The organism is Shinella sp. 20P9.1.1 (genome assembly GCF_057798995.1).
Genome location: NZ_JBYOLC010000005.1, coordinates 282570 through 393745 on the forward strand (window position 1 = coordinate 282570; position 111176 = coordinate 393745).

The 111176-nt window shown below is 63.2% G+C and carries 112 protein-coding genes and 1 tRNA gene (1 of these 113 only partly in view); 57 read left to right on the plus strand and 56 right to left on the minus strand.

The features are described 5' to 3' along the window. Together fabG and fabD are read right to left on the minus strand one after the other, a co-directional pair. Window positions 1–256: the beginning of a 3-oxoacyl-[acyl-carrier-protein] reductase gene (gene fabG, locus AC27VQ_RS11385; protein ID WP_488716331.1), read on the minus strand. Its footprint begins 482 nt before the window's first position; the window shows 256 of its 738 coding nt (coding positions 1–256); the start codon lies at window positions 254–256; the stop codon falls past the left edge of the window. Window positions 257–279: 23 nt separating this feature from the next. Beyond that, window positions 280–1224: an ACP S-malonyltransferase gene (gene fabD, locus AC27VQ_RS11390; protein ID WP_488716332.1), complete on the minus strand. Its 945-nt coding sequence runs from the start codon at window positions 1222–1224 to the stop codon at window positions 280–282. Window positions 1225–1415: 191 nt separating this feature from the next. On the opposite strand from fabD, the gene AC27VQ_RS11395 reads away from it, so the two are divergent. After that, window positions 1416–2459 carry an aldo/keto reductase gene (locus tag AC27VQ_RS11395; protein ID WP_488716333.1) on the plus strand — a complete coding sequence of 348 codons (1044 nt, stop codon included), beginning with the start codon at window positions 1416–1418 and terminating at the stop codon, window positions 2457–2459. Between the two features lie 62 nt (window positions 2460–2521). On the opposite strand, the gene AC27VQ_RS11400 is transcribed toward AC27VQ_RS11395, so the two are convergent. Then, a complete protein-coding gene (locus AC27VQ_RS11400; protein WP_313522355.1) occupies window positions 2522–2890 on the minus strand; it encodes a hypothetical protein in 369 nt (122 codons plus the stop codon). Window positions 2891–3250: 360 nt separating this feature from the next. Between AC27VQ_RS11400 and rpsF the strand changes: the two genes are divergently transcribed. The 6 genes from rpsF to AC27VQ_RS11430 all read left to right on the plus strand — a co-directional run bounded on the left by rpsF (window position 3251) and on the right by AC27VQ_RS11430 (window position 8952). After that, window positions 3251–3703, plus strand: a complete 453-nt coding sequence (gene rpsF / locus AC27VQ_RS11405; protein WP_117369405.1) for a 30S ribosomal protein S6 — start codon at window positions 3251–3253, stop codon at window positions 3701–3703. A 24-nt stretch (window positions 3704–3727) separates the two neighbouring features. Then, window positions 3728–3976: a 30S ribosomal protein S18 gene (rpsR, locus tag AC27VQ_RS11410; RefSeq protein WP_023515801.1), complete on the plus strand. Its 249-nt coding sequence runs from the start codon at window positions 3728–3730 to the stop codon at window positions 3974–3976. A gap of 221 nt (window positions 3977–4197) precedes the next feature. Beyond that, window positions 4198–5172: a DUF2232 domain-containing protein gene (locus tag AC27VQ_RS11415; protein WP_313522354.1), complete on the plus strand. Its 975-nt coding sequence runs from the start codon at window positions 4198–4200 to the stop codon at window positions 5170–5172. Between the two features lie 22 nt (window positions 5173–5194). Further along, complete coding sequence (rplI, locus tag AC27VQ_RS11420; protein WP_313522353.1) at window positions 5195–5773, plus strand: 50S ribosomal protein L9; 579 nt, start codon at window positions 5195–5197, stop codon at window positions 5771–5773. Window positions 5774–5978: 205 nt separating this feature from the next. After that, window positions 5979–7265, plus strand: a complete 1287-nt coding sequence (locus tag AC27VQ_RS11425) for a cyclopropane fatty acid synthase (protein WP_488716334.1) — start codon at window positions 5979–5981, stop codon at window positions 7263–7265. A 187-nt stretch (window positions 7266–7452) separates the two neighbouring features. Then, on the plus strand, window positions 7453–8952 hold the full coding sequence (locus AC27VQ_RS11430; RefSeq protein WP_313522351.1) for a replicative DNA helicase: 1500 nt from the start codon (window positions 7453–7455) through the stop codon (window positions 8950–8952). Between the two features lie 220 nt (window positions 8953–9172). Here AC27VQ_RS11430 and AC27VQ_RS11435 read toward each other — a convergent pair whose 3' ends face one another. Then, on the minus strand, window positions 9173–9742 hold the full coding sequence (locus AC27VQ_RS11435; RefSeq protein WP_488716335.1) for a hypothetical protein: 570 nt from the start codon (window positions 9740–9742) through the stop codon (window positions 9173–9175). A 136-nt stretch (window positions 9743–9878) separates the two neighbouring features. On the opposite strand from AC27VQ_RS11435, the gene alr reads away from it, so the two are divergent. The 5 genes from alr to AC27VQ_RS11460 all read left to right on the plus strand — a co-directional run bounded on the left by alr (window position 9879) and on the right by AC27VQ_RS11460 (window position 15733). Further along, window positions 9879–11048 carry an alanine racemase gene (gene alr / locus AC27VQ_RS11440; RefSeq protein WP_488716421.1) on the plus strand — a complete coding sequence of 390 codons (1170 nt, stop codon included), beginning with the start codon at window positions 9879–9881 and terminating at the stop codon, window positions 11046–11048. Between the two features lie 75 nt (window positions 11049–11123). Continuing rightward, entirely contained in the window at window positions 11124–12527 is a 1404-nt protein-coding gene (radA, locus tag AC27VQ_RS11445; protein WP_421594729.1) for a DNA repair protein RadA, read from the plus strand. Between the two features lie 129 nt (window positions 12528–12656). Next, complete coding sequence (locus AC27VQ_RS11450; protein WP_313532075.1) at window positions 12657–13295, plus strand: CvpA family protein; 639 nt, start codon at window positions 12657–12659, stop codon at window positions 13293–13295. Window positions 13296–13487: 192 nt separating this feature from the next. After that, window positions 13488–14981, plus strand: a complete 1494-nt coding sequence (gene purF, locus AC27VQ_RS11455; RefSeq protein ID WP_313532077.1) for an amidophosphoribosyltransferase — start codon at window positions 13488–13490, stop codon at window positions 14979–14981. 11 nt (window positions 14982–14992) lie between these two features. Then, complete coding sequence (locus AC27VQ_RS11460) at window positions 14993–15733, plus strand: SDR family NAD(P)-dependent oxidoreductase (protein ID WP_421594727.1); 741 nt, start codon at window positions 14993–14995, stop codon at window positions 15731–15733. Between the two features lie 213 nt (window positions 15734–15946). On the opposite strand, the gene AC27VQ_RS11465 is transcribed toward AC27VQ_RS11460, so the two are convergent. The 6 genes from AC27VQ_RS11465 to AC27VQ_RS11490 form a co-directional block, all read right to left on the minus strand. Beyond that, entirely contained in the window at window positions 15947–16984 is a 1038-nt protein-coding gene (locus AC27VQ_RS11465) for an HlyD family secretion protein (RefSeq protein WP_313532080.1), read from the minus strand. 4 nt (window positions 16985–16988) lie between these two features. Further along, window positions 16989–18563 carry an MFS transporter gene (locus AC27VQ_RS11470; RefSeq protein ID WP_488716422.1) on the minus strand — a complete coding sequence of 525 codons (1575 nt, stop codon included), beginning with the start codon at window positions 18561–18563 and terminating at the stop codon, window positions 16989–16991. Window positions 18564–18655: 92 nt separating this feature from the next. Continuing rightward, window positions 18656–19111 (minus strand): MarR family winged helix-turn-helix transcriptional regulator, encoded by a 456-nt coding sequence (locus AC27VQ_RS11475; protein WP_313532082.1) that lies wholly within the window; start codon window positions 19109–19111, stop codon window positions 18656–18658. Window positions 19112–19246: 135 nt separating this feature from the next. Further along, entirely contained in the window at window positions 19247–20098 is an 852-nt protein-coding gene (gene pssA, locus AC27VQ_RS11480; RefSeq protein ID WP_488716336.1) for a CDP-diacylglycerol--serine O-phosphatidyltransferase, read from the minus strand. A 78-nt stretch (window positions 20099–20176) separates the two neighbouring features. Beyond that, window positions 20177–20875, minus strand: a complete 699-nt coding sequence (locus tag AC27VQ_RS11485) for a phosphatidylserine decarboxylase (RefSeq protein ID WP_313532085.1) — start codon at window positions 20873–20875, stop codon at window positions 20177–20179. A gap of 104 nt (window positions 20876–20979) precedes the next feature. After that, on the minus strand, window positions 20980–21489 hold the full coding sequence (locus AC27VQ_RS11490; protein WP_488716337.1) for a hypothetical protein: 510 nt from the start codon (window positions 21487–21489) through the stop codon (window positions 20980–20982). 143 nt (window positions 21490–21632) lie between these two features. Here AC27VQ_RS11490 and AC27VQ_RS11495 point away from each other — a divergent pair, with 143 nt between their 5' ends. Then, window positions 21633–22283 carry a VOC family protein gene (locus AC27VQ_RS11495; RefSeq protein ID WP_488716338.1) on the plus strand — a complete coding sequence of 217 codons (651 nt, stop codon included), beginning with the start codon at window positions 21633–21635 and terminating at the stop codon, window positions 22281–22283. Here the strand turns inward: AC27VQ_RS11495 and AC27VQ_RS11500 are convergent, their stop codons facing one another. Next, a complete protein-coding gene (locus AC27VQ_RS11500) occupies window positions 22284–24179 on the minus strand; it encodes an ABCB family ABC transporter ATP-binding protein/permease (protein WP_488716339.1) in 1896 nt (631 codons plus the stop codon). 184 nt (window positions 24180–24363) lie between these two features. Next, a complete protein-coding gene (locus tag AC27VQ_RS11505) occupies window positions 24364–26748 on the minus strand; it encodes a LysM peptidoglycan-binding domain-containing protein (protein ID WP_488716340.1) in 2385 nt (794 codons plus the stop codon). A 160-nt stretch (window positions 26749–26908) separates the two neighbouring features. On the opposite strand from AC27VQ_RS11505, the gene AC27VQ_RS11510 reads away from it, so the two are divergent. The 3 genes from AC27VQ_RS11510 (at window position 26909) to AC27VQ_RS11520 (ending at window position 29863) form a co-directional block, all read left to right on the plus strand. Next, the gene (locus AC27VQ_RS11510; protein WP_313531840.1) at window positions 26909–27529 is read left to right on the plus strand and encodes an LOG family protein; all 621 of its coding nucleotides are present in this window, start codon (window positions 26909–26911) and stop codon (window positions 27527–27529) included. A 196-nt stretch (window positions 27530–27725) separates the two neighbouring features. Beyond that, entirely contained in the window at window positions 27726–28808 is a 1083-nt protein-coding gene (locus tag AC27VQ_RS11515) for a cache domain-containing protein (RefSeq protein WP_488716341.1), read from the plus strand. Further along, window positions 28805–29863, plus strand: a complete 1059-nt coding sequence (locus AC27VQ_RS11520; RefSeq protein ID WP_421594720.1) for a ligand-gated ion channel — start codon at window positions 28805–28807, stop codon at window positions 29861–29863. Before AC27VQ_RS11515 ends, AC27VQ_RS11520 begins: the two co-directional genes overlap by 4 nt. 3 nt (window positions 29864–29866) lie before the next feature. On the opposite strand, the gene rarD is transcribed toward AC27VQ_RS11520, so the two are convergent. From rarD to cysS, 9 genes are all read right to left on the minus strand, one after another. Then, window positions 29867–30811, minus strand: coding sequence for an EamA family transporter RarD (gene rarD / locus AC27VQ_RS11525; RefSeq protein ID WP_488716342.1), 945 nt, complete (start codon window positions 30809–30811; stop codon window positions 29867–29869). A 110-nt stretch (window positions 30812–30921) separates the two neighbouring features. Then, window positions 30922–32538, minus strand: coding sequence for a citramalate synthase (cimA, locus tag AC27VQ_RS11530; RefSeq protein ID WP_488716343.1), 1617 nt, complete (start codon window positions 32536–32538; stop codon window positions 30922–30924). Window positions 32539–32564: 26 nt separating this feature from the next. Further along, window positions 32565–33524: a prolyl aminopeptidase gene (pip, locus tag AC27VQ_RS11535; RefSeq protein ID WP_488716344.1), complete on the minus strand. Its 960-nt coding sequence runs from the start codon at window positions 33522–33524 to the stop codon at window positions 32565–32567. Then, complete coding sequence (locus AC27VQ_RS11540) at window positions 33521–33994, minus strand: GFA family protein (protein ID WP_313531850.1); 474 nt, start codon at window positions 33992–33994, stop codon at window positions 33521–33523. The genes pip and AC27VQ_RS11540 overlap by 4 nt, the downstream gene beginning before the upstream one ends. A 17-nt stretch (window positions 33995–34011) precedes the next feature. Continuing rightward, window positions 34012–34503, minus strand: a complete 492-nt coding sequence (locus AC27VQ_RS11545; protein ID WP_313531852.1) for a GFA family protein — start codon at window positions 34501–34503, stop codon at window positions 34012–34014. Beyond that, window positions 34500–34982: a GFA family protein gene (locus AC27VQ_RS11550; protein WP_488716345.1), complete on the minus strand. Its 483-nt coding sequence runs from the start codon at window positions 34980–34982 to the stop codon at window positions 34500–34502. The genes AC27VQ_RS11545 and AC27VQ_RS11550 overlap by 4 nt, the downstream gene beginning before the upstream one ends. Further along, window positions 34979–35377, minus strand: coding sequence for a type II toxin-antitoxin system VapC family toxin (locus AC27VQ_RS11555; RefSeq protein WP_488716423.1), 399 nt, complete (start codon window positions 35375–35377; stop codon window positions 34979–34981). The genes AC27VQ_RS11550 and AC27VQ_RS11555 overlap by 4 nt, the downstream gene beginning before the upstream one ends. Window positions 35378–35391: 14 nt before the next feature. Next, a complete protein-coding gene (locus tag AC27VQ_RS11560; protein ID WP_421594713.1) occupies window positions 35392–35664 on the minus strand; it encodes an antitoxin in 273 nt (90 codons plus the stop codon). A gap of 62 nt (window positions 35665–35726) precedes the next feature. Beyond that, window positions 35727–37160, minus strand: a complete 1434-nt coding sequence (cysS, locus tag AC27VQ_RS11565; RefSeq protein ID WP_488716346.1) for a cysteine--tRNA ligase — start codon at window positions 37158–37160, stop codon at window positions 35727–35729. 304 nt (window positions 37161–37464) lie between these two features. Between cysS and AC27VQ_RS11570 the strand changes: the two genes are divergently transcribed. Together AC27VQ_RS11570 and AC27VQ_RS11575 are read left to right on the plus strand one after the other, a co-directional pair. After that, a complete protein-coding gene (locus AC27VQ_RS11570; protein ID WP_488716347.1) occupies window positions 37465–37608 on the plus strand; it encodes a hypothetical protein in 144 nt (47 codons plus the stop codon). 176 nt (window positions 37609–37784) lie between these two features. Then, window positions 37785–37973 carry a hypothetical protein gene (locus tag AC27VQ_RS11575; RefSeq protein WP_488716348.1) on the plus strand — a complete coding sequence of 63 codons (189 nt, stop codon included), beginning with the start codon at window positions 37785–37787 and terminating at the stop codon, window positions 37971–37973. Between the two features lie 5 nt (window positions 37974–37978). Here the strand turns inward: AC27VQ_RS11575 and AC27VQ_RS11580 are convergent, their stop codons facing one another. Then, on the minus strand, window positions 37979–38752 hold the full coding sequence (locus AC27VQ_RS11580) for an SOS response-associated peptidase (RefSeq protein WP_488716349.1): 774 nt from the start codon (window positions 38750–38752) through the stop codon (window positions 37979–37981). A 59-nt stretch (window positions 38753–38811) separates the two neighbouring features. Here AC27VQ_RS11580 and AC27VQ_RS11585 point away from each other — a divergent pair, with 59 nt between their 5' ends. The 10 genes from AC27VQ_RS11585 (at window position 38812) to AC27VQ_RS11630 (ending at window position 45239) form a co-directional block, all read left to right on the plus strand. After that, entirely contained in the window at window positions 38812–39246 is a 435-nt protein-coding gene (locus AC27VQ_RS11585) for an NUDIX domain-containing protein (protein ID WP_488716350.1), read from the plus strand. Beyond that, the gene (locus tag AC27VQ_RS11590; protein ID WP_488716351.1) at window positions 39243–39668 is read left to right on the plus strand and encodes a TIGR02301 family protein; all 426 of its coding nucleotides are present in this window, start codon (window positions 39243–39245) and stop codon (window positions 39666–39668) included. Before AC27VQ_RS11585 ends, AC27VQ_RS11590 begins: the two co-directional genes overlap by 4 nt. 92 nt (window positions 39669–39760) lie before the next feature. Beyond that, window positions 39761–40030 (plus strand): hypothetical protein, encoded by a 270-nt coding sequence (locus AC27VQ_RS11595; RefSeq protein WP_313531864.1) that lies wholly within the window; start codon window positions 39761–39763, stop codon window positions 40028–40030. Window positions 40031–40107: 77 nt separating this feature from the next. Beyond that, window positions 40108–40890 carry a hypothetical protein gene (locus AC27VQ_RS11600; RefSeq protein WP_488716352.1) on the plus strand — a complete coding sequence of 261 codons (783 nt, stop codon included), beginning with the start codon at window positions 40108–40110 and terminating at the stop codon, window positions 40888–40890. Window positions 40891–40922: 32 nt separating this feature from the next. Next, window positions 40923–41240 (plus strand): hypothetical protein, encoded by a 318-nt coding sequence (locus AC27VQ_RS11605; RefSeq protein ID WP_488716353.1) that lies wholly within the window; start codon window positions 40923–40925, stop codon window positions 41238–41240. A gap of 135 nt (window positions 41241–41375) precedes the next feature. Beyond that, the gene (ygfZ, locus tag AC27VQ_RS11610; protein WP_488716354.1) at window positions 41376–42221 is read left to right on the plus strand and encodes a CAF17-like 4Fe-4S cluster assembly/insertion protein YgfZ; all 846 of its coding nucleotides are present in this window, start codon (window positions 41376–41378) and stop codon (window positions 42219–42221) included. Continuing rightward, entirely contained in the window at window positions 42218–42847 is a 630-nt protein-coding gene (locus AC27VQ_RS11615) for a YfbR-like 5'-deoxynucleotidase (RefSeq protein WP_488716355.1), read from the plus strand. The genes ygfZ and AC27VQ_RS11615 overlap by 4 nt, the downstream gene beginning before the upstream one ends. 2 nt (window positions 42848–42849) lie before the next feature. After that, window positions 42850–43377 (plus strand): tyrosine phosphatase family protein, encoded by a 528-nt coding sequence (locus AC27VQ_RS11620; protein ID WP_488716356.1) that lies wholly within the window; start codon window positions 42850–42852, stop codon window positions 43375–43377. Continuing rightward, the gene (locus tag AC27VQ_RS11625) at window positions 43374–44348 is read left to right on the plus strand and encodes an NUDIX hydrolase (protein ID WP_488716357.1); all 975 of its coding nucleotides are present in this window, start codon (window positions 43374–43376) and stop codon (window positions 44346–44348) included. Before AC27VQ_RS11620 ends, AC27VQ_RS11625 begins: the two co-directional genes overlap by 4 nt. 60 nt (window positions 44349–44408) lie before the next feature. Then, window positions 44409–45239: a mechanosensitive ion channel family protein gene (locus AC27VQ_RS11630; RefSeq protein WP_488716358.1), complete on the plus strand. Its 831-nt coding sequence runs from the start codon at window positions 44409–44411 to the stop codon at window positions 45237–45239. A gap of 3 nt (window positions 45240–45242) precedes the next feature. Here the strand turns inward: AC27VQ_RS11630 and AC27VQ_RS11635 are convergent, their stop codons facing one another. The 5 genes from AC27VQ_RS11635 to AC27VQ_RS11655 form a co-directional block, all read right to left on the minus strand. Beyond that, complete coding sequence (locus tag AC27VQ_RS11635; RefSeq protein WP_488716359.1) at window positions 45243–45764, minus strand: superoxide dismutase family protein; 522 nt, start codon at window positions 45762–45764, stop codon at window positions 45243–45245. 61 nt (window positions 45765–45825) lie between these two features. Continuing rightward, window positions 45826–46731 (minus strand): carboxylating nicotinate-nucleotide diphosphorylase, encoded by a 906-nt coding sequence (gene nadC, locus AC27VQ_RS11640; RefSeq protein WP_488716360.1) that lies wholly within the window; start codon window positions 46729–46731, stop codon window positions 45826–45828. A 39-nt stretch (window positions 46732–46770) separates the two neighbouring features. Next, complete coding sequence (locus AC27VQ_RS11645) at window positions 46771–48369, minus strand: L-aspartate oxidase (protein WP_488716361.1); 1599 nt, start codon at window positions 48367–48369, stop codon at window positions 46771–46773. A gap of 90 nt (window positions 48370–48459) precedes the next feature. Next, window positions 48460–49539, minus strand: a complete 1080-nt coding sequence (gene nadA / locus AC27VQ_RS11650) for a quinolinate synthase NadA (protein WP_313522646.1) — start codon at window positions 49537–49539, stop codon at window positions 48460–48462. Between the two features lie 167 nt (window positions 49540–49706). Next, window positions 49707–50942 (minus strand): MFS transporter, encoded by a 1236-nt coding sequence (locus AC27VQ_RS11655; RefSeq protein WP_488716362.1) that lies wholly within the window; start codon window positions 50940–50942, stop codon window positions 49707–49709. Window positions 50943–51241: 299 nt separating this feature from the next. On the opposite strand from AC27VQ_RS11655, the gene corA reads away from it, so the two are divergent. After that, window positions 51242–52234: a magnesium/cobalt transporter CorA gene (gene corA / locus AC27VQ_RS11660; RefSeq protein WP_488716363.1), complete on the plus strand. Its 993-nt coding sequence runs from the start codon at window positions 51242–51244 to the stop codon at window positions 52232–52234. On the opposite strand, the gene AC27VQ_RS11665 is transcribed toward corA, so the two are convergent. The 5 genes from AC27VQ_RS11665 to recO all read right to left on the minus strand — a co-directional run bounded on the left by AC27VQ_RS11665 (window position 52231) and on the right by recO (window position 58135). Continuing rightward, entirely contained in the window at window positions 52231–53076 is an 846-nt protein-coding gene (locus tag AC27VQ_RS11665; protein ID WP_488716364.1) for an MOSC domain-containing protein, read from the minus strand. The two genes, corA and AC27VQ_RS11665, sit on opposite strands and share 4 nt — an antisense overlap. A 79-nt stretch (window positions 53077–53155) precedes the next feature. Continuing rightward, the gene (locus tag AC27VQ_RS11670; RefSeq protein WP_488716365.1) at window positions 53156–53809 is read right to left on the minus strand and encodes an HD domain-containing protein; all 654 of its coding nucleotides are present in this window, start codon (window positions 53807–53809) and stop codon (window positions 53156–53158) included. Window positions 53810–53845: 36 nt separating this feature from the next. Then, complete coding sequence (locus AC27VQ_RS11675) at window positions 53846–56704, minus strand: DUF2339 domain-containing protein (RefSeq protein WP_488716366.1); 2859 nt, start codon at window positions 56702–56704, stop codon at window positions 53846–53848. A gap of 160 nt (window positions 56705–56864) precedes the next feature. Continuing rightward, entirely contained in the window at window positions 56865–57374 is a 510-nt protein-coding gene (locus tag AC27VQ_RS11680; protein ID WP_488716367.1) for a PaaI family thioesterase, read from the minus strand. Next, complete coding sequence (gene recO / locus AC27VQ_RS11685) at window positions 57371–58135, minus strand: DNA repair protein RecO (protein WP_117369295.1); 765 nt, start codon at window positions 58133–58135, stop codon at window positions 57371–57373. The genes AC27VQ_RS11680 and recO overlap by 4 nt, the downstream gene beginning before the upstream one ends. A 209-nt stretch (window positions 58136–58344) precedes the next feature. Between recO and AC27VQ_RS11690 the strand changes: the two genes are divergently transcribed. Beyond that, entirely contained in the window at window positions 58345–59055 is a 711-nt protein-coding gene (locus tag AC27VQ_RS11690) for a L,D-transpeptidase (RefSeq protein WP_488716368.1), read from the plus strand. Between the two features lie 3 nt (window positions 59056–59058). Here the strand turns inward: AC27VQ_RS11690 and AC27VQ_RS11695 are convergent, their stop codons facing one another. Further along, on the minus strand, window positions 59059–59421 hold the full coding sequence (locus AC27VQ_RS11695) for a hypothetical protein (RefSeq protein ID WP_488716369.1): 363 nt from the start codon (window positions 59419–59421) through the stop codon (window positions 59059–59061). A 10-nt stretch (window positions 59422–59431) separates the two neighbouring features. Next, a complete protein-coding gene (locus AC27VQ_RS11700) occupies window positions 59432–59920 on the minus strand; it encodes an SRPBCC domain-containing protein (RefSeq protein ID WP_488716370.1) in 489 nt (162 codons plus the stop codon). 70 nt (window positions 59921–59990) lie between these two features. Here AC27VQ_RS11700 and AC27VQ_RS11705 point away from each other — a divergent pair, with 70 nt between their 5' ends. Further along, window positions 59991–60314, plus strand: coding sequence for an ArsR/SmtB family transcription factor (locus tag AC27VQ_RS11705; RefSeq protein ID WP_488716371.1), 324 nt, complete (start codon window positions 59991–59993; stop codon window positions 60312–60314). Window positions 60315–60347: 33 nt separating this feature from the next. Here the strand turns inward: AC27VQ_RS11705 and bla are convergent, their stop codons facing one another. Further along, window positions 60348–61241, minus strand: a complete 894-nt coding sequence (bla, locus tag AC27VQ_RS11710; RefSeq protein WP_488716372.1) for a BKC/GPC family carbapenem-hydrolyzing class A beta-lactamase — start codon at window positions 61239–61241, stop codon at window positions 60348–60350. A 138-nt stretch (window positions 61242–61379) separates the two neighbouring features. Beyond that, complete coding sequence (locus AC27VQ_RS11715) at window positions 61380–63689, minus strand: Tex family protein (protein ID WP_488716373.1); 2310 nt, start codon at window positions 63687–63689, stop codon at window positions 61380–61382. A 230-nt stretch (window positions 63690–63919) separates the two neighbouring features. Here AC27VQ_RS11715 and AC27VQ_RS11720 point away from each other — a divergent pair, with 230 nt between their 5' ends. Together AC27VQ_RS11720 and AC27VQ_RS11725 are read left to right on the plus strand one after the other, a co-directional pair. Further along, window positions 63920–64969, plus strand: a complete 1050-nt coding sequence (locus AC27VQ_RS11720; RefSeq protein WP_488716374.1) for a polyamine ABC transporter substrate-binding protein — start codon at window positions 63920–63922, stop codon at window positions 64967–64969. Beyond that, window positions 64956–67319, plus strand: coding sequence for a putative bifunctional diguanylate cyclase/phosphodiesterase (locus AC27VQ_RS11725; RefSeq protein WP_488716375.1), 2364 nt, complete (start codon window positions 64956–64958; stop codon window positions 67317–67319). The genes AC27VQ_RS11720 and AC27VQ_RS11725 overlap by 14 nt, the downstream gene beginning before the upstream one ends. Before the next feature lie 36 nt (window positions 67320–67355). On the opposite strand, the gene era is transcribed toward AC27VQ_RS11725, so the two are convergent. The 8 genes from era to rpoZ all read right to left on the minus strand — a co-directional run bounded on the left by era (window position 67356) and on the right by rpoZ (window position 74044). After that, window positions 67356–68300, minus strand: coding sequence for a GTPase Era (era, locus tag AC27VQ_RS11730; RefSeq protein WP_488716376.1), 945 nt, complete (start codon window positions 68298–68300; stop codon window positions 67356–67358). Between the two features lie 9 nt (window positions 68301–68309). Continuing rightward, window positions 68310–69029: a ribonuclease III gene (gene rnc / locus AC27VQ_RS11735; protein WP_488716377.1), complete on the minus strand. Its 720-nt coding sequence runs from the start codon at window positions 69027–69029 to the stop codon at window positions 68310–68312. Next, a complete protein-coding gene (gene lepB / locus AC27VQ_RS11740) occupies window positions 69026–69796 on the minus strand; it encodes a signal peptidase I (protein WP_313522680.1) in 771 nt (256 codons plus the stop codon). Before lepB ends, rnc begins: the two co-directional genes overlap by 4 nt. 67 nt (window positions 69797–69863) lie before the next feature. Then, window positions 69864–70274 carry a holo-ACP synthase gene (gene acpS / locus AC27VQ_RS11745; protein WP_313522682.1) on the minus strand — a complete coding sequence of 137 codons (411 nt, stop codon included), beginning with the start codon at window positions 70272–70274 and terminating at the stop codon, window positions 69864–69866. Next, window positions 70271–70867, minus strand: coding sequence for a DUF2062 domain-containing protein (locus AC27VQ_RS11750; RefSeq protein WP_488716378.1), 597 nt, complete (start codon window positions 70865–70867; stop codon window positions 70271–70273). Before AC27VQ_RS11750 ends, acpS begins: the two co-directional genes overlap by 4 nt. 111 nt (window positions 70868–70978) lie before the next feature. Beyond that, window positions 70979–71131 carry a DUF3563 family protein gene (locus tag AC27VQ_RS11755; RefSeq protein WP_313522686.1) on the minus strand — a complete coding sequence of 51 codons (153 nt, stop codon included), beginning with the start codon at window positions 71129–71131 and terminating at the stop codon, window positions 70979–70981. Window positions 71132–71299: 168 nt separating this feature from the next. Next, window positions 71300–73531: a RelA/SpoT family protein gene (locus AC27VQ_RS11760; protein WP_488716379.1), complete on the minus strand. Its 2232-nt coding sequence runs from the start codon at window positions 73529–73531 to the stop codon at window positions 71300–71302. Between the two features lie 108 nt (window positions 73532–73639). Next, a complete protein-coding gene (rpoZ, locus tag AC27VQ_RS11765; RefSeq protein WP_298095590.1) occupies window positions 73640–74044 on the minus strand; it encodes a DNA-directed RNA polymerase subunit omega in 405 nt (134 codons plus the stop codon). A 409-nt stretch (window positions 74045–74453) separates the two neighbouring features. Between rpoZ and AC27VQ_RS11770 the strand changes: the two genes are divergently transcribed. Together AC27VQ_RS11770 and AC27VQ_RS11775 are read left to right on the plus strand one after the other, a co-directional pair. Next, entirely contained in the window at window positions 74454–75032 is a 579-nt protein-coding gene (locus tag AC27VQ_RS11770; RefSeq protein WP_117369265.1) for a LabA-like NYN domain-containing protein, read from the plus strand. A gap of 233 nt (window positions 75033–75265) precedes the next feature. Next, window positions 75266–75742: a hypothetical protein gene (locus AC27VQ_RS11775; protein WP_488716380.1), complete on the plus strand. Its 477-nt coding sequence runs from the start codon at window positions 75266–75268 to the stop codon at window positions 75740–75742. A gap of 58 nt (window positions 75743–75800) precedes the next feature. On the opposite strand, the gene smpB is transcribed toward AC27VQ_RS11775, so the two are convergent. Then, a complete protein-coding gene (smpB, locus tag AC27VQ_RS11780; protein WP_117369261.1) occupies window positions 75801–76280 on the minus strand; it encodes an SsrA-binding protein SmpB in 480 nt (159 codons plus the stop codon). Window position 76281: 1 nt separating this feature from the next. Then, window positions 76282–77166 carry a 4-hydroxy-tetrahydrodipicolinate synthase gene (gene dapA, locus AC27VQ_RS11785; protein WP_488716381.1) on the minus strand — a complete coding sequence of 295 codons (885 nt, stop codon included), beginning with the start codon at window positions 77164–77166 and terminating at the stop codon, window positions 76282–76284. A 323-nt stretch (window positions 77167–77489) separates the two neighbouring features. On the opposite strand from dapA, the gene AC27VQ_RS11790 reads away from it, so the two are divergent. Continuing rightward, a complete protein-coding gene (locus AC27VQ_RS11790; RefSeq protein WP_488716382.1) occupies window positions 77490–79553 on the plus strand; it encodes a lytic transglycosylase domain-containing protein in 2064 nt (687 codons plus the stop codon). A gap of 70 nt (window positions 79554–79623) precedes the next feature. Beyond that, window positions 79624–80520 carry an alpha/beta fold hydrolase gene (locus AC27VQ_RS11795; RefSeq protein ID WP_488716383.1) on the plus strand — a complete coding sequence of 299 codons (897 nt, stop codon included), beginning with the start codon at window positions 79624–79626 and terminating at the stop codon, window positions 80518–80520. A 215-nt stretch (window positions 80521–80735) separates the two neighbouring features. Here the strand turns inward: AC27VQ_RS11795 and AC27VQ_RS11800 are convergent, their stop codons facing one another. After that, window positions 80736–81785, minus strand: a complete 1050-nt coding sequence (locus tag AC27VQ_RS11800) for a porin (protein ID WP_488716384.1) — start codon at window positions 81783–81785, stop codon at window positions 80736–80738. Window positions 81786–82759: 974 nt separating this feature from the next. Beyond that, window positions 82760–82849: transfer RNA gene (locus AC27VQ_RS11805), tRNA-Ser, on the minus strand. Window positions 82850–83267: 418 nt separating this feature from the next. On the opposite strand from AC27VQ_RS11805, the gene AC27VQ_RS11810 reads away from it, so the two are divergent. Further along, window positions 83268–84380: a calcium-binding protein gene (locus AC27VQ_RS11810; RefSeq protein ID WP_488716385.1), complete on the plus strand. Its 1113-nt coding sequence runs from the start codon at window positions 83268–83270 to the stop codon at window positions 84378–84380. Window positions 84381–84441: 61 nt separating this feature from the next. Here AC27VQ_RS11810 and AC27VQ_RS11815 read toward each other — a convergent pair whose 3' ends face one another. Beyond that, window positions 84442–84906 (minus strand): MarR family winged helix-turn-helix transcriptional regulator, encoded by a 465-nt coding sequence (locus tag AC27VQ_RS11815; RefSeq protein WP_488716386.1) that lies wholly within the window; start codon window positions 84904–84906, stop codon window positions 84442–84444. An 80-nt stretch (window positions 84907–84986) separates the two neighbouring features. Between AC27VQ_RS11815 and AC27VQ_RS11820 the strand changes: the two genes are divergently transcribed. Together AC27VQ_RS11820 and AC27VQ_RS11825 are read left to right on the plus strand one after the other, a co-directional pair. Beyond that, window positions 84987–85409 carry a DoxX family protein gene (locus tag AC27VQ_RS11820; RefSeq protein ID WP_488716387.1) on the plus strand — a complete coding sequence of 141 codons (423 nt, stop codon included), beginning with the start codon at window positions 84987–84989 and terminating at the stop codon, window positions 85407–85409. Window positions 85410–85433: 24 nt separating this feature from the next. Then, complete coding sequence (locus tag AC27VQ_RS11825; protein WP_488716388.1) at window positions 85434–86114, plus strand: glutathione S-transferase family protein; 681 nt, start codon at window positions 85434–85436, stop codon at window positions 86112–86114. Between the two features lie 74 nt (window positions 86115–86188). On the opposite strand, the gene AC27VQ_RS11830 is transcribed toward AC27VQ_RS11825, so the two are convergent. Then, on the minus strand, window positions 86189–89539 hold the full coding sequence (locus AC27VQ_RS11830) for a caspase family protein (RefSeq protein ID WP_488716389.1): 3351 nt from the start codon (window positions 89537–89539) through the stop codon (window positions 86189–86191). Window positions 89540–89637: 98 nt separating this feature from the next. Further along, window positions 89638–90759: a Gfo/Idh/MocA family protein gene (locus tag AC27VQ_RS11835; RefSeq protein ID WP_488716390.1), complete on the minus strand. Its 1122-nt coding sequence runs from the start codon at window positions 90757–90759 to the stop codon at window positions 89638–89640. A 176-nt stretch (window positions 90760–90935) separates the two neighbouring features. Between AC27VQ_RS11835 and AC27VQ_RS11840 the strand changes: the two genes are divergently transcribed. The 5 genes from AC27VQ_RS11840 to iolB all read left to right on the plus strand — a co-directional run bounded on the left by AC27VQ_RS11840 (window position 90936) and on the right by iolB (window position 97634). Further along, window positions 90936–91793: a MurR/RpiR family transcriptional regulator gene (locus AC27VQ_RS11840; RefSeq protein WP_488716391.1), complete on the plus strand. Its 858-nt coding sequence runs from the start codon at window positions 90936–90938 to the stop codon at window positions 91791–91793. A 120-nt stretch (window positions 91794–91913) separates the two neighbouring features. Further along, window positions 91914–93836, plus strand: a complete 1923-nt coding sequence (locus AC27VQ_RS11845; RefSeq protein ID WP_488716392.1) for a bifunctional 5-dehydro-2-deoxygluconokinase/5-dehydro-2-deoxyphosphogluconate aldolase — start codon at window positions 91914–91916, stop codon at window positions 93834–93836. A 23-nt stretch (window positions 93837–93859) separates the two neighbouring features. After that, complete coding sequence (gene iolD, locus AC27VQ_RS11850) at window positions 93860–95710, plus strand: 3D-(3,5/4)-trihydroxycyclohexane-1,2-dione acylhydrolase (decyclizing) (RefSeq protein WP_488716393.1); 1851 nt, start codon at window positions 93860–93862, stop codon at window positions 95708–95710. Between the two features lie 175 nt (window positions 95711–95885). Next, entirely contained in the window at window positions 95886–96803 is a 918-nt protein-coding gene (gene iolE, locus AC27VQ_RS11855; RefSeq protein WP_488716394.1) for a myo-inosose-2 dehydratase, read from the plus strand. A 36-nt stretch (window positions 96804–96839) separates the two neighbouring features. Next, window positions 96840–97634: a 5-deoxy-glucuronate isomerase gene (gene iolB / locus AC27VQ_RS11860; RefSeq protein ID WP_488716395.1), complete on the plus strand. Its 795-nt coding sequence runs from the start codon at window positions 96840–96842 to the stop codon at window positions 97632–97634. A 6-nt stretch (window positions 97635–97640) separates the two neighbouring features. Here iolB and AC27VQ_RS11865 read toward each other — a convergent pair whose 3' ends face one another. Then, window positions 97641–98669, minus strand: a complete 1029-nt coding sequence (locus AC27VQ_RS11865; protein ID WP_488716396.1) for an extracellular catalytic domain type 1 short-chain-length polyhydroxyalkanoate depolymerase — start codon at window positions 98667–98669, stop codon at window positions 97641–97643. A gap of 229 nt (window positions 98670–98898) precedes the next feature. Here AC27VQ_RS11865 and AC27VQ_RS11870 point away from each other — a divergent pair, with 229 nt between their 5' ends. The 4 genes from AC27VQ_RS11870 (at window position 98899) to AC27VQ_RS11885 (ending at window position 102385) form a co-directional block, all read left to right on the plus strand. Then, on the plus strand, window positions 98899–100122 hold the full coding sequence (locus AC27VQ_RS11870; protein ID WP_313522723.1) for an acyl-CoA dehydrogenase: 1224 nt from the start codon (window positions 98899–98901) through the stop codon (window positions 100120–100122). Window positions 100123–100242: 120 nt separating this feature from the next. Beyond that, window positions 100243–100599 (plus strand): hypothetical protein, encoded by a 357-nt coding sequence (locus tag AC27VQ_RS11875; protein WP_313522725.1) that lies wholly within the window; start codon window positions 100243–100245, stop codon window positions 100597–100599. Window positions 100600–100817: 218 nt separating this feature from the next. Then, the gene (locus tag AC27VQ_RS11880; protein ID WP_488716397.1) at window positions 100818–101162 is read left to right on the plus strand and encodes a PilZ domain-containing protein; all 345 of its coding nucleotides are present in this window, start codon (window positions 100818–100820) and stop codon (window positions 101160–101162) included. Window positions 101163–101272: 110 nt separating this feature from the next. Beyond that, a complete protein-coding gene (locus AC27VQ_RS11885; protein ID WP_488716398.1) occupies window positions 101273–102385 on the plus strand; it encodes a pyridoxal phosphate-dependent aminotransferase in 1113 nt (370 codons plus the stop codon). A 101-nt stretch (window positions 102386–102486) separates the two neighbouring features. On the opposite strand, the gene AC27VQ_RS11890 is transcribed toward AC27VQ_RS11885, so the two are convergent. Continuing rightward, the gene (locus tag AC27VQ_RS11890) at window positions 102487–102756 is read right to left on the minus strand and encodes an SEL1-like repeat protein (protein ID WP_117369222.1); all 270 of its coding nucleotides are present in this window, start codon (window positions 102754–102756) and stop codon (window positions 102487–102489) included. A gap of 468 nt (window positions 102757–103224) precedes the next feature. Between AC27VQ_RS11890 and AC27VQ_RS11895 the strand changes: the two genes are divergently transcribed. The 7 genes from AC27VQ_RS11895 (at window position 103225) to vapC (ending at window position 106754) form a co-directional block, all read left to right on the plus strand. Beyond that, entirely contained in the window at window positions 103225–103563 is a 339-nt protein-coding gene (locus tag AC27VQ_RS11895; protein ID WP_421592058.1) for a DUF2147 domain-containing protein, read from the plus strand. A gap of 190 nt (window positions 103564–103753) precedes the next feature. Beyond that, window positions 103754–103918 carry a hypothetical protein gene (locus AC27VQ_RS11900; RefSeq protein ID WP_158565450.1) on the plus strand — a complete coding sequence of 55 codons (165 nt, stop codon included), beginning with the start codon at window positions 103754–103756 and terminating at the stop codon, window positions 103916–103918. Between the two features lie 28 nt (window positions 103919–103946). After that, window positions 103947–104123: a hypothetical protein gene (locus AC27VQ_RS11905; RefSeq protein ID WP_298100955.1), complete on the plus strand. Its 177-nt coding sequence runs from the start codon at window positions 103947–103949 to the stop codon at window positions 104121–104123. A gap of 65 nt (window positions 104124–104188) precedes the next feature. Then, a complete protein-coding gene (locus tag AC27VQ_RS11910; protein WP_488716399.1) occupies window positions 104189–104509 on the plus strand; it encodes a YnfA family protein in 321 nt (106 codons plus the stop codon). Window positions 104510–104569: 60 nt separating this feature from the next. Then, a complete protein-coding gene (locus AC27VQ_RS11915) occupies window positions 104570–106072 on the plus strand; it encodes an AMP nucleosidase (protein WP_488716400.1) in 1503 nt (500 codons plus the stop codon). Between the two features lie 65 nt (window positions 106073–106137). Further along, complete coding sequence (locus AC27VQ_RS11920) at window positions 106138–106368, plus strand: type II toxin-antitoxin system VapB family antitoxin (protein ID WP_313522739.1); 231 nt, start codon at window positions 106138–106140, stop codon at window positions 106366–106368. Beyond that, entirely contained in the window at window positions 106365–106754 is a 390-nt protein-coding gene (vapC, locus tag AC27VQ_RS11925; RefSeq protein WP_488716401.1) for a type II toxin-antitoxin system VapC family toxin, read from the plus strand. The genes AC27VQ_RS11920 and vapC overlap by 4 nt, the downstream gene beginning before the upstream one ends. A gap of 6 nt (window positions 106755–106760) precedes the next feature. Here vapC and AC27VQ_RS11930 read toward each other — a convergent pair whose 3' ends face one another. Beyond that, the gene (locus AC27VQ_RS11930; protein ID WP_488716402.1) at window positions 106761–108134 is read right to left on the minus strand and encodes an aspartate aminotransferase family protein; all 1374 of its coding nucleotides are present in this window, start codon (window positions 108132–108134) and stop codon (window positions 106761–106763) included. A gap of 148 nt (window positions 108135–108282) precedes the next feature. On the opposite strand from AC27VQ_RS11930, the gene AC27VQ_RS11935 reads away from it, so the two are divergent. Continuing rightward, the gene (locus AC27VQ_RS11935; RefSeq protein WP_488716403.1) at window positions 108283–109641 is read left to right on the plus strand and encodes a glutamine synthetase family protein; all 1359 of its coding nucleotides are present in this window, start codon (window positions 108283–108285) and stop codon (window positions 109639–109641) included. Window positions 109642–109680: 39 nt separating this feature from the next. Here AC27VQ_RS11935 and AC27VQ_RS11940 read toward each other — a convergent pair whose 3' ends face one another. Together AC27VQ_RS11940 and AC27VQ_RS11945 are read right to left on the minus strand one after the other, a co-directional pair. After that, on the minus strand, window positions 109681–110046 hold the full coding sequence (locus AC27VQ_RS11940; RefSeq protein ID WP_488716404.1) for an NIPSNAP family protein: 366 nt from the start codon (window positions 110044–110046) through the stop codon (window positions 109681–109683). Further along, the gene (locus AC27VQ_RS11945) at window positions 110046–110984 is read right to left on the minus strand and encodes a diacylglycerol/lipid kinase family protein (RefSeq protein ID WP_488716405.1); all 939 of its coding nucleotides are present in this window, start codon (window positions 110982–110984) and stop codon (window positions 110046–110048) included. Before AC27VQ_RS11945 ends, AC27VQ_RS11940 begins: the two co-directional genes overlap by 1 nt. Window positions 110985–111176: the final 192 nt, after the last annotated feature.

Consider the following 111176-nt stretch of genomic DNA (forward strand, 5'->3'; position numbering starts at 1 on the left):
TGACGAGGATGTCGACGCCGCCGAGTTCGGCCTCAGCCTTCTCGCCGAGCGCCTTGACTTCGGCGCGGTCGGAAAGGTTGGCCGGGAAAATCTGGACGCGTTCGCCGAATTCGTTGGCGAGCGTTTCGAGCTTTTCGACGCGGGTGCCGTGCAGGCCGACGATGGCGCCCTGAGCGTGCAGGATGCGGGCGATCTCCTCGCCGATGCCGCCGGATGCGCCGGTAACCAGTGCCTTGCGGCCGGAAAGATCAAACATGGGTGCGTTCCTTATCAAAGAGATCAGCCGAGGAGCGTTGCAAGCGCGCTGTCGATATCGGTGGGCGTGTTGACGGCGATGCCGGTGACGGACTTGTCGATGCGGCGCGCCAGACCCGTCAGCACCTTGCCGGAGCCGACTTCGTAAAGCGTCGTCACGCCGTTCTTGCCGAACCATTCCACCGTCTCGCGCCAGCGGACCTGGCCGGTGACCTGCTCCACGAGCAGGCGAACGATCTCCTGCGGGTCGCTGACCGGGGCGGCGCGGACATTCGCAATGACGGGCACGACCGGCGCCTTGGCCTCGACGGCGGCAAGCGCTTCGCGCATGGCGTCGGCGGCAGGCGCCATCAGGGCGGAATGGAAGGGGGCGGAGACGGAGAGCATCAGCGCACGCTTGGCGCCCTTCTCCGTCGCAAGCCGGGCTGCGACCTCGACGGCCGGCTTGGAGCCGGAAATGACGAGCTGGCCGCCGCCATTGTCATTGGCGATCTGGCACGAGCCGCCCTTTGAGGCTTCCTGACAGATGGCTTCGACATCCGCCTGCTCCAGCCCGATGATCGCGGCCATGGCACCCTCGCCGACCGGAACGGCCGACTGCATGGCATTGCCGCGGATGCGCAGGAGCCGAGCGGTATCGGCGAGCGAGAAGGTGCCGGCAGCGCAGAGTGCCGAATATTCGCCGAGCGAATGGCCGGCGACGTAGGCGACCTTGTCCTTCAGCGACAGGCCGCGCGCTTCGAGCACGCGCATGACGGCGATGGACACGGCCATCAATGCCGGCTGGGCATTGGCCGTCAGCGTCAGCGTGTCCTCGGGGCCGTCGAACATGATGGCGGAAAGCTTCTGGCCGAGGGCATCGTCGACTTCGGCGAAAACGGCACGCGCTTCCGGGAAGGCGTCGGCGAGTTCCTTGCCCATGCCGACGGCCTGGCTGCCCTGGCCGGGGAAAGTGAATGCTACGCTCATAGGGGTTTCTCCCGTCTTCTGTTTCCTTTTCCATTCACATTCCGGCCCGCCAAGTCAAGGCATTGCGCCGTGAAGCACCCTTCCCGGCCCGTCCTTTCCAAGCCCTTGCACAGGGAATCGCGCCCGCCGTCTTGCACTTCGCGGCAGGCCGCCTACATTCGCGCGGTTCCCACAAAAGGATTTTCCCTCCCATGAAATACAATCCGCTCGGCAGGACCGGCATGAGCGTGTCGGAGATCTGCCTCGGCACCATGACCTGGGGATCGCAGAACAGCGAGCAGGAAGCCCAAGACCAGCTCGACTATGCGTTCTCTGAAGGCGTCAACTTCATCGACACCGCAGAACTTTATCCGACGACGCCGCTCTCGCCGGAAACCTACGGCGATACCGAACGCTTTATCGGCAACTGGATGACGGCGCGCGGCAACCGTGACAAGGTCATCCTCGCCACCAAGGTCGCCGGACCCGGCCGCCCCTATATCCGCGGCGGCGCACCGATGAGCCGCAAGGGCATCCTGGAGGCGATCGACGACAGCCTCCAGCGGCTGAAGACCGACTATGTCGATCTCTACCAGCTGCACTGGCCGAACCGCGGGCATTATCACTTCCGCAACGCCTGGAGCTACGAGCCGGCCAAGCAGGACCGCGAAAAGGTCGCCGCCGAGATCGAGGAAATCCTCGATACCATCGGCGAGATCGTCAAAGCCGGCAAGGTTCGCGCACTAGGCCTCTCCAACGACACCGCCTGGGGCACGATGCGCATGCTGGCGCGCGCGGAGGAAAAGGGCCTGCCGCGCGTCGCGTCCATCCAGAACGAGTACAACCTGCTCTACCGGACCTACGACCTCGACCTTGCGGAACTGTCGCATCACGAGGATATCGGTCTGCTCGCCTATTCGCCGCTCGCCGCCGGCCTTCTCACCGGCAAATATCTCGACGGCGCCAAGCCCGAGGGATCGCGCATGACGAAGAACGGCGATCTCGGCGGGCGTTACCAGCCGCTGCAGGAGCCGGCCGTGAGGGCCTATGTGGAGCTTGCAAAGGAAAACGGCATCGACCCCGCCCAGATGGCGCTGGCCTTCTGCCTGACACGGCCCTTCATGGCATCGGTCATTATCGGCGCGACGTCGATGGAGCAGTTGAAGACCAACATCGCGGCGAAGGACCTGACGCTTTCGCCCGACGTCATGAACGGCATCCGCCGTATCCACCGGCTCTATCCTGCGCCCATTTAACACCTGAATCAAAAGACCCGCCGTTTCCGGCGGGTCTTGTCTTATGTCCCATAAGGGTAATGTTACGGCGTCGTGGTGGTTGCGCCGCCACCTTCGGCCGGCTGCTGGCCGCCGCTCGGCTGGGTATCCAGCGTCTGCGTGCCGGCGGCACCACCCGTCTGGCCACCCGTTGCAGTGCCGCCGGCCGGAGCCGTCTCCTGCGTCGTGATGGCCGAGGTGTTGGCATTCGGATCGACGCCGTCACCCGGTGTGCCGCTGCCGACGAAATAGAAGATGCCCACCGCCACGAGAACGGCGAGAATGACTGCGACGGCCCAGCCGCCGGTACCGCTGCCGCCATTGCTGGCATTGACGACGGTCGGGCCGCGGTCATCGACCGGACGCGTCACCAGATCTTCCGGGGGACGATTGACGAGGTTTGGGTCCTGCATGTCGGTTACTCCATCTGGTTAGCCATTTGGTATGATCGACAGGAAAACGCAGGACATTCCATTTGGTTCCAAGCCGTTCCCGAAACGGAACACCAGGCTTTCTGGCCGCAGGCCTTGCGTTGCAGCGAAAAATCCGTATAAGCGCGCTGTTCAACACACCCGGTCAATCGGCTGGTGGCTGAACGGAGGGCCGGCGATCCGCATAGGATGGCCGTTTGGAGCCAAGGGCTCCAGCCTCCCGTGTCTCCGCTCTCGACCGTCTGGATTAACGCTTTTCTTGCTTTCGGCCTCGCGCCTTTGAGAACTGTCGTTGAGGCTTGGCGCCGGTTTCGGGTGTAAACGCAAGAAAGGCAAAGCCACATGGCTCTTTATGAACACGTATTCCTGGCCCGCCAGGATGTGTCCGCCCAGCAGGTCGACGCTCTCGTCGAACAGTACAAGGGCGTTATCGAATCGTTCGGCGGCAAGGTTGGCCGCGTCGAGAACTGGGGCCTCAAGTCCCTCACCTACCGCATCAAGAAGAACCGCAAGGCTCACTATGCGCTGATGGACATCGACGCTCCGGCCGCTGCCATCCACGAAGTCGAGCGCCAGATGCGCATCAACGAAGACATCCTTCGTTACATGACCATCGCCGTCGAAGCGCACGAAGAAGGCCCGTCGGCCATGATGCAGAAGCGTGACCGCGACGACCGTCCGCGCCGCGAAGGCGACGACCGTGGCCCGCGCCGCGACTTCGGCGACCGTCCGCGCCGCGACTTCGGCGACCGTCCGCCGCGTGGCGACCGTCCGGCCCGCGAAGACCGCGCGTAATAGAAGCAGAAGGAGATTATAGATATGGCTGATGTTTCTTCCGCTCCGGCACGCCGTCCGTTCCACCGCCGCCGCAAGACCTGCCCCTTCTCGGGCGCAAACGCTCCGAAGATCGACTACAAGGACGTCCGTCTTCTGTCGCGCTACATTTCCGAGCGCGGCAAGATCGTTCCGTCCCGCATCACGGCCGTTTCCCAGAAGAAGCAGCGCGAACTCGCCAAGGCGATCAAGCGCGCCCGCTTCCTCGGCCTGCTGCCCTACGTCGTAGCGTAAGCTGCTGACTCTGCGGCCTGACTCGACGTCAGATCGCAGGCATTGACTTGGGGGAAGACGGCTAGCCGCCTTCCCCATTTCCCTTCCGCGTTGGGCGCGGATCGGAACCGCCGGTCTTCTCCCGATCTCGGGCGAAACCAAAACCCCATGTTGGGGAGACCGTCCTGAATCAATCTCTCAGGAACCTCCTCTAACTGTCTGACCAGACAGGACAGCGAACAGTGAAGACCCTGACGCCAACCTCGATTGCGACCGGCCTCGTTGCCGGTGTGACCGCCGCTCTGCTGTCGCTGAGCGCGAATGCGCAGTCGTCGTTCGCCATCGTGCTTTACGCCGCGTCCGCGCTTCCCATCCTGATTGCCGGCCTCGGCTGGGGCAATGCCAGCGCCTTCATCGCCGTCGTCGCCGGCGGCATCACCGCGTCCGCCCTCGTCTCGTCGAATTTCGCCGCGCTGATCGTGCTCATCACGCTGATCCCGGCCGGCTGGCTCTCCAACCTGGCCAATCTTGCCCGCCCGGCCTCCGAACTCGGCGGCCCGGAAAACGCGCTCGCCTGGTATCCGCTGTCGAATATCCTCGCCCATCTCGCCATCATGGTGACGCTCGGCATGATCGCGGTCGGCGCGATCGTCGGCTACAATGACGCAATGGCCGGCAAGCTCGTCGATATCGTCATCGAGACCTTGAAGGCGCAGGAGCCGCTCTACAATCCCGATGCCGCGGCAATCGCCCAGCTGAAGACCGTGTTCTCGCTGGCGCTGCCGCTCGTGCAGGGCGCGCTCTGGGTGTTCCTGCTGTTTGCAGCCTATTACATCGCGACCTTCATCGTGCGCGTGTCCGGCAAGGGCCTTCGCCCGCGCGAGGACATGCCCTCGACGCTGCGCATGCATCGCAATGCGATCTTCTTCTTCCTCGCCGGTCTCGTGTTGTCCTTCATGGGCGGCGTTCCGGCGATCATCGGCGCGCTCGTCTGCGGCACCTTCGGGGCCGGTTTCGTGCTCGCCGGCTTCGCGAGCCTGCATTTCAGGACGCGCGGCAAGCCGTGGCGGCTGATGGCCCTGTGGTTCGCCTACATCTCGGTATTGCTCTTCACGATACCGGTCTTCGTCATCCTCCTCATGGGACTGATGGACACGCGGCGCGCCATCGCGCTGACGCCCGCAGGCCCGGCGGAAAAGAAAAACCAGAACATCTGAGACTCAACGAAAGGAACTCAAAATGGACGTCATTCTCCTCGAACGCATCGCCAAGCTCGGCCAGATGGGCGAAACCGTCAAGGTTCGCGACGGCTTTGCCCGTAACTACCTGCTGCCGCTCGGCAAGGCGCTGCGCGCCAACGAAGCCAACAAGAAGCGTTTCGAAGCCGAGCGTTCGACGCTCGAAGCCCGTAACCTCGAGCGCAAGTCCGAGGCCCAGGCCGTTGCCGAAAAGCTCGACGGCAAGTCCTTCGTCATCGTCCGCTCGGCTGGCGAAACCGGCCAGCTGTACGGCTCGGTCGCTGCCCGCGACGTCATCGAGGCGCTGGCTGCCGAAGGCTTCAACGTCGGCCGCAACCAGGTCGAACTGAACACCCCGATCAAGGCCATCGGCCTGCACAAGGTCGTGCTGCACCTGCATGCCGAAGTCGAAATCTCGGTCGAAGTCAACGTTGCCCGTTCGGCTGAAGAAGCCGAGCGCCAGTCGAAGGGCGAAAGCCTGACCTCGGCCGACGCCATCTATGGCGTTGACGAAGACGCGCTGACGGCTGCCGACTTCTTCGACCCGGAAGCCGATGGCGTCGAAGAAGAAGACGCATAATATCCGCTTTGTCGGATGGTCACGGAACGGGCCGGCTTTTGCCGGCCCGTTTTCGTTTGGAGGGCCAAAAAGCACGGCTTGAAATCCCGCTTTTCGCATCAATATTTATATCTCGTTAGACTGGATTGGCGGTTGGGCCGCATTCAGGCCGGTTTCCGACCAGACCCGTTTCCGCCAGATTTTTAAGCGTGACGGAGTTTAGCGAATGAAATTCATTGTGCAGACACTGGTTTCCCGCCTCGTCGAGACCGGCAACCTGAAGATCACCTATCCTGACGGCAGCAGCCAGACCTTCGGCGACGGCACCGGCAATCCCATCCATATGCGTCTCAACACACGCAAAGCCGTATGGGGCATCGCCATCGACCCCGCTTACTATCTCGGCCATCACTATGGCACCGGCGATATCGACATCGTCGAAGGCGACATGTACGGCCTCTTGAAAACCGTCTTTACCGGCAATCCCGATTTCAAATATTACGACACGCGCTGGAACCGCCTGCTGGAGCGCGTGCGCTACGTCTTCCGCTGGGTGCGGGAAAAGAACAGCGTGGTGCGCTCCCGCCGCAACGTGCAGCACCACTATGACCTGACCGGCGCGCTCTACGATCTGTTCCTCGACCGGGACCGGCAATATTCCTGCGCCTATTTCGAGCATCCTGACCAGACGCTCGATGATGCCCAGCTTGCCAAGAAACGGCACATTGCCGCCAAGCTCAACATCAACAGGCCGGGCCAGAGCGTGCTCGACATCGGCAGCGGCTGGGGCGGCATGGCGCTCTATCTCGCTCGCCAGCTCGGCGCGAAGGTGACGGGCGTCACGCTGTCGGACGAGCAGCATACGCTGTCCGAAAGCCGAGCCCGAGATGCGGGGCTGACAGAGGAGGTGAAATTCCTGCTGCAGGACTATCGCAACGCGCAAGGCCCCTTCGACCGCATCGTTTCCGTCGGCATGTTCGAGCATGTCGGCCGGCCGAACTACCTCACCTTCTTCCGCAAGAGCGCCTCCCTGCTGAAGCACGACGGCGTGATGCTGCTGCACACGATCGGCCGCACGGACCGGCCCTCCGCCAACAACCCCTTCATCGAGAAATACATCTTTCCGGGCGGTTACATCCCGGCCCTTTCGGAAGTGATGCAGGCTGTGGAAAAGAGCGGGCTTGCGGTAACGGATGTGGAAATCCTCAGACTCCACTATGCCGAGACGCTGCGTCACTGGCGGCAGCGCTTCATGGCAAAGCGGGAGGAAGCCAAGGCGCTCTATGACGAGAAATTCTGCCGCATCTGGGAATTCTATCTCGCGGCGTCCGAAAGCGCCTTCCGCTGGCAGAACCTCGTCGTCTTCCAGCTCCAGCTCGCCCATGACCAGGAGGCCACACCGCTGACACGCGGCTATATCGGCCGCGGCGAGGATTGCCTGAAGGCCCATGAGGGCAATCCGAAGGGCGACCGGCGGGGCGCACGCCAGTTCCCGCAGGAGGCGTCGCTTTGAGATTCGGCGCCTGAGTCAACCGAAAGCCGGCGAGCCCTGATGAATCAGGGCTTGCCGTCTTCGCGCCGCCTGTGGAAAAGTCTAACATTGGGTCTAACGGAGGAGCCGGGCCGGAAGCGCTTGACCCTTGGTGACAAAGCAACCAAACCAGCGACCTTCGAAAACAAAGACGGGGAGATTCGGGACGATGAACGATGCCGTGCGCAAGCTCAACCAGGCCGGTCGCGAGAATGCGGAGCTGCACCACCGCGAGGCACCGAACAACGTCGAAGCCGAACAGGCCCTGCTCGGCGCCATCCTGGTCAACAACGACGCCTATTACCGCGTCTCGGACTTCTTGAAGCCGATCCATTTCAACGAGCCGCTGCACCGCAAGATCTATGAACTCGCCGGCGACACGATCCGCATGGGCAAGATCGCCACCACGATCACGCTGAAGACGCATCTGCCGTCGGACAGCAAGGTCGGCGATCTCACGATCCCGCAATATCTCGCGCGCCTTGCCGCCGAAGCCGTGACGATCATCAACGCGGAAGACTATGGCCGCGCCATCTACGATCTCGCGCTGCGCCGCTCGCTGATCAATATCGGCGAGGACATGGTCAACATCGCCTATGACGCGCCGCTCGACATGCCGCCGCAGACCCAGATCGAGGATGCCGAGCGCCGCCTGTTCGAACTGGCCGAAACCGGCCGCTACGACGGCGGCTTCCAGTCGTTCAACGACGCGGTGGCGCTCGCCATCGACATGGCCGGACAGGCCTTCGAGCGCGACGGCTCGTTGTCGGGCATTTCCACCGGCATTCACTCGCTCGACGGCCGCATGGGTGGCCTTCAGCGCTCCGACTTGATCGTGCTTGCGGGACGTCCCGGCATGGGCAAGACCTCGCTTGCCACCAACATCGCCTACAACATCGCCGCCGCCTACGAGCCCGAAATTCAGGCGGACGGCTCGTACAAGGCGAAGAACGGCGGCGTCGTCGGCTTCTACTCGCTCGAAATGTCCTCCGAACAGCTCGCCACCCGTATCATCTCCGAGCAAACGGAAGTGTCGTCGTCAAAAATCCGTCGCGGCGACATTTCCGAGGCCGATTTCGAAAAGCTCGTCGCCTGCTCGCAGATGATGCAGAAGGTGCCGCTCTATATCGACCAGACCGGTGGTATCTCGATTGCCCAGCTTTCCGCCCGTGCCCGCCGTCTCAAGCGTCAGCGCGGTCTCGATTGCCTCGTGGTGGACTATATCCAGCTGATGACCGGCTCGGGCAAATCCAGCGACAACCGCGTGCAGGAAATCACCCAGATCACCACGGGCCTGAAGGCGCTCGGCAAGGAGCTGAACGTGCCGATCATCGCTCTCTCCCAGCTCTCCCGTCAGGTGGAAAGCCGCGAAGACAAGCGCCCGCAACTGTCCGACCTTCGCGAATCGGGCTCGATCGAGCAGGACGCCGACGTGGTGCTTTTCGTGTTCCGCGAGGAATATTACGTGAAGAACCTCGAACCGCGCGACGAGTTCGATCCGAAATACGAAGAATGGAAGATGAAATTCGAGGCCGTGAAGGGCACGGCCGACGTGATCATCGCCAAGCAGCGTCACGGGCCGACCGGCACGGTAAAACTCGCCTTCCAGTCGGAGTTCACCCGCTTCACCGATCTGGCGGATCCGTCGTTCACGCAGTACGAGCATTGAGGGTCGGGGGCGTAGAAACGCCCCTTTTGGCCTCGTTCCGTTGCGGATTTCAGGCGCCTCCTTCCCCTCCTCCGTCATCCTCGGGCTTGACCCGAGGATCCACCCACACGCGTTGAGTTTGCTGCGTGGATCCTCGGGTCAAGCCCGAGGATGACGATGGAGAGAGCAGCACTATAAAAATGCGCGCGCACTTCGCACCGGAGAAGCGCCCGACGCCTTCCTACTTCTTCACAAAAGCCGGCGCCTTGCAAACATCCGCCACGATGGCGAGCGCCTTGCGGCCGCGTGCCTTCTCTTCCGCGTCCACCATCGTCAGATCGAGCCGGTCGGAGCACATGTCGTCCGAGACAGTGTTTTCGCCCGACAGCGACATGCGGCTCGAGCAGTAGAGCCCGCGCCCCGTCAGCACGATCTGCTCCGCATCCGGTGAATCGAACGGGATCGGGTTCATCTCCGCGATCATGTCGTCGACGGTGGCATAGGCGGTGACGGAGGTCACGCGGCTGAGATCGACGAGGCTCATCGTCAGCGTTGCCCATTTCGCGGGAAATTGCAGCGCCGACATGGTGCGGGCGCGGCAGGGCGCGCCGGACACTTCCAGACGCGTCACCAATCGCGGTGCATTGGGATCGTCGACGATCGAATAATAGGTGTCGGCGCTTTCGGCGCGTTCCGGCTCGGCGCCGTCCTGCGAGAGGCCGAGCAGCACGGCATGGGCATCGCGCATCTCGGCATCCGTCGGCGCGTCTTGCGCACCGGCCGAAGCCTGGCACGCCAAAATCAGGGCCAAGCCTGCCAATGTCCCTGTTATGCCCCGTTTCATCGTCTTTTCCTTTTTGGCGGGCACCATAGAGGTGGGCCTTGCCGGCGGCAATGCAGCCGAAGAGCGTATTGCCGCCGCCGTCCACAGGCTGTATTTCAAAGCCATGAGCACGCATCACACTTCCTCCCGCCCCACCCTGCCCGTCGCCGGCGAGGATCATGCCCGCCTGACAATCGATCTTTCGGCGCTGGCCGACAACTGGCGCGCCATGGCGCGGCGCTCGGGTGCGGCGCGCACCGCCGCCGTGTTGAAGGCCGACGCCTATGGCATAGGGCTGGAACCGGCGGCAAAGACCTTCCACCATGCGGGTGCACGCGATTTCTTCGTGGCGACCCCGGCCGAGGGAGCCGCCCTGCGCGGCGTGCTGCCGGATGTGCGCATCTATGTGCTCTCGGGCATGTGGGCCGGCTCCGAACGCCTGTTCTTCGAATTCGACCTCGTGCCCGTGATCGTCTCGGAAGAACAGCTCGTTGTCTTCATGGCGGCGATTGCCGATGGCGGGGACCTGCCCTGCGTGCTGCATGTCGACACCGGCATGAGCCGGCTCGGCCTGCGCGTCGAAGACGCGCTCGCGCTTGCCGACGATAGCTCCCGCCCCGCGAGCTTCTCGCCGCTCATGCTGCTCAGCCATCTTGCCTGCGGCGACGATCCGAGCCATCCGCTGAACCGCCAGCAGCTCCAGCGCTTCCGCAGCGTCGTGACGGCCTTCGACGACATCGATGCGACGCTCGCCAATTCCGCCGGCATTTTCCTCGGCGAGGACTATCACTTTACCCTCACCCGCCCCGGCATCGCGCTCTATGGCGGTGCAGCCGTCAACGACGTGCCGAACCCGATGAAGCCGGTCGTCACCGCCGAGGCGCGCATCCTTCAGGTCCGCGAGGCGAAGGTCGGCGAGAGCGTCAGCTACGGCGCCTCCACCGTGTTCACGCGCGATACGCGCATCGCCGTCGTCGCCCTCGGTTATGCCGACGGCTACATGCGCAGCCTCTCCGGCTCGGGCGTGCCGCTGCGCAAGGCCAACATTCCCGGCGCCAGCGGCGTGCTGCATGGCCGCACCGTGCCGCTGATCGGCCGCGTCACCATGGACCTCACCCATTTCGACGTCACCGACCTGCCGGCCGGCAGCGTGCGGGCGGGCGATTTCATCGAAGTCTTCGGCCGTCACATGCCGATCCAGGATGTCGCGCTTGCCGGCGGCACGATCGATTACGAGCTCCTGACCAGCCTCGGCCGCCGCTACGAACGCCGCTATGAAGCTTTGAAGAAATAAGCATCGTTCCCGTTTTGTACTATTGGCCAGTTTCGTGCTAAGGGCTTTCGGAATGATTCCGGAGAGCAAGTCCTGATGGCGAAGGCCCGCACCCAATTCATCTGCCAGAACTGTGGCACCGCACATAACCGCTGGGCCGGAAAATGCGAAGGCTGCGGCGAGTGGAACACCATCGTCGAGGAAGACCCGATGGGCGGCATCGGCTCCGGCCCCGGCAAGGTGCCGAAGAAAGGCCGGCCCGTCGCGCTGACGGCGCTGTCGGGCGAAATCGAGGAAGCCCCGCGCATCCATACCGGCATCGGCGAACTTGACCGCGCGACTGGCGGCGGCTTCGTGCGCGGCTCGGCCGTGCTGATCGGCGGCGATCCCGGCATCGGCAAGTCCACTCTCCTCATGCAGGCCGCCGCGGCGCTCTCCCGCCGCGGCCACCGCATCATCTATGTCTCGGGCGAAGAGGCCGTGGCGCAGGTGCGCCTGCGCGCGCAGCGCCTGCATGCCGCCGAGACCGACGTGCTGCTCGCCGCGGAAACCAATGTAGAGGATATCCTTGCCACCATCGGCGAAGGTAAGCGGCCCGATCTCGTTATCATCGATTCGATCCAGACGCTGTGGAGCGATACGGCGGACGCCGCCCCCGGCACGGTGACGCAGGTGCGCACCGGCGTGCAGGCGATGATCCGTTTCGCCAAGCAGACCGGTGCCGCCATGGTGCTGGTCGGCCATGTCACCAAGGAAGGCCAGATCGCCGGCCCGCGCGTCGTCGAGCACATGGTCGATGCCGTGCTCTATTTCGAGGGCGACCGGGGTCATCACTACCGCATCCTGCGCACGGTGAAGAATCGCTTCGGCCCGACGGACGAGATCGGCGTCTTCGAAATGTCCGACAAGGGACTGCGCGAAGTCTCCAACCCCTCGGAACTCTTCCTCGGCGAGCGCAATTCGAAATCGCCGGGGGCCGCCGTGTTTGCCGGCATGGAGGGCACGCGGCCCGTGCTCGTCGAAGTGCAGGCGCTGGTCGCCCCCACCTCGCTCGGCACGCCGCGCCGCGCCGTCCTCGGCTGGGATTCGGCGCGGCTTTCGATGATCCTCGCGGTGCTGGAAGCCCATTGCGGCGTGCGGCTCGGTCAACACGATGTTTACCTCAATGTGGCGGGCGGTTATCGTATATCGGAGCCGGCGGCGGACCTCGCGGTCGCCTCGGCGCTGGTTTCCTCGCTTGCCGGTCTTGCCCTTCCCGCCGATTGCGTCTATTTCGGCGAAGTCAGCCTGTCGGGCGCCATTCGCCCGGTGGCGCACACCGCCCAGCGCCTCAAGGAGGCGGAAAAGCTGGGTTTTTCGCAGGCCGTCCTGCCCGCCGGTTCCGCCGATCTGCCCAAGGGCGCCGGCGGCCGCTGGAGCGAGATCGACAGCCTGCCGGATCTGGTGGCGCGCATTGCCGGATCGAAACGCGCCCTCAAACGGGAAGACGAGGACGTCTGACGGCCTTCAGCAGCGGAAACCCCTGTGGGAAACCCGTGCCGAACCGGGACGGCAAGGATGCCTTCCGCTACTGTGCGCCCGCACGGGACGTGGGGTCTGGCGACATTTCGGGTTTGGAGTAGGACGAACATGCCCATCACAATTCTCGACGGTATCGTCATCGGCGTCGCGCTGTTTTCGGCCGTGCTGGCGATGGTGCGCGGTTTTTCGCGCGAAGTGCTTTCCGTCGCAAGCTGGGTGGGTGCCGCGGCAGCCGCCTATTTCCTCTATCCGGTGCTTCTGCCTTACGCGAAGGACTATACGACGAGCGACACCGTCGCCATGGCGGGTTCCGCCGGCGCCGTCTTCCTCGTCGCCCTCATCGTGATCTCCTTCATCACCATGCGGATCGCCGACTTCATCATCGACAGCCGCATCGGCGCGCTCGACCGCACGCTCGGCTTCCTGTTCGGTGCCGCACGCGGCATCCTCTTGGTCGTCGTCGCCATGCTGTTCTTCAACTGGCTGGTTGCGCCGCAGCAGCAGCCGTCCTGGGTCACCACGGCGAAGTCCAAGCCGCTGCTCGACAATCTCGGCGCGCGCCTCATCGCGCTCCTGCCCGAGGATGCCGACGCCACGATCATCGACCGCCTGCGCGGCAAGCCGGCCGACGGCACGCCGGCAACCGGCGAAGGCGGCACGACGGAAGACCCGGATGGCGCCACCGGCACGGGCACGGGCGGTACCGACCAGGCACCGGCGGAAGAGACGCCCGCCACGAACGGATAAATGTGATCAGGGGAGCCGCCACTCACGAAATTGAGGAAGGCAGGCTCCCCGATTTTTTGGTAGGATAGACCATCAGCCACTGACGCTTCCGGGCCTCGGTGGCAAATGCTTTAGGCCATACCCATATGGGGGTGGCCTGGAGTGACGAATACCCCGCGCAACCTCTAAGGTCCCGAGCAAAGGCTTGCAGCAATGAGCGATTTCCTGTTTCCCGGCCGCCACGAAGACGATCTCGATGGCGATACGCTTCACGAAGAGTGCGGCGTCTTCGGCATTCTCGGCCATCCGGAAGCCGCAACGCTGACGGCGCTCGGCCTGCATGCGCTTCAACATCGCGGCCAGGAAGCAGCCGGCATCGTCTCCTTCGACGGCAAGCAGTTCCACACCGAAAAGCATATGGGCCTCGTCGGCGACCACTATACCAACCCGGTAACGCTGGCCAAACTCCCCGGCACCATCGCTGTCGGCCACACGCGCTATTCCACGACCGGCGAAGTGGCGTTGCGCAACGTGCAGCCGCTCTTTGCGGAGCTTGAAGTCGGCGGCATCGCCGTTGCCCATAACGGCAACTTCACCAACGGCCTGACGCTGCGCCGCCAGCTGATTGCCGGTGGTGCGATCTGTCAGTCGACCTCCGACACGGAAGTCGTGCTCCACCTCATCGCCCGCTCGCGCTACACGAACACGACCGACCGTTTCATCGATGCCATCCGCCAGATGGAAGGCGGCTATTCGATGCTCGGCATCACCCGCACCAAGCTGATCGCCGCCCGCGATCCCACGGGTATCCGTCCCCTCGTCATGGGCGAACTCGACGGCAAGCCGATCTTCGCGTCCGAAACCTGCGCGCTCGACATCATCGGCGCGAAATTCGTCCGTGACGTCGAGAACGGCGAGATCATCGTCTGCGAACTCCAGCCCGACGGCTCGATCACCATCGAGGCGAGGAAATCAGGCAATGCGCAGCCGGAACGGCTCTGCCTGTTCGAATATGTCTATTTCGCCCGTCCGGACTCGGTCGTCGGCGGCCGCAGCGTCTATGTCGCGCGCAAGAACATGGGCATCAATCTCGCCAAGGAACATCCGGTCGAGGGCGACGTGGTCGTGCCGGTGCCGGATGGCGGCACGCCGGCCGCACTCGGCTATGCCCAGGAGAGCGGTATTCCCTTCGAATACGGCATCATCCGCAACCACTATGTCGGCCGCACCTTCATCGAGCCGACGCAGCAGATCCGCGCCTTCGGCGTGAAGCTGAAGCATTCGGCCAACCGCGCGATGATCGACGGCAAGCGCGTCATCCTCGTCGACGATTCCATCGTGCGCGGCACGACCTCGCTGAAGATCGTGCAGATGATCCGCGATGCCGGCGCCAAGGAAGTGCATGTGCGCGTCGCAAGCCCGATGATCTTCTATCCGGACTTCTACGGCATCGATACGCCGGATCGGGACAAGCTGCTCGCCAACCAGTACAACGACGTCAAGGCAATGGCGAAATATATCGGCGCGGATTCGCTGGAGTTCATCTCCATCGACGGCCTCTACCGCGCCGTCGGCGGCGAGGACCGCAATTCGGCCCGCCCGCAATTTACCGACCATTACTTCACCGGCGACTATCCGACGCGCCTCCTTGACAAGGAAGGCGAGACGATGGGACGGAAGGTCTCAGTCATGGCTAGCAACGGATAATTGAAGACATCATGAGCATCGACCTGAACGGCCGCATTGCGCTGGTCACCGGCGCATCGCGCGGGATCGGCTATTTCACTGCCCTCGAACTCGCCAAGGCCGGTGCGCATGTCATCGCCTGCGCCCGAACCGTCGGCGGCCTCGAAGAGCTTGACGATGCGATCAAGGCGGTCGGCGGCACGGCGACGCTGGTGCCCTTCGATCTCGCCGATATGGCGGCAATCGACAAGCTCGGCGGCTCGATCTTCGAACGCTGGGGCAAGCTCGACATTCTCGTCGCCAATGCCGGCGTGCTCGGCACCATCTCGCCGATCGACCATGTCGAGGCGAAGGTGTTCGAGAAGGTCATGAATATCAACGTCACCGCGACGTGGCGGCTGATCCGTTCGGTAGCCCCCCTGCTCCTGAAGTCCGATGCCGGCCGCGCCGTCATCCTTTCGTCGAGTGCCGCCCACAAGTGCAAGCCCTTCTGGGGCCCCTATTCCGCCTCCAAGGCGGCCGTCGAAGCCATAGCCCGCACCTGGGCCGGCGAGACGCAGCGCACGGCGCTGCGCATCACCTCCGTCGATCCCGGCGCCACCCGCACCGCCATGCGCGCCCAGGCCGTGCCGGGCGAGGATCCCTCGACGGTGCAGCATCCGTCCGAGGTGGCCAAGGCTCTGCTGCCGCTGGTTGCCGCTGATTACGCGGAGACGGGCAAGCTGTTCGACATGCGCCAGGGGCGCCTGGTGGACTACCGCCTGCCGGAGTGAGGCGGCAGGTTTCACCTCATCGGGGTCAGTACGCGCCGCGTGGATCCTCGGGTCAAGCCCGAGGATGACGGAGAGGAGTAAAAGCCTCCCGTTTCTCAAACCTAGCGGCATGCAGGACCATAACTTTTACCATAGTGCTTTCTTCTCTCGTCATCCTCGGGCTTGACCCGAGGATCCACGCCGCATGGTACAGCGCCGCTCAGGCCTTCCGCTTCATTCCCCCACCACCGTCGTCACCACCACCGAAAGCCCCGGCGCCAGATATTTCGACAGGTCCTGCCCGTCATCGATGGCGATGCGAACCGGAATGCGCTGGGCGACCTTGGTGAAATTGCCGGTCGCATTGTCGGGCTTGATCACGCTGAATTCCGAACCGGCCGCCGGCGAGAAGCGTTCGACATGGCCTTTCAGCGTCGCATGTTTGAAGGCATCGACGCGCACCTCCACCGCCTGTCCCGGTTTGATATAGGCAAGCTGCGTTTCCTTGAAATTGGCGATCACCCAGGTGTCGTGCGGCACGACGGCCATCAGCTGGGTGCCGGCGGCAACGTACTGGCCGAGCTTGACACCCACCTCGCCGACAACGCCGTCGCGCGGCGCGGTGATGACCGTGTTGGAAAGGTCAATCTTGGCAAGCTCCACCGAGGCCTCCGCTCCCGCCACCGCAGCCCGCAGGGAATCGCGGCTGACGATGATCGTCTGGAGATCCTGCCGGGAGACTTCCAGATTGGCCTGCGCCTGCGAGACGGCAGCTTCGGCCTGGTCGAGCGTCGTGCGGCTCTGCTCGCGGTCGGCCTGGGTGGCGATGCCCTTGTCGGAAAGCTCCTCGACACGGTTCCAGCTTTCCTCCGCCCTGCGCTTGGCGTAGGTGGCGCTGGCGAGTGCCGCTTCGCTGGCACCGATGCGGGCCTTGGCGGCATTTTCCTGCTGCTCGGAATTGGCAAGCGCCGCCTGCTGGCTGGCGAGCGTAGCCTTCGCCTGCTCGACCTTCTGGCGGTAGATACGGTCGTCGAGCCGGGCGAGCACGGCGCCGGCCTTGACGGTCTCGTAGTCCTTCACCGGGACATCCGTGACATAGCCGGCGAGCTGCGGACTGATCAGGGTCACATAGCCGCGCACATAGGCGTTGTCGGTGGTCTGCACGTCGGTGGAGAACGGCGGCAGCTGCCAGGCATAGGCGACGACGCCGATGCCGACGAGACCAAGGACGACGGCAAGAGCGGTCGCGGTGTTGCGGATATATTGTTTCATGGCATCAACCTTCAATGGCCGCTTCGCCGCTCGTGCGGGCGCTGGCCTCTTTCATATGGACGTAGATTCGGTGGGCGGCGAGCGCGACGGCGGAGGCGACCGCCAGCAGTGCGATGACGAAAAACGCATCGTTATGGGCCAGCACATTGGCCTCGCGCGTCACCTGCTGGCCGAGCAACGCAACGCCCTCGGCCTTCAGCACGGCGGGATCGGTGATCGTTCGGCCATAGGCGGCGGAAAGCTGCGAGATACGGGTGGCAACCAGCGGATCGGTGAGCGTCATGGCCTGGGCGAGGACGTTCGAATGGAACTTTTCGCGCAGCGTGATGAAGGAGCCGAAGATCGCCGAACCCGCAAGGCCACCAAGGCTCTGCGTCACCAGGAAGACGACGATGAAGCTCAGGATATATTGCGGCCCCTTGCGCAGCGCCATGACGAAACCGGACGCCATGGCGGGCGGCAGGAACAGGGCGCCGCCGACGGCGATCATCGCCTGGCTGAGATACATTTCATGCGGACGCGTCAGGTTCGTCGCATGACTGTCGAGAAAAGCGCCGACGCCGATGAAAAGCAGGGCGACCATGTGGATAGCCGGTTCACGGCCGGGTTTGATGATCGCCGCGCAGAGAAGGCCGCCGGCGGCCGTCGCCAACGCCACGACAGTGTAGAGGCCGACCAGCTGCTCGTTCTGCAACCCGATGATCTGGAAGAAATTGCCGGCGACGGCCGTCTGCTCGGCAAGCATCAGGCGGAAGAGCGTCAGGACGGCCGCGAAGTGCAGCACATCGCGGCTGACGAGCCAGCGAAGGTCGATCAGCGGCCGCTCCCGGTTGAGCTCCAGCACGGCGGCGATGGTCAGAGACGCGATCATCACCACCAGCAATTCACCGATCCACTGCGCTTCCAGCCACCAATAGGTGCGGCCGGTGACGAGGATGACGGCAGCCGTCCCGAAGCCGATGGCGATGAAGAGGTAGCTGACGATATCGAGCTTCTCGATGACCTTCGCGCGCGGGATCGGCGTCAGCGGCAGGAGATAGATCGCCGCGAAGGCGAGCATGGAGAGGCCGACTTCGAGGATGAGCAGCCCCCGCACATTGCCAAGCGCGATGAGGGGCGGCGAGATGATGCGCGTCAGGGGCGCGGCAAGTGCGATATTCGTGAGCGCCAGTGACAGGCCCACGGTCAGCTTGCGCGCTGGCGTGAAGGCCTCCAGCATGTAGAGGAAGCCGAGCGAGGACAGCGGCGCCGCCGCGATGCCGGCAAAGAAGCGCAGCACGAGCGCCGACCGCAGGTCGGTGATGAAGACATGCAGCACCGTGACGACGAGGAACACGGCGATACCGAGCTCGGCGAAATGGCGTAGGCCATATTGGTTGCGAATCTTGATGAGCGCGATCGACAGCGAGGCATTCGGCGCCATATAGGCGGCCATCAGCCAGACGGCCTCCGCACTCGTCGCGCCGAACGGGCCTTGCAGCTGGGGGATGTTGGCGGCGACGAGGTTCATGCCGAAGCCCTGCGTCAGGGCGAGCAGCGTGGAGGCGGCCATATAGGCGGCGGCGCGGGCGGGCGGCATCGGAGGCGCTGCCGGTGGGGCGGCCGGTGCCTGCCCGATCGGCTCTTTTGCCTCACCCTCCTCCCCGCGCGTCTCGGTGGCGGGGACGGTGCTCATGCCTCGACGCTCTCCCGACAGCTTCTCGCGATATTGTCCGCCATGGCCGAGAAGACCTTTACGGTGGTGTGCATGTCGGCGGTGGTGATGCTGTTCAGCACATCGGCGCGCAGCGAGCGGGCGAGATCCAGCACCTCCTTGGCCACCTGGGCACCGTGCGGCGTCATGGCGATCTGCTTGGCGCGGCGGTCGCCTTCGACCGACTGGCGCTCGATGAAGCCCTGCTTCTCCATGCCGTCGAGCAGGCGCACCAGCGTCGGCGTCTCGATATCTAGCTCCTCGGCCAGCTCCCGTTGGTTGAGTTGGGCGCCGCGGCCGAGAATGAGCAGCGCGCGGGCGCGCGGCAGGGTCAGCCCCCTCTCCTTCACGCGCGCATCGAAGAGCGCGCGCATCTTGCGCTGAACGCGGGAAAGGTCATCGAGCAGATGCTCGCGGGGATCGTTCGCTGTCATCTTGGTAGTCCAGACATTATTAGCTTGCTATCTATTTGCTTGCTAGTTAGTCGACCTGCATCAAAAAATCAAGCCCTGCCCACATGGTGTGGACAGGGCTTTTGGCAGGCTCACATGGATGTGATGAACGCCCGGCTAGTGCCCGTCGTGCTCTTCCGGAAATTCGCTGGCGCCATTGGTCGTGGGCGCAGTCCAGCCGCCGTATTTGCGCTGCCAGGAGCGCGCGCCGAAGGGCAGCGTCGCGAGATAGAGGATGACCGTAATGACCATGGTTTCCCAGGTGAAGCTCATCAGCGTCGCGACATAGAGCACGACGAGCAGGATGATCGGCAGCACCAGATCGCGGCGCACCCGGCTGCCTTCCGACTTGCCCGACCAGACCGGCAGGCGGCTGACCAGCAGGAAGCCGATCAGCACGGTATAGCCGGAGGCAAGATAGGCGAAGAGCGGCGTGGGCGCGAGCCCGAGGAAGCCGACATAGACCGGCAGCAGCACCAGCATGGCACCGGCCGGGGCCGGCACGCCGACGAAATATTCCGATTGCCACTTCGCCTTGGTCTCGCGCTCGGCCATGACATTGAAGCGCGCAAGACGCAGGCCGGCGGCGATGGTGTAAATCAGCGCGGCGATCCAGCCGAAGGAACGCGCCTGATCGAGAATGAAGACATAGAGCACCAGCGCCGGTGCAACGCCGAAATTGACGATATCGGCGAGCGAATCCATCTGGCCGCCGAATTTCGACGTCGCCTTCAGGAGACGCGCGACGCGGCCGTCGATGCCATCGAGAAAGGCGGCGAGCAGCACCATGCCGACCGCGAGCTCGTAACGGTTTTCGAAGGCGAGCCGGATGCCGGTCAGGCCCGCGCAGATCGCCAGAACGGTGATGAGATTGGGGATGATGACGCGCAGCGGGATTTCGCGCAAGCGCGGACCACGGGCCTCGTCGTTCGGGCCATTGGGCTCATAGGGCGGAAACGGTGTGTCCATCGTTGTTCGCTTCGTTCTTTCTCATCTGCAGCGGCCCTCTCAATCCGAGATAGGCCGCTGCCTCGAATGATCAATCGTTCAGCCCCGGCGGCTGACAACAGGTCCCTTGGCCGAGCCGAATTCCGCCAGCACCGTCTCGCCGGCAATCGCCGTCTGGCCAAGGCTGACGCGTGGCTGCACGCCCTCCGGCAGGAAGACATCGAGACGCGAGCCGAAGCGGATGAGGCCGAAACGCTCACCGGCCTCCAGGCTGTCGTTCATGACGGTCCAGCACAGGATGCGGCGCGCTACGAGGCCGGCGATCTGCACGACGCCGATTTCGCCATGGGCGCTTTCGATGACGAGGCCGTTGCGCTCGTTCTCCTGGCTCGCCTTGTCGAGATCGGCGTTGAGGAATTTGCCGGCGCGATAGGCGACGCGCGAGACGCGGCCGCGCATCGGGGCGCGGTTCACGTGGCAGTTGAATACGTTCATGAAGACCGAGATGCGCAGCATCGGCTGGTCTCCAAGCTCCAGCTCGGCCGGCGGCGTGACCATGGCGATGGCGGAGACGCGGCCATCGGCCGGGCTGATGACGAGATCGTCATCCTGCGGCGTCAGGCGCTCGGGATCGCGGAAGAAATAGGCGCACCAGGCGGTGAGGACGAAGCCGATCCACATCAGCGGCGTCCACAGGAAACCCAAGAGGACGGAGACGACGAAGAAGGCCGCCACGAACTTCCAGCCCTCCCGATGGATCGGCACCAGGGTGCTGCGTATCGTATCGACCAAACTCATCTTTCGGCATCTCCTGATAATTTCACGTCATCGACCTAGCGTGAAAACCCGCCGGGAGCAATGCGGCGCGGCGAATAGCCCCCAGCCGGCCCGCGCCTTATCGCTCAATCCGGCCGCGCGGACGAAGGTTCCGGTGCGGCAAAAACCGCCTCGATCCGCGCCAGAAGCCGCTCGGCAGCGACACGCGTTTGCAGGCGGCGGGTCTCGAAGCGGCGACCATCGGCTGCCGCAAGCACCACGCTCCATGTCGGATCGCCGTCCATGGACTCATGTTCGGCGACGACCAACCGCGAACCGTCGCCTCTTGCAAAAACATCGCTTTGCGGCCTTCGGAACGGCTGCTTGCGCTCGATGACGATACGGCCCTGCCCGATCGTCCAGAGCGTGGATGGTCCCGTCAGCCCTGCCCAGGCAATGGGGCCGCCGACAGACCAGGCGCCGAGGATGAGGAAAAGAAAGAAGGGGCTGGCTATATTGATGGGCCAGACGCCGCGGTGCAGCTCATAGGTCGCGATCACTATGACGAAGAGGCCTGTCACGAGAAAAAACAACCGGAGTGCAGCCGACACCGGGACAGGATGCCTGAGAAACCCGTCTTCGCCGATCGTGTCCATCCTTGCCTCCGAACTAGTCGTCCCTTTTAGCGACGTATTGACAAGGTTTGATCAACGTCGGAGAGTTTTTTCGTTGCTGTAGGGCGCATCGGCAAGACCGAAGGGGCAATGCCCACCTACGCCCGAAACCCATAGCTGCGCCCATGTCCAATCTCGAAAACCTCAGGAAGCAGGCCAAGCAGATCCTGCGCTGGCATCGCGAATGCCACTATCCCGTGGCCGCGACGATCCGCGCCGCCCTGCCCCGCTTCCGCGACCTGAACGACCGCGAGGTGCTGGCAGCACCGTTTTCGCTGGCCGATGCACAGACGGTCGTCGCCCGCCAGAACGGGTTTCCGGATTGGGCGGCGGTCAAGAAAGGAAACCCTGCCATGCGCGATCCTGCTGCAACACCCACGGCTGAAGCTCCCACGCTCAGCGGCGCCGAGCCCGTGCTCTACGTCGCCGATTTCTCCGTAGCACTCGCCTTCTACACGCAAAAGCTCGGCTTTGCGGTCGACTTCGCCTATGGCGAACCGCCGTTCTTCGGCGTCGTCATGCGGGATGCGGCGCGGCTCTGCCTGCGGCAGGTCGCAGGGCCGGTCTTTGCCGGCGATATCCGGGCACGCGAAGAGCTACTGTCGGCTTCGATCACGCTCGACACCGCCGCCGGACTGAAACGGCTCTTTCTCGATTATCAGACGGCCGGCGTGCCTTTCCACCTGCCGCTGAAGACGCAGCCGTGGGGGGCGCGCAATTTCATCCTGCGGGATCCCGACGGCAATCTGATCCTGTTTGCCAGCCCGGCCGACTGATCACTCGGCCGCCGGCGCGCCACGCAGGACGATGCCGAGATCGTCGCTCTCGCGCACCTGCTTAAGGCGTTCTTCGGCCTGCACCGCCTCGCGCTGGCGGTTCCACATCGAGGCGTAGAGGCCGTCGTCGCGCTGCATCAGTTCGCCATGGGTGCCGCGCTCGGCGATCACGCCGTCCTTCAGGACGATGATCTCGTCGGCCGAGATGACGGTCGACAGGCGGTGCGCGATGACGAGCGTCGTGCGGTTCCGCGAGACCACATCGAGTGCCGCCTGGATCTCCTGTTCCGTGCGCGTGTCGAGCGCCGAGGTCGCCTCATCGAGGATGAGGATCGGCGGGCTCTTGAGAATGGTGCGGGCAATGGCGACACGCTGCTTCTCGCCACCGGACAGTTTCAGGCCACGCTCGCCGACCATCGCCTTGAATCCCTCCGGCAGGTGGCGGATGAAGGGGCCGATCTGCGCTGCCTCGGCAGCGGCCGTCACCTCCTCGTCGGTCGCACCGGGGCGGCCATAGCGGATGTTGTAGGCGATCGTGTCGTTGAACAGCACGGTATCCTGCGGCACCATGCCGATGACCTTGCGCAGGCTCTTTTGGGTGACATCGCGCACATCCTGCCCATCGACGGTGATGGCGCCCTCCTGCACGTCGTAGAAGCGATAGAGCAGCCGCGACAGCGTCGATTTGCCGGCGCCCGAGGGCCCGACCACGGCCACGGTCTTGCCCGCCGGCACGTCGAAAGAGATGCCCTTGAGGATAGCGCGCTTCGGATCATAGGCGAAATGCACGTCCTTGAAGGAAATCGCGCCGTCGGTGACGATCAGGTCGGTCGCACCGGGCTTGTCCTGCACCTCCTCCTCGACTTCGAGCAGGTCGAACATCTGCTCGATATCGGTCAGGCCCTGACGGATTTCGCGGTAGACGAAACCGATAAAGTTGAGCGGAATCGCGAGCTGGATCAGCATCGCATTGATAAAGACGAAATCGCCGACCGTCTGCGTGCCGGCCTGCACGGCAAGGCCGGACATGACCATCATCGCCGCCATGCCGAGACCGAAGATCAGCGCCTGGCCGAAGTTCAGCCAGCCGAGCGAGGTCCAGACCTGGGTTGCGGCCTTCTCATAGCGCTCCATCGACTGGTCGAAGCGGCGGGCCTCCATCTCCTCGTTGCCGAAATATTTGACGGTCTCGAAGTTCAGGAGCGAGTCGATCGCCTTGGTGTTGGCCTCGGTGTCACTGTCGTTCATCGAGCGACGGATGGAGATACGCCAATCGGATGCCCGAACCGTGAACCAGATGTAGAGACAGACCGTGACGGCGGTGACGAGCAAGTATTCGAAGCCGTAGCCCATCCAGAACACGGCGGCGGTCAGCAGGAATTCGATGAAGGTCGGCACGCTGTTGAGGATCGTGAAGCGCACGATCGTCTCGATACCCTTGGTGCCGCGCTCGATGACGCGCGACAGGCCGCCGGTGCGCCGCTCCAGATGGAAGCGCAGCGACAGGCGGTGCAGATGAACAAAGGTACGGTAGGCGAGCTGGCGCACGGCATATTGCCCGACGCTGGCAAACAGCGCGTCGCGCAGCTGGTTGAGGCCGGCCTGCAGGATGCGTGCGCCGTTATAGGCCAGCACCAGCATGGCGGCACCGGTCATGAAGGCCGGCAGCAGGTCGACGACATCGGCCTTGCCGTTCAGCGCATCCGTCGCCCATTTGAAGAAATAGGGCACGAGCAGCAGCACCACCTTGGCGATCAGCAGGAAGACCGTCGCCCAGACGACACGCATCTTCAGATCCGGCCGGTCCGAGGGCCACATATAGGGCCAGAGGTTGACCAGCGTCGAAAAGGGATTGCTGCTGTCGGCCGAAACCGTTTTCTTCGTCGTCGTCGCCATGCGGCCTCCGCCCGGACCCGTCACGCCCCGGCTCTGTCATTGCAGAGTGCAAGCCCGGACGGCAAAGCGTCTCGATCCTGCATCCCTGCTTGAAATGAAAATACGGCGCCCGCGAGGGGCGCCGTATTGCTGAGATAGGCCCTTGCCGGCCGCTTCGCAACCGGCAGAGGGAAATTGAGAAGGATCAATTGCCGCGAACGTGCTTGCGGTGCATTTCTTCCGCCTGTTCGTCCGTCTCGGCCGTCTTGTCCGGCACGCCGAAGACTTGGCCGGGAAGAATGCGGTCGGGATCGCTGATCTGGGCCTCGTTGGCGAGATAGATCGTCGTATAGCGCACACCCTTGCCGTAGATGCGGCGGGAGATCTGCCAGAGCGTATCGCCGCGACGGATGATGACCGAGGTCTTGCTTGCCTTGAGCGGTGCCTGCTCGACGGTTTCCGGCTCTTCAGCGGCAACTTCGCCGGTGCCCGAGCCGGCGGCTGCGCCATCCATGGACACACCATTGCCGGTAACGGCCTGGCCGTCACCCGATGCGGTTTCGCTCATGGCCGGAGCGCCGCCGCCGGTATCCGTGCCGGCAACGGCCTGGCCGGTGTCGGCCGTGCCGTTCTGCGTGGTACCGGCCGCCGTTTCAGCAGTCGCGGGCGCCTGCAACGACGGCATGCCTTCCAGCGAAGCCAGCGCCTGCTGGTAAGCCTCCTTGCCGGCGCCGGCCGGAACGGCGGCGAAGCGTTCGAGCGCGGTTGCAGCCCAGCCCTTGAGCTTGTCGACGGCCGCCTGAACATCGGCACTCGCACCCACGGGTGCGCTGAAGCCGGTGATGGCCTTCAACGCGCCTTCCAGCCCCGTGCGGGCCGTCTGGATTTCCGCGGTGGTCACATTGCGGCCATCGGAGAACAGCGCGACAAACTGCTGCTGCAAGGCGGTCGCCTGGGCGGCAAGCGCCTCGATGGAATTGTCGGCGGCAGCCGTCGCGGTCTCGACGACCGTGGTGGCCTTCTCGATGGCCGGTGCCAGCGCATCCGCCACCGCCGCCTCGACGGAGCCGAGGGCCGCACCGACGGCCGTTGCGTCCGACGGCAGCGCGTGCAGGGTGGCGAGAGCCGAGGCCGCAGCCTTCGACGCCTTGTCGGCCATTTCACGGGCCGCTTCGCCCTCTTCCGCGCCGGGCTTGAACTCGGCGAGCGACTTCAGCGCGATTTCCGTCGCTGAACGCGCGGCGGCCAGTTCCTCGACGCTCGGCATGCGGCCGTTCGCATAGAGGCCCTTGAGAAGCGCCAGCGCCTTGTCGGCCTCGCCGCGCAGCTTGTCGAAGGTACCGCCGCCGATGAGGCCAAGCGCCGGGCCGGCACCGCCGGTGCCGGTTTCCTGCGCCACGACGGCGATCTGCTCGCCCTCCGGCCGATCGAACGGCACGGAAGCACGGAACTCTACCTTGCTGCCGTCGGCGCTCATCACGTCGGCGCGGATCGCGTGACGGCCGACCGTCAGGTCCATCTTGCCATCGGCCACGTAGCGGCCCTGCGCGTCGGCCTTGGCCTCGCCGACTAGCTTGTCGTCGGCATAGAGCCGCACCAGCGCACCGGGCTTGGCCGTGCCGGCGATGAACATATGGTCGCCTTCCAGCTCGACAGCCGAAACACGCGCCTCGGCCTTCGCTTCGCTGGCAACGGCGGCGGCCGTCTGCGTCGCCGCAGCCTCCGTCGTCGTGGCCGTCTCGCCGGATACCGCAGCGCCTTCGGCCGTCGCCTGGGCCGTCTCGGTTGCGGCCGGCTGTTCGCCTGCCCCTGCCGTGCCGGTCTCGGTTGCCTTGGCCGTTTCCGTCGCGGTTGCGGTTTCAGCCGCCGGCTGCTCGATCGTCTTATCCGCCGTCGTCGCGGCAGCCTTCTCGGCCGTTTCCGGAACGGTGATCAGACGGCTCGCCTCGCCCGGCTTGGAGACCATGGCAAGCAGTTCGCCGCCGGCATCCTTCGGCACGGAAACGGTCGCGACCTCCTCGGAAACCTTGCTGTCGCCCTTGTCGTCCTTGACGTTGAGGGTCAGCTGGTAATCACCGGCCGCGAGCGGCTGGTCGAAGACGGCGGCGAAATCGCCGGATGGGCCGATATCGGCCGTCGCGACGACCGTCTCGCCATTCTTGATTTCCAGCTTGGTGTTCGGCTGGCCGCGGCCGGCGATCACGGTGGAGCCATCGGGCTCCACACGCAGAAGATCGAAGGCGGGCGTGACCCAGCCGGCGGTCGGATCGGCGGGCGTCGCTTCGGCGGAGGCCGTTTCCTGCGTGGCGGTCGCCTCCGTGCCGGCGGCGGGCTGTTCGCCTGTCGCGGCAACCTTGTTATCGGTCGCAACCTCGCCTGTCGCCGTTGTGGCGGTCTCGGTCGTCGTGCGCGCCTGCTTGCCGTCAGCCGTCGTCGTTTCACCGCCCGCGGCGGGCGTATCGGCCAGCTTGGCGACGGGCGTTTCGGCCGGCTTTTTCGCGTTCATATTCGGCAGCACGAAGAAAACCATGAGCAGTGTCGCCACCGCCAGCACGATCAAGGCCACCAGGCCGGTCTTGTTCTTCATCATCTAATCTCTCTCTGTCCCGGTTTCCCAGGAGTCCCCTATGGAAATTGCTATCGATTCCCAATGCCTTGCACAAGCTTTCGGGGACATTCCGGGGCGCCACGCCCGCTCTTTTTCCGTCATTATCCTTGACGGGCATCCGGCCGGGTGGCTGAATCCCGCCATGACAGAACAAAACCTCCCGATTCGATCCGTCTGCGTCTATTGCGGCTCCCAGCCCGGCCGTGATTCTTCCTACATCAATGCCGGGCGAAGCCTCGGCAAGGCGATGGCGGAAAATCACCTGCGCCTCGTCTATGGCGGCGGCACCAAGGGCATCATGGGCGCCGTTGCCAGCGGCGTGCTCTCGCATGGCGGCCGCGTCACCGGCATCATACCGCAATTCCTCGTGGATATGGAGGCCACCCGCCATTCCCTGGGGCAGCTCAGCGAACTGATCATCACGCCCGACATGCACGAGCGCAAACACAAGATGTTCGACCGTGCCGACGCCTTCGTGGCGCTGCCGGGCGGCATCGGCACGCTGGAAGAGATCGTCGAGGTGATGACCTGGGCGCAGCTCGGCCGGCATCGCAAGCCGATGGTCTTCGCCAATATCGGCGGCTTCTGGGATCCGATGCTGAAGCTCATCCGCCACATGGCCGACGAGGGCTTCATCCACACCGCCCATCTCGTCCAGCCGCTCGTGATCGACGATCCCGAAGAGATCGTCGCCGCATTGCTCGACCATTGGGCGGGCGATGTGGACCGCGAGGGCGAATCCGAGATCATCGCCCGCCTCTAAGCGCGCCCGGCCGAATTTTCAGATCCTCGACGGAGCGCTATCCCGGCGCTCCGTTTTTTGTGCCAAGCGTTCATATCTTTGAGATGAAAGCGTAATTTTTGACGCGCCCTGACGGTCGCTACCAGTTTACCGGAACGGAGCCCGTTGCTATCGTGCCTGCGGCAGGTCCCTGCCGCCTTCCATCCCGGACTGTTTCATGAAACTCGACAAAACACTTTCGATCGTCGCGGCCGCGGCGCTTGCGTTGACGCTCTCCGTGGGCGGATGGGTGCTGCAAATGGATGCGCGCGCCCTGCTGACACAAGCCGAAGAGCAGGAAATCGACGCCACGAGCCTCGTTCTCGCCACCGCCATGGATCAGGCGGCCACGCTCTCGGCCACCCACGCCGAAAGCCTTGCCCGCGATCCCGCGATCGTCACGCATCTCAAATCGAACGACCGCGCCGGCCTTCAGGCCTATGCCAGGCCGATCTTCGAACAGTTGCGAACGCTTGGCGGCGTGGATGTGCTGCATTTCCACAGCGCGGACATGCATTCCTTCCTGCGCGTCTGGGAACCCGAGAATTTCGGGCAGGATCTGTCGCGCTTCCGTCCGATGATCGTTGCCGCGAACCATGACCGACGGGTGCGCAAGGGGCTGGAACTGGGCGTGCGCGGACTGAGCCTGCGCGCCGTCTCCGCCGTCACCGAGGGCGAAAACCTGATCGGGACCGTCGAGGTGGGCGTCGATCTCAAATCGCTGACCGAACTGTCGAAGGCGGCGACCGGTGCGGACTATGCGCTCATTCTCGATGCCGCAGCCGGCATCACCGACAAGGGCGAGCCGAGCCAGGAGACAGGCCTGAAGATCGAGGCGGCAACCGATGCCGACCTCTTCCAGACCCTTCAGCAGACCGGCAGCATTCGCCTGTCGCGCGCCGCCTATCTGGACAAGGCCAAGATCGACGGGCGCACGCTCGGCATCATGGGGCGGCCCCTCCTCGATTTCAGCGGCCGCATGATCGGCACCATCGTCGTCACGCGTGATTTCACCGGTCTCGAGGGGCATCTGTCCCGCTCGCTCGTCACCATCGCGGCCGTGGCCATCGTCGGCTTCCTCGTCACGTTCTCGATCATCATGGTGACGCTGCGCAGCCTCGTGTTGCGCCCGCTGGAAACCCTGGCGGAGCAGGTGAAGGCGAACGCGGCCAATAAGGCCGAGACCCTGTCGAGCCTGCCGGAATTTCGTGCCCTGCAAAGCGCCGTCGCCGAGCAGCGAAACGGGGAGCAGCCATCGTGAGACGCGTTGCAACGCTTCTTCGCGCAACCCTGCTCTTGATCGCCGGTTTTGCCGCCTCCGGCGCTTGGGCCCAGACCGATATGCCGGCGGGCATGACGCTGCCCGTCCGGGTCAATCTGGCGCTGCGCGTCATCGATATCGTGAAGATCGCCGAAACGTCCAGCGAGACCTCGGCCTCTCTTGAATATACCGCACGGTGGCGCGATCCGACCCTTGCCTTCGACCCCATAAAATTCGGCTCCGCCCGCCGCGATTTTACCGGCGACGATGCGAAGAAAGAGATCGACCAGATCTGGGCCCCGGATATCTCGCTGGAAAACAGGATCAGCGATCCCCGTGCGCAAACCACGGCGCTGTCGATCTTCGCCGATGGGCGCGTCGTGCTGATCCAACGCTTCGATGCGGATTTCCGGATCGTCAACGACCTCTCGGCCTTTCCTTTCGACCGGCAGATGCTGACCTTTCCGTTCGTGTCGCAGCGCCACTCGACGGACGAGGTGATTTTCGTGGTCGACGACCGGGACCGCGAACTCTCCAGCTACGCCGACCGCCTGACCGCATCGGACTGGACCGCGACCTCGCTGCGCTTCGCCATGGAAACCTTCTATGGCTGGAATGCGCGCCCCTTCATGCGGACAAAAGCCGTGCTGACCGTCGAGCGTGCCTGGCCGCGCTACTTCCTGCGCATCTTCGTGCCCTTCGTGGCGGTGCTCACCGTGTCGCTCTTCATCCTCTGGACGCCGAGAGGCACGATTTCCGATACGATCGGCATCACCTACAGCGCGCTTCTGGCGCTTGCTGCGCTGAGCTTTACCTTCGAAGCGAGCTTTCCCGGCAGCATGTCGGTCAATTCACCGATCGCCTTCATGATCTCGCTCGGCTATTTCTACCTGATTTTCGTGCTTCTCGTGGACTTGATGCTGGAAAGCGGGCGATTGCCCGGGGCGACGCGCAACCCGGCCCTGACGGGCGAGTTGCGCGCCTATGCGCGCTACGTGCTTCCCGCGATCTTCACCACGGTCTGCGTCTGCACGATCCTGCGCTCGTTGAGCTGACGCCTATTCGGCGGGCTTCAGCTCGGCGGCAGCCACGCGCCGGGCGTGGGCGCTGCGCAGCATGGAGCCGGAATAGATGAAAAGAGCGGCCCAGATGAAGACGAAGGCGATGAGCTTGGTCGTGCCGAAGGGCTCGCCGAAGGCGAAGACGGCGATGATGAAGATCATCGTCGGCGCGATATACTGCATGATGCCGATGGTGGAGAGCCTGAGGAGCTTGGCACCGTTGGCATAGATCATCAGCGGAATGGCCGTGACGACGCCGCAAGAGAGCAGCCACAGCACGTCCGTCATGCCCGTATCGCCGAAATGGCCCTGCCCCGTCGATTCGAGCCAGATGACATAGCCGATCGCCGGCACGCTCAGGATCAGTACTTCGAGGAAAAAGCCCTGGTTCGGACCGATCGGCAGCGCCTTGCGGCAGAAGGCGTAAAAACCCCAGGACATGCAGAGGCTGAGCGACACCCAGGGCAGCCCGCCCGCATCGAAGGCGAGGATGGCGACGGCGACGGCAGCGAGCACGATCGCCACGATCTGCGCGCGGTCCAGCTTCTCCTTCAGGAGAACGGCGCCGAGGAAGATCGAGAAGAGCGGGTTGATATAGTAGCCGAGCGCGGTCTCGATGGCGCGGCCGGCGCCGATCGCCCAGACATAGATGCCCCAGTTGATGGTGATGAGCACCGCCGTGAGCGTCGCCATGGCGATCATGCGCGGCGAGCGCAGCGCGACCTTGATTTCCGATGTGCGGCCGAGCCAGACGAGCACGAGGCCGGCCAGCGGCACCGACCAGATGATGCGATGCGCCACCACTTCGGATGCCGGGATATGCGCGACGGCCTTCATGAAGAAGGGCAGGAAGCCCCAGAGCACATAAGCCGTCAGCGCGAAGGCGAAACCGCGCGGCGAATCGCCGGTCTGGGGGCCGCTGGTGGAATTTGCGTCGGCCATGCTGTCATTTCCCGTCGATTTATGGATTTTCCGACGAAATACTCCAAGGGCCGTGAATATACCAATTCATTCGGGTGAAGGGATGGTTGAGCGGCGCTGAACCTTCGCCCTCACTCCGCCGCCTCCCTGCCCGCCTCGCCGCGGTTCTTCAGGAGCTTGTAGATGATCGAATCCATCAGCGCCTGGAAGGAGGCGTCGATGATGTTGTCGGAGACGCCGACCGTCCACCAGCGGGCGCCGGATGCATCGGTCGATTCGATCAGCACGCGGGTGATGGCCTCCGTGCCGCCATTGAGGATACGGACCTTGTAGTCCGCCAGTTCCAGATCGGCGATCTCGGCCTGGTACTTGCCCAGATCCTTGCGCAGCGCCAGGTCCAGCGCATTGACCGGGCCGTGTCCCTCGGCGACGGACATCATGGTCTCGCCATCGACGATGACGCGCACCACCGCTTCCGAGACGGTCTTCAGCTGGCCGTTCGCATCATAGCGGCGCTCGACCATCACGCGGAAACTCTCGACATGGAAGAAATCCGGCACCGTGCCGAGCGTGCGGGAAGCGAGCAGAGCAAAGCTCGCATCGGCCCCCTCATAGGCATAGCCGGTCGCCTCGCGTTCCTTGACGATCTGGATGAGCCGGTCGAGCTTCGGATCGTCCTTGCGCACCGTGATGCCGCGCAGCTTCAGCGCATTGATGAAGTTCGCCTTGCCGCCCTGGTCCGACACCATGACCTTGCGCAGGTTGCCGACGCTTTCGGGCGTGACATGCTCGTAGGTGCGCGGGTCTTTCAGCAGCGCCGAGGCATGGATGCCGGCCTTGGTGGCGAAGGCGGAGGCGCCGACATAGGGTGCCTGATGGTCGGGCGAGCGGTTGAGCAACTCATCGAAGGTGTGGGCGAGCTTGGTGAGACCGGCGAGCTTTTCCGTATCGATGCCGATCTCGAAACGGTCGTTATAGGCCTCCTTCAGTGCCAGCGTCGGGGTCAACGTCACCAGGTTAGCGTTGCCGCAGCGCTCGCCGATGCCGTTCAGCGTGCCCTGGATCTGGCGTACGCCGGCCTCGACGGCGGCCAGCGAATTGGCGACGGCCTGCCCCGTATCGTTATGCGCATGGATGCCGAGATTGTCGCCCGGCACGCCGGCGGCGATGACAGCCTTGACGATGGCCTGCACTTCCGACGGCTGCGTGCCGCCATTGGTGTCGCAAAGCACCACCCAGCGCGCACCTGATGCAAATGCGGTCTTCGCGCAGGCAAGCGCGTAGTCGGGATTGGCCTTGTAGCCATCGAAGAAATGCTCGCAATCGACCATGGATTCGCGGCCGGAGGCGACCACGGCCTTGACGGACTCTTCGATACTCTCGAGGTTTTCTTCGTTGGAACAGCCGAGCGCCACGCGCACATGATAATCCCAGCTTTTCGCCACGAGACAGATCGCGTCGCTGCGCGAATCGAGCAGGGCCGCGAGGCCCGGATCGTTGGAGGCGGAAACGCCGGCGCGCTTCGTCATGCCGAAGGCGACGAATTTCGCGCGGCCGGTGCGTTTCTTCGCAAAGAAAGCCGTATCCGTCGGGTTGGCGCCGGGATAGCCGCCCTCGACATAATCGAGGCCGAACGCGTCCAGCATGCCGGCAATCGCGATCTTGTCCTCGACGGAAAAATCGATGCCGGGCGTCTGCTGGCCGTCCCGAAGCGTGGTGTCGAAAAGGTGGATACGGTCTTTTTGCATGTGTTCCCTCCCTGGGAACGTTTGTCTTATTTCTTGCCGGCGAACTTATCGGTCGCGTAAATCAGGCGATCGAGAATGCCCGGCTCCGAATAGGCATGGCCCGAGCCTTCGACGAGATAGAATTCCGCCTCCGGCCAGGCTTTGTGGAGCTGCCAGGCGTATTTGGCCGGGCACGGCATGTCGTAGCGGCCGTGCACGATGACGCCGGGAATGCCGGTGAGCTTGTGCGCGTCACGCAGCAGCTGCCCCTCGTCCATCCAGCCGGCATTGACGAAGAAATGGTTCTCGATGCGGGCGAAAGCGTGAGCGAATTCGTCCTCGCCGAACTTGCCGCTCGTCGAAGGCTCCGGCAGCAGCGTGATCGTCTCGCCTTCCCACAGGCTCCAGGCGCGGGCGGCCTCGATGCGCGTCGCCTTGTCGTCGCTGGTCAGGCGGCGATGGTAAGCGTGCATCATCTCATGGCGCTCTTCCGCCGGAATCGGCGCGATGAAGCGCTCCCACTTGTCGGGGAACATTTCCGAGACGCCGAACTGATAATACCAGTCGAGTTCGCCCTTGGTCAGCGTGTAGATGCCGCGCACGACAAGCTCGGAAACGCGCTCCGGGTGTTTTTCCGCATAGGCGAGCGCCAGCGTCGAGCCCCAGGAGCCGCCGAAGACCAGCCATTTGTCCACGCCCGCCATCTCCCGCAGGCGCTCGATATCGGCGACGAGGTGCCAAGTCGTGTTGCCTTCGAGCTCGGCATGCGGCGTGGACTTGCCGCAGCCGCGCTGATCGAACAGCATCACGTCATAAAGCGCCGGATCGAACAGCCGGCGATGGGCCGGCGAGATCGTGCCGCCCGGGCCGCCGTGCAGGAACACCGCCGGCTTTGCGCCCGGCGTTCCCGAACGCTCCCAGTAAATGACATGCCCGTCACCGACATCGAGATGGCCGGAGGCATAGGGTTCGATTTCGGGATAGAGGGTACGCAAGGCTTCACTCATAATTTCATTCCGTGGGCAGGCCAGTTTTCGGTTTCGTGATCGGGGTGCTGGAAGGAGATGATGCTCTCCTGCTGGCTGTAATAATCCGGGTCGTCATGGACGGGGGCGGAAAAAATCTGCTCGACCCAGGGCAGGCGCGCGCCGTAGTTCACCTGGATCTGCGGCGCCAGATCGCTGCGATCGTCGAAGGCGCCGATGGCGATCTCCAGACCGCCCGGATGTTTGTAGGTCAGCGGCGTGCCGCATTGCTTGCAGAAGCCGCGCGCGATGTTGATCGAGGACTGGAAATAGGCCGGCTCGTCGCGCAGCCATTCCACCTCGCCCTTGGCCGTGACCAGCGGGCCGAAGAAGCCGCCGAACTGTTTCTGGCACATGCGGCAATGGCAGATCGACGGGCGGCCGAGCTGGCCCTTGATGCGGAAACGCACAGCGCCACACTGGCAGCCTCCGGTACGAACGGTCTCTGTCATCTTTCAGTCCCTATCTCTCAATCTTCTGGTGGCCAATGATCGGTATCGTAATCGGGATGCTGGCGGTTCGAGTCGCGGATTGTCCGATGCCGCGCCTCGCGGCCCTCGCCTTCATTGCTTTCGCTCTCCGGTAGCTTCGGCAGTTGCTGGAAGAAGACCACGCGCGATTCGACGCCGGACTGCGCGATGGGGCGCAGATCGTCGGGATCGTCGAGCGAACCGAGCGTCACATTGATATGGCCAGCCCCGAGCGCATCGTAGAACAGCGGCGTACCACAGGCCGGGCAGAAACCGCGCCGCACGATTTCCGACGACTGGAACCAGCCGGGCTCGCCGCGCGTGACGGAGAATTTTTCACGCGGGGCATTGGCGAGCGGCAGGAAATAGTTGCCGGCCGCCTTCTGGCACATGCGGCAGTGGCAGAGATGCGGATCGCCGAGCGTGCCTTCGACGCGGTAGCGCACCGCGCCGCACTGGCAGCCGCCCGTATAGATGCGCGAAATGCTCATCGCTTGTGCTCCGGCGGCCAGGTGTCGGTGTCGTGATCCGGGTGCTGGTAGGAGACGAGATCGGCAAGGAACGAGGCCGCATCCTGATCGGCCATCGTGTCCTCGCCCGGCAAGCCGGGGATCGTGTCCACATAGGGCAGCTTCGCCTCGATACCCCATTGGATGCGCGGCGCGATCTCGGCGGGATCGTCGAAGGCGGCAATGGTCAGCGCCACGCCATCCGGCGCCTCATAGGTCAGCGGCGTGCCGCAATCGGCACAGAAGCCACGATAACCGTGGTTCGACGACTGGAATCGCTTCGGCGCGCCACGCGTCCAGGTGAGCTTGGCATCGCGAACCGACACCAGCGGCAGATAGAAATTGCCGCTCGCCTTCTGGCACATGCGGCAATGACAGACCGACGCATCGCCCAGCGCGCCTTCGACATGAAAGCGCGCGGCACCGCACTGGCATCCGCCGGTGTAGAAGGGTGTGCTCATGGCTGCGCCTCCAGCCAGTTTTCGACCTTGAGGCCCTCGACGCGGGAGAATTCTCTGACATTGGCGGTGACGAGCGTCAGGTCGAGCGACAGGGCGTGGGCGGCGATGAAGAGGTCGGTATAGCCGATAGGCTGTCCCTTGCGTTCAAGTGCATCGCGCGTTTGCGCATAGGCAAAGGAAACAGGCGGATCGTAGGGAAGGATCGTGATCTCCTCCAGAACGGCCTCGACACGACGAGCCAGAGAAACAGCGCCCTTTTTCCTCAAGCCGTAACGCAATTCCGAAACGACGATGGCGCTGGTGCAGAGTTCGTCCGTCGGCACCGCGGTCGCCCGGCCGGCGGCCGCACCTTCGGGATTTCGAACCATGTCCGAAATCACGTTTGTATCGAGCATGTAGCGGAAAGCGGTCACAGATCGACGTCCTCCGGAGGCGGCGTCGTTTCGTCGAGTTCCGGAAAGTCGCCTTCCCAGGGTTCGAAGGTTGCAAGCAGGGCAGCCAGTCCCATTTTTCTGGGCTTCGGCTCAAGGATGAGACGGTCGCCCTCCTTGCGCATGACGGCTTCGTTTCCCGGGAGTTCGAACTCGACGGGAATACGAACGGCCTGATTGCGGCCGTTGCGGAAAAGTTTAACCTCCCGCTCCTGCGCTGCTTCAGGCATTTCCTGCGGTCTTGCACTCATAGCGACCTCTATCGATCACGGCATATGCCCAAGCATAGGCCTTCAACGAACTCCAGACAACCTCACCGCTTCACCTCCCACGTCGTCACGCGCTCACCCGTCGCCGGATCCTTGCCGTCCTTGAGTTGGATGCCCTTGGCCGCGAGGTCGTCGCGCAATTTGTCGGCCTCGGCGAAGTTCTTCGCCTTCAGCATTTCCAGACGCAGCTGGATGAGGCTTTCGATGCTGTCTTCCAGCGCCTTGGAAACCTCGGCCTTCTTCGGCAGGACGCCGAGCAGTTCGGCACTGGCGGCAAAGACCGGCAGCATCAGCGGGTCGTTGTTGGCGCATTGGGCGAGCGCGTGCAGGGCCTGCACGGCGGCGACCGTGTTGAGGTCGTCGTAGAGCGGAGCGAGCACGGTTTGATCGACGCGACCTTCGGCCGGGTTGCCGCCGGCCGGCCATTTGGCGAGAAGGCGCTCGGCCTCCTCCAGGCGCTTGACGGAGAAGTCGATGGGCTCGCGGTAATGCGTCATCAGCATGGCGAGGCGCAGCACTTCGCCCGGCCATTTGCGGCCGCCGAACTTTTCCTCGTGCAGCAACTCGGCGATCGTGAAGAAATTGCCCTCCGACTTCGACATCTTGCGGCCTTCGACCTGCAGGAAGCCGTTGTGCATCCAGACATTCGACATGACCTTGGTGCCATGCGCGCAACGCGACTGGGCGATCTCGTTCTCATGGTGCGGGAAGATCAGGTCGAGGCCGCCGCCGTGGATGTCGAAGGTCTCGCCGAGATAGGCGGCCGACATGGCCGAGCACTCGATATGCCAGCCCGGACGGCCGCGGCCCCAGGGGCTGTCCCAGCCCGGCTCTTCGGGCGAGGACAGCTTCCACAGCACGAAATCGCCGGGGTTCTTCTTGTGCGCATCGACGGCGATGCGGGCGCCGGCCTGCTGCTCGTCGAGCGGACGCTTGGAAAGATCGCCATAATCGGCCATCGACTGGGTGTCGAACAGCACCTCACCGCCCGCCTGATAGGCATGGCCGCGTTCGATCAGACGCTCGATCAGCGTGATCATGTCGACCTTGCCATCATCACGCGGCTGGACGAATTCGGTGGCGCGCGGCTCATGCGTCGGCTGCATGGCGCCGAGTGCGACGATATCGGCATGGAACTGGTTGGCCGTCTTCTCCGTCACGCGGCGGATCGCCTCATTGAGGGAGAGCGTGCCGTTTGCGATCTCCGTGCCGAAATCGCGCAGCGCCCGCGCGTTGATCTTGTCGTCGACGTCGGTGATGTTGCGGGCATAAGTGACGTGGTTTTCGCCATAGACATGGCGCAGCAGCCTAAACAGCACGTCGAAGACGATGACGGGCCGCGCATTGCCGATATGGGCGAAGTCATAGACCGTCGGGCCGCAGACATACATGCGCACATTATCAGGGTCGATGGGCGCGAAGGCCCCCTTCGAGCGCGTGAGCGTGTTGTACAGCGACAGGACCGGCTTTTCGGCCATGGAAGTCTCCCCAAAATGCAAAAACCCGGCTGGCCGGGTCGTTTGTCATCCAGGGATTTTGGGGGACGAAAACGGCCGGGCCAGCGCGTGCGCTAGCGAATAATGCTCCGGCGAATGCAGAGTACCGTTTTCATGGCACGCTTTATCGCGCTCCCCGCTCGTCCGGTCAAGCGGGCGAACGCCCTTCCCGACGAAAATCCTTGGCCTCGTGCCCTGTTACCGCGGTGACACGGCTGTCCCCTGCGCCATGAGAAAAAGAGGGCATCGAAGCGGTCGAAACCGCCGCACACCAAGGGGAACCACGATGCGCAACACCAGATACGAGGACTGCGAAGACCAGGACAATCGCCCGCACCCCGACAAGGCCGTTTGCGATAACCCCTTCGGCCTGCGGGCCATCATCGCCGCCTTCCTGCAAACCAGAATACGCCAGACGCCGCCCAAGTGATGTTACAACGGTCACAATTCTTGACCGGGAAAACCCGCCTTTTTCGCGTTTTGCCGCAGAGCGATCAAAGTTCGAGCAGAATTTAGCCGAAAGGGCTCCCTAAACGCATAGCTCATTGGGGGTAGCAACCGGGGGATTCGGGGCTGCCTGATGAGCAAGACTTCAGGAGAATGAGAATGTCGACTGCCAAGAAACACCCGGCGCAAAAGCCCGCCGCCGTTGCCAACGAAAACCTTCAGGCGCGCTACAAGCCGATCGGCCTGCGCGCCGTCGTTGCCGCAACCCAGTGCAAGCCGGAAGCGAAGGTCGAAAAGCCGCGCCGCGAGCGCGATATTCCGGCCGTGCTCCAGTCGCTCTACGACTGAGAAAATTAGAACAGCGACAACTGGTCGGAAGATGGGGGCGCGTCGGCGCCCTTTGTCTCTTTCGGCGTCGATTCGGCCTGCTCCTCGACAGGTTCGAGGATGTCGGCGCCCATATTGGCGACCTTGTTGACCTTGTCGGATACCGGGATCGCCTCAAAGAACCCTTCGTCGATCGGCTTCATCAGATCGACGACGTCGCGCGGCTCCTGCGTCTTGCAGTCCAGCCAACGCGAAAAATCCTCCTGCCGGATGACGACAGGCATTCGGTCGTGGATGCGCGAAATGTCGGCATTGGCTTTCGTCGTCAGGATCGCGCCGGTATCGACCTCCGAACCGTCAGCTGAGGACCACGTTTCCATCAGGCCGGCGAAGGCGACGATCTCGCCTTTCTTCGGACGGATGAAATAGGCCTGCGCCTTCTCGCTTTTGTCTTCCGGCCGCCGCCATTCGAAAAAGCCGGACGCCGGCACGAGGATGCGGCGGTGGCGCATGGCGGCGCGGAACGAGGCCTTCTCGATGGCTGTTTCCGAGCGCGCATTGATCAGCAGCGGAAAATCGCGCGGGTCCTTCACCCAGCCGGGCATGAAGCCCCAGCGCACCAGCATGGCCCTGCGCTCCGGCAGGTTGCTGCCGGGCTCCTGCTTTTCGCCGGCAATGACGACGATGATCGGCTGCGTGGGCGCGATATTGTAACGCGCCGGCGTATCCTCGATATCAAGGACATCGAGAAACGCCTTCATCAGGTCCGTCCTGGCCAGCAATGCATAGCGTCCACACATGGCGCCGTCATCGCACTTTGCCTATAAGGGGTCAATGAAGCGCGAGAACACCTGACACGATGAAGACGTCGAAGAAACCCCAGCCCGCCTCCTCCGCCATCATCGAGCGCGACGGACGCTACCTGCTCGTGCTGCGCACCAAGCCGCCGTCGGACGCCATGTATGCCTTTCCGGGCGGACGCGGCGAGGACGGCGAGACGCCGGCCGAGACGGCACTGCGCGAACTCTTCGAGGAAACCGGCATCCAGGCCGAAAAACCAATGCTTTTTGCGACCTACGACCTGCCCGGCCGCGAGGACGGCCCCGGCAGCCCCTCCTTCTTCCTGTCGGTTTTCAAGGTCAAGGCGGATGCTTCGGCGGTTGCCGTCGCCGCCGACGATGCCGCAAGCGTCGGCTGGTACACCGCAGACGAGATCGCGAAAATGCCGGCGCCGGACAGCGTGCGCGAATGCATCGCGCGACTGGAAGCCGAGCGGGCGAGGTTTTTGGCATGAAAGTGATTCGCGCCGCACTTCTCCTCGGCCTTACTCTCGCCGCCCCAGCCTTCGGCCAGAAGGCCACTGGCGACAAGGCGAAGGAAACGCCGCCGGCTGCCACAATTGAAGAAAAGCCGGCGCCCTATGACGAGCGGCTGGAGCGTCTTTCGGAGATTTTGGGGGCCGTGCATTACCTGCGAAACCTCTGCGCCGACAAGCCGGAAGACAACTGGCGGGCCTCGATGCAGCAGCTCATTCAGCTCGAAGCAGGCAAGGAACCCGGGCGGCAGGAGAAGCTGACGGCGGCGTTCAACCGGGGATATCGCTCGTTTGCCGCCATCTATACCGCTTGCACCGACTCGGCTGTTGTCGCAGAAGAGAGATACCGTAACGAAGGTGCAACACTTGCCACGGAAATTACCGCAAGGTTTGGAAATTAGCGGTTAATTAACCTCTTTTCTCATGACCCAGTGCCGTTTTGGGAAAAGGCTGCTAAGGTCGTTAACAGTGCAGTAAGAACTGAATGCCGCGTATGGACCGTTCAATGGAACCTAGCCTCAACGATATCGACGAGATGATCGTGCACGAGAAGATGCAGGCCGCTCTGGAATACCAGAACGAAGCCTGGGCTGACGGCATGGCTGACGGCATCGAGCTCGAAATCATCGCAGATGCCGCGATTGCGCTTGCGCTCCGCGAAACGATCCGCGTTCACGGCGAAAAAGGCGCGGAGACGATGCTTGATTCGCTGCGCGAGCGCATGCTGGCTGGAGAATTCTCCCCCGAGCGCATCCTGCAATAGGCAATTCCGCCACAGTGCGCAGCCATGCTGCGTGCGGAATTGCGTTCAAAATGCTCCAGGCTGGAAAGACAAAGGTCATGCAGACGTCCGCTGACGGCAAAAAGCTGTTTCGCTGCAGCCTCATCGTATTGTCGGTGTTTTCCGTGACGACGGCGCTTGTCGCGCCCGTGCGCCCCGCTTTCGCACTGAGCGAGTTGAAGCATCAGCCGGGCGAGACGCCGCAAAAGCCGGCGGAAGAGGCCGGCAAGGCAGCCCCCGTCGAGAAGAACGAGGACGCCTCCCCGCTCGAACTGCCGATGCCCGATCCGCTGATTCGCAAGGACCAGGCCGTGACCGAGCCGGCCGGCGAAGAGCCCGCCGTCACCGACGACAAGGCGGACGAGCCGCAGACGCCCGTCGAGGTGCTCTACGACATCAACAAGGCGCCGGAAGCCGTGCGCCGCATGCGCCAGCTCATCGTCGAGGCCGCCGCCTCCGGCGATATAGAGCGCTTGCGCCCGCTGCTCGGCAAGGGCGTTACAGAAACCCAGGTCTCCATTGTCGAAAGCGACGAAGGCCCGGTCGAGACGCTGAAGGGCCAATCCGGCGACAGCGACGGCATCGAGGTGCTGGCCATCCTGCTCGACGTGCTGGCAACCGGCTTCGTGCATGTCGGCCAGGGCACGCCCGACGAGATGTATGTCTGGCCCTATTTCGCCGAAAAGCCGCTGGCGGGCCTCACCCAACCGGAAAAGGTCGAGCTGCTGCGCATCGTGACAGCCGGCGACTTCTCCGACATGCAGGAATTCGGCAGCTACAATTTCTACCGCGTCGGCATCACGCCGGACGGACAGTGGAAATTCTTCGTCACCGGCGATTGAGAGTTCAGCTTAATCTCTTGGAGCCTCTCGTCATGAAAACGCCACCCATATGGCTTCAGGCGACAACGCATATCCTGCTCTGGATCGCGCTAGCCACGGTGGCTTATGCCAATGCAGGTAGCTCCGGCTTTGCGAGCTGCTGGCCAATGATCCTGCTGCCGCCACTGAATATTTTCATTATTGCCATCGGCTTTTGCGGCCTGATCTTCCTTGCCCGATCGCTGTTCGTTCCCGCCGCCCGACAGGCTTGGTTTTTTGCTCCGACGATACACGCCACGATCCTTTGCCTGGGATTGATTGCATGCGTATTCGCGACCTACGCAAAGACCGGCCCCGTTCAATGCCTTTAACGAAGTCTCCTCGCCGGCAAGTCGCACCCCTCATCTTGCGAAAGCGCGTCCGGCGTTCTACTTCTGTTTCAAGGGCGCACTGGTGCGCCAAAGCGTCGATGGACACCGTCGACCAATGAAAATCTGGATCGAAACATGCCTTCCGTCACGCTTTCCGGCCGCGCCTTTCTCCGCCTTTCCGGCAAGGATGCCGAGCCCTTCCTGCAATCGCTGATCACCACCGACCTGCCCTCGCTGCCCGAGGGCGAAATCCGGCCGGGCGCGCTTTTGACGCCGCAGGGCAAGATCTTCTTCGATTTCCTGATCCGCCGCGACGGAGCGGACGCCTTCCTCATCGAAACAACCGAGGATCAGCGCGATGCGCTCCTCAAGCGGCTGACCATGTACAAGCTGCGCGCCGCCGTCGATCTTGCGGTGGTCGAAGGCGCCGAGGCGACCGTCTCCTGGGACGATGCGGAGGCCGATGGCGCGCGCGACGCCCGCTTCGCCAAGGCCGGGCTCGACGTCTCGCGCCGTCCGGGTGCCGGCGGCAGCGACGACCCCGCAATCTACGATGCGCTGCGCATCGCCGCGGGCCTGCCGGAAGCCGGGCGCGATTATCCGCTGTCCGATGCCTTCCCGCATGACACGCTGCTGGATCTGAGCGGCGGGCTTTCCTTCCGCAAGGGATGTTATGTCGGGCAAGAGGTGGTCTCCCGCATGCAGCATCGCGGCACCGCCCGGCGTCGTCCCGTCATCGTCACGGGGGAAAGCACGCTGCCCGCCAGCGGCACGGAGCTGATGGCCGGCGCCAAGCCGATCGGCACGCTCGGTAGCGTCTCGGGCACACAGGGCCTCGCCATCGTGCGCATCGACCGCGCGGCGGATGCCATGCAGGCCGGCACACCGATCACCGCCGACGGCATCGCCGTGACCGTCGCCCTGCCCGCCTGGACCGGCCTTGCCTTCCCTGAAGAGGCCTCCGAGGTTCCGGCGCAATGAGCGGTGCGGCCCGCGCCAAGACAGAGCCCCGCGCCTGGCAGCGCATGCTGTCCGGCCGCCGCCTCGATCTGCTCAATCCCTCGCCGCTCGATATCGAGCTCTCCGACATCGCCCACGGCCTCGCCCGCGTCGCCCGCTGGAACGGCCAGACGCATGGCGAGCATGCCTTTTCGGTGGCCCAGCACTCCCTCATCGTCGAGGCGATCTTCCGCCGGCAGAACCGTTGCAATGCCGATGAATGCCTGATCGCGCTGCTGCACGATGCACCGGAATATGTGATCGGCGACATGATCTCACCTTTCAAGGCAGTGGTTGGCGGTGGCTACAAGACGGTGGAAAAGCGGCTGGAAACTGCCGTGCACCTGCGCTTCGGCCTGCCGCCCTCGATGCCCACGACGCTGAAGGCGAAGATCAAGAAGGCCGATCAGGTCGCGGCCTTCTTCGAGGCAACGGAGCTCGCCGGCTTCTCCCATGCCGAAGCCGTCAAGTTCTTCGGCGCGCCGCGCGGCATCACGCTCGACATGATCGAGATCGCGCCCGTGCCGACGGCCGAGGCACAGCGCCGCTTTGCCGAACGCTTCGAAACACTGGAACGCGAGCGCGCCACCCTCAAGGCGATGGTGTGATCATGGGCACGATCGTCGTCGCGCCGCTGGGAAAAATCGGGGAACTCGCCATCCGGCACCGCTGTCGCGAGATGCTGAGCCTCGTCGCGCCGAAGCAGAATTTCCATCGCCCCGCCGTCATCGACGCCGGGCGCCATCTCATCGTCGGCGTCAACGACATCGCCTTTGCCGGCACGGGCAATCTCGTCGCGCCCGGCGAGGAGCATGTCGCGGCCATCGTCAATTTCGCACGCGGCTGGGATCGGCAGGCGCCGCTTCTCGTGCATTGCATGATGGGCGTCTCCCGCTCCCCCGCCGCCGCGCTCATCACCGCGCTCGCGATTGAACCCGATCAGGACGAGCACGACCTGGCGCAGCGCCTGCGGAAGGCCTCCGTGCAAGCGACGCCGAATGCACGGCTCATCGAGATCGGCGATCATGTGCTGGGCCGCGGCGGCCGTCTCGCCGCCGCGGTGAAGGCTATCGGCCGCGGGGCGGATTATGTCGGCGACAGCCCGTTTTCCTTTTCCGCCAGTCCGGTGCAACCATGACGGAACAGCGCGCCCGCCCCCCGGTCGAAATCGGCCTGAATGCGGCGGTGGTCGCGATCTCGGGCCGCAGCCCCTGCATTCTCGCGATCGGCGGCCATGCCGGAGAGCGTGATGCCCTGCCCTTCGGCCCGTTCGACCCGCAACAGCACCGCACCTTCGAAACGAGCCTGCGCGCCAGCGTGGAGGCGCAGACGGCGCTGAAGCTCGGTTATATCGAGCAGCTCTACACCTTCGGCGACCGCGGCCGGCAGAAGCTGCCGGACGAGGCCGGCACGCACATGGTGTCCGTCGGTTATCTCGCGCTGACCCGCACCGACGCCGAGGCCAATGAACGGCTGGCGCAAGCCGGTGCCGCCTGGCGCAATTGGTATTCCTACCTGCCGTGGGAGGACTGGCGGCAGGGCCGGCCGCCGGTGATCGACCAGCTCATCATCCCCGCCCTGAAGAAATGGGCGACAGACGACATGCACGAGGAACGCCTCAACACGACACCGATGCCGCTGACCCGTATCCGGCTTGCCTTCGGCCTCGACGATTTCCCCTGGGACGAGGAGCGCGTTCTGGAGCGCTACGAACTGCTCTACGAAGCAGGCCTCGCCGAAGAGGCCGTCACGGACGGGCGCACCCGCCCCTGCACCTCCTCGCCCGGCATCGCCATGCGGCACGATCACAGACGTATCGTCGCGACCGCCATGGCGCGCCTGCGCGGCAAACTCAAATACCGTCCCGTCATCTTCGAGCTGATGGCACCGGAGTTCACGCTCACGGAGTTGCAGGCGACGGTCGAGGCGATCTCCGGCCGGCACCTGCACAAGCAGAATTTCCGCCGGCTGGTCGAGGGCGCCGAACTCGTCGAGCCGACCGGCGGCTCCACCGCCGCGACCGGCGGGCGCCCCGCCGCCCTGTTCCGCTTCCGTCGCCGTATTCTGGAGGAGCGCCCCGCCCCCGGCCTCAAGGTCGGAACAAGATAACCGGAACTTCTCCGCTGCCCTGCCATTCCCCACCGACGTCAACAGATGGGGAAAGGATCCATGGAACAACAAGCCACCGATATCATCGTCGCCTCGCGCGCAGCCCTCACGCAGGCAAGCGCGCTCGCCGTGCAATATTCCTTTTCCATCCTCGGCGCGCTGGTTTTGCTCGTGCTCGGCTGGTTTCTATCGCGGCTGCTGCACCGCTGGGCCCTGTCGGGCCTGTCGCATGTGCGCGGCATCGACATGACGCTGGCGCATTTCTTCGCCAATATCCTGCGCTATGCCGTGCTTGTGCTGGTCTTCGTGACGGTGCTTGGCCAGTTCGGCGTGCAGACCGCCTCGATCATCGCCGCCCTCGGCGCCGCCGGCCTGGCCATCGGCCTTGCGCTTCAGGGCACGCTGCAGAACATCGCTGCCGGTATCATGCTGCTCGTGCTGCGACCCTTCCGGGTCGGCGAATATATCGAGACGAAGGATGTGACCGGCACGATCACCGAGGTCGGCCTGTTTGCCACCGAACTCAGGACGAGCGACGGCCTCTATCGTCTCGCGCCCAATTCGACGCTCTGGAACACGCCGGTTACCAATTACAGCCGCGAGCGCACCCGTAAGCACGACCTTCAGGTCACGGTGCCCGACAGCAGGGATATCGATGACGAGATCGACCGCCTGCTGGAGATCGCACGCGAGGACCCGACCATCGAATCCGTGCCCGCGCCGCAGGTCTTCGTCGACAGTCTCGGCGACAGTTCGGCCACGCTGACGCTGCGCTACTGGGTCTCCACGCCGCAATGGTTCAAGACGACGCGCGACATGAACCGGCGGGTGCGCATCGCCTTCGGCCAGAAGCTGGCCGAGCCGGAGCCGCAAGCGGCCCCGGCCGAATAGGCTTTACTTGATCACGGCGCAGGCGATGCGATCGCCCGCGCCGCCGGCCGGGTCGGTGCGATAATCGTCCGAGCCGGCATGAACGATCAGCGCGCGCCCGCGAATGCCGCGCTCGGCATCGTCGAGACGGACCATCGTCGAATAGATCTGCGCCCGCAGCACCCCATCATCCGCCACATATTGGTTCGGCAGGTCGCCGGCATGCGGACCATTCGCGGCGATGAAGCCGTGATCCTTCTTGTCCGGATTGAAATGGCCGCCAGCCGCTTTGTTGCCGTGCTCATGGTCGCACTTGCCGGTCTCGTGAATGTGCAGCGCCACCCATTTGCGCGGCTCGAGGCCTGAAATCTCGACCTCGAAGAGAACGCCGTCATTGCCGGCGCTCAGATGCGCCCGGCCATTTTCCTTGCCCTTGAGATCAACGAAATTCGCCTCAGCCGTATTTTTCGTCTGCTGGGCAAGAGCGGGCGTGCCGAGCACTGCAAGCGTGCCCGCCATCGTCGCGAGCGTCAAAATCTTCCACATGATGCGTCCTTTCCATGATTGGCCATGGAACCGGAACGCATCGTTCTTCTGGGTGTTCCCCTTAGCGCACCACGACGTCGAGGCCGATGTCGAGCGTCGGCGCCGCCATGGTGATCTTCGACGTTGAGATATAATCGACGCCGGTCTCGGCAATCGCCCTGACTGTCTGGAGATTGACGTTGCCCGAGGCCTCCAGCTTCACGCGGCGCTGGTCGGCGGCATAGGCCTCTTCGGTGAGGCCGGCGCAATCGCGGTTGATCTCGACGGCCCGGCGCAAGAGCTCCGGCCCCATATTGTCGAGCAAGATCACGTCGGGCTGCGCCTCCAGTGCCTCCTCCAGCTCCTCCAGCGTCGTCACCTCGACCTCGACCTTGACGAGATGGCCAGCGAATGCACGCGCCGAGCGGATCGCCCCTTCGACGCCGGCCGCCACCGCGATGTGGTTGTCCTTGATGAGGATCGCGTCATCGAGCCCGTAGCGATGCGACGAGCCGCCGCCCATGCGCACGGCATATTTCTCCAGTGCCCTGAGCCCCGGAATGGTTTTTCGCGTGCAGCAGACTTTTGCCGGTGTATGCGCGATTTCCTCGGCAAAGCGCGCCGTATGGGTCGCGACGCCGCAGAGATGCATGAGGAAATTCAGCGCCACCCGCTCGGCCGACAGCACCGCCCGCGCCGGCCCCGAAACCTTCGCGATGACCGTGCCGGGCGCGAGCCTGTCTCCGTCCTTCACGAAGGCCTCGAAACGGATCGTCGGATCCATCAGACGGAACGCCGCGCGCGCCAGATCGAGCCCGGCCATGACGCCATGCTCGCGAGCATTCAGCTCCGCCGTCGCCTTCATGTTCGGCCCGATCGTCGCCTGGCTGGTGATATCGCCGGCCCGGCCCAGATCCTCGGCAAGGGCCGCGCGCACCTGATCTTCCACCATCAGGGGGGAGAGGACGGGGAGATAGGAGCTGGTCATGAGCTTGTCCTGTTCAATGTCGATAGGGAGACGGCGGGATCACGCCGCCGCCGTTTCCGAGAGATCCGCCACGACCTTGTCGGCTTCGGCGAGCGTGATGAAGGTGCGGTGCTTCCAGTTGGCCTTCTGCTCGGGGAAATCGGAGCGGTAGTGGCCGCCGCGGCTTTCTTCGCGAAGATACGCGCCCGTTGCGATGAGCTTGGCGGTCGTGACGATGTTGTGGAAGCGCATGCGGCTGTTTTCGCGCTCCAGCGCCGCGATCTCGCGGATCGCCGCCTTCAGGCCCTCGCCCGTCCTGATGACGCCAACCTGATCGCTCATGACGCGACGCAGGCGCTTCAGGGCGGCGCTGTCCTCGATGGTCACGAGGTCGTCGCTCTCCCCGGCATTCTTGCCCCAGTCGTTAAGCTTCGGCTCCGGCAGCATGCCCTTGATGTTTTCCGCGATGCGGGCAGCGAAGACGACGGCTTCGAGCAGCGAATTGGAGGCAAGGCGGTTCGCGCCATGCACACCGGTCGAGGTGACTTCGCCGGCGGCCCAGAGGCCGTCGATCGAGGTGCGGCCCTCGGCATCCGTCAGCACGCCGCCCATGTGGTAATGCACGGCAGGCACGACCGGGATCGGCTGGGTGACGGGATCAATACCGGCCGCCTTGCAGGAAGCATAGACCGTCGGGAACATGTCTGGGAAATGCGCGCCCACCGCCTTGGTGCAATCGAGGAAGGCGCCACGGCCGGCCTGCACTTCGGCAAAGACGCCGCGGGAGACGATATCGCGCGGGGCGAGTTCGGCATCCTCGTGGATATCGAGCATGAAACGGTGGCCGGCGGAATTGACGAGATGCGCGCCATCGCCGCGCAGCGCCTCAGTGGCGAGCGGTGCAGGGTCTCGGCCGATATTGATGGCGGTCGGATGGAACTGCACGAATTCCGGATCGGCGATGATGGCGCCGGCGCGCGCGGCCATGCCGACGCCCTGCCCACAGGCCTGCCACGGATTGGTTGTGACGGCGAAGAGATGGCCGACGCCGCCCGAGCAGAGCACCACGGCGCGCGCCGGGAAATGCACGCGGTTCTTCGCCTGGCCGGCATCCGGCCGTGCGATGACGCCGGAGATGAAGCGGCCTTCGCGCACCAGCTCTTCGACCACATAGCCTTCCAGCACGCGGATCGACGGCGTGTTGCGCACGGCGGCGATGAGCGCTTCCATGATGGCCTTGCCGGCCATGTCGCCCTTCACGCGCACGATGCGGCGTTCCGAATGGGCGGCTTCGCGCGACAGCATGAGCTTGCCTTCGAGGTCGCGGTCGAAGGGTACGCCGTAGTCGAGCAAATCGTGAATGCGCGACGGTCCCTCGGAGACCATAAAGCGCGCCATCTTCTCATCAACGATGCCGGCACCGGCTTCCAGCGTATCGGCGACATGCTTGTCGAAGGTATCGCCGGGGCTCATGGCCGCCGCAATGCCACCCTGCGCCCAGGCGGACGATGCGCCCTGACCGATCGGCGCAGCGGCGAGGATGGTGACGGGACGCGGCGCGAGTTTCAGGGCGCAGAACAGGCCGGCAAGGCCGCCGCCGACGATGACGATATCGTCGATGCCGTTCCAGGATTGCGGGCGGAAACTGTCAATGGGCATGGTCTTTCCTCCGACACGCCGCTCGGCTTTCCTGCCCGGAAGGCGAGCTGCGGGGCACTCCCGCCCCTTCTCCTCCTGAATTGAGGAGAGCTACTGCTTCAAATTCACCATCCGCTCGACGGCGAGGCGGGCACGATCGGCGATTGCCGGATCGACCAGGACCTCCTCCGTCATGTTCACCAGGCTGTCGAGGATCTTCGGCAGCGTGATGCGCTTCATGTGCGGACAGAGATTGCAGGGCTTAATGAAATCGACGCCGGGAAGTTCGGCTTGGATGTTCGACGCCATCGAGCATTCGGTGACGAGCAGCACGCGCGAGGGCCTGTTGTCCTTCACATAGTTGATCATGCCCGAGGTGGAGCCGGCGAAATCGCAGACGGCGATGACGTCGGGATGGCATTCCGGATGGCCGATGATCTCGATGCCGGGATGGGCTTCCTTGTAGGACAGGAGTTCGGCCGCCGTGAAGCGCTCATGCACCTCGCAATGGCCCTTCCAGGTCAGAATCTTCTTGTTGGTCTGCTTGGCGACGTTCATCGCCAGATATTCGTCCGGAATGCAGAGAACCGTGTCGCTCTCCAGGCTCTCGATGACGGCAAGCACGTTGGACGAGGTGCAGCAGATGTCCGTCTCCGCCTTCACATCCGCCGACGTGTTGACGTAGGTCACCACAGGCACGCCGGGATAGCGCTGCTTCAAGAGGCGCACATCCTCGCCGGTGATCGATTCCGACAGCGAGCAGCCGGCGCGCGAATCGGGGATCAGCACGGTCTTTTCCGGGTTCAAGAGCTTCGAGGTCTCGGCCATGAAGTGCACGCCGCACTGGATGATGATCTCGGCATCCACCTTGGTGGCATCGCGGGCAAGCTGCAGCGAATCGCCGACGATATCGGCAACGCAGTGGAAGATTTCCGGCGTCTGGTAATTGTGCGCGAGGATGACGGCGCCGCGCTCGCGCTTCAGCCGGTTGATGGCCGCGACATAGGGCGCATAAACAGGCCATTCGAAAGCGGGGATGAACTGCTTCACCTTCTCGTAGAGGTGTTCCGTCTCGCGGGCGATCTCGGGCGTGAAGGTGAGATCGGGCTTTTCCAGGACACCGAAGCGCTCGGCGGCGGTGAGCGGACGCGCAGCCTCGGCTTCTGCCGCATGCGGGGCCAGAACGGTCATGGAACCCTCCTCCTCCGCCGGATCCCGGCGGCTTCGCTATTTTGCTCAACTTGAGCATAATAGCCGTAAAACAAAACCGGCATGGGCCGGTGGTTCAGATTTAGAAACTTTTGTGACGCTTTGCAAGAAGCGCCGCCCGAAATCCTTCGGGCGGCGGCGTGATTTCGTCAGGCCATGGCCGGGCGGGCAACGCCCTTTTCCTGGATGGGCCAGTGCACGATGGCCGCGAAGATGCCGAGCGCCACGCCGAGCCACCACACCGGATCGTAGGTGCCGAAATGGTCGTAGAGATAGCCGCCCATCCACACGCCGAGGAACGAGCCGACCTGGTGCGACAGGAAGACGATGCCGCCGAGCAGCCCAAGATGCTTCGTGCCGAACATGATGGCAACGAGGCCATTGGTCGGCGGCACCGTGGAGAGCCAGAGCAGGCCCATGACGATGGCGAAGATAATGACCGAGGTCGGCGATTTCGGCAGCAGGATGAAGGCCGAAACGGCAACCGAACGGGCGAGATAGATATAGGCGAGGAAATAGGGCTTGGAGTAACGCTGGCCGATGAAACCGGCGGCGAGCGAGCCGATGATGTTGAAGAAGCCGATCAGCGCCAGTGCGATCACGGCGTAACGCGCATCGATGCCGAGATCACCGAGATAGGCCGGGAAATGCGCGGTGATGAAGGCGACCTGATAGCCGCAGACGAAGAAACCCGAGACCAGCAGAAGATAGCTGCGATGGCCGAGCGCTTCGCGCAGCGCCTCGCCGATCGTCTGCTTGTATTCGTTTGCCGACGTGATGCCTGAGGAGGAATTGCCGCGCAGCGGAATGGCGATGAGCGGCACCAGCAGCATCAGCATGCCGAGATAGACGAGGCTGTCCGACCAGCCATAGGCGCTGATCAGGCCCTGCGACAGCGGCGCGAACAGGAACATGCCGGCAGAGCCTGCCGCCGTGCAGATGCCGAACGCCATAGAGCGCTGCTCGGGCGTGACATTGCGTGCAAAGGACGACAGCAGGATGCCGAAGGAGCCGGAGCCGACGCCGAGACCAACCAACACGCCGCCGCCGATATGCAGCCAGAGCGGCGATGTGCCGAGCGACATGAGGAAGAGGCCCAGCGCATAGACGAGGCCCGATATCAGCAGCACGCGCCAGGTGCCGAACTTGTCGGCGATGGCACCAAAGAACGGCTGGCTGACGCCCCAGGCGAGGTTCTGGAAGGCCATGGCGAGACCGAAAGTCGTGCGGTCCCAGCCGGTATCCTGCAACATCGGCAGTTGGAAGAAGCCCATCGCCGAGCGCGGGCCGAAAGTGAGCACCGCAATCAGCGAGCCGGCGATGATGATGAGCCAGGGCATGGGCCGGCTCGCGGCGGGCGCCGCAACGGTGGATGGGGCGGACATGGGCATCTCCAAATCAGGTGCGCGAAATTTACGTCGCACCATCAATTAACAAAAGCGAATTTAATTGACCGAGCGATCAGTCCTGCTGATGGAACATTTCGATTCAAGCGACCGGCGGATGTGCTTGACGCGGAAGGATTTTGGGCGCATCCCACGCTTCGGCGTCACAGGACGCCAATGAAACCCGGATAAGATCAATGGACCCCGACAGTCGACGAGCGAGAGCGATCGAGCGACCCGTCCGGTAGCAGCGTTTCGGCTTGCTCCGGATGGCGAGAGCGCCCTCCAAGGAGCAAAGCATGCTGCAGATCTATGCCCGCAAGGCTGACCGTTTTTGCCTGCGCGACATTTCCAATCCCGCCATCGAACAGGCCATCGCCCCTGCCCTCTGGTACGACCTCCTCAACCCGTCGCCGGAAGAGGTAAAGGACGTCGAGGCCGCGTTGCACATTGCCATGCCGACGCGCGAGGAAATGGAGGACATCGAATTGTCCGCCCGCCTCTATCAGGAAGATGGCGCCGCCTTCATGACCATGACGGCACTGACCAATCTCGACAGCGACGAGCCGGCCAAGACGCCGATCACCTTCATCCTGCGCGGCCCGACGCTGGTGACGGTGCGCCATGCCGATGCGAAACCCTTCGCCACCTTCTGCGCGCGGGCGCTGCGCGGCAACGGCCATACATACGAGAACGGCGAAGACGTCATGCTCGGCGTCATCGAGGCCGTGATCGACCGCATGGCGGATGTGCTGGAGCGGCTCGGCAACGAGATCGACGGCATTTCGCGTGAAGTCTTCCGCAGCAAGAAGGCCTCCTCCACCAAGAAGACGCGGGACCTCGAAGCGCTGATCGAACAGCTCGGCCGCAAGGGCGATTTCCTGAGCGGCGTGCGTGAAAGCCTCGTCAGCATCTCGCGCCTCGTCGCCTACCATGCGGCGCTGGAGACGCCGACGCGCAAACCCTCGAAGGAAATCCGCCAGTTGGTGAAGCTCGTGCAACGCGACGCCACCTCGCTCGGCGACCACGCCGCGTTCCTGTCAGGAAAGATCAACTTCCTGCTCGATGCGACGCTCGGCCTGATCAATCTCGAGCAGAACCAGATCATCAAGATCTTCACCGTCGCCTCGGTGGTCTTCCTGCCGCCGACGCTGGTCGCGTCGGCCTATGGCATGAACTTCGAGCTGATGCCCGAGCTGCAATGGCACTTCGGCTATCCCTACGCCGTCGGCCTGATGATCGTCTCCGCCCTGATGCCCTATCTCTATTTCAAGCGGCGCGGCTGGGTTTAGGCCCGCATTTTCATCGACCAGCGTTCGGTGCGCGTCTTCGTCACGCGCACCGTGTCGCCCAGGCGGATCTCGCCCTCGCCGCGGGGCACGGCGTTCCAGCCGAAGAGCACGCCGGGCACGCGACGGTCGGCGGACATGCGCTTTTCGGCGAGGCCCTGAATAGGGTTGCCGCCGATGCGTTCGCCGGTCATCTGGTCCTGCGTGGTCATGATGCAGCGGGCGCAGGGTTTGACGAAATCGAAGACGATGCCGTTGATCTCGATCGCTTCCCAGAGGTCCTCTTCCCATGGAACGTCGCAGGAGACGAGGATGTTGGTGCGGAAGCGATCCATGCCGACCGGCTCCTGGCCCTTGGCAACCAGCGTCCGGTTGAGATCGGCAAGCGAGCCAGTCGTGGTGACGAGGATGGGGAAGCCATCGGCGAAACCAACGGGGGCCGGCTGGCCGGCCCAGTCCTCCCCCTCGGCGCGCTGCGCCAGCGCGTCCATGTGGACGAGCTTGACCGGGCGTTCGAGCCAGTCGGACAGCACGTCGTTCACCGCTTCATCGGCGACGGCGGCGTTGACGGGGCTATCCCAGACGGTGACGTCGAGGCGGTCGTCCGGTTCAAAGCTCGCGAAGAGTTGGCGGCCCTCCATTTCGAGATGCAGGCTTTCGCCCACCGCCGTCGCCTCGACGCGGGCCAACGCCTGGAGTTCGCGCTGGGTGATGAAGCGGCCGTCGGGCTCGACGATCATGAAGCGCCGGTCGCCGGCGAGGCCATCGATACGCACCGTGGCGCTTTCGACGGGGATGGCCCGGCCGCTCTTCAGCGGGTGAATGTTGAGGCCCTCGATCTTCATCGGACGTCCCTTCCTTTAAACTTTGATTCAACGCTCTGCCGAAGCGATTCAATCCGGCGGCACAAAAGCATGTTTTCGTTCAGATTTCATCCAGAAGCATGTCGCGGATCGCACGCAGCCGCTGCGTGCGCTCCAAGGCCATGCGGGCGCCTGCCGCGGTCTGAAAACCATCCGCCAGCTTGAACAGCTTCACCTCGAAATGATCGATGGCGAAAGCCTCGTCGTCGAGGGGACGGTTTTCGGCGAGCGGATCCATGGGATCGTAGAGGCCGCTGCCCATGCGGCCGGCAATGTAGAAGCAGCGCGCAGCACCCACCATGCCGATGGCATCGAGCCGGTCGGCATCCTGCACGATCTTCGCCTCCAGCGTTTCCGGCGCGATATTGGCGGAGAAGCTGTGGGTGAGGATGGCATGGCGGACGGCGGCCACATCCTGATCGCTCCAGCCTTCGGCAGCCAGAAGCGTCGCGGCCTTTTCGGCTGCCAGCCGCGAAGCCTCGGCGCGCAGCGGCGAATTCTTCTCCACGGCCACGCAATCGTGCAACAGCACGGCAGCGGCGAGCAGGCGCGGATCGCCGCCCTCCTCCGCCTGGATGCGCCGGGCGTTCTTCCACACGCGGATGAGATGGGCCGCGTCATGCGAGCCGTCATCGGCCGCGAAGGCCTGCGGCAGCAGGCGCGCGGCAAGCGGTCCCAGGGGCGTGAAGGCGGCGGCGAGGCAGGTGAAGGACATGGGGTATCCGGTGTTGTTGCCCCGAGACCTACCCCGTCATGCTTCCGCGTTCAATTCCGGCTTTTCACCCGTCCCGGACTTTCCCGAGAGGATTTTCTGGTAGAACAGGCCGATGCCGATCAGCACCGCGCCGAGCCCGATGAACGAGAGCGCGCGCAAAATGCCTTCGAGATTGGCCATGTCGATCAGGAACACCTTGACCACCGCGATCAGCACGAGACCGGCGGAGGCAAGGCGGATGCTTTTGGAATCGAATTTAGAGCCGACCGCCAGCAGAAGCACGCCGAGCAGCAGCCAGACGACCGAATAAGTGTAGGTCTCCGACTGGAGGAAGCCCTTCCAGTCCGCGATGCCCTCGCCGTGCCAGTAGCGGCGAACCGACAGCGTGACCCAGGCGAAGACCAGCGCAACACTGGAGAGTGCCAGCATGATGACATAGGGCATCGGCCGCCGGTCGCGCGCATACCAGGCAAGGCCGCCATAGGCGATGCCGGGGAGCAGGTAGCCGACGAGCAGCAGGTCGAGCACCGGCCATTTGCCGAGCAGTTCGCCGGTGAAATAGGGATTGAGGCCGATGAAATGGGCGCTCAGCACCGAAAGCACCGAGAGGCCGCCGACGACCATCGAGCCGTAGCGGAAGACGGGGCTTGGCGATTTCAGGTCGAGCGACATCATGACGGCGGATGCGCCGATGACGAGCAGCGTGTAGGTCGCCTGTTCGCCGAGCGTCGGCACCGAACTATCGAGCACGCCGCCATTCATGCCGTGGCGCACGAGGATCGCGGCCGTCAGCAACAGGAAGAGGCTGGCAAGCGCCTGCAGGAGATTGCGGATGCGCTCCCCCGGCCAGCGGCGCAGTTCGAAGGCCGAGAGTGCCAGCAGGGCTGCTGGGATGCCGTAGCCGGCGAGAAGCTGGTTGAAGACGGGCGTTTTCGAGAGGTTGGCGGCACCGACGATGGTCGGCTCCCAGGCGATGCGGCCCGCGACGACAGCGGCGGCACCAGCCATCAGCCAGGGCAGAACCGGCCAGCGGCGCAGGCGGGTGGCGAAGACGGCGATGGTGCCGAGCAGGATGATGCCGAGCGTGGTGGCGAGGCCATCGGTCAGGGCATGGAGCGCGAGAACAAGGAAAGCGAAGCCACCGGCCGACAGCGTCCGTTGTGGAAGGAAGAGACCATCTTCCTCCGCTCTCTCGCGCGAAAAGGCTTCCGCGGCGGCGAAGAAGACGAGGCCGAGTAGGACCGCGAGAAGCCCGTGTTTGGCGTCGAAGGAGAGGTTGCCGAAATTCAGGAAGCTGACGACAAGGATCGCGAAGGGCACGGCCGGCGCGAGCAAACTCCAGAGGGCCGCAAACGCGCTGGAACCCGGCATGCGCAGGCGTATCGCTGCAAGGCCGACCGCAGCATAGATGGCCGCGAGGATCAGCAGCAGATTGACCGGCACCAGACCAAGGACCGGCACCGGCAAGGTGCTTTCCGCCATCGGTGGTGCGGGGACCACCCCTTCCACCGCCGGCAGCGCGAGACTGCCGAAACCGTCAATCAGCCCTTGATCCGGCAGACCGACCATCGCCACCACGCCGATGACGGCGGCGACTGCGGAAAGGATCGCCGGATAGATCGCCCAGCCACGCAGGGCGCCGAGGGCGGCAAGGGCCAGGACGACGATGACGAAGGCGTAATCCGCATGGGCGAGTGCCGGGACGGCACTTGCGAGCACCAGCGCCGGGAAGGCCATGGCGAGCGCGCCGGTGACGGATACGGCCGCCGCCGGTGGGGTGAGCAGACGATCCAGTGCATCGGCGGGTTTGGCGTCGGCAGGCGCCGGCAGATCTTCGGTCGTGACATTGCCCGGCCAGATCAGGCCGTGGCCTATGGCAAGCACCAGCATGGCGACCAGCGCCGGCACTACATCGATATTGCTGGCCTGCGAGAGGTAGAGCACCGCCCACAGCGCCATGCCGGCATTGGCGAGCGCCGGCACCACATGCCAGTGGCGGATGCGCGAGGCGGCGAAGGTGGCGAGCCAGGCGACGATGAGGAAGCCGAACAGGCCCCAGGCGCTCGGCTCTTCCGTCGCAACCAGCGCCGGGGTGAGCATGGAGGCCAAGAGGCCCAGGCCGGCGAGCGCCTGCCCGTGCAGCAGCGAGAGGCCGATGGTGGCGAAGGAGACGGCGGCGAGCAGCACGAAGGCGGTGACCGGGCCGAAATAGCTGTAGAATTCGTAGGAGACATAGGTGACGGCGAAGAGCGTGATGGCCCCGGCGGCCGTCAGCACGCCGGGAATCATGGCGTTCTGGAAGGCATTGGCGATCAGCGGCTGGGTGCGGCGGCGCACGAATTCGCCCGCCGCCATCAGAACCAAGCCGAAAGCAGCGGCCAGCGACAGGCGCACGGCGGGGCTCAGCAATCCGGCCTCGATGGAATATTTCACCATGAAGATGCCGCCGAGCGCCAGCGCAATGCCGCCCACCCAGACGGCCCAGCGCGCACCGATGCGGCTTTCGAAACTTTCCTTCGGGCGGGCCGGCGCAGCGGCGGGTGCGGACGCTACCTCTTCCGCCGTTTCGCTCGCGGCAACGGTTTCGGCCGGCATGGCGGGCGCATCACCACCGAAGATCGCGCGGCCTGCATCCACCTCGCCGCTTTTTGTCGTCCAGGGGCTCGCGAAATCGGCCGCTACAGGCTCGTCCGTTACCTCCTCCCGCGCGGCTTCCGGTGTTTCGGCAACCGGTTCGGCTTCGGTGGCTGGGATTGCGATGCCGCTCGCCTTCAGCGCCTCGATCTCGCCCTTCAGCCGCATCACCTCTGCGCCGATTTTCTGCGCGCTGTTGCGCGAGGCGTTGAGGGTATAGAGCGCGAGGCCAATCGCGACCAAAGAGAGTATTTCGAGCATTGCGTCTCCAGCACGGCACAGTCCGGGCGGCGAGACTACCCGGTTTTATCCAAACGCCAAACGGGGTTACGTTTCAGCGTGGCAATCTCTTCGGAGCCTAGTTCTTTGTTTTCACGCAATTCCGGACGCAAAACCGCTTCGCACTTTTGCTGGAATTGCTTTATCGCATCAGGTTTTCGATGGGGAAGATGGCGCAGGTTTCCGTGCCGTGCGCCAGAAGCTTGCCGTTCTTGTCGCGTAGCCAGGCTTCCGACGTGGCAATGGTGCGGCCGCGATGGATGATTTTCCCCTCGCAGAACACCTCGCCCATGCCGGGCAGCACCGGGCGCACGAGGTTCAGCTTGAATTCGATGGTCGTATAGGCCTCGCCCGGCTTGATGACGGAGAAGACCGCACAGCCGAGTGCCGAATCCATCACCGTAGCCGTCCAGCCGCCATGCACCGTGCCGAGCGGATTGAGATGATCGGCGGAGGGCATGCCGGAGAAGACGACGCGGCCGTCCTCCACTTCCGTCATCGAGAAGGCGAGCGTCTTGGCCATCGGCGGCGCGGGCAGCGCACCCGACAGCATCGCCTGCAAGACCTTCAGGCCGCCGTCACGCTTCACCACGTCGAGCGGCAGCGTGCCGATGCCGCCGACCGTCAGCCCCGGATAGATTTCCACCGTCATGCATGCGCCTCTTCGGGTTGATCGTTTTTCGGTCCGCCGAGCGCCTTCAGCGCGGCCTGCACGAAGCCCTCGCGGGCATTGGCGAGCTCCAGCCCGCGCGGTTCGCAGACATGGCGGTTGAGGAAGAAGGCCGTCAGGCGGAAGCCATCGGCAAGGGCGGCGGCATCGGCCGCGTGCCGACTTTCATCGCCGAGAAATGCGGGCAGCGCCAACATCTTGTCCGCCCAGGGCGCGCCCGCGGCGCGCGAGACCGCGCGGCCAGATTTCGGCGAGACGTAGCAGAGATCGTCCTTCGCGCCCGTCGCGACACATTCGAGCAGATCGAGCCCGAAGCCGAGATCGTTCAGCACGGCGAGCTCGAAACGGATGAACAGCTCGCCGGCATCGGCGGGCTCGTGCAGATGGCCGAGGATAACGGAGAGCGCTTCATAGAGATGCGGATGCGGATCGCGCTCCGGCAGGAAGCGCAGCAGTGCGGCCATGGCCTGCACGCCGTAAACGGCGGTCGCCGTCTCCATCAGCCGGCCGGCGCGCAGTTCGAGCGGCTCGACGCGGAACTCGCCAAGATGCTCGTCGAGCCTTGCGCGCCAGGTGACATCGACGGAATTGCCGGGCTGGAGCACCGGCTGCATGGTCCGTGAACGGCCGCCGCGCACCATGCCAAGATGGCGTCCGCGCTCGCGCGTCATCACCTCGACGATCACGGATGTCTCGCCGTGGCGCCGCACGCCCAGAACGATGGCCTCGTCACTCCATTGCATGATTGAAGCCTTACGCCGTCCGCCGGTTTGCCGCAAGCCGGTGGGCTCCTCCCCATGCGTCGGAACGACGCGTGGCGCATCGGCCACACCTAAGCCCTCGCCACAGTTTCGCTTTTTTCTCGCCCTGCCCGCGCCGACTTTGCCCCCGAAGACCCGGCCAAGCGCCGCAAAGGCCAGATTTGAACTTCGAAATGACAGGTGCCGTCTTGATGTGTGTGTTCCGTCCGCTTGCCCTTCTCGCCCTTGCCGCAACGCTTACCGGCTGCGCCACGACCACGATGGAGGTGAAGAGGAAAGGGCCGGATCCCATGCATGTCGCCATGTACGGGCCGCATCCCGACGAGCGCTTCCCGCTGCCGGCGATGGATATCAGCCGGGTGAACCCGAGATACTTCCGACAGCAGGTTGCCTACCAGACGATGGAGCCGGCCGGCACCATCGTCATCGATACGCAGAACCGCTTCCTCTATCTCGTGCAGGGTGAAGGCATGGCGATGCGCTATGGCATCGGCGTCGGCAAGGCGGGGCTGGAATTCGAGGGCACGGCGCGCATCGGCCGCAAGGCGGAATGGCCGCGCTGGACGCCCACGCCGACCATGATCAAGCGCGAGCCGGAGCGGAACCTGAAATGGGCCGGCGGCATGGAGCCGGGTCTCACCAATCCGCTCGGCCCGCGTGCGCTCTATCTCCATAAGGACGGCAAGGACACGCTCTTCCGCATCCACGGCACGTCAGAGCCGTGGTCGATCGGAAAGGCCGTGTCGAGCGGCTGCGTGCGGTTGTTCAACCAGGATATCATCGATCTCTACAGCCGCGTGCCGACGGGCAGCCGCGTCGTCGTGCTGCAGCACCAGACGCCGGCCAGCGAGGCGACGCCGATGGCGGCCGCCGACGGTCTCGTGCCGCCGGCATCCATTTAGGGATTACCAGGCGTCGGGTTCGCGGACCATGTGCACGATGTTGGCCGGGTTCATGATCCAGCCGCCGCGGAAACCCACGCCCAGATCCTCGACGGCGTCGCAGCGCACGGCGCCATTCTTCTCCAGATGGCCAAGGGCGTCCGCATGGTTTGGCGTGAAAAGCTCGAGCCAGACTTCGGCCTGGCTGTAATTCGGCGCCTCGTCGATCCACAACCGGTTCGGACCGAGTTCGAAGCCGATGGCCGGCGCTTTCGCCTCGAAGGGCTTCAGGCCGACGACATCGCGATAGAAAGCGACGGTTGCCGCATATTGATGCGTCGGCACCTTCATGGCGATGTTGATGCCGCCTTTGATCTGCGCGCTCATCGCGGCCTCCTCACGTGAAATCCTGCTGCTCGGCGGTAACGACACCCTTGAGTTCGCTCGGGTAATAGCCGTCACGCAGGTTGATGCCATATTCGACATAGGCCTTCATGCAGGCGAGCATCTGCGACCAGCCCTCGCAGTTCATGTAGGAGGATTTCTGACCGCGGTCGTTATCGCGCCAGCCGGTCTCGGCGATGGTCACCATCGTGCCGCCATCTTCCAGCGGCTTGAAGCGCATCTCGACGCGTGTCTTGTAGGCTTCTTCCCCCTCGTCGACCATCGCATCCCAGCGGAAGACGATCAGCGTGTTTTCCTCCACCTTGTCGACGATGACGGGCGCCATGCCCCACCAGGTCACGGTGGTACCCTCGACAAGCGGCGCACTCGCGCCGCCGATCGTCGTGAAATAGCCGCTCAGCTTCTTGGGGTTGACCACCGCATCGAAAACCTCGGCGACCGGCTTGCCGATCCGCCCGTTCACACGAAATTCCAGCGTCATGCCATCCTCCTTGGGGCGCACCGCCCTCCTCCGTCTTGTACCCGGACAAAATATGTTATAAAAACATAACATGTCAAGCGAATCGATAGAGGACGCCGTTTTCAAGGCGCTCGCCAATGGAAAGCGGCGGCAGATGCTGGATGCGATCAAGGTCGCGCCACTGACGACAGGCGCGCTGTGTGAAAAATTTCCGGAGATGGATCGCTGTACGGTGATGCAGCATCTGAAGGTGCTGGAAGAGGCGGACCTGATCATTCCCCGCAGGGAGGGACGCGAACGCTGGAACCACCTCAACGCGTTGCCCATCCAGGCGATACACGATCGCTGGATCAGCCAGTACGCCGGCCATGCGATGAGCGTGCTTTCCGCACTGAAGGGCGAGCTGGACAGCTAAGGCGCCGCCTTTTCGACGGCGCCTAACCAAAGATCAGACGGCAGCAGCGATGCGACCGATTTCGGCGATGAGGGCATTGCGCTCGTCGCCGGAAATACCGGGCATTTCTACGAAGGCCGAAACGACGATCGCGCCACGTTTCGGCGACCAGGCGACGGCCACGTCATTAGCATTGCCGGCCTTGTCGCCATTCGTGCCGGTCTTGTCGCCAGTCATCCAGTCGGCCGGGAAGCCGGCGCGCAGCCGTGTATCGCCCGTCTTGTTCATGACAAGCCAGGCGGCAAGCTGGGCCTTGGAGCGCGGCGAAAGCACATCCGTGAAGATCAGCTTCCGCAATGTTTCGGTCATTGCGACCGGGGTGGTCGTGTCGCGCGCGTCGTCAGGCGTTTCATGATAGTTGAGCGTCGGCTCGGTGCGGTCGAGACGGGTGATATCGTCGCCGAGACCGCGCAGGAACGCCGTGACCGCCTCCGGTCCGCCCGACGCGCCGAGCAGCAGATTGGCGGCGGCGTTGTCGCTGAGCGTGATCGTCGCCTCGCAGAGTTCGGCAATCGTGATGCCCTTGCCGCCGACGCGCTTTTCGACAATTGGCGCCCAATCGATAAGGTCCGATTTCTTGACGACGATGCGGCGGTCCAGCGCCTCCTCCTTGCGATCGACGCGGGCGAGGATGTGTCCAGCCAGCAGGGCCTTGAAGGTGCTGCACATCAGGAAACGCTCGTCGGCACGGTGGCCGAGCCGGGCGTTCGTTGCGAGATTATGTATGGCAACGCCGATGCGGCCCTTGTGGCGCGCTTCCAGTTCGGCAAGCTGCTCCTGCGGCGTGCCGCCGGAGGCCGCCCCTGCCATGCCGGCCATTGCCGAAACAGCGGGAATGGAAAGGAAAGCACCGGCAATCGCCTGCCGGCGTGAAATCGTCATCGTCATAGGTCAATTTTCCTGTCTTTCAGGCAGCGGAGCGCCCTGCGCCCGGCCCGTTTGAGCCCGCCCATGTCGCGACTATGCGCAAAGGGGCGGGTCAAAACAAACGACGATTTCTGCCGGCAGCCATTAGGAAAACTAGGGCTATTTCTTCTTCAGCGCCTCGGCGAAGGCCGCACCGAAGGCACCCTGCGACGGGGCCTGCTGCTTGGGCGCCGCCTGGCTGAATTTCGGCTTCATCTGGGTGTTCTTGTCGTTGCGCGGGGCGCTGTCGCGGGCGGCGGGCGCGCCGCCGTCCTTACGCATGGTCAAGCCGATACGCTTGCGCGGCACGTCGACCTCGGTCACACGCACCTTCACAACGTCGCCGGCCTTCACCACCTCATGCGGGTCCTTGATGAAACGGTCGGCCAGCTGCGAAACGTGAACGAGACCATCCTGATGCACGCCGATATCGACGAAGGCGCCGAAGGCGGCGACGTTGGTGACGGTGCCCTCCAGCAACATACCTGGCTTGAGGTCCTTGATGTCGTCGATGCCGTCGGCAAAGGTCGCGGTCTTGAATTCCGGACGCGGGTCGCGGCCGGGCTTTTCCAGTTCGGCGAGGATGTCCTTGACCGTCGGCAGGCCGAAGCGCTCATCGACAAAGACCTTCGGATCGAGCTGCTTCAGCGCGGCGCTGTCACCCATCAGGGTGCGCACGTCACGGCCGCAGGCGGCGACGATCTTTTTCGCCACGCCATAGGCTTCCGGATGCACCGAGGAGGCATCGAGCGGCTCCTTGCCGTTCGGGATGCGCAGGAAGCCGGCGCATTGCTCGAAGGTGCGCGCGCCGAGGCGGGAGACCTTCATCAGTTCCTTGCGGCTCTCGAAAGGGCCGTTGGCATCGCGATGCGCGACGATCGCCTCGGCGGAGGATTTTCCGAGGCCGGACACGCGGGCGAGCAGCGGCGCCGACGCCGTGTTGAGATCGACGCCGACGGCGTTCACCGCATCTTCCACCACCGCATCGAGCGAGCGGGAGAGTTTTCCCTGATCGACATCGTGCTGGTACTGGCCGACGCCGATCGACTTCGGCTCGATCTTCACCAGTTCGGCCAGCGGATCCTGCAGGCGCCGCGCAATCGAGACGGCACCGCGCAGTGAGACGTCGAGGTTCGGGAATTCCGCGGCCGCCGTTTCCGAGGCCGAATAGACCGAGGCGCCGGCTTCCGAGACGATGACCTTGGTGGGTTTGGCGCCCGGCAACTGGGCCAGCATGTCGGCGACCAGCTTTTCCGTCTCGCGGCTGCCGGTACCGTTGCCAATGGAAATCAGCTCCACCTTGTGCTTGCGGATGAGGCTCGCAAGCTCGGCCTGCGTACCGCGCACGTCGTTTTTCGGCGGGAACGGATAGACCGTCGTCGTTTCGACCACCTTGCCGGTATTGTCGACGACAGCGACCTTGACGCCGGTGCGGATACCGGGATCGAGGCCCATCGTGGCGCGCGTGCCGGCGGGCGCGGCGAGGAGCAGATCCCTAAGATTGCGGGCGAAAACGCGGATCGCCTCCTCCTCGGAACGTTCGCGCATCTCGCGCATCAGGTCGAGCGACAGCGACATGGAGAGCTTGACGCGCCACGTCCAGCCGATGACCTCGGCCAGCCACTTGTCGCCCGGCTTCACGCCGACCGCATAGAAGGAGGCGATGATGCGCTCGACGGGCTTGACCGGCTCGGTGCTGTCCTGATCGACGACGATATCGACCGACAGAAATTCTTCGTTCCAGCCGCGCAGCATGGCGAGCGCCCGGTGGCCGGGCACGGTCGCCCAGCGTTCGGTGTGGTCGAAATAGTCGGAAAACTTCGCGCCGGTCTCCTGCTTGCCCTCGACCACGCGGGAACGCAAGAAGGCATTGCTTTTCATGTATTCGCGCAGGCGCTTCAGGAGATCGGCGTTTTCCGTCAGTTGCTCGGCGACGATGTCGCGTGCGCCTTCCAGCGCCGCCTTCACATCCGCCACCTCGGACGACAGGAATTTTTCGGCGAGCTCCGCCGGTACCAAAGCGCGGTCGGCGAGTATCTGCTCGGCGAGGGCCCCGAGGCCACGCTCGCGGGCGATCTCGGCCTTGGTGCGGCGCTTCGGCTTGTAGGGCAGATAGATGTCCTCGAGCTCGGCCTTCGTCATGACGGCGGCGATCTTGCCGGAAAGCTCGTCCGTCAGCTTGCCCTGCCCCGCGATGCTCTCGAGGATCGAGGCGCGGCGGGCTTCCAGCTCGCGCAGATAGGTCAGCCGCTCGGAAAGCGTGCGCAGCTGCGTATCGTCGAGACCGCCAGTCACTTCCTTACGGTAACGCGCGATGAAGGGCACGGTGGCGCCCTCGTCCAGCAGCCCGACGGCGGCGGAAACCTGCGCCGCGCTCGCTTTGATCTCGGATGCGATCAGGTTTGCGATCTTCTGCGGTGTCGGGGCCATGTCGAACTCCTCTGGGTGGCAGGCGGGGCGGCGACCATAGTGCGCGGCCGCAAACAGGCCAATCGCAGGCGGGACGGGCCACCGCCACGTCCACAACATATATCACGGGCTGCCCCGCCATGCAGAAGCGCATCAGGGTTGAATGGACAAAAACAGGAGCTTACCGGTTGTAACGCTTCATAAAGCCTTGCCGCCTATCTTGTCCCCGTAGGGGAAACGGGGCCTTCGGCATGCGCGGCGCATTTTTTGCAGCAGTCTCACTGACGGCCTTCGCCACGGCTGCACCCGCGGGCGCGGCCACGCTCAACCTGCTCATCTGGGAATCCTATATCGACGAGCAGATCCTCAAGGATTTCTCGACCGAAACCGGCATCGCGGTCCACCAGACTTTCTATGACAGCGGCGATGCGCGCGACGAAATCCTCGCCGATCCCAACAGCAATGTCGACGTGGTTCTCACCAACGAGAACGGCGCGCGGCTCTATGGCAACCGCGGCGTCATCATGGCGCTGGACACCGGGATCGTGCCATCGCTCAAGGACTATGCCGACAGCTGGACAAAACGCTGCGGCGGTTTTGGCGTGCCTTATCTCTGGGGCACGATGGGCATCCTCTATCGCTCCGACAAGATTAACACCCCGCCCACCTCCTGGGCGGACATGATGAAGCCGACTGAGAGCCTGCGCGGCCACATCGCCATGTATGACGACCACGCCGAGGCCTTCGTCGCGCCGCTCGTGCTGCTCGGCAAATCGGTCAACGCCAATGACAACGAAACGCTGAAAGCGGCCTATGAGCTGATGAAGGCGCAGGTGCCCTATGTGCTCACCTACGACTATGTCATCACCTCCATCCAGAGCGCCGACAAGGGGCCGAACATCTGGATGGCGCTCGGCTATAGCGGCGACCAGTATACGCTGAACGACAAGGTTTCTTCGCCCGGCCTCTGGCGCTATGTCGTGCCGAAGGAAGGCACGCTTTCCTGGCTCGACTGTGTTTCCGTCAGCGCGCGCTCTGAGAACAAGGATCTCGCGCTGAAGCTGGTGGATTATATCAGCAACGCCAAAAACGGCGCCCGCAATGCCGTCAAACTCAACATGCCGACCGCCAGCACCGCCGCTTTGGCGCTGCTGCCGGAAGACATGCGCTCCAATCCCGAAATCTATGCCGCACCGGAAATCCTGGCCAAAAGCCAGTTTCAGGAGGAACTGACCGTACAATCGGTGCAGGCCCGCCGCCGCATCATCAGCAGTCTGGCCAAGATCAGTGACGCTCGGTAAACGCGCCCTCTCCCTCATTTTCCCCGTCATTCTGGCCGGCTACGTGCTTGCGGCCTCGCTGATCTATTATGTGCAGAGTTCTTCGGTCATCGGGCTGGAGCGCGCGCGGCTCTGGCAGCAGATGGGTCTGCTGACGGCCGTCTTCCAGAACGAGGTGACGCAGAACCGCAGCCTCATCTATTCACTCGTCGAGGGTGGCGCCGTGCGCCTCTTCGTCAACGAGCCGGACGCCGCCTATCGCAGCAACGCGCTCGGCGTGCGCCTGCAGCAGAGCATCACCTCGCTCTCCGATGACGGCAAGAAATTCATCTCCGTCGCCATCATCCGCCCGCCGCTGACAGTCGACTACTACTACGAGAACAGCGACGATCCCTTTGCCGAGATCACGCGCCAGCAGGTCGAGCATGCCCGCCAGGTGATCGCAAGTCCCCGGCTGTCCTCCTGGAGCTATCTTGATGTCGAGGGCATCGAGCCGCTGATCGTGCATTCGGAATTCATTGACCCCCTGACCTTCAACCGCCCCGTCGCCAGCGCCAAGAACGGCGCGATCCTGGTGCAGACGGCGGTCAGGCCAAAACTGTTCCTCGACATGAAGCGGGCGCTGGAGAAGGAATACGGCGCTGAGATCGAGATCGGCCAGCACCAGCTTCTCGCCCAGGGCGCACTCTCGGCCACCGCGACGCTCAGCCCCTCGCTCTTCGCGCGCCTGACGCCGGATCCGATGTTCCTGAACGACCGGCTGTGGACGCTGAAATCGCTGCTGGCGCTCGGCGCCATCGCGCTAAGCCTCTGCACCATCGTGCTCGTGCTCGGCCTCGTGCGCCGCTACATCACCAATCCCATTGCCCGCCTTGACCGCCAGCTGACCGACGTAATGACCGGCAGCCGCAGCGCCCTGCCCGAGATGAACGAAGCCGGCGAGATCGGCCGCCTGTCGGCCAACGTCAAACGCCTGCACGACCATTCGATGCAGTCCTTCGATCTCGTGCAGAACGCCTCGTGGACGGACACGCTGACGGGCATTTCCAATCGCGAATATTTCAACATCCGCTCCACCCAGATCCTCGAAGAGGCCGAAGCCGAGGATATCGGCTGCACCCTGCTCTTCATCGACGTGGATAACTTCAAATTCGTCAACGACAAACACGGCCACAAGATCGGTGACGAGCTTCTGAAGGTACTCGCCGACCGTATTTCGGCGATCGTCGCGCGCGCGGTCACGGAACGCGGCCTGCCGGACGGTCTGTTCGCGCGGCTTTCCGGCGACGAATTCGCCATCATGCTGCGCTGCCAGCCGGGAAGCGGCACGATCACCGAAACATCGAACCAGATCCTGGCGCTCTTCGGCGAAGGGTTCGAGGTTTTGGACAAGGCCTATCCGGTCACCGCCAGCATCGGCATCGCCGTCTATCCCGAGGACGCCCGCACCCTGCCCGAGCTCGTCGCCAACGCGGATGCCGCCATGTACCAGGCGAAATCCCAAGGCAAGAACGGCTCGGCGCGCTATTCCCGCTCGCTGCACGAGAAACGCAACCGCCAGCGCCGCATCGAGGAAGAGCTGCGGGTGCTCGATCCCGACCGCGAATTCCACCTCGTCTATATGCCCATCGTCGATGGTCAAGGCAAGGTGATGGGGTGCGAGGCGCTGTTGCGCTGGAATTCCCCGGTTCTCGGCCGCGTGACGCCGGACGAATTCATTCCGATCGCCGAGACGACCGGCCTGTTCAGCAAGATCGACTGGTGGGTGATCGACCGCGCGATGGCGGAATACAGCCAGATCAAGAAGCTGTTCGGCGCCGAGACGATCCTTTGCATCAACATCTCCTCGGCCGAACTTTACACCAAGTCGATCAGCGACCATTTCTGCGAATGCGCCGACCGGCATGGCGTGGATGCCCGCGTCATCGAGATCGAGCTGACGGAAACCTTTGCGGTGAAACTCGGCGAGCAGTCGCGCCGCAACATCGAGATCCTGCGCAGCCGTGGCTTCCGCATCTCGATCGACGATTTCGGCGCCGGCTATACCTCGGTGCAGCAGATCATCGAATACCCGGCCGAGACCATCAAGCTCGACCGCGAACTGGTCGAAAGCCTCACCCGCTCGGCCGCCCTTCCGACGCTGCGCGCGCTCGTGGCGCTCTGCCACGCGCAGGACATGTCGGTGATTGCCGAAGGCGTCGATACGACGGAGAAAATGGGCCTGCTCGCCGCCGCTGGCTGCGACTTCTACCAGGGCTATCTCATCTGCAAACCCCAGCCGATCGAAGAGCTCGGCATCTGGGCGATGCAGCGGCTGGTGGAAAAGGCGCGCGAAGTTGCGCAAAGCCCGGAGCGTCGGGCGCGGGCGTAAAGCAAATGGGGCTGCATCGCAGCCCCACTCTCAAAATCACGACGTCGGGAAATCCAACCCCATTTCGCGGAACCGCGCCGGGTCGTCGCCCCAGTTCTCGCGCACCTTCACAAAGAGAAAGAGGTGCACCGTCTGCTCGAGGATTTCAGACAGTTCCTTTCGGGACGCCGTGGAGATCGCCTTGATCGCGTCGCCGTTCTTGCCGAGTGCGATCTTCTTCTGGCTGTCGCGCTCGACATAGATGACCTGTTCGATGCGCACCGAGCCGTCTTTGCGCTCTTCCCACTTTTCCGTCTCGACATGCGAGGAATAGGGAAGCTCCTGATGGAGGCGCAGGAAGAGCTTTTCGCGGGTGATTTCGGCCGCGAGCTGGCGCATCGGCAGGTCGGAAATCTGGTCTTCCGGATAGTACCAGGGTCCCTCGGGCAGCGCGGCGGAGAGGTAATCCATCACGTCTTCACAGCCGGAACCGTTCAGCGCCGAGATCATGAAGGTGCGCTCGAACTTCACGACCTCGTTGACGGCTGCCGTCAGCTTCAAAAGATCTTCCGGCTTGACGCGGTCGACCTTGTTCAAGACGAGGATCTTCGGCTGGTGGACTTCCTTCAGGCCTTCCAGGATCGTCTCGGCGTCGCCCTTCAGGCCACGCTCGCTGTCGATCAGGAACATGATGAAATCTGCATCCTTGGCGCCGCCCCAGGCGGTCGTCACCATGGCGCGGTCGAGCCGGCGGCGCGGCTTGAAGATGCCGGGCGTGTCCATGAAGACGATCTGGGCGTTGTTGTGGATGGCGATGCCGCGCACGATGGCGCGCGTCGTCTGCACCTTGTGGCTGACGATCGACACCTTGGCGCCGACGAGGCGATTGACCAGCGTCGACTTGCCGGCATTGGTCGCGCCGATCAGCGCCACGAAGCCCGAATGGGTCGGGCCTTCGACGGCGGCGCCGGTTTCGGCAGGGTTTTGGTTTTCTTCGGTCATGATGTCCGTTTAATCCGAGGCCTGGCTTTTCGGCCAGACGCCTTCGCGTTCCAGAATCTTCGTTGCGGCCACCTGTTCGGCGGCCCTTTTCGAGCGGTCGATGCCCGTTTCCGGCTTCACGCCCTTGATCTCCACCGTCACGGTGAAGCGCGGGTCGTGGTCCGGGCCGGAGCGGTCGTCCACCTTGTAGTTCGGCGTCAGGCCGAAGCGGGCATGCGCCCATTCCTGCAATTCGGTCTTGGCATCGCGCCGCGCACCTTCCGCGCGGGCCGCCCTGCCCTCCCAGTTGCGCAGGATGAAGCCGCGCGCGGCTTCCAGCCCGCCGTCGAGATAGATCGCGGCGATCAGCGACTCTATCACATCGGCGCGCACATTCAGCATGGCTTTTCCGGTGAGCTTTTTCACGTCCGCACCGGTGCGGATGAAGCGGTGCAGCGCAAGGTCATCCGAGACCGCCGCACAGCTTTCGGCGCTCACGAGTTGGTTCAGGCGAACGGAAAGCTCGCCCTCCTTGGCATCGCGAAAGGTGCGAAACAGCATCTCAGCGACGCAGAGCCCGAGCACCCGGTCGCCGAGGAATTCCAGCCGCTCGTAATTGCTGCCTTTTCCCGGCCGGGCGCTCGCATGCGTGATCGCCCGGTCGAGACGGTCCTTGTCGGTGAAAGCGTAGCCGATCAGCTCCTCAAGAGCCTTGCGGTTGACGTCGTTCAGCGGAATGGCGCCCTTCATTCAACGACCTTGAACAGGCGATCCCAGCGCAGGTTCGTCGGCCATTTCCAGATTTCGCTGAAGGCGGTGTCATGGCCGAGCGAGAAGAAGATCAGGCTGGCGCGGCCGATCAGATTTTCCGCCGGAACGAAACCGACGTCGAAACGGCTGTCGGCCGAGTTGTCGCGGTTGTCGCCCATCATGAAATAATGGCCTTCGGGCACGATGAATTCGCGCGTGTTGTCGCCGACCGTGCCGGGGCGCGTGTCCAGCGTGTCATAGGTCACGCCGTTGTCGAGCTTTTCGCGGAAGACCGGAACGTCCTCGCCCGTGTCGTACTGGTCGTCGGCGCGGAAGAAGCCGTTGTGCTCGCGCGGAACCACGACACCGTTGACGTAGAGCTCGCTGTCCTTGACCTGAATGCGGTCACCCGGCAGGCCGACGAGACGCTTGATGTAGTCGATATCCGGGTTCGGCGGGAAGCGGAAGACGACGATGTCGCCGCGCTTCGGCTCGCTTGCGAAGATGCGACCGGAGAACAGGTTCGGCGAGAACGGCAGCGAATATTTCGAATAGCCGTAGGAGAACTTGTTGACGAAGAGGTAATCGCCGACGAGCAGCGTCGGCATCATGGAGCCGGAGGGGATGGTGAAGGGCTGGAAGAGCAGCGTGCGGATCACCACAGCGAGCAGCAGCGCCTGGATGATGACCTTGACGTTTTCCCACAGGCCGCCTTCGGCCTTTTCTGTCTTCTCTGCCACGCCGGACTTTTCCTTATTTGCGAACATGGGGCCCTCTATAGAGGAAAGGTTGTCTGTTGGAAATCGCGTCGGTCAAAAAGACGCGGGGATCCGGTTATCCAGGCGTTCCGGCCGGAAGCGCCTCGATGATCACGAAAGCTTGCGCCAGCGGAAAGTCGTCGGTGATGGTGATGTGGATGCGCGCCTCGTGGCCCGCAGGAAGCATCTGTTGCAATCGCTCCAGCGCCCCGCCCGTCAGCTTCATCGTCGGCTTGCCGCCCGGTAGGTTGACGACGCCCATGTCCTTCCAGAACACGCCCTGCGCCAGCCCCGTGCCGAGCGCCTTGGAACAGGCCTCCTTGGCGGCGAAGCGCTTGGCATAGGAGGCCGCACGGTTCTTGCGCCCATCGGATTTCGCCCGCTCGATCTCGGTGAAACACCGATCGGTAAACCGCGCGCCAAACCGCTCCAGCGACTTCTCCACCCGGCGGATGTCGATGAGGTCGCTGCCGATGCCGATGATCATAGGGTCGTTTCTCCGGGGGAAAGGGCGGTTGCGTGGGGCGTAGAAAGGCCGGCGCGCTCCAGGAGGCGCGCATGGCGTCGCGCCTTGAAGGAGCGTACGGCGAAGCGCGTCACGCCGTAGGCGATGGCGGCCGTCACAAGGCCGAGAAGACCGGCGCCGGCGAGCATCGGCTTCAGAACCGGCTGCCAGAGCTCGGACAATTGCAGGTGCTCCAGCCGATGGAAGAGCTCTCCCGCCGTCACCGCCTCGCTGGAGGTGATGCCGAGAAGGACCTCGCCGACGCGGAAGGTCGCGAGCGCAATCAGCGGAATGGTGAGCGGATTGGCAATGGTCGTGGCGAGCGCCGCAGCCAGCAGATTACCGGCCATCAGATAGGCGAGCGCCATGGCTAGGACGATATGGAAGCCGAGAAGCGGCGTGAAGGCGGAAAACATGCCGGCGGCAACGCCGGCGGCCACCGCATGCGGCGACGCCGACAGGCGCAGGATTCGCTTGGCGAGATAGCGCGCCGGACGCGTCAACCCCTTGCGCGGCCAGAAGAATTCGCGCAACCGGTCGGCCATCGAGGCCTTCTTTCGGCGTCTGAACAACATGCCCAAGACATAGCCGATCCGTTAGTGGCATTTCAATGGCGCGTACAGCGGCGCCGTCATGGCGCCACAGACGGTCGTGGCGCACCCTGTGCGCCACTCGATCTCGATATCTTAGAAGGTTTTGCGGAACAGGCCGCGGTCGATCTGACGCTGGCGATATTCCAGGTCGATGCGGTCGATGGCGCCATTGAGATAGGCGATTTCGCGCTCTTCCGAGTTCGGAACGCGCAGGGCGCGGGCAAAGTTCTTGATCTGCTTCAACATGGTAAACCTCTTTCGGTTACCTCCCGAGACAGAAGATAGGGTGGTAGCCCCCAAGGCACCAGCGACACTATTCCAATACAGCCATGCAAATTACGCATAACGACTGGTCAAATGTTGGGCAAACCTGCCTTATTCAGGGCAGGCTGCCATATTTTTGCATGGAAACCGTCATGTAAACACGCGACTGATCGTCGAGACGCACTGAAGCTCCTTGAGCTGTCCCATCAGCTGGTTCAGCTGGCGGAGATCCCAGACTTCGAGATCGATGTGCACTTCGGTGAAATCCGTCGCCACCCGCGTCATCGACATGGAGCGGATATTGACGTCGCTGGTGGCAATGGTCTGGGTGACTTCGGCCAGCGTGCCCGGCTCGTTCAGGGCGTTGATCACGATACGCGCCATGAAACGGGTATTGTTGGCCTCGTCTAGATCCCAGCGCACGTCGATCCAGCGTTCCGGCTCGTCGTCGAATTTTTGCAGCGCCGGCGACTGGATCGGGTAGATCGTGATGCCCTTGTCCTTCTCCATAATGCCGATGATGCGATCGCCCGGCACGGCGCCGCCGGCGGAGAAATGCACTTCGGCATTGCCGGAAAGGCCGCGGATCGGCAGGGCCTCGGGGCCGGTTTCCGTTTCTGCACCTTCGAGCGCCGACTTCGCCTTGCCGGGCAGCTTGAAGACCATGCCGGCGGCGCTGCGCATGTTGAACCAGCCCTCCTCCGTGTTGGGCTTCACCGTCACGCGCTCGTCCTGATAATCCGGAAAGACGGCGCGCAGCACGTCGAGCGACGACAGCTCGCCGCGGCCGACCGAGGCGATGGCGTCCTCGACGTCCTTCTGGCCAAGGCGATGCAGCACAGGCTTCAAACCGTCGCGCGAAAAAGATTTGCCGGCGCGGTCGAAGGTGCGCTCCAGAATGCGGTAGCCGAGGCCGGCATATTGTTTGCGCACGGCGGCACGGGTCGCCCTGCGGATGGCGGCACGCGCCTTGCCGGTGACGACGATCTCTTCCCAGGCCGGCGGCGGCACCTGAATGCCGGAGCGGATGATCTCCACCTCGTCGCCGTTGCTGAGCCGCGTGACCAGCGGCATGATGCGGCCGTTGATCTTGGCGCCGACGCAGGTATCGCCGACATTGGTGTGCACCGCATAGGCGAAATCGATGGGCGTCGCGCCGCGCGGCAGCGTGATCAGCTGCCCCTTCGGCGTGAAGGTGAACACCTGGTCCTGGAACAGCTCGAGCTTGGTATGCTCGAGGAATTCTTCCGGATTGTCGCCTTCGGCCAGCGCCTCGATCGTCCGGCGCAGCATGGCATAGGCGTTGGAGCGCGGCGACGTCGTGCGCACCTCGCCGATCACCACTTCCTTGTCCTTGTAGAGCGAATGCGCCGCGATACCGTATTCGGCGATCTCGTGCATGCGCTTGGTGCGGATCTGCAGTTCGATGCGCTGGCGCGACGGGCCGACGATGGTGGTGTGGATCGATTGGTAGTCGTTCTGCTTCGGTGTCGAGATATAGTCCTTGAAGCGGCCCGGCACGACACGCCAGCGCGTATGCACGATGCCGAGCGCGGCATAACAGGCCGGCACATCGTCGACGAGGATGCGGAAGGCGTAGACGTCGGAGAGCTGCTCGAAGGACAGCGACTTCGACTGCATCTTGCGGAAAACCGAATAGACCGTCTTCTGCCGGCCCTTGACGAGCGCGTCGTCGAGGCCGTTGACGACCAGGAGCTCGCGCAACTCGTCCTCGATCTTGCGGATCAGGCCTTCATTGCGGCGGGAGAGTTCCTCCAGCTTGTTGGTGACGGTCTCGAAGGCTTCCGGATTGATATGGCGGAAGGAGAGGTTTTCCAGCTCCTCGCGCATGTCCTGCATACCCATGCGGCCGGCGAGCGGCGCATAGATATCCATCGTCTCCTCGGAGATGCGGGCGCGCTTTTCCGGCGTCATATGGTCCAGCGTGCGCATGTTGTGCAGCCGGTCGGCGAGCTTGACGAGCAGCACGCGCACGTCGTCGGAAATGGCGAGCAGCAGCTTGCGCAGGTTTTCAGCTTGCTTGGCCTTCTTGGAGACGAGGTCAAGCTTCTTGATCTTGGTGAGGCCTTCGACCAGCGCGCCGATATCCTCGCCGAACAGTTCGTCGATCTCGCCGCGCGTCGCGCTGGTGTCCTCGATCGTGTCGTGCAGCAGGGCAACCGCGATCGTCGATTCGTCGAGGCGCATATCGGTCAGGATGGCGGCGACTTCGAGGGGATGCGAGATATAGGGATCGCCGCTCGCCCGCTTCTGCTGCCCATGCTTCTGCATCGCATAGACATAGGCCCTGTTGAGCAGGGCCTCGTTGACGTCGGGCTTGTACTTCTGAACCCGTTCGACGAGTTCATATTGGCGCATCATTCTCGGTCGGCTCCCTCCCCGCGCGGCGGGGCAAAAAAAAGTGCGCCCCGACCATAAGAGGGGCGCACCGGCATTCGCAATATCAAAGGCTTCGGTAAGTTACCGAAATCAGTAATCGTCGCTCTTTTCCGGCGGTACGAGGCCTTCGATGCCGGCCAGCAGCTCTTCTTCCGACATACGGTCGAAGGTGATGGTTTCCGGCTGGTCCTCGTCCTCGTCGACGGCGGCCGTCGTGGACGCGGTGTCGGCAGCCAGGCTTGCCGGATCGGGCTCGGGCTCGTCCACTTCGACATGCTTCTGCAGCGAGTGGATCAGGTCTTCCTTGAGGTCGTCGGGCGACAGCGTTTCGTCGGCGATTTCGCGCAGGGCAACGACGGGGTTCTTGTCGTTGTCGCGGTCGATGGTGATGGCGGCACCCTGCGAGATGAGGCGGGCGCGATGGCTTGCAAGCAGAACCAGCTCGAAGCGGTTGTCTACCTTGTCAATGCAATCTTCAACGGTGACACGGGCCATTGCCTGTCCTTTGTGATCGAGAATTTCAGGAGTTTGCATGCCCGATACAGGCAAAGCAGGAAAAATTCAAGTTTTTCCTTCCCGGTCCCGACAGCCGCGTGTCATAAGTCTCCCCATGTAATTTCTGGTTGAGTCCTGACGTTACGGCAGGCTGAAAGACCAAATATCCGACAAATCGGGTAACGTGCGGGAACTGTTCTTCAATTCCGAAGCCCTTGAAATTGCTGAAACGATGCCGGTGACAAAAATCGTATCCGCAACCTAGGTTTGCTTGGAAAGCGCCTTCGGCTGCCCTAAATGAAGATTATATGAAAAAGAGTTAATTCAACCGGCCAGTGCATCCGGAAAGCCGGAACATGTTCAAAACCGACCTGTTTAGCTCAACTTCTACTTAAAAGGATTTTCCGATATGTTCGACCCCCGCGAGAAAATCGCACTCTTCATCGACGGTGCAAATCTCTATGCGGCTTCCAGGACACTCGGCTTCGACATCGATTACAGGAAGCTTCTGAAGGCCTTCCAGAAACGCGGCTACCTGCTGCGCGCCTATTACTACACCGCTCTTATCGAGGACCAGGAATATTCCTCGATCCGCCCGCTGATCGACTGGCTCGACTATAACGGTTACAAGGTCGTCACCAAGCCGGCCAAGGAATTCACCGACTCGCTCGGCCGCCGCAAGATCAAAGGCAATATGGACATCGAACTCGCGATCGATGCCATGGAGCAATCCGAGACGGTCGACCATCTCGTCATCTTCTCCGGCGACGGCGATTTCACCACGCTCGTCGAGGCGCTGCAGCGGAGGGGGCGCAAGGTTTCCGTCGTTTCCACCATGCAGACGCAGCCGCCGATGATCGCCGACGACCTGCGCCGCCAGGCCGACTATTTCATCGACCTTGGTACACTGAAGGCTGAAATTGGCCGCGACCCGTCCGAGCGCCCGCAGCGCAATGTCGAGCCGGCGGCAGACAACGTCGCCGAATAAGCGCCCCTTTGCCGTGCTTCCTGCTTAACGTCCCGCTCCGGGACGTTAATGCGTTCAGGACCCAGCTTACGGTTTTTATTGAAATTTCCTGACGCAGAAACCCTGAAATTCCAGGTGTTTCAATGTTCCGTTAAACATTGATTCAAATGCGCCCGCGGGCCATTAATGTTCCGCAAGTTTCTCCTGATATTCCCATTGCCGTACAGTCATTTCGCATTGGGACATCTCGCAACATGGTGGACGCAGTCTCGCTTTCGGGCAATAGCTACCGGGCCGTTTCGAACGCGCTGGAAGTGCGCGCGGCAACGCCTGCGGTGGAAAACCGCCCAGCCGCTTCCGCCCTTGCCGCGCTCACCGTGCCGCAGCCGGTCACGCAGGTCTCGACACCGTCGGAAACCGCCGAGGACATCGGCGACCTCAGCTTCCTCTACGCGCCGAACGGCCAGCCTGGCCTTTCCACCGTTCCCGCCTATGCCGTGCCGTCGGCCCAGGTGGCAGGCGAAGCGCGCGTCTCCGCCGAACGCAGCCCGACGGCACGCCTGGCGATCGAGAGCACCGATCTCAACGCCCTGCTCTCGTCCTTCCTCGCCCCGCGCACGCCAAGCGCCAATCCGGCCCCCTCGCCGGACGTGCCGAGCGAAACGAACGGCGCACAGCTTGCGCTCGCCGCGCAGCAATCGGTCATCGCGCAGCTTTACGCGCAGTTCTGAATTTCATCTTGAAATCGGGATACGCGCCGGCCTGATCGCCGGCGCCGGAGAAGCAGCGTCAGCCGCGATCGCGCAGCAGGCGGCCCTTCTGGCGGTTCCAGTCGCGTTCCTTCTCGGTCTCGCGCTTGTCATGCAGCTTCTTGCCCTTGGCAAGCGCAAGCTCGAGCTTGGCCCGGCCGACATCGTTGAAATAGACCTTCAACGGCACCAGCGTCATACCCTCGCGGTTGATCGCGACGCGCAGGCGATGGATCTCACGCTTGGAGAGCAGCAGTTTGCGGCGGCGGCGGGTCTCGTGGTTGAAGCGATTCGCCTGCAGATATTCCGGCAGGTAGGAATTGATCAGCCAGATCTCGCCGCCCTCGTCCGAGGCGTAGGATTCCGCGATGTTCGCTTTGCCTTCACGCAGCGATTTGACCTCCGTGCCGGTCAGAACCAGACCGGCCTCGTAGGTGTCTATGATCTCGTAGTTGAAGCGGGCCTTGCGGTTTTCCGCTACAATCTTCTTGACCGTCGCTGGGCGTGCTTTTGTTGCCATATCAGTTCAGCAGGCCGGCGTGGCGCAGCGCCGCGTCGATGGCAGCCTCCGTGGCCGGCTCCAGAGTGGGCAGAAGCGGCGAACGCACGAAGCGGTTCATGCCGCGGGTGCGGTTCAGCGCATATTTCGCGCCGCAAAGGCCGGGCTCCAGGAAGATCGACTTGTGCAGCGGCATCAGCTTATCCTGGTATTCCAGCGCCTTGGCATAGTCACCCGCCAGCGTCGCTTCCTGGAATTCGGCGCAGAGCCGCGGCGCGACATTGGCCGTGACCGAGATGCAGCCGACGCCGCCATGGGCGTTAAAGCCGAGGGCGGTCGCGTCCTCGCCCGAAAGCTGGACGAAATCCTTACCGCAGGTGATGCGCTGTTCGGACACGCGCTCGATCTTGCCGGTCGCATCCTTGACGCCGATGATCGAGGGATGCGCCTTGTGCAGCGCGCCCATCGTTTCCGGCGTCATGTCGACGACCGAGCGTCCGGGAATATTGTAGATGACGATCGGCAGCGTCACCGCACCGGCAATTGCCGAATAGTGGGCGAAAAGGCCCTTCTGCGTCGGCCTGTTATAATAAGGAGTGACGACGAGAACCGCGTCCGCACCAGCCTTTTCGGCATGCTGGGCGAGATCGATCGCTTCCTTGGTGTTGTTCGAGCCCGCGCCGGCAATGACCGGGACGCGGCCTTTCGCCACCTTGATGCAGAGTTCCACCACCCGTTTGTGCTCGTCATGGGACAGCGTCGGCGACTCGCCGGTGGTGCCCACCGGAACGAGACCGTGGCTGCCCTCACCGATCTGCCATTCGACATGAGCCGCGAACGCGTCCTCATCGACGGCGCCGGCATCGGTAAAGGGGGTGACGAGAGCGGGAAGGGATCCCTTGAACATCCAGAACTCCTGAGGCCAGAGCCGCCCGTGGGCTTACATGCTTTGGCCGTATTCCGTGGTTAAAAACGCTGGCACAATAGTCGGGTGACGGTCATGCGGCAAGCGTCGCGATGCGCGTTTTTCATGCACAAACAAGGCGGAATTGGCTCTGGTACACGAATATTCGCTTCACCTGATCCGTCGCCTGGGATGAAGCGGGCTTCACGGCTTAGTGAAAACGGCGGTTAAGGTTTCGTTAAGGCAACAAAGGGTTAATGAGTGTTCACAAACAGGCGGAAAATCACGCGCCGACGTGTCGCCTGCCACGGCATCCGGGATGTAGCATGATCTCGACAAACAGTTTCGCTCTTTGCGCCTTGCTGCTTGCCGGTATAGCCGGACTTGCGCTGCGCTCATCGCCCGTCGAGGCTGACAACACCGCCGACATCAAGCCGCTCGGCTTTGCCGCCGAGATGCCGTCGAAGGATGTCATCACCAGCGCCATTCCGCGCGCCGATAGCGTGCCGGTGGTGAGCGCCGAACTGCGCGAGGGGCTCGACGCCCTCTCCAACCGCGATGCCGCGGCGGCGATTGCCGCGCGCGATCGCCTGCCCTCCTCCAGCCTCGACCGCCATATCCTGACCTGGGCGATCGCCGTTTCCGGCCAGCGCGGCGTGCCCTCCTGGGAGATCGCCAATGCCCAGCGCGAGCTGAAAGGCTGGCCGGGCCTGACGGCGCTGCGGGCCAATTCCGAAAAGGCGATGGCACGGGAAAACCCGGCGACGGCAGACGTGATCGCCGCCTTCGGCACCACCACGCCGGAGACGGCGGAGGGCGCCATCGTGCTGTCCCGTGCGCTCGTCGCGGCGGGTGACACGCCGCGTGCGACGAACATCCTGCGCTCGTTCTGGCAGAAGGACGCGCTTTCCAAGGATGTCGAGGACAAGATCCTCGCCGAATTCGGCACCCTGCTCAGCGTCGAGGATCACAAGACGCGCATGGAGATGCTGCTGTACCGTGACCGCGCCGATCAGGCGCAGCGTTTCGGCGATCTCGGCAAGGCGCAGTCGCTCTATCGCGCCTGGACGGCCGTCATCCGCAAGGCCAAGAATGCCGGCGACCTGATCAAGGCCGTGGATGCCAGTTGGCAGAAGGACCCGGCCTATACGTTCCTGCGCATCCGCAACCTGCGCGGCAAGCAGGACTACCGCGCGGCGGCAAAACTCTTTGCTACGATGCCGGAGGACCCCGCCCGCCTCGTCAATCCCGGTGCGTGGTGGAACGAGCAGCGCATCGTCAGCCGGGGCCTTGCCGATCTCGGCGATTATCGCGATGCCTATAGTGTCGCTGCCCGGCATGGGGCGGACGATCCGACCGATATCGTCGAGGCGGAATTCCATGCCGGCTGGTATGCGCTGCGCGACCTTGGCGATGCGAAGACGGCGGCTGGCCACTTCCAGCGCATCCTGCAAACCTCCGACCGGCCGCTTTCGGTATCCCGCGCCTGGTACTGGCTCGGCCGGGCCGCCGAAAAAGGCGGGCCGGGCGATGCGAAGGACTATTTCGCCAAGGCGGCGAATTTTCCCGGCACCTTCTACGGCCAGCTTGCCGGCGCGCGGCTCGGCCGCAAGACGCTGAACGTCACCTATCCCACGCCGACGGCGGAAGAGCGCGCCAGTTTCAACCAGCGCGAGGCGGTGCAGGCCATCGCCCGCCTCCAGGCGGCCGGCCATGGCTGGCGCGGCGATAGTCTCTACCGCGCACTGGCCGGCGAGTTGATGAGCCCCGGCGAGCTTGCGCTTCTCGCAGCGCAGGCCGAAAAGGGCGGCAACCATCAGCTTTCGCTGCAAATCGGCAAGATCGCCTTCGGGCGCGGCATCGATGTCGCGGCGCTGGCCTTCCCGATCGGCGTCATTCCCGACGGTGCCAACATTTCCGGTTCCGGCAAGGCGCTCGCCTATGCCATCGCGCGTCAGGAAAGCGCCTTCAACCCGGCCGCCATCTCACCTGCCAATGCGCAGGGCCTGCTGCAACTGATGCCGGGCACCGCACAGGGCGTCGCCAAACGCTATGGCCTTGCCTATTCCAAGGAGCGGCTGACGACGGATGCCGCCTATAATGCCACGCTTGGCGCGCATTATCTCGGCGAGCAGATCAGCGATTTCGGCGGCTCCTACGTGCTGACCTTCATCGCCTACAATGCCGGCCCGCGCCGCGTGCCGCAGTGGATCAAGCGTTATGGCGATCCGCGCGGCAAGCCGGTCGATGAGGTGGTCGACTGGATCGAGCGCATTCCCTTCTCCGAAACCCGCGGCTATGTGCAGCGCGTGATGGAGAATTACCAGGTCTATAAGACCCGCCTCGGCCAGGCCGCCGATATCGAACACGACCTCAGCGTCGGGCGCTAAAGCGCAATTTCTGGTGACTTGCCGGCAAAATTGGTGATGATGCCTGACCTTTCCCAGGCAAGGCACACGCATGGCACCTTCGGACGCACCGGCATTCCGCGACATTTTCTTCTCAAGCGAAGACGGGTTGAGGCTCCACGCCCGCGATTACCCGGTCGCAACGCCGCCCGACATCGGCGGGCGCCTGCCCGTCGTCTGCCTTCCCGGGCTCAGCCGCAACGCGCGCGACTTTCACCAGCTCGCCGTGCTGCTCGCCAATCATCCTGAAAATCCTCGCCGGGTCATTGCCGTGGATTATCGGGGCCGCGGGCTTTCGCAATACGATCCCAACCCCGCAAATTATAATGTGATGGTGGAATGCAAGGATGTCATTGCGCTCTGCGATCTACTCGGCCTGAAGCAATGCCTCTTCATCGGCACCTCACGCGGCGGGTTGATCCTGCATATCCTCGCCGCGCTCCGGCCGGACCTCATTGCAGCAACGGTTCTGAACGATATCGGACCGGCAATCGAGGCTGAGGGCCTTATGGAAATCCGGGATTACCTCAGCCGCCGCTCGACCTTCTTATCCTTCGAACAGGCTGCCGAAGGCTTGGCGGCGATTCACGGCAAAACCTTCCCCGCCCTCGCCGGGGCCGACTGGCTGGACATGGCCCACGCGCTCTACATCGAACGTGACGGCACGCTCGTCGCCGACTACGATACAGCCTTGAACGACCAGCTCCAAGCCATCGATTTCAGCAAGCCGCTGCCCAGCTTGTGGCCGCAGTTCGAAATCCTCGCTGAAAAGCCAATGCTGATCATCCGCGGCGCGCATTCAAAACTCTTTTCCGCGCAAACGCTTCAGGCAATGGCGCAGGACCGAGCGAAAGTCACCACGCGAACAGCACCCGGCCAGGGCCATGCGCCCCTCCTCCACCACGAGGATGTTTTCCCGTCGCTTTCCGTATTTCTTGCGGAACTCTGACAGTTACGCTCGAGGCGGGCCTTTGACCCAGCGCCGAGACGCCTGCGACCAGGGCTTAATCAACTCATAGCAAATTACGAAGGCCGCGGCGGCATCGAACGATCGCCAGCCTGACGCGTTCGCGAACCTCAGAAAGCGCGATAAAAGAACTCCAGAAACGGAAAAACCCGCAGTCCTTATCAGGACTGCGGGTCTCTTATCCAACCTAAGTCAGATTAGAACGAACGCTGGAAGCGGATCATACCACCCCAGGAGTCGCCGTCCGTCGCGCCGTTGTCGAAGTAAGCAACTTCCGGCGTTACGACGAAGCCCGGGACAACCGTGAAGTTGACGTTGGCAACAGCAGCCAGTTCGTCTGCGTCGTCGAACGAAACCTGTGCGTTCAGCGTTACGCGGTCGGTAACAGCGGCAGATGCACCGAGCCAAACAGCCCAGTCGCCACCCCAGGTAGCGTATACGTTCTTACGGTCGCCGTCGGTGTTCCAGCCAGCCATTGCGAAGACCGAAACGCCACCGAAGGTGCCGTCAGCGCGCAGCTTGATTGCGCCTTCTTCGACAGCCGAGTCGTAACCGCCAACGAGCTTAACGCCGAAGGCGCCGCCCGAGTAGCCGATACCGCCAACGACGTTCGGGATGTAGTCACGGTCGCCGCGGAAGGAACCCAGAGCAGCAGCCGAAGCGCCGTCCGTGTCTTCGAGCGACAGAACTGCCGTGAGGCCAGCGCCGTTGTCGTAGTTGTACTGGATGACGTTGGCGTCGTAGATGCCGCCGGAGATCAGGTCGTCGTTGATGACGTTGCCGGCGTAGCCAACGAACGTGTAGAAGGCGGTTTCGGTCTTACCGACGCGGAAGCCGGCGAGATCGATGTAGGCGAAGTTCAGCGAGTTGTCCGAAACGCCTTCGTTGTACCAGTTGAAACGGGTCTCAACGTAGGTCTTCAGAGCGCCGTATTCGGTGTCCGAAGCCGTTTCGATCTGGAGCGACAGACGCGACTGCGTGTTCCACTCGTCGCCGAAGCCACCGTTTGCAGCGTTTACGTTGTCGCCGAGCAGTTCGCCGCCCTTGACGTCAAAACGAACGTAGCCGCCGATCTTGAGGCAGGTTTCGGTGCCCGGGATGTAGAAGAAGCCGGTGCCGAAAGCGTCGCAAACGCGAACGTATTCCATGGGCTCGGGCTCAGCAGCGACGATAGCGTCGGCAGCCTGTGCGCCGGATACTGCTGCGAGAGCTGCAGCGGAGCCGAGAAGAAGGCTCTTGATGTTCATTTCTGACCTCCAGTCAAAAAGTTTCAAACGGGTCTGGGTTTTTTGCTGAAGGACAGCGTTCCCTGCCCCATCCCCAAGTTCAAGAAGTGGACGATCAACCGCCCCTGCTTCCGAGAGTGAAAATACTCGACACGCTTCCGTAAGCAATCTCCAAACTGAAAGGAGGCAGACTTTGTGACTGCCTTCGCCCAACGCTGTTGCGGAAAGGACACAAAATGGCGGACCGGGTCGTTAAAAGTTTATGGATTCTTAACAAAAGGCCTTATGGAGCGGGTACTTAGCTTAATCTATCCACCCGTCGCCACCGCCTCGGAAGGGGCGAAAAGACGGCAAAACGCCTTCATAAACATGGCAACGGCGCCTTTTCGAAACCGCGCGCCGCACCGATGCAGGTCCGATCATCACAACGAGAGCCAGAATCGCATGGCTTTCAATAGACTCGATTCGTCGTGATTCTGACGAAAGACCCGGCGTGGTGGACATGACGGAGAGTCGGTGCGTTGCTACCGTCTTCATGGAGTGACGCGCCGCCGGGCCAATTCTCGCAAACTGCGGCTGGAAAACGAAGTGCCCGTCGAGGTTTCGAAAAAGACAGCCCCCTTATCCCCTTCGCCGCAGTGATAAGAACGTGGCAGACGGTATTACAGATACGATGCGATGAAGAGCTGCTGGAAGCGGACGAACGTCGCGACGCTATTCAACACGTCACCATCAGCACGCCGAAGAGAATATTATCATAGGCACTTGTCGACAACATCGTCATCGCCGCAACCACTCGTGACGGTCGCAATGGAAACGAGAGCGTCGTGCGCCCGGCCATAGGCATGGGGAAAGGCATGGCTCCTGAGCGAGCCGTTGATCGCAACCGAAGGGCGCCAGGCTTCGCCAACAGGAAAGCGCGCCAAACCAATAGCGCGGAGGAGAGAAGCCCATGCTTCGTCTCTTGGAATTCCGGAATCTCATAAAGGGGAAACTGGCGGAGAAGATGGGATTCGAACCCACGATACCGTTCCCGGTATACTCCCTTAGCAGGGGAGCGCCTTCGACCACTCGGCCACCTCTCCGCTCGCGGTTTCACTATGCGGCGGAGCTTTTGATTGCAAGGCTTTTTTGACACACGGTGCGAAATGAAACCGTCTTTGCCGCTTTTTTGGATTTTTCCGCAAGAGGACCTGGGTCAGGGTCTGAGGATGGAGAGCTTCCAAGCGGCGGATTGCGCTGAAATGACGGGAATCATCCGCTGTTTCCCGCGCTCCACAGGATAACGCGCATTGCTGGTCGATTGGCGCGCGCAGGACCTTGGGAAGCCCCATATATAAAGCCAGTAAGATGGGCACCGGCTCGAATCGTATGCCTCGCCCGCAAAACTCCGAAAATTCGCCTCGAAATCGCCGCGTGGCTCCCGTCTTGTTCAACATCGGTTCAGCTTGCCGGCGTTAAATGTCGTGCAACAAACCCGTTGTTGCGGAAAGGAATACGAATATGACAGTCGTGATTGATGGCACGCCCGGGGACGACCTCATCGTTCAGAACTCCAAGATCGAACTGGATGTGTACACCTATGGCGGTGACGACGAGGTCGTGCTGAACCTCATCGGCACGTATGGCGGTTTCAATAAGGTCAACACCGGCAGCGGCAACGACATCGTGCGCAACAGCTTCGAGGGCGGCAACATCGTCTATCTCGGCTCTGGCAACGACTATTACACGCATAGCGGCAAGGACTACGATCCGGATTATTATGACAAGGTCTATGGCGGCAGCGGCAACGACGTCTTCAAGGTATTGTCCTACCAGAGCGTCTACAACGGCGACAGCGGCAACGACACGTTCTATTCCGCCGGCTTCAAGAACACCTTCAACGGTGGCGCCGACATCGATACGATCAACTATTCCCTGCAGGATTCGAGCAGTGAAGAAGGCCGCGGCATCTATGTCGATCTCGACAAGGGCTATGCCAAGGCAGTTTCCGGTCGCCTGGAGACGCTGAAGAGCATCGAAAACGTTGTCGGCACGAGCTATGCCGATACGCTGATCGGCACGGCCGGCAGCAACATTCTCAAGGGCGGCAGCGGCAACGATCAACTCGAAGGTCTTGGCGGCAACGACAAGCTCTATGGGGGCAGCGGCGTCGATATTCTCTACGGCGATGCGGGCAATGACGACCTCTATGGCGACACGGGCAACGACCGGCTCTATGGCGGCTCGGGCGCGGACGACATGTTCGGCGGCTCGGGCAATGACCTGCTCGTCGGCGGTGCCGGCAGCGATCTTCTGGTCGGGGGTTCGGGGGCCGATACGTTCCGCTTCACCAGCATTTCCGACAGCAAGGTCGGCTCGACGCTGCGCGACATCATCGATGACTTCGATCCCGGCAATGGCGACAAGATCGACCTCAGCGCGATTGATGCCAACATCAACACGTCCACGAACAACAAGTTCTCCTTCATCGGAAAAGCCGGCTTTTCCGGCACTGCGGGCGAACTGCGCTATTCGGGTACGATCATTTCCGGTGATGTGGATGGCGATGGCGTCGCCGACTTCCAGATCGACGCGGGCCTGACGAAATATTATGGGAGCGATTTCCTGCTCTAAGCGGAAACGTCTTGCGACAATCGAACGCCGGGGCCCTGCCCCGGCGTTTTGCATTTGGGGCTCAGGTGCCTCGCGCCAGCCGTGCAAGCCCGTCGGCAAGCGCCGTGGCGTCGGCATCGTCCATCGCCCCGCCAAGGTGGCGCTCGATGGCGGCGGCATAGACGGTCCATATCCGCGCCTGCATGCTGCGGCCTTCCTCGGTCACCAGCACCCAGCGGCCGCGGCCGTCCTCGGGCAGGATTTCGCGACGCACCAGCCCTGCCCCTTCCATGCGATCGAGCAACCGCGAAAGATTATGCTGCGCCAGGAGCGTACGTTCCTCGATTTCGAAGGGGCGCAACCTGCCCTTTCCCGTACGCACCAGCTCCCACAATACATCATACCAGGCGAGCGGCGGCATGTCGGCGGCCTTCAGATCCTGCTCGATGGCCGCCAGCAGAAGGCGCTGGGCGCGCATGAGGCGGATCCACAGCCGGGTGGTGGCTTCGGATGGTTTTCCGGTGGTTTGTCGAGTTGAGTCGGACATAGATGCAATTACATGCATCTTGACGGGGATGGCAAGGGCATATACATGCAATTGCATCTACTTCACTTCGGAGACCAGACATGCCTCTTTCCCAAACCCGCACCGACCTCACCGACTACGGCGTCACCCTGCTGCGGATCAGCCTCGGCGTGATGTATCTCGCCCATAGCATTGTCCTGAAACTGCTGACCTTCGGCCTTGCCGGAACGGCGGGCTACTTCACCTCCATCGGTCTGCCCGGCTGGCTTGCCTATCTGACCTTCGCCGCCGAGGCGGCGGGCGGCATCATGCTGGTGCTCGGCATTCAGGTCCGCTGGGTGGCGTTGGCGCTTATTCCCGCCCTGGCGGGCGCCATCATCTGGGCGCATGGCGCTAATGGCTGGGTGTTCACCGCCCCCGGCGGCGGCTGGGAATATCCGCTCTACCTCATCGTGCTTTCCATCGCGCAGGCCCTGCTCGGCGACGGGCACTATGCGCTCAGCCCCTCGCGCAGCCTGCGCTGACCCAAACCAAGGAGATATCCGAATATGACCGAAGCCCGCCTGATCCTTGTCAGCCACCACCTCTGCCCCTATGTGCAGCGCGCCGCCATCGTGCTTGCCGAAAAGAGTGTCCCCTTCGAGCGCCGCACCATCGACCTTGCCGCCAAGCCCGACTGGTTCCTTGCCCTTTCGCCGCTCGGCAAGGTGCCGCTGCTGCTCGTTCGCCAGCCCGACGGCAGCGAGGTCGTGCTCTTCGAAAGCGCCGTCATCTGCGAATATCTCGAGGATACCGAAACCAATACGCCGCTTCACCCGGCCGATCCGTTGGCCCGCGCCCAGCATCGCGGCTGGATGGAATTCGGCTCCTCGATTCTCGGCGATCTCTGGGGTTTCGAGACGGCGAAGGATGCCGGGACCTATGAGGCCAAGCGGAAGGCGCTGGTCGACAAGTTTTCGCGCGTCGAGGCGGCTCTTGCCGACGGACCGTTTTTCGCGGGGGAGAAATTCAGCCTCGTCGATGCGGTCTTCGCACCGATCTTCCGCTACTTCGATACGTTCGACACGATCGCGCCGACCGGCGTCTTCGACGGTCTCGCAAAGGTTGCCCACTGGCGCGCGGCGCTGGCGGCGCGGCAGAGTGTCAAGGACGCGGTTGCCGAGGACTATCCGGCACGCCTCAGGACGTTTCTCGAACAGCATGATGCCTGGCTGCTGAAGCTTGCCTGATCGCGTCTCCCAAAGAAAAACCGCTGGAAACGGGTGTTTCCAGCGGTTCCTTGTTTCAAGCCTGTCCGGATGGATCAGGTGCGGGCGGCCAGCCGATCGATCGCGTTCTGCGTCGAGGTGCCGAAATCGCCGTCGATCGGGCCGCTGTAATAGCCGCGATCTTTCAGGATCTGCTGGAACTCCTTGCGGAACTGCGGCGTGAAGTTCGCCGGCGAACCTTTGAGTTCCTGCAGCTTGCCCTGGTCGCCGCCTTCCACGCTGGCGGCGGCCCAGCGGGCAGCCTCCTTGGCGTTGGAACGTGTGCCGAGACCCTGGTCGTAGAGGCGAGACAGGTTGCCCATGGCATAGGTATTGCCGCCATTGGCCGCCTTTTCATACCAGTCGATCGCCTGGGCATAGTCCTGCTTCACGCCGTTGCCGACGTCGTAGAGCCAGCCCAGCGAGGCCATCGAATAGTAGTCGTTCTGGGCCGCGGCCTTTTCATACCAGGTACGCGCTTCGGCAAAATCGACGGGAATGCCGAGACCGGACTGGTAGGCATAGCCGACCGAGGACATGGCATTGACGTCGCCGCCTTCCGCGCCCTTCTTGTACCAGTCGAGCGAGACATTGTAGTCGCGCTGCGTGCCGAGACCTTCGCGGTAGAACCAGCCCATCGTGGCCTGCGCGTTGGCATAGCCCTGCTGGGCCGCCTTGCTGTACCACTTGAACGCCTCGTCATAGTCCTTGCGCGTGCCGTTATAGCCTTCGCGATAGAGCCAGCCGAGGGACGCCTGGGCATAGGGATTGCCGGCATTCGCGGCCTGCTCGAACATGCGGGTGCCCTTGCCCATGTCGACCGGGCCATCCGTGCCGTAGATCGAGTACCAGGCAAGGTTGGTCAGGGCATAGAGGTTCCCCTCGTCGGCGGCCTTCTGGTAGTGCTCGCGCGCCTGAGCGAAGTTCTTCGCGGCATCATGCGCACGGCCCAGCATGTTGCGAACCGAGTTGTCCGACGGATTGGCATTGAGTGCCGCTTCGCAGACCGAGATCGCACGGCCGTAGTCGATATTGGCGAAGAGCTTGCCGAGGAAGCCCGGACGCAGGTTCGGTTCGCCGGCCAGTTCATAGCACTGGTCGACATCCGAGCCGCTGCCGAGCGTCGACGTCGACTGGTCGGTCGAGGTGACCGTCGACGAGCCGGAACTCGACAGTGCGGTGCTGTCGTTGCGGCCGGCGGCCAGCTTGTCGATGGCGGCGAGCGTTGCCGCACCGAATTCGCCATCGGCCGAGCCGCTGTAATAGCCGCGCTCAATCAAAAGACCCTGCAGTTCCTTGCGGAAGGCGACGGTGAAGTTGGCAGGGGTTTCCTTCAGTTCCTTCAGCTTGTTGGGATCGCCGCTTTCGACGGCAGCAGCAGCCCATCGGACGGCTTCCTTTGCGTCGGCAGGCGTGCCGAGGCCCTGATCGTAGAGGCGCGAGAGGTTGCCCATGGCATAGGAGCTGCCGGCATTTGAGGCCTTCTCATACCAGTAACGGGCTTCCACATAGTCCTGCTTCACGCCGTTGCCGACGTCATAGAGCCAGGCCAGCGAGGCCATCGAGTAGGAATCGCCGATGTTGGCGGCCTTTTCGTACCAGACCTTGGCTTCGGCATAGTCCTGCGCCGTGCCGAGACCGTTCTGGTAGGCCCAGCCGAGCGAGGACATGGCATTAGCATCGCCGGCGTCCGCAGCCTTGCGGTACCAGGTCAGCGACTGGACATAATCCTGCGAGACGCCGAGGCCTTCGCGGTAGAACCAGCCCATCGTCGCCATGGCATTGGCATAGCCCTGGTTGGCCGACTGCTGGTACCATTTGACGGCTTCCGCATAGTCCTGGCGCGTGCCGCCATAACCTTCACGGTAGAGCCAGCCGAGCGAGGCCTGGGCGTAGGAATTGCCCGCCGTCGAGGCCTTTTCGAACATCGACAGGCCCTTCGGCACGTCGACCGGGCCATCCGTACCGTAGATCGAGAACCAGGCCAGGTTGGTGAGCGCGTACATATTGCCGAGCTCGATGGCCTTTTCGTAATTCCGGCGCGCTTCGACATAGTTGCGGTCGGCATCGTGCGAGCGGCCGAGCAGGTTGACGAGCATGCCGTCGGACGGGTTTTCGTTGACGGCCTGCGCGCAGGCGGTGAGCGCCCGCTTGGCATCGATCTTCAGGAAGTTGACGCCCATGAAGCCCGGCAGCGACTGCGGTTCGCCGGCCAGCAGGAAGCAGTCGCGCGAGGCGGCGGTTTCCTGCGAGGCGACGTTGACGCTCAGACCCTTCTTCGGCTCCAGCGCGGCGATGAGATGTTCGGCATCGCTGCGATGCTTGCTGTCCGGATAGCGCTCCAGGAAACGCTGGAGTGCGGCCGCGTCGGTGGATTCTTTCAGCGCGTCCCAAGCGATGCCATCGGCATCCTGGCCATCATTCTGCGTGGCCTCCTTGAGGCTGGCGAGCTTCTTCTCCGCCAGCATCTTGTAAACCGGGTCCTTGCCGTGCTTGGCGATGAACGCGTTGATCAGGTCCTCGTCGGCGAGGTCGCGGATGTTCTGCCAGTCGGCCGCCGCTTCGGACTGGCCGTTCGGCGAGACTTCCGTGTTGCCGCTGTTGGTGACGTTGATGTTCACTTCCTTGATGTTCAGGAAGATCTGCGCGCCACCCAGCGAACCATAGACGAAGGGCTCCTGCTCGCGATTGGTGGCTTCCACCACCTCGTCGCGCACCTTGCCGAGCGCGATGCGCACATCGAGGCCAGGTTCCGTCAGATATTTCGAGAGCGCCGTGGCAAACGGGCTGTTCTTGCCCTGACCGTCGAGCGCCACCGTGCCAGCTTTCGACGCGAAGGCGATCAGCGTGTCGGCCGATTCGGGCTCGACGCGGGCAAGGCCGCGCGTCACGGCGCGGGTGCCGATGGAGCGCGTCATCGCTGCGGCGAACGGATTGTTGCGGCAGGCATCGAGAATGAAGAGCTTCAGCTTCTTGGCGCCTTCCAGCGACCGCTGCACGCGGTCGATGGCAACACTTTCGTCCTCGACGTCGCGGTCGCTCTTCAGCGCCGCATCGACCGGAATCAGATAGTTGACCCCGTTCATCTCCATGGCGTGGCCGGAATAATAGACCACCGCCATATCCGCATCGGCAGACTCGTCCTCGAAATCGCGCAACGCTTTCACCATGGCGGAGCGGTCGAGATCGAGAACGGTCTTGACGCTGTCAAAACCGGCCGCCTCGAACGAGGCGCGCATCAGCTCCACGTCGTTGGCGGGATTGTTCAGCTGAGCGGTCTCTTCGTATTTCTGATTGCCTATCAGCAGTGCAACGCGTTTCGCCTCAGCGGCGTTCGCGTTGAACACGACGACAGCAATCGATACGAAGAACACCGGTGCCCAGCGTTTTTGTATTCGCTTGAACATGCCCTTCCCTCCGGCATTATTGCCGCCAGTATTACGTATGAGACTAGCGGTTTCAATGACTAAGCCGGTGGATTTTTTTGGCGGGGTCGCCGAAAAAATCACGCGGGGGCGATTTCCACCCAGCGTTCCTCGCGGAAGGACTGCGCCATGGCGTGCACCGTCTTCTCGATGCGCAGGCCATGGTTGAAATCGATGGAATGGGACGCCATCCCGGCAATGGCGGCGATCAGCTCGCGGCATTCGATGACCTTGAGGTCGTTGAAGCCGAGGCCGTGGCCGGGGGCCGGGATGAAGCGGTCATAGGGCTTGTGGTGCGGCGCGGTCAGGATTGTGGAAAAGCCCTGTTCGGTGGCGCGGCCGTCGGTCGTGTAGAGCTGGAACTCGTTCATGCGCTCCTGGTCGTAGAGAATCGAGCCCTTCGAACCATAGACCTGCAAAGCGATGCGGCCCTTGCGGCCCCAGGCGGAGCGATTGGCCATCAGCACGCCGGAAATGCCGCCGGGAAGGCGCATCAGGACGCTGGCGATATCGTGGTTCTCGACTTCGCGGCGGCCGCCGTCCTTCACCGGGCGATCCGCATAGGGTTTTGCCAGCGCGGCGATGACCGCATCGACATGGCCGAACAGGCTCCACAGCAGCGACAGGGGATGCACGGCGAAATCGTCGAGCGCGCCATAACCGGAGGATGCCTCGCTCTTCCAGTAGAACAGCGCCTCAGGGTCGGCCATGAAGTCCTCGTCCATCTCGACGCGGACATGGTTGACCGTGCCGATCGCGCCCTCGTCGATCAGGGACCGGATGTGCCGCATGACGGGGTTCTGGATGTAATTGTAGCCCATCACCGCCACCTTGCCGGAGGAGCGCTGGGCGGCGAGCATGCGTTCGGCATCGGCGAAGGCCGTCGCCATCGGCTTTTCGCACCAGACGTGTTTACCCGCCTCCAGCGCGGCCACCGCCATTTCGGCGTGAAACTGGTTCGGCGTGGTCACGGAGATGACGTCGACATCGGGATCGGAGAGCAGGTCGCGCCAGTTGGCCGTCGATTTCGCAAAGCCGAATTCGCGGGCGCGGGTGGCGGCAAGCTCGGGATTGGCTTCCGCGAGATGCACGAGGCGTGGGCGGTCCACGTCGCCGAAGACCGTGCTGACATTGTTCCAGGCGAGCGCATGGCACTTGCCCATATAGCCGGTGCCGATCAATCCGATGCCAAGCGCTTTCATGACGTATCTCCCTCGCTGAATTCCGCTACGCACCGGCAGAGGAATTGCTATATCTCGCCGCACGGGCGCCTCTAGCGCCATCCATAGCGGGAAAGATTTGGAACGAAAACTATCTTTTCCGAAAATATGGAATATTTATTTCGTTTATCGCAGAATGGCCGCCGAGGAGACCCACGATGAGCAACACCGAAACGGCCCTTTCGCGCGTACCGCGCGATTTCGACAGCCTGCGCAGCGTCATCATCGAACGCAAGGCGACCATGCCGAAACGGTTGGCCCAGGTGGCCGCCTATGCGCTAGGCAACCCAGACGAAATGGCCTTCGGCACCGCAGCCAGCATCGCGACCGCCGCCGACGTGCAGCCCTCGACGCTGGTGCGGCTTGCCCATCATCTCGGTTACGAGGGCTTTTCCGACCTGCAGAACGTTTTTCGCGCCCGGCTGCGCGATCGCACGCTTTCCTATGAGGAACGCCTTGCCTCGCTGGAGGCGGGGCCGGCGGCCAACAGCGACACGGAATTGCTCTCCGGCTTCCTGACCGCCGCCAGCCAGTCGGTCGCGCGCCTTGCCAGCACCATCGACGGCGAGACCTTTTCCAAGTCGGTGGACCTGCTCGCCCGTGCCGAAACCATCTATCTCGTCGCCAAGCGCCGCTCCTATCCGCTGACGGCCCATATCGCCTATGCCTTCGGCAAGCTCGGTATCCGCCACCAGATCGTCGCCTCGCCCAACGGCATCGACCCCGAGATGGTGCAGTTCGCAACGAGCAAGGATGCCGTGATTGCCGCAAGCTTCGCGCCCTATGCGGCCGAGAGCCTGACGCAGGCGCAGGAACTGGCCGCCCGCGGCGTGCCCATCGTTGCCATCACCGACTCGGTCTTCTCGCCGCTGGCCGCCTCCGCCACGCACTGGTTCGAGGTCTCCGAGGCCGACTATGCCGGTTTCCGCTCGCTCTCCGCCTCCATGGCGCTCGCCATGGCCCTGCCGGTCGCCATCGCGGAAAAACGGCGCAGCCTGCGTCGCATATCCAAATGAAATGCGGCGAAATAGAAATGGAATGAACATTCCGAATTGACAGAATAATGGAATTCATGTTTCATTTTCCCAGAATGTCGCCGCGCTCTCATGACGGCGCCGCGAGACCGGGAGGAAGACATGCCGCACACTGATCAGGCCAGAACGCTCGACGTCATCACGATCGGCCGTTCGTCCGTCGATCTCTATGGCCAGCAGCTCGGCACGCGGCTGGAGGATACCGCCTCCTTCGCCAAATCCGTCGGCGGATGCCCCGCCAACATCGCCATCGGCACCGCCCGCCTCGGCCTGAAATCGGCGCTCATCACCCGCGTCGGCGACGAGCAGATGGGCCGCTTCATCCGCGAACAGTCCGCCCGCGAGGGCGTCAATGTCGAGGGCATCAGGACCGACAAGGACCGTCTGACGGCGCTCGTGCTGCTCGCCATCGAATCCGAGGGCGTCTCGCCGATGATCTTCGTGCGCACCGACTGCGCCGACATGGCGCTCGACGCCGATGACGTGGACGAGGCCTTCGTGCGCTCCTCCCGCGCCGTACTCGTCTCCGGCACGCATTTTTCCCGTCCCAACACCGAGGCGGCACAGCGCAAGGCGATCCGTATCGCCAAGGAAAGCGGCGGCAAGGTGATTTTCGATATCGACTACCGTCCGAACCTCTGGGGCCTTGCCGGCCATGCCGAAGGCTTCGAGCGTTATGTGAAGTCCGACCGCGTCTCGGCCATCCTGAAATCCGTCCTGCCGGATTGCGACCTGATCGTCGGCACGGAAGAGGAGATCATGATCGCCTCGGGCGCCGATGACGTTCTGTCCTCGCTGAAGGCGATCCGCGCGGTTTCGCCGGCAACCATCGTACTGAAGCGCGGCGCCATGGGCTGCATCGTCTATGACGGCCCTATCTCCGACGATCTGGAAGACGGCGTGGTGGGCGACGGCTTCCCCATCGAGGTCTATAATGTGCTGGGTGCCGGCGATGCCTTCCTATCCGGCTTCCTGCGCGGCTGGCTGAAGGGCGAGGACCACAAGACCTGCGCCACCTGGGCCAATGCCTGCGGCGCCTTCGCCGTTTCCCGCCTGCTCTGCTCGCCGGAATATCCGAGCTGGGATGAACTCGCCTTCTTCCTGAAGAACGGCAGCAAGCATCGCGCGCTGCGCAAGGACGAAGCGATCAACCACATCCACTGGGCGACAAACCGCAAGCAGGACGACATCCCCCTCCTCATGGCGCTCGCCTGCGACCACCGCATGCAGCTCGTCGATATCGCCGACGAACTGAACGTGCCGCATGAGAAGATTTCCGAATTCAAGCGCCTCACCGTGCAGGCCACCGCCCGCGTCGCCGAAGGCCGCCCCGGCTACGGCATGCTGATCGACGAGCGCTTCGGCCGCGACGCCTTCTTCGACGCCGCCACGCAGAACTTCTCGTGGATCGGCCGCCCGGTCGAGCTGCCCGGCTCCAAACCGCTGCGCTTCGAGTTCAGCCAGGATATCGGCTCGCAGCTGATGGAATGGCCGCTCGACCATTGCATCAAGTGCCTGTGCTTCTACCATCCCGACGATCCGGCTGCCCTTAAGACGGAGCAACAGGAGAAGCTGCGCATGCTCTTCGAAGCCGCCCGCCGCGTCGGCCGCGAACTGTTGATCGAGATCATCGCCGGCAAGAACGGCCCACTGAAGGATGATACGATCTCGACCGCGTTGCAGGAACTCTACGATCTCGGCATCAAGCCGGACTGGTGGAAGCTGGAGCCGCAGGCATCGAGCGAAGCCTGGAAGAACATCGAGGCCGTCATTGCCAAAAATGACGCCTATTGCCGTGGTATCGTGCTGCTCGGCCTCGAAGCGCCGACCGAGGACCTGGTGAAGGCCTTCGAGGCGACGACGGTCGCGCCGTCCGTGAAGGGTTTTGCCGTCGGCCGCACGATCTTCGTGGATGCCGCCCTCGCCTGGATGGCGGGAAAAATGGATGACGAGGCGGCGATCGCAGACATGGCCAGCCGCTTCCGAGAGCTGACCGACGCCTGGCTTCGCACGCGCGGCCTATAAATAGAAAGTTTGGGAGGACTACGATGGGCAGGACGATCCGGCTGACGATGGCGCAGGCCGTCACGCATTTCCTGAAGGCGCAGATGACCGTCGTCGACGGCAAGACGGTGCCGATCTTCGCCGGCGTCTGGGGCATTTTCGGCCATGGCAATGTCGCCGGTATCGGCGAAGCGCTCTATCAGGTGCGCAACGAATTGCCGACGCTGCGCGCCCATAACGAACAGGGCATGGCGCATGCCGCCGTCGCCTTTGCCAAGGCCAGCTTTCGCCAGCGTTTCATGGCCTGCACGACCTCCATCGGCCCAGGCGCATTGAACATGGTGACGGCGGCGGGCGTTGCCCATGTCAACCGCCTGCCCGTGCTCTTCCTGCCCGGCGACGTTTTTGCCAATCGTATTCCCGACCCGGTCCTCCAGCAGATCGAGGACTTCAACGACGGCACCGTTTCGGTCAATGACGCCTTCCGCTGTGTCTCGCGCTATTTCGACCGCATCACCCGCCCCGAGCAGATCATCTCCGCCCTCAAGCGCGCCATGCAGGTGCTGACCGACCCGGTCGATTGCGGGCCGGTGACGCTGTCGCTCTGCCAGGACGTGCAGGCCGAGGCCTATGACTATCCGGCTGCTATGTTCGAAGAAAAGGTCTGGACGCATCGCCGCCCCCGCCCCGATACCGAGGAACTGGCGGCTGCCATCGCCACGCTACGCAAGGCCGAGAAGCCACTGATCATCGCCGGCGGCGGCGTGCTCTATTCGCAGGCGACGGCCGAACTCAAGGCCTTTGCCGGCATGCATGGCATTCCGGTCGCCGTCACCCAAGCCGGTAAATCGGCGATCCCGGACGATCATCCCCTCTGCATGGGTTCCATCGGCGTCACCGGCACCTCGGCCGCCAATGCCTTTGCCGAGGAAGCCGACGTCATTCTCGCTGTCGGCACCCGCATGCAGGATTTTACCACCGGTTCCTGGGCGCTGTTCAAGAATGACAATGTCAAGATGATCGGCCTCAACACCGTCGCCTTCGACGCTGCCAAGCGTGACAGCCAGCCGCTCGTCGCCGATGCGCGCGAAGGCCTGACGCTGCTGTCGGAAGCGCTCGGCGGCTGGAAGGCGCCCGCCGCTTTCACCGAAACGGCGAAGCCCCGCAAGGACACGTGGATGGCCGCCGTCGCCCGCGCGACCGCCCCGACCAATGCCGACCTGCCCTCCGACGCGCAGGTCATCGGCGCGGTGCAGCGCACGATCGGCGGCGAGAATTCCGTGCTCGTCTGCGCGGCCGGAGGTCTGCCGGGCGAACTGCACAAGTTGTGGCAGGCCCAGAAGCCGGGCGGCTACCACATGGAATACGGCTTCTCCTGCATGGGCTACGAGATCGCCGGCGGGCTTGGCGTGAAGATCGCGCGGCCGGAGGCGGATGTCGTCGTCATGGTCGGCGACGGCTCCTACATGATGATGAACTCGGAGCTTTCGACATCGGTCATGCTCGGCAAGAAGCTCACTATCGTCGTGCTCGACAACCGCGGCTACGGCTGCATCAACCGCCTGCAAATGGGCACCGGCGGGGCCAACTTCAACAATCTGCTGAAGGACTCGATGATCGAGATGATGCCGGATATCGACTTCCGGGCGCATGCCGAAAGCATGGGCGCGGTCGCCGTCAAGGTGTCCTCCATCGCCGATCTCGAAACCGCGATCCAGAACAGCAAGGGCAACGACCGCACCTCGGTCATCGTCATCGACACCGACCCGCTGATCACCACCAAGGAGGGTGGCCACTGGTGGGATGTTGCGGTGCCGGAAGTCAGCCCGCGCAGCGAGGTCAACACGGCCCGCGAGGCCTATGTGAAAGCTCGCGCTGCACAGACCATCGGTTAAGACGAATAACGCCCTCCTCTCCCCACCGTTATCCTCGGGCTTGACCCGAGGATCCATGCCGCAGGCAGGACGGTGCGGATGCGTGGATCCTCGGGTCAAGCCCGAGGATGACGGTGGGGAGGGAAGAGACAATGACACTGCAAGGGAAGCTCCGCTTCCCGCCAAGGAGACTAGAATGAAAGCCAAACTCGGCATGTCGCCCATCGCCTGGTGGAACGACGACCTTCCGGAACTCAGCGACGACGTTTCGCTCGAAGAGTGCCTGCGCCAGTCACGCACTGCCGGCTTCACCGGCATGGAACAGGGCCGCCGCTTCCCGAGCAACCCTGAGGACATGCTGCCGATCCTGCGCGCCGCCGACGTGACGCTGTGCGGCGGCTGGTTCTCCGGCACGCTCGTCGACGAGGAGCTTGCGGCCAACAAGGACCGCATCGCGCCGATGATCGAATTGTTCAAGGCCGTCAACGCGCCCTGCATCGTCTATGGCGAAGTCGGCCGCTCCATCCAGGGCGACCGTTCCAAGCCGCTCGCCACAAAGCCGCGCCTGTCCGACGACGAGATGAAGGCCTATGGCCGCCGCCTCACCACGTTCGGCGAATGGTGCGCCGAACAGGGCATGCCGCTGTCCTACCACCACCACATGGCCGCCGTGGTCGAGACCGAGCCGGAACTCGATGCCTTCATGAAGAATTCGGGCGAAGGCATCCCGCTGCTGCTCGATGCCGGGCACCTCGCCTTTGCCGGCGGCGACGTTCTGCGCGCCATCGACAACCATCATGCCCGCATCAACCATGTGCATGTAAAGGACATCCGCCAATCGGTCGTTGATGGTCTCGACCGCACGAAACAGTCCTTCCTCGACGCGGTGGCGCTCGGCGCCTTCACCGTGCCGGGCGACGGCTCGCTCGATTTCGGCGCGATCGTGCAGCGCTTCGCCGACTATGGCTATGAGGGCTGGTTCGTCGTGGAAGCCGAGCAGGACCCGCGCAACGCCCCGCCGGCCAGGATGGCAGAGGTCGGCTATGCCGAACTGATGCGCGTCATGACCGCCGCCGGCTATACTGTCGAGACGGAAGGTTTTCCGAAGGGATAAGCCTCATCCGCCCGCCTGAAGGAAAGGACCAAGACCATGCCGAATCTGCTCGTCAAACCCCAGGGCATCCATGGCCGCGTCAGCCATGTGACGCCTGAAAGCGCCGGCTGGACCTATGTCGGCTTCGACGTGCACCGCATGAAGCCCGGCGAGATCGTCGCGGCGGAAACGGGAAGCCGCGAAGTCTGCCTCGTGTGGATTTCCGGCAAGGGCAAGGCGACGGCTTCAGGCCAGGATTTCGGCGTGCTCGGCGAGCGCATGAGCCCGTTCGAGGGCGCGCCGTATGCGCTCTACATTCCCGCCAATGCCAACTGGTCGGTGACGGCGGAGACCGATCTGGAACTCGCCATCTGCTCGGCACCGGGCGGCGGCGACTACAAGGCCAAGGCCATTCCGCCCGGCACGCATCCGCAGCTGCACCGCGGCAAGGGCTCGAATGTCCGCCATGTGCACAACATCATGCCGGAGGACGACAATTCGGCCCATTCGCTGCTGGTCGTGGAAGTGATCACGCCGAACGGCAACACCTCGTCCTATCCCTCGCACAAACACGACCGGGACGACCTGCCGAACGAAAGCTTCCTCGAGGAGACCTACTACCATCGCCTCAACCCGCCGCAGGGCTTCGCCTTCCAGCGGGTCTATACGGATGATCGCTCGCTCGACGAGGCGATGGCGGTGGAGGATGGCGACGTGACGCTGGTGCCGAAGGGGTACCATCCCTGCGCCACCATTCATGGCTATGATCTCTATTATCTCAATGTCATGGCCGGGCCGAAGCGGGTGTGGAAGTTCCACAATGCCAAAGAGCATGAGTGGTTGCTGGGTTGAGCGGCCCTACCGCTTCCACTTCCGCGTCAGCGCCCATTCCTTCGCGATTTCAATCGTCGAAGAAAACCCCACCTCCAGCATGAACGGTTCGGTGGAGGCAGCATAACCGCCGCCCTCGCCCGGCAGAACCGGCGTGCCGTGGCCCATGCCGTCGATCTCGTGGAAGGTGACGAGCGGCTTGCCGTCCTTGTCGGGCCAGATGCGGGTGCGCCGGCCTTTCAGGCGCTTTTCCACGAAGGCATCCTTCGGCAGGCGATAGAGGTCGCGCCATTGTTCGACCAGGGCCTCGCCGTTGGATAGCGCGACGGTCGCATCGGCAGTGCCGTGCCAGATGGAAATAGCGGGTTTTCGTGCGATGCGCGGGGAAACGGTGCGCACGAGATCGGACCATTCGCGCGGCGTGCGCTCAGGCGCGGCTTCCATTGCCTCGAAGGCGCGGGTGGCATCACGCGCCGCGCCGAAGGGCAGGCCGGCAATGATCGCGCCGCCGGCGAAAAGGCTTGGATAGTTGGCGAGCATCGCGGCCGTCATCGCGCCGCCGGCCGAGAGGCCGGTGACATAGATGCGTTCTGCGTCGCTTCCGGCCTGTCCGGCGGCATGCGCCACCATCTGGCGGATCGACATCACCTCGCCGCGGTCGCGCGTCACCTCGCTCGGGCGGAACCAGGTGAAGCAGAGGCGGGGATTGTTCGCCTCGCGCTGCTGGGCATAGACCACGGCAAAACCACGCTCCTCGGCGAGCGACGCCCAGCCGGCGGCGCGGTCGTAGCTTTCGGCATCCTGCTGGCAGCCATGCAGGACCAGAACGAGCGGGCGCCCGGCGGGCAGACCCTCCGGGATATGCAGGAACATGCGAAGTTGGCCGGGATTGCTGCCGAAATCGGCAACTTCGACCAGCGGCGAACCGTCGGCGGGGCGACGCCGCGCGGCGGGCGCCTTGCGCCCGGTACTGCGTTGGAACGGCCAGAACAGGTCTCCCAGCCGCGTTTCGGCCGGCACCAGCCGCTCGACCGACCGTTTGAAGCGATCGCGCATGCTTGGCCTCTCTTTCGTGGAATTGCTCATCGTCAGGTTACTTGCTCACCGGGAGCGGCAGGATCAAGGCAAAGGCGGCAAAATGCGGGGGATGGCTCATTCTGCGGATTCATGAGGGCATTCATAAATAGCCAAAGTGTCGGCCCACCCATTTCGTTCCCGGCCTTTCGAAGAAGACCAAGCTGATGTAGCACTTCTGCAACGACAGAACCGCGACAGGAGGAAACCCATGAGCGAGCACCACAGCGCCACCCCGGAACAGGCGCGCGCCAAAATGGCACCTTTCGACTGGGCCGATCCCTTCCTTCTGGAAGACCAGCTGACCGACGAAGAGCGCATGATCCGCGATACGGCCCGCGCCTATTGCCAGGACAAGCTCGCCTCGCGCGTCACCGAAGCCAACCGCCACGAGATCTTCCACCGCGAGATCATGAGCGAAATGGGCGAACTCGGCCTGCTCGGCCCGACCGTGCCGGAGGAATACGGCGGCGTCGGCGCCAACTACGTGTCCTACGGCCTCGTCGCCCGCGAAGTCGAGCGCGTCGATTCGGGCTACCGCTCGGCCATGTCCGTGCAGTCCTCGCTCGTCATGCACCCGATCTTCGCCTATGGCACGGAAGAGACCCGCAAGAAGTACCTGCCCAAGCTCGCCTCCGGCGAATGGGTCGGCTGCTTCGGCCTCACTGAACCGGACCATGGCTCGGACCCCTCCTCCATGATCACCCGCGCCAAGAAGGTCGACGGCGGCTACCTGATCTCGGGCGCCAAGAACTGGATCACCAATTCGCCGATCGCCGACGTCGCCGTCGTTTGGGCGAAATCCGATGCGCATGACAACAAGATCAAGGGCTTCGTGCTGGAACGCGGCATGAAGGGTTTCGAGACGCCGAAGATCGAGGGCAAGTTCTCGCTGCGCGCCTCCGTCACCGGCATGATCATGATGCAGGACGTCTTCGTTCCCGATGAAAACCTGCTGCCGGAAGTTTCGGGCCTCGCCGGCCCGTTCGGCTGCCTCAACCGCGCCCGCTACGGCATTGCCTGGGGCGCCATGGGTGCCGCCGAATTCTGCTGGCACGCCGCCCGCCAGTACACGCTCGACCGCAAGCAGTTCGGCAAGCCGCTCGCCGCCACCCAGCTCATCCAGAAGAAGCTCGCCGACATGGAGACCGAAATCTCGCTCGGTCTGCAGGGGGCGCTGCGCCTCGGCCGCCTTTTCGACGAACACCGGGCGCCGGCCGAACTGATCTCGCTGATGAAGCGCAACAACTGTGGCAAGGCGCTCGACATCGCCCGCGTTTCCCGCGACATGCACGGCGGCAACGGCGTTTCGGACGAGTACGGCGTCATCCGCCACGTCATGAACCTCGAAGCGGTCAACACCTACGAGGGCACGCATGACATCCACGCGCTGATCCTCGGCCGCGCCCAGACCGGCCTTCAGGCGTTCCAGTAAGTTCCAACTGGCATTAGGCAATTTCCAGCGGCCGCTCGTTAAAACACGAGCGGCCGTTTTCACGTTTTATCCATCCCGTTTCGATACAATCCACATCCGGAAACAGAAGCGGAGGGCGCCATGCCCCTCGACCACATGCACGAGCAGCTTCACCTGCGTCACCCCAAACGCAGTTTCGTCCAGTATCGCCTCGACAGACCCGGCTTCATCACACCGATCGGCCACCACCTCAGCACGGCGTTGCGTTACACGTGCCTGATCCGCAGCATTTCCAGCGCGGGCGCCGTGCTTTCCATCAACAAGACGCTGACTTTGCCGGAGAATTTCTACCTGGAAATTCACGGCATCCGCGATGAGATCCCCTGCACGGAATACAAGCGCGACGGCGAGGAACTGGTGGTGCGTTTCAACATGTTCCTCGACGTCGATTTCCTGAACATGGTGCTGGGCCGCCAGAGCGAAACGCACGACGCCTGAAGCAACCTTTCTGAGAAAGCGCAGGACGCTAAACTTTTAAATATTTGTTTTAACGAAACAAAATACTCGCCTGCGAAACTCCCCTCTCAATCTCTGTCGGACATGACGTCCCCCCCATTGGGAGTGTGGCAATGAGTATCGGTGCCGATCCGCGGTCTGCCGCAGGACTATACGAACGCAAATGGGAACGTTTCTCGGTAAACCGGCAGGGTATGCTGATGACCGTGGGCTTCGACCTCGCGGCACCCAAGATGCGTAGTTGCAAGCTGGTCGATGTATCCCAGGGCGGCGCGAGTTTCGTCGTGACGACGACGATCGGCCTGCCACTGCACTATTACCTTTCGATCGTCGGTGTCACCTCGCGCATCGGCTGCGCGGAGGTCTATCGCAACGACAACCGCATCGGCGTGCAGTTCATCAAGGAAATCGACGAGGAGTTGCTGCACACTATCGTGCGCGCCGACTTCTTCACCGGCGGCGGCGGTCCGGCCAAGCCGAAAAAGGACGACCGGCGCTACATGGTGGGCGTCGAAAAGGGCGGCATCGGCTCGGCGCTCGTCTAAACGTTCCACCCGCGCAATTTATTGGCTAGGGTGCCCGTCGGAAACCGATTCCGGCGGGCATTTTTGCGCGCCGGCAAGATTTTCTCCGTTCATCGATCGTCAGGCGCCTCATGTCCGCATTTTCCCGCTTCACCGCCCTTTCCCAGACCCTGCCCGCCACCGTGCCCTTCGTCGGGCCGGAGGCTATCGAGCGCAATCGGGGCCTTGCGGTCAAAGCCCGCATCGGCGCGAATGAAAGCGGTTTCGGCCCGGCCCCCTCCGTGCTGGAGTCGATGCGCGCGGCGGCCGGGACGACCTGGATGTACAGCGATCCGGAGAATTTCGAGCTGCGCGAGGCGCTGGCGCTTCACCACGGCGTTTCGCGGGAGAACATCGCGGTCGGCGGCGGCATCGACGGGCTGCTCGGCGAGATCGCCCGGCTCGTCATAGAGCCCGGCACGCCCGTCGTCACCTCGCTCGGCGGCTATCCGACCTTCAACTATCATGTGAACGGCTTCGGCGGCCGGCTGGTGACGGTGCCCTATGCGGGCGACAAGGAGCATCTGGACGGCCTGCTGGAAGCCGTGAAGCGCGAAAACGCGCCGCTCGTCTATTTCGCCAATCCCGACAATCCGATGGGAAGCTGGTGGGATGCCGACAGCGTGGTAGCTTTCGCCCGCGCGCTGCCGGAAACGACGCTGCTGATCCTCGACGAGGCCTATGGCGAAACGGCGCCATCCGGCACGATCCCGCCCATAGAGGCCTTGATCGGCCAGCCGAACATCCTGCGCATGCGCACATTCTCGAAGGCCTACGGCCTTGCCGGCGCGCGGATCGGCTATGCGATCGGCACGCTCGGCAATGCGCAGGCCTTCGACAAGATCCGAAATCATTTCGGCATGGCCCGAGTTTCGGTTCAGGCGGCACTCGCCGCGCTGAAGGACCAGGCCTATCTGGCAGAGGTCATTGCCAGCATCGCTGCGTCCCGCGAGCGCATCTCGCGGATCGCACACTCCAACGGCCTTCTTCCCCTCGCCTCCGCCACCAATTTCGTTACCATCGATTGCGGCCGCGACGGCACCCACGCCAGGGCCATTGTCGATGGATTGATGGACCATGGCGTCTTCATTCGCATGCCGGGCGTTGCCCCCCTCAACCGATGCATCCGCATCAGCGTCGGGCCGGAAAACGATATGGCGTTGCTGGAGGAAGCCTTGCCGCTGGTTTTGAAGCGGCTGGCTTGAGCGGCAGAGCCTCTTTGACGTGCGGACGGATCCGGTTCTGGCGCCGTTTGTCGTCCGTTCGTCATGATGCTTTTCTTGCCGCCAGCGCCAGCCGGCTTGTCTCAGTGAACCGTCATCCACTCGCGAGCGGCGCGCAGCGCCAGAGCGATGTCGGTCTTGCTCATTGTTGCGGCAAGGTCGGCGCGCAGTTCTGCGGCGCGGTCACAACCCTTGATCGCGGCAATGTTGAGCCATTTGTGGGCCTGAACCACGTCGACGTCGCAGCCGCGGCCGGTGGCATACATGAGGCCCATGTCGCAGAAGATTTCAGCGCGGTTTTCGCCGCCCGTCATGGCGGCCGTTTCGGTGTTCTGAAAGTCAAAGCGTGCCATTTTAGTTAGTCCCTGTCTGACCTGGTTTACTGCTTTAATATCCTGTTTTACCTGCCCTTTCGGGCCTCTTCCGGCGCCTGCCGTCTTGTGCGGCCTTGGTCTTCCTTCAGAGTTTTGCCGGCCGGTTGTTCCGGCTCGTCTTATGGCTCCACTATGCCGCGGGGCTTTCAAAATGCGCTTAAAATGCATGCTTAATTTGAGACGAACAAAATCCAAACGCTTGGTAAAATTGGATTTTCGTTAAACATCAGACCCGCTGGAAACGGCGGGATTTGTGTTAAAATTTACGGATTGTTCAACCGGCGATTTCAACCTTTCGCTAACCACGCAAAACGGTGCCGGTTTTTAACATTGCCGTTTTCCGGCGTTTCAGGTCTCGAAAAACATCGCTGGATCCGGTTTCGCCGCATATTTACCTTTACGTTTGCGTAAGATATTCTGCCCGTCTCATTCTGGAGGAGGAAGAGAATGAAATTGAGGACATGGATTGCAGCCGCCCTTCTCGTGGCACCCGGCATGGCGCTCGCCGCCGAACCGATCGAGGGCAACTGGAAGACGGCAAGCGGCTCGACGGCCGCCATCGTCAAATGCGGCGGCAGCTACTGCATCACGCTGAAATCGGGAAAATTCGCCGGCAAGCGCATCGGCAAGCTCGAGGGCTCCGGCGCGGACTATACCGGCGAGATCACCGACCCGGAAACGGACAAGACCTATAGCGGATCCGCCGCCGTGAAGGCCGGCTCGCTGCGCCTGAAGGGCTGTGTGCTCGCCGTGCTCTGCAAGTCGCAGACCTGGTCGCGGCTCTAAGCTGTTCTGCTTTCAAACAAAAAGGCCGGCGCTCACGCCGGCCTTTTTGTTTTCGGCCCGCCTGTCGCGCCCGCCAAAAAAAACGAATCACACCTTTCCTGAACAGAAGATGAATTGCCCTCTCAGGGAGCGTTCAGTCCCGCAATGCGACAAAGGCATTATTGAAAACGCCTTCAGAGGGACGAACACCATGGACATCCTCGCACGCCGCCTGACGATCATCACTCTGCTGATGGCCATCTTCGCCATCATGCTGGCCGCAGCCGTCGAGACCGACTATCGCCGCAGCACCCATAACACGACCGGCAAGCTTGTCGCCTGCGCCACGCCGCACAGCTGCACCGCCTCGCTCTAAGCCCTGAAACCCGCCCGGAACCTGACAGATGACCGCCGCCCTCCTCCACACCTCCGCCACAGCGCTGCGTATCCTCGCCCTCTCGGCGATGATGATCGCCCCGGTCGGCGCTCTCGCCTGGAGCAATGCCGGCGGTCTCGGCATCGAAAAGCAGGGCACGGGTCTCGTGCTCTTCATCACCCTCCAGCGCCAGTCGATGAGCTGAACCCTTCCCATCCCTCCCTTCCGTGCTAAACCGGGCAGGCCCTACGCCATCAACCTGGAGCCCGGATGAAATCCCTTCTCGTCTTTTCCCTTGCCGCGCTTGCCGAAATTGCCGGCTGTTTTGCCTTCTGGGCCTGGTGGCGTCTCGACAAATCCATGCTCTGGCTTCTTCCCGGCATCGTCTCGCTTGCTTTGTTCGGCTGGCTGCTCACGCAGGTCGACAGCGCCTTTGCCGGCCGCGCCTATGCCGCCTACGGCGGGGTCTATATCGCCGCCTCGCTGCTCTGGCTGTGGCTCGCCGAAGGCATGCGCCCCGACCGCTTCGACATGGCGGGGGCCGCACTGGCGCTGGTCGGTGCCGGCATCATTCTGGCGGCGCCAAGATAGGAGTTGTGGGCACGCCGGACTTGTCGTTTGCTTGTTAAAAAACAGCACCTATAGTGATTCATGAGCAAACGAATCTTTTCCCCAAAGCCGCTTTCCTTCGCCACGCCAGAGCCTTACGAGCCCCGTTCCTTCGAGGATCCGGTGGCCGCGGTCGATGCCCTTCAGGAGCTTTACGACCGCAACACGACATTCCTGACCGACGCCTTCGTGGCGCTCGGCAAGTCCGGTGCCCCGCAAACACGCTTCCGCGCCTGCTACCCGCAGGTCTCGATCGAGACGACCAGCTTCGGCCATATCGATTCCCGTCTGTCCTATGGCTATGTCGCCGCGCCCGGCGTTTACACGACGACCATCACCCGTCCGAAACTCTTCCGCCACTACCTCAAGGAACAGATCGGCCTCCTGATCCGCAACCATGGTGTGCGTGTCGTCATTTCCGAATCGACGACGCCGATCCCGCTGCATTTCGCCTTCGGCGAAGGCGCCTATGTGGAGGCGGAGATTGCCGAGGGCATCGAACTGCCGCTGCGCGACCTCTTCGATGCGCCCGACCTGACGACGACGGATGACGAGATCGCCAACGGCTCCTATGAGCCCGGTCCCGGCGAGCCCCTGCCGCTCGGGCCTTTCACGGCGCAGCGCATCGACTATTCGCTTGCCCGCCTCAGCCATTATACGGCGACGAGCGCCCACCATTTCCAGAATTTCGTGCTCTTCACGAACTACCAGTTCTATGTCGACGAGTTCTGCGCCTGGGCGCGCCAGCAGATGGCGGAGGGGGGCAATGGCTACACGGCCTTCGTCGAGCCCGGCAACATCACCACGCCGGCCGGCGCCGACAAGCCGGAAACCGACCTGACGCTCGCCCGCCTGCCGCAAATGCCGGCCTATCACATCAAGAAGAAGGGCCATGGCGGCATTACGCTGGTCAATATCGGCGTCGGCCCCTCCAACGCCAAGACGATCACCGACCACATCGCCGTGCTGCGCCCGCATGCCTGGCTGATGCTCGGCCATTGCGCCGGGCTGCGCAACAGCCAGACGCTGGGCGACTATGTGCTCGCCCACGCCTATGTGCGCGAGGACCACGTGCTCGACGACGACCTGCCCGTCTGGGTGCCGATCCCGGCGCTCGCCGAGGTACAGGTGGCATTGGAAAGCGCGGTCGAAGAAGTGACCGGCCTCGAAGGCTACGACCTCAAGCGCATCATGCGCACCGGCACCGTCGCCACCATCGACAACCGCAACTGGGAACTGCGCGACCAGCGCGGCCCCGTAAAACGCCTCTCGCAGTCGCGCGCCATCGCGCTCGACATGGAATCCGCCACCATCGCCGCCAACGGGTTCCGTTTCAGGGTGCCCTACGGCACCCTGCTCTGCGTTTCCGACAAGCCGCTGCATGGCGAGTTGAAGCTGCCGGGCATGGCGACGGCGTTCTACAGGACGCAGGTCAACCAGCATCTGCGCATCGGTATCCGGGCGCTGGAAAAGCTGGCCGGTATGCCGACGGAAAAGCTGCATTCGCGCAAGCTCAGGAGTTTCTTCGAGACGGCGTTCCAGTGACGGCATTGTGAGCGTCGCTGCCTTGGTGTACGATTTTCGTGTTTCATACACCAAGGTGAGATCATATGCGTACGAATATCGAACTCGATGATGCCTTGATTGCGGAAGCAATGGAGCTTACCGGCTTGCCGACAAAGAAGGCGACCATCGATTTGGCACTTCGCGACCTTGTCGAGGAGTGGCGTCGACGGAGGGCTCTGAAAGAGCTTTGGGGAATGGGCTGGGAAGGCGATCTCGATGCGATACGCACAGGCTGGGGACCGCCTGAAACGCTGCGAGATGACGCTGCCGAATGATTGTCGTCGATAGCTCGGTCTGGATCGCAGCATTGCGCGGTATAGACACGCCGCAATCCATGCAGCTTAAGACGATACCGAAAGCACGCAACATACTGCTCGGTGATATCGTCCTTCTCGAAATCCTACAGGGCGCCCAGAACGACGGGAATGCCGCCAACCTTCAAAAGCGGCTAGCCCCGTTCCAGGTCGTTCCGATGCTATCCCCCGAGATCGCCATAAAAGCCGCCGAGAATTTCCGGCGGCTGCGCGCAAAAGGCATAACCATCCGCAAGACCGCCGATCTCATCATCGGCACCTACTGCATGGAGCATGGCCACATCCTGCTCCATGCCGACAGGGATTTCGATCCGATGGCCGAGCATCTCGGCCTTCGGATCGCCTGACGCCAATCAGGCCGTCATCACCTTCCAGGCGTGTTCCAGGCCCTTGCGGGTAATGTCGATCATCTGGTCGACTTCGGCATGGCTGATCACGAGCGGTGGGGAGAAGAGCATGCGGTCGCCGGTGGCGCGCAGCACGAGACCGTTTTCCAGGCAATGATTGCGCACGGTGACGCCGACCTTTTCCTTGTCTTCGAAGCGCTTGCGGGTCGCCTTGTCTTCGGCGAGCTGCACGGCGGCCATCAGGCCGACCTGCTGGACTTCGCCGACGATCGGCAGGTCTTCCAGCGATTTCAGGCCGGCGGCGAGGTAGGGACCGATGTCGTCGTGTACGCGCTCGACGAGCTTTTCATCCTCAATGATACGCAGGTTTTCGAGGGCCGCAGCCGCGCAGACCGGGTGGCCGGAATAGGTAAAACCGTGGTTGAAATCACCGACCTCTTCGACCAGCACATTGCCGACGCGATCGGAGACCAGGACGCCGCCGATCGGCAGATAACCCGAGGACAAGCCCTTGGCGATCGGCGCCAAGTCCGGTTCCACGCCAAAGTGCTGGTGGCCGAACCAGTGGCCGGTGCGGCCAAAGCCGCAGATGACTTCATCGCAGACGAGCAGGATGTTGCGGGCCTTGCAGATGCGGGCGATTTCCGGCCAGTAGGTGGTCGGCGGCACGATGACGCCGCCGGCACCCTGGATCGGCTCGGCGACGAAGGCGGCGACATTGTCTTCGCCGAGTTCATCGATCTTCTCTTCCAGCTGGCGGGCCATCTTCAGGCCGAATTCGTCCGACGTCAGGTCGCCGCCTTCGGCATACCAGAAGGGCTGGTCGATGTGATGGATGCCGGCGATCGGCAAGTCGCCCTGTTCGTGCATCCACTTCATACCGCCGAGCGAAGCGCCGGCGACCGTGGAGCCGTGATAGCCATTCTTGCGGGCGATGATCGCCTTCTTGGTCGGCTTGCCCATGGCGCCCCAATAGACGCGGGCCATGCGGAACCAGGTGTCGTTCGCTTCGGAACCCGAGCCGGTGAAGAACACGCGATTGATATCAGGTCCGGCATGGGAGGTGATCTTCTGGGCGAGCAGCACGGCCGGCGGCGTCGTCGTTCCGAAGAACGTGTTGTAGTAGGGCAGCTCGTTCATCTGGCGCACGACGGCGTCGGTGATCTCCTTGCGGCCATAGCCGATGTTGACGCACCAGAGGCCGGCGAAGCCGTCGAGATAGCGCTTACCGTGGTTGTCGAAGATGTGGCAGCCCTCGCCACGTTCGATGATCCGGGTGCCGGCCGCGTTCAGCTTCTTCATATCCGAGAACGGGTGAAGATGGTGGGCGGCATCGAGGGCACCAAGGTTCGAAACGGCTGCTGCGCTGGTCTTCGACATTTGACTACATCCTTAGGGGTAGGTCCCGCCTTATTGAACGCCGGGACAGAATGGGTTAGGAAAATGCCCATACAACAGGCATTTGGCAAGAGATCGAACACAAGCAAAATTTCTTGTCCATGCTTCCCGCCAAACCAAAGCAGGCACCATGACAAACCACAAGACGGCAGCCGGTTCTCCGCCTGCCAATGCCCCGGCCCGTATCGAAATCCTCCTCGTCGGCATGAATGGCGACCTGCGCGGCAAGCAGGTTCCACTCGAAGGCGAGAAGAAAATCTGGGACGGTTCCGTGCGCCTGCCCTCGTCCACCCAGTCGCTCGACATCTGGGGCGACGACAATGACGACATCACCGGCCTGTCGCTTTCCGTCGGCGATCCCGATGGCGTCTGCATTCCCGACCGCCGCTCGCTGACGGTCCTGCCCTGGGCGCCGGAAGGCTCGAAGCAGGTGCTCGCCACCATGCACGAATTCGACGGCACCGCCTCCTTCATGGACCCGCGCGCCATTCTCGCGCGCATGCTGAAGCGCTTCGAAGACCGGGGCTTGACGCCCGTCGTCGCAACCGAACTCGAATTCTACGTGGTACAGGACGACTGGCACGTGACGGGCAAGCCGCGTCCGCCAGCAGCGCTGATGTATCGCGACCAGCCGAACGGCTACCAGCTCTACGACATGCGCGCCACGGATGCGCTCGACGGCTACCTGCAGACGGTGCGCGCCTGGGCGAAGGACATGGACCTGCCGGCCGACGCAACAACGGCGGAATTCGGCCCCGGCCAGTTCGAGATCAACCTGCTGCACCGGCCGGACGCGCTGGCGGCCGCGGATGACTGCATCTATCTCAAGCGCATCGCCGAGTTGGCCGCGCCGCGCTTCGGCCTGAAATCCACCTGCATGGCAAAGCCCTATGCTGACCATGCGGGCTCAGGCCTTCATGTCCATTGCAGCGTTATCGACGAGGACGGCAAGAACATCCTCGACGCCAAGGGCGGCGATCCGGTGAAGCTGAAGTCGATCTGTGCGGGCATGTTGCAGACGATGCGCGATGCGCAGCTGGTCTTCGCGCCCTTCGCCAATTCCTACCGCCGTTTCCAGCCGGGTTCCTTCGCGCCGGTCGATCTGACCTGGGGCTTCGGCCATCGCGGCACCGCTATCCGCATTCCGGACAAGGACGGCCCGGCGGCGCGCGTCGAGCATCGCGTGGCGGGTGCGGACGTCAATCCCTACCTGCTCCTGACGGCGATCCTCGGCGGCATCCTGCTCGGCCTCGACAACGAGCTCGATCCGGGTCCGGTGACGGAACCGGGCAAGGATGCGCCGGATGCCAAGCGCCTGACGCACGACTTCCTGACCGCCGTGGAAGAATTCTCCGCCTCGCCCTTCATCAAGGACGCTTTTGGCGCGGAATATCAGAAGCTTTACGGCGATACGAAGCGCAAGGAAGCAATCACCTATCTGCGCACGGTCTCGGATTTCGACTACCAGACCTACCTGCCGCGCATCTAAGACACGACCGGCCTTCGCGCATTTATCGCGCGGAGGCCGTCAGTCGCCCGAAAGCGGTTGCAGGAAGATTCGCTCATAGCTCTTGAAGGGCGAATTCTCTGAAAAGCGGGCATTGGCCGCGATGCCATCGGCATCCTCAGCGACCTTGTCGCGATAGAGCAGATAGGCCGCCTCGTCCGGAAACGTGAAGAGCGCCACGGCGATATCGCCGGCCCCCTCGCCGCCCGTACCGGGAAAACTCACGGCAGCGCCTTCGGGCTTTTCGCGCGGCATGAAATAGCCGTGATGCGTTCCGCCATGGCGCTTGATGAGCATGGTCCAGATCCGCGCATAGTCGTAAAAATCCGCGATCCTCTCGGGATCCAGACGATAGCGAACCTCGCAGGTGACAGGCGCCTTCCGCATCAGGCGGCGGCCGTCTCGGCCGATGCCGCGGTCTTCTGCTCGGCCTTGGGCACGATGACCTTCAGCTCGCCGGGATGCAGGCGGATCGAGACCTCGCGGTCCATCGGCAGCAATTCACCATCGATGACGCAGTTGATGGCGCGATCGACCTTCGGGAAATGCAGATCCACCGCCGTGCCGGTCATTTCCGTGACATCAGCGTTTTCGCGCAGCTTTCCGCGCAGGATATCGAAGGCCAGCCGGGCGACGCCGGCCGGTTTCAGCGGGTTCGTCGTGTAGAAGCCGAGATGGCCGCCGGTCAGGTCCTCGGCATAGAGCAGGCCGTTTTCACCGAACCGGTTGTTCGAGACATTGATGGCCGAGACCTTTCGGTGCTCCTGCACGCCGTCGACATCGAACTCCACCTCGAATTCCGGTGGATTGAAGATGACGCCGACGGCCGCACGGGTGTTGGCAGCGATCTTGCCGACGCGCGAACTGTAGGTCATGGCGTTGCGCAGCCGCACCATGCGGGCATGCAGGCCGGCGGAAAATTGGTGCACGAAGGCGCGGTCATCCGCCGTGCCGATATCGGCGGCCGCAATATCGCCATCAGCCAGCGCATCGATCGCCTGCCAGATATCGAGGGGGATTTTCAGCGAGCGGGCAAAGAGGTTCATCGTGCCGGCGGGGATGATGCCGAGCGGCATCTTGTTCTGCCAGGCGAAACCGGCCGCGGCCGAGACCGTGCCGTCACCGCCGCCGGCCAGCATCGCATCGAGATCGGTACGATCAGAACAGCGGCGCAGCGCCATTTCGATATCGGCCCCTTCGACGATATCGCAATCGAGATGGTGTCCTGCCTCCGCAAAAACCTTTTCCGCATGGCGGGCATAGGCCTCCATGTCGGTGGTGCGGAACGTCCCCCCGTCTCTGTTGAAAATTGCCTGTACTCGCATTCGCATACTCCGCTTGCCGGACGAGAACGCCTGAAGGGTGAAGTCGATCCATTAGATAGTCGAGAAAGCGGCGATTAACAGGCGCGGCCGAAACGGAATGCAACAAATCGTGAAATGGCCCCGTGTTGGCCAAATGCGGGGAGGTGAAAAATCGGGATAGGAAGTTTGCCTTCGTTTGATATAGTGCAAACC

Coding starts and splice junctions, on each gene's coding strand:
- AC27VQ_RS11820 (WP_488716387.1), top strand. CDS start 84,987: ATGCCTCTTTCCCAAACCCGCACCGACCTCACCGACTACGGCGTCACC.
- AC27VQ_RS11875 (WP_313522725.1), top strand. CDS start 100,243: ATGCCCCTCGACCACATGCACGAGCAGCTTCACCTGCGTCACCCCAAA.
- AC27VQ_RS11870 (WP_313522723.1), top strand. CDS start 98,899: ATGAGCGAGCACCACAGCGCCACCCCGGAACAGGCGCGCGCCAAAATG.
- AC27VQ_RS11575 (WP_488716348.1), top strand. CDS start 37,785: ATGTCGACTGCCAAGAAACACCCGGCGCAAAAGCCCGCCGCCGTTGCC.
- AC27VQ_RS11930 (WP_488716402.1), bottom strand. CDS start 108,134: ATGTCGAAGACCAGCGCAGCAGCCGTTTCGAACCTTGGTGCCCTCGAT.
- AC27VQ_RS11905 (WP_298100955.1), top strand. CDS start 103,947: ATGACCGCCGCCCTCCTCCACACCTCCGCCACAGCGCTGCGTATCCTC.
- era (WP_488716376.1), bottom strand. CDS start 68,300: ATGACCGAAGAAAACCAAAACCCTGCCGAAACCGGCGCCGCCGTCGAA.
- AC27VQ_RS11450 (WP_313532075.1), top strand. CDS start 12,657: ATGCCCATCACAATTCTCGACGGTATCGTCATCGGCGTCGCGCTGTTT.
- iolD (WP_488716393.1), top strand. CDS start 93,860: ATGGGCAGGACGATCCGGCTGACGATGGCGCAGGCCGTCACGCATTTC.
- smpB (WP_117369261.1), bottom strand. CDS start 76,280: ATGGCAACAAAAGCACGCCCAGCGACGGTCAAGAAGATTGTAGCGGAA.
- AC27VQ_RS11830 (WP_488716389.1), bottom strand. CDS start 89,539: ATGTTCAAGCGAATACAAAAACGCTGGGCACCGGTGTTCTTCGTATCG.
- purF (WP_313532077.1), top strand. CDS start 13,488: ATGAGCGATTTCCTGTTTCCCGGCCGCCACGAAGACGATCTCGATGGC.
- AC27VQ_RS11615 (WP_488716355.1), top strand. CDS start 42,218: ATGAGCGGTGCGGCCCGCGCCAAGACAGAGCCCCGCGCCTGGCAGCGC.
- AC27VQ_RS11800 (WP_488716384.1), bottom strand. CDS start 81,785: ATGAACATCAAGAGCCTTCTTCTCGGCTCCGCTGCAGCTCTCGCAGCA.
- AC27VQ_RS11895 (WP_421592058.1), top strand. CDS start 103,225: ATGAAATTGAGGACATGGATTGCAGCCGCCCTTCTCGTGGCACCCGGC.
- AC27VQ_RS11400 (WP_313522355.1), bottom strand. CDS start 2,890: ATGCAGGACCCAAACCTCGTCAATCGTCCCCCGGAAGATCTGGTGACG.
- AC27VQ_RS11595 (WP_313531864.1), top strand. CDS start 39,761: ATGGACCGTTCAATGGAACCTAGCCTCAACGATATCGACGAGATGATC.
- AC27VQ_RS11570 (WP_488716347.1), top strand. CDS start 37,465: ATGCGCAACACCAGATACGAGGACTGCGAAGACCAGGACAATCGCCCG.
- AC27VQ_RS11945 (WP_488716405.1), bottom strand. CDS start 110,984: ATGCGAGTACAGGCAATTTTCAACAGAGACGGGGGGACGTTCCGCACC.
- AC27VQ_RS11425 (WP_488716334.1), top strand. CDS start 5,979: ATGAAATTCATTGTGCAGACACTGGTTTCCCGCCTCGTCGAGACCGGC.
- AC27VQ_RS11580 (WP_488716349.1), bottom strand. CDS start 38,752: ATGTGTGGACGCTATGCATTGCTGGCCAGGACGGACCTGATGAAGGCG.
- lepB (WP_313522680.1), bottom strand. CDS start 69,796: ATGTTCGCAAATAAGGAAAAGTCCGGCGTGGCAGAGAAGACAGAAAAG.
- AC27VQ_RS11720 (WP_488716374.1), top strand. CDS start 63,920: ATGCGCGGCGCATTTTTTGCAGCAGTCTCACTGACGGCCTTCGCCACG.
- rpsF (WP_117369405.1), top strand. CDS start 3,251: ATGGCTCTTTATGAACACGTATTCCTGGCCCGCCAGGATGTGTCCGCC.
- AC27VQ_RS11915 (WP_488716400.1), top strand. CDS start 104,570: ATGAGCAAACGAATCTTTTCCCCAAAGCCGCTTTCCTTCGCCACGCCA.
- AC27VQ_RS11665 (WP_488716364.1), bottom strand. CDS start 53,076: ATGAAGATCGAGGGCCTCAACATTCACCCGCTGAAGAGCGGCCGGGCC.
- AC27VQ_RS11630 (WP_488716358.1), top strand. CDS start 44,409: ATGGAACAACAAGCCACCGATATCATCGTCGCCTCGCGCGCAGCCCTC.
- AC27VQ_RS11810 (WP_488716385.1), top strand. CDS start 83,268: ATGACAGTCGTGATTGATGGCACGCCCGGGGACGACCTCATCGTTCAG.
- fabD (WP_488716332.1), bottom strand. CDS start 1,224: ATGAGCGTAGCATTCACTTTCCCCGGCCAGGGCAGCCAGGCCGTCGGC.
- AC27VQ_RS11695 (WP_488716369.1), bottom strand. CDS start 59,421: ATGAGCGCGCAGATCAAAGGCGGCATCAACATCGCCATGAAGGTGCCG.
- AC27VQ_RS11750 (WP_488716378.1), bottom strand. CDS start 70,867: ATGTTGTTCAGACGCCGAAAGAAGGCCTCGATGGCCGACCGGTTGCGC.
- rplI (WP_313522353.1), top strand. CDS start 5,195: ATGGACGTCATTCTCCTCGAACGCATCGCCAAGCTCGGCCAGATGGGC.
- AC27VQ_RS11515 (WP_488716341.1), top strand. CDS start 27,726: ATGAAACTCGACAAAACACTTTCGATCGTCGCGGCCGCGGCGCTTGCG.
- acpS (WP_313522682.1), bottom strand. CDS start 70,274: ATGATCATCGGCATCGGCAGCGACCTCATCGACATCCGCCGGGTGGAG.
- nadC (WP_488716360.1), bottom strand. CDS start 46,731: ATGACCAGCTCCTATCTCCCCGTCCTCTCCCCCCTGATGGTGGAAGAT.
- AC27VQ_RS11655 (WP_488716362.1), bottom strand. CDS start 50,942: ATGTCCGCCCCATCCACCGTTGCGGCGCCCGCCGCGAGCCGGCCCATG.
- AC27VQ_RS11510 (WP_313531840.1), top strand. CDS start 26,909: ATGACAGAACAAAACCTCCCGATTCGATCCGTCTGCGTCTATTGCGGC.
- AC27VQ_RS11680 (WP_488716367.1), bottom strand. CDS start 57,374: ATGACGGTGGAAATCTATCCGGGGCTGACGGTCGGCGGCATCGGCACG.
- AC27VQ_RS11495 (WP_488716338.1), top strand. CDS start 21,633: ATGTCCAATCTCGAAAACCTCAGGAAGCAGGCCAAGCAGATCCTGCGC.
- rpsR (WP_023515801.1), top strand. CDS start 3,728: ATGGCTGATGTTTCTTCCGCTCCGGCACGCCGTCCGTTCCACCGCCGC.
- AC27VQ_RS11600 (WP_488716352.1), top strand. CDS start 40,108: ATGCAGACGTCCGCTGACGGCAAAAAGCTGTTTCGCTGCAGCCTCATC.
- AC27VQ_RS11935 (WP_488716403.1), top strand. CDS start 108,283: ATGACAAACCACAAGACGGCAGCCGGTTCTCCGCCTGCCAATGCCCCG.
- iolB (WP_488716395.1), top strand. CDS start 96,840: ATGCCGAATCTGCTCGTCAAACCCCAGGGCATCCATGGCCGCGTCAGC.
- AC27VQ_RS11470 (WP_488716422.1), bottom strand. CDS start 18,563: ATGCCGCCCGCCCGCGCCGCCGCCTATATGGCCGCCTCCACGCTGCTC.
- AC27VQ_RS11430 (WP_313522351.1), top strand. CDS start 7,453: ATGAACGATGCCGTGCGCAAGCTCAACCAGGCCGGTCGCGAGAATGCG.
- AC27VQ_RS11940 (WP_488716404.1), bottom strand. CDS start 110,046: ATGCGGAAGGCGCCTGTCACCTGCGAGGTTCGCTATCGTCTGGATCCC.
- corA (WP_488716363.1), top strand. CDS start 51,242: ATGCTGCAGATCTATGCCCGCAAGGCTGACCGTTTTTGCCTGCGCGAC.
- pssA (WP_488716336.1), bottom strand. CDS start 20,098: ATGGACACACCGTTTCCGCCCTATGAGCCCAATGGCCCGAACGACGAG.
- rpoZ (WP_298095590.1), bottom strand. CDS start 74,044: ATGGCCCGTGTCACCGTTGAAGATTGCATTGACAAGGTAGACAACCGC.
- AC27VQ_RS11465 (WP_313532080.1), bottom strand. CDS start 16,984: ATGAAACAATATATCCGCAACACCGCGACCGCTCTTGCCGTCGTCCTT.
- AC27VQ_RS11890 (WP_117369222.1), bottom strand. CDS start 102,756: ATGGCACGCTTTGACTTTCAGAACACCGAAACGGCCGCCATGACGGGC.
- AC27VQ_RS11505 (WP_488716340.1), bottom strand. CDS start 26,748: ATGATGAAGAACAAGACCGGCCTGGTGGCCTTGATCGTGCTGGCGGTG.
- AC27VQ_RS11545 (WP_313531852.1), bottom strand. CDS start 34,503: ATGAGCATTTCGCGCATCTATACGGGCGGCTGCCAGTGCGGCGCGGTG.
- AC27VQ_RS11560 (WP_421594713.1), bottom strand. CDS start 35,664: ATGAGTGCAAGACCGCAGGAAATGCCTGAAGCAGCGCAGGAGCGGGAG.
- AC27VQ_RS11645 (WP_488716361.1), bottom strand. CDS start 48,369: ATGCCCATTGACAGTTTCCGCCCGCAATCCTGGAACGGCATCGACGAT.
- AC27VQ_RS11885 (WP_488716398.1), top strand. CDS start 101,273: ATGTCCGCATTTTCCCGCTTCACCGCCCTTTCCCAGACCCTGCCCGCC.
- AC27VQ_RS11605 (WP_488716353.1), top strand. CDS start 40,923: ATGAAAACGCCACCCATATGGCTTCAGGCGACAACGCATATCCTGCTC.
- rarD (WP_488716342.1), bottom strand. CDS start 30,811: ATGGCCGACGCAAATTCCACCAGCGGCCCCCAGACCGGCGATTCGCCG.
- AC27VQ_RS11760 (WP_488716379.1), bottom strand. CDS start 73,531: ATGATGCGCCAATATGAACTCGTCGAACGGGTTCAGAAGTACAAGCCC.
- AC27VQ_RS11900 (WP_158565450.1), top strand. CDS start 103,754: ATGGACATCCTCGCACGCCGCCTGACGATCATCACTCTGCTGATGGCC.
- AC27VQ_RS11910 (WP_488716399.1), top strand. CDS start 104,189: ATGAAATCCCTTCTCGTCTTTTCCCTTGCCGCGCTTGCCGAAATTGCC.
- vapC (WP_488716401.1), top strand. CDS start 106,365: ATGATTGTCGTCGATAGCTCGGTCTGGATCGCAGCATTGCGCGGTATA.
- AC27VQ_RS11840 (WP_488716391.1), top strand. CDS start 90,936: ATGAGCAACACCGAAACGGCCCTTTCGCGCGTACCGCGCGATTTCGAC.
- AC27VQ_RS11395 (WP_488716333.1), top strand. CDS start 1,416: ATGAAATACAATCCGCTCGGCAGGACCGGCATGAGCGTGTCGGAGATC.
- AC27VQ_RS11670 (WP_488716365.1), bottom strand. CDS start 53,809: ATGTCCTTCACCTGCCTCGCCGCCGCCTTCACGCCCCTGGGACCGCTT.
- cimA (WP_488716343.1), bottom strand. CDS start 32,538: ATGCAAAAAGACCGTATCCACCTTTTCGACACCACGCTTCGGGACGGC.
- AC27VQ_RS11585 (WP_488716350.1), top strand. CDS start 38,812: ATGAAGACGTCGAAGAAACCCCAGCCCGCCTCCTCCGCCATCATCGAG.
- dapA (WP_488716381.1), bottom strand. CDS start 77,166: ATGTTCAAGGGATCCCTTCCCGCTCTCGTCACCCCCTTTACCGATGCC.
- pip (WP_488716344.1), bottom strand. CDS start 33,524: ATGAGTGAAGCCTTGCGTACCCTCTATCCCGAAATCGAACCCTATGCC.
- AC27VQ_RS11845 (WP_488716392.1), top strand. CDS start 91,914: ATGCCGCACACTGATCAGGCCAGAACGCTCGACGTCATCACGATCGGC.
- nadA (WP_313522646.1), bottom strand. CDS start 49,539: ATGACCGTTCTGGCCCCGCATGCGGCAGAAGCCGAGGCTGCGCGTCCG.
- AC27VQ_RS11700 (WP_488716370.1), bottom strand. CDS start 59,920: ATGACGCTGGAATTTCGTGTGAACGGGCGGATCGGCAAGCCGGTCGCC.
- AC27VQ_RS11620 (WP_488716356.1), top strand. CDS start 42,850: ATGGGCACGATCGTCGTCGCGCCGCTGGGAAAAATCGGGGAACTCGCC.
- AC27VQ_RS11460 (WP_421594727.1), top strand. CDS start 14,993: ATGAGCATCGACCTGAACGGCCGCATTGCGCTGGTCACCGGCGCATCG.
- AC27VQ_RS11715 (WP_488716373.1), bottom strand. CDS start 63,689: ATGGCCCCGACACCGCAGAAGATCGCAAACCTGATCGCATCCGAGATC.
- AC27VQ_RS11635 (WP_488716359.1), bottom strand. CDS start 45,764: ATGTGGAAGATTTTGACGCTCGCGACGATGGCGGGCACGCTTGCAGTG.
- AC27VQ_RS11790 (WP_488716382.1), top strand. CDS start 77,490: ATGATCTCGACAAACAGTTTCGCTCTTTGCGCCTTGCTGCTTGCCGGT.
- AC27VQ_RS11540 (WP_313531850.1), bottom strand. CDS start 33,994: ATGACAGAGACCGTTCGTACCGGAGGCTGCCAGTGTGGCGCTGTGCGT.
- AC27VQ_RS11675 (WP_488716366.1), bottom strand. CDS start 56,704: ATGCTCGAAATACTCTCTTTGGTCGCGATTGGCCTCGCGCTCTATACC.
- bla (WP_488716372.1), bottom strand. CDS start 61,241: ATGACGATGACGATTTCACGCCGGCAGGCGATTGCCGGTGCTTTCCTT.
- radA (WP_421594729.1), top strand. CDS start 11,124: ATGGCGAAGGCCCGCACCCAATTCATCTGCCAGAACTGTGGCACCGCA.
- AC27VQ_RS11880 (WP_488716397.1), top strand. CDS start 100,818: ATGACCGTGGGCTTCGACCTCGCGGCACCCAAGATGCGTAGTTGCAAG.
- AC27VQ_RS11705 (WP_488716371.1), top strand. CDS start 59,991: ATGTCAAGCGAATCGATAGAGGACGCCGTTTTCAAGGCGCTCGCCAAT.
- ygfZ (WP_488716354.1), top strand. CDS start 41,376: ATGCCTTCCGTCACGCTTTCCGGCCGCGCCTTTCTCCGCCTTTCCGGC.
- AC27VQ_RS11690 (WP_488716368.1), top strand. CDS start 58,345: ATGTGTGTGTTCCGTCCGCTTGCCCTTCTCGCCCTTGCCGCAACGCTT.
- AC27VQ_RS11835 (WP_488716390.1), bottom strand. CDS start 90,759: ATGAAAGCGCTTGGCATCGGATTGATCGGCACCGGCTATATGGGCAAG.
- AC27VQ_RS11770 (WP_117369265.1), top strand. CDS start 74,454: ATGTTCGACCCCCGCGAGAAAATCGCACTCTTCATCGACGGTGCAAAT.
- AC27VQ_RS11755 (WP_313522686.1), bottom strand. CDS start 71,131: ATGTTGAAGCAGATCAAGAACTTTGCCCGCGCCCTGCGCGTTCCGAAC.
- AC27VQ_RS11485 (WP_313532085.1), bottom strand. CDS start 20,875: ATGAGTTTGGTCGATACGATACGCAGCACCCTGGTGCCGATCCATCGG.
- cysS (WP_488716346.1), bottom strand. CDS start 37,160: ATGGCCGAAAAGCCGGTCCTGTCGCTGTACAACACGCTCACGCGCTCG.
- alr (WP_488716421.1), top strand. CDS start 9,879: ATGAGCACGCATCACACTTCCTCCCGCCCCACCCTGCCCGTCGCCGGC.
- iolE (WP_488716394.1), top strand. CDS start 95,886: ATGAAAGCCAAACTCGGCATGTCGCCCATCGCCTGGTGGAACGACGAC.
- AC27VQ_RS11815 (WP_488716386.1), bottom strand. CDS start 84,906: ATGTCCGACTCAACTCGACAAACCACCGGAAAACCATCCGAAGCCACC.
- rnc (WP_488716377.1), bottom strand. CDS start 69,029: ATGAAGGGCGCCATTCCGCTGAACGACGTCAACCGCAAGGCTCTTGAG.
- AC27VQ_RS11475 (WP_313532082.1), bottom strand. CDS start 19,111: ATGACAGCGAACGATCCCCGCGAGCATCTGCTCGATGACCTTTCCCGC.
- AC27VQ_RS11550 (WP_488716345.1), bottom strand. CDS start 34,982: ATGAGCACACCCTTCTACACCGGCGGATGCCAGTGCGGTGCCGCGCGC.
- recO (WP_117369295.1), bottom strand. CDS start 58,135: ATGCAATGGAGTGACGAGGCCATCGTTCTGGGCGTGCGGCGCCACGGC.
- AC27VQ_RS11500 (WP_488716339.1), bottom strand. CDS start 24,179: ATGGCGACGACGACGAAGAAAACGGTTTCGGCCGACAGCAGCAATCCC.
- AC27VQ_RS11920 (WP_313522739.1), top strand. CDS start 106,138: ATGCGTACGAATATCGAACTCGATGATGCCTTGATTGCGGAAGCAATG.
- AC27VQ_RS11490 (WP_488716337.1), bottom strand. CDS start 21,489: ATGGACACGATCGGCGAAGACGGGTTTCTCAGGCATCCTGTCCCGGTG.
- AC27VQ_RS11865 (WP_488716396.1), bottom strand. CDS start 98,669: ATGCGCGATCGCTTCAAACGGTCGGTCGAGCGGCTGGTGCCGGCCGAA.
- AC27VQ_RS11795 (WP_488716383.1), top strand. CDS start 79,624: ATGGCACCTTCGGACGCACCGGCATTCCGCGACATTTTCTTCTCAAGC.
- AC27VQ_RS11555 (WP_488716423.1), bottom strand. CDS start 35,377: ATGCTCGATACAAACGTGATTTCGGACATGGTTCGAAATCCCGAAGGT.
- AC27VQ_RS11590 (WP_488716351.1), top strand. CDS start 39,243: ATGAAAGTGATTCGCGCCGCACTTCTCCTCGGCCTTACTCTCGCCGCC.
- AC27VQ_RS11625 (WP_488716357.1), top strand. CDS start 43,374: ATGACGGAACAGCGCGCCCGCCCCCCGGTCGAAATCGGCCTGAATGCG.
- AC27VQ_RS11825 (WP_488716388.1), top strand. CDS start 85,434: ATGACCGAAGCCCGCCTGATCCTTGTCAGCCACCACCTCTGCCCCTAT.
- AC27VQ_RS11775 (WP_488716380.1), top strand. CDS start 75,266: ATGGTGGACGCAGTCTCGCTTTCGGGCAATAGCTACCGGGCCGTTTCG.